The sequence below is a fragment of the Yersinia enterocolitica genome, from assembly GCA_002082245.2.
GTDB lineage: Bacteria > Pseudomonadota > Gammaproteobacteria > Enterobacterales > Enterobacteriaceae > Yersinia > Yersinia enterocolitica_E.
This window is the reverse complement of sequence record NBTC02000002.1, coordinates 692,058-807,400: the sequence shown is the minus strand read 5'-3', so window position 1 is coordinate 807,400 and position 115,343 is coordinate 692,058. Positions and strand designations below refer to the sequence as shown.

The window sequence follows — 115,343 nt, the reverse complement described above, 5'->3', positions numbered from 1 at the left end:
ACGAGATGACCCTCGCCTGCGTCTGACACTGCGCCCAGGGATGAATGTAGCTTATTTGGCATTCAACACCCGTAAGCCACCACTCAACGATCAGCGGGTGCGGCAGGCGATCGCATTATCGATTAACAACCAGCGATTAATGCAGTCAATCTATTACGGTACCGCTGAGACCGCAGCGTCTATTTTACCTCGTGCATCATGGGCATATGACAATCAGGCCCAGGTAACCGAATATAATCCAGAAAAAGCTAAAGAGATTCTAAAACAGCTTGGATTGACTAATTTACAATTCAATCTATGGGTGCCGACCGCCTCGCAATCTTATAATCCCAGCCCATTAAAAACGGCGGAACTGATTCAGGCTGATTTGGCTCAGGTGGGGATTACAGTCAATATAGTGCCGGTCGAAGGCCGATTCCAAGAGGCGCGGCTGATGGAGATGAATCACGACCTGACGCTGACAGGGTGGTCGACAGACAGTAATGACCCAGACAGTTTCTTCCGCCCGCTATTAAGCTGTGCGGCAATTCGTTCGCAAACAAACTATGCTCATTGGTGTGATCCGGCGTTTGATGAATTGCTACAAAAAGCATTACGTTCCCAGCAATTATCCGCGCGTATTGAATATTATCAGCAAGCTCAGCGTATTTTGGAGCAACAATTGCCACTGTTGCCATTAGCATCTTCATTACGGTTACAGGCATACCGTTATGATATTAAAGGTTTGGTATTAAGCCCGTTTGGCAATTCTTCTTTTGCTGGCGTGTTCCGTGAGAGCAATGAGGGCAAAAAACCATGATTATCTTCACCTTACGCCGCTTATTACTATTAGTGATAACGTTGTTTATGTTGTCACTGGTCAGTTTTAGCCTGAGCTACTTTACCCCTCATGCGCCGTTAAATGGCGCATCCTTAATGGATGCTTACCGCTTCTATTTCAATAGCCTGTTTCAGTGGGACTTCGGGGTTTCTAGCATCAATGGTCAACCTATTAGCGAGCAATTGCGTGAAGCCTTCCCCGCCACCATGGAATTATGTGTACTGGCCTTTACACTGGCCCTATTTGTTGGTATTCCGCTGGGGATTATTGCCGGTGTGATGCGCGGGAAATGGGCTGATATCGCCATCAGTTCTGTCGCATTACTTGGTTTCTCAATTCCTGTATTCTGGTTGGCGCTGCTGTTGATGTTGTTCTTTTCACTGCATTTAGGTTGGCTGCCGGTTTCTGGCCGGTTTGACCTGTTATATCAAGTGAAACCGGTCACTGGTTTGGCTCTGGTCGATGCATGGCTATCACCTTCGCCGTATCGCAAAGAGATGATGCTCAGCGCTGTGCAGCATATGATCCTGCCAATCACCGCACTGGCGGTGGCCCCAACGACCGAAGTCATTCGCCTTATGCGCACCAGTACCGATGATGTTATTGGGCAAAACTACATTAAAGCCGCCGCCACTCGCGGCCTATCACGCTTTACCATTATTCGCCGCCATGTGCTGCATAATGCATTGCCGCCCATCATTCCAAAACTGGGGTTACAGTTTTCCACCATGCTGACGTTAGCGATGATAACCGAAGTGGTGTTTAACTGGCCGGGATTGGGCCGTTGGTTGATAAACGCCATTCGCCAGCAGGATTACGCCGCCATTTCTGCAGGGGTAATGGTGGTCGGGTCGTTGGTTATCGTCATTAACGTCCTGTCAGATATTCTGGGTGCAATGATGACACCGCTAAAGCATAAGGAATGGTATGCCCTTCGATAATGTCTACCGTGAGAAGAAAATGCCCAGCCCGTTGCTGTATACCTGGCGGCTTTTTTATGGCGATGCCTTGGCAATGGTGGGCTTCTACGGCGTACTCGCCCTCTTGGTGCTTTGTGTGTTGGGCAATACACTGGCACCCTATGCCCTTGACCAACAGTTTTTGGGCTACCAACTGCTCCCGCCCTCTTGGTCACGCTATGGCAACGTTTCGTTCTTCCTTGGCACTGATGATCTCGGCCGCGATATTTTAAGCCGATTATTGGCAGGAACCGCATCGACTTATGGCTCGGCACTGTTAGTCACACTGGCTGCGGCGCTGTGTGGCGTGATCCTTGGTGTATTTGCCGGTATCACTCACGGCTTTCGCTCCGCTATTCTTAATCATGTACTGGATACCCTGCTCTCTATTCCGTCGCTGCTGCTGGCCATCATTGTGGTCGCCTTTGTCGGGCCGAGTTTAGAACATGCCATGTTCGCGGTTTGGCTGGCACTGCTACCCCGAATGGTACGAACCATTTATAGCGCCGTACATGATGAGTTGGATAAAGAATATGTTATTGCCGCCCGTTTAGATGGCGCGTCTACCCCTCATATTCTGGCTTATGCTATTTTCCCCAATATTGCCGCTATTTTGGTCACTGAATTTACCCGGGCACTATCAATGGCAATTTTGGATATTGCTGCGTTGGGTTTTTTGGATTTAGGCGCACAATTGCCCTCACCGGAATGGGGAGCGATGCTGGGGGACTCACTTGATTTAGTCTATGTCGCCCCGTGGACCGTGATGTTGCCGGGTGGCGCGATTTTAGTCAGCGTACTGCTAGTTAACCTGTTGGGTGACGGCATGCGCCGGGCAATTAATGCGGGGGTGGAATAATGCCGTTACTTGATATTCGTAACCTCACCATTGAATTTATGACCTCTGAAGGGATGGTCAAAGCGGTTGATCGCATCAGTATTACCCTGACTGAGGGTGAAGTTCGTGGTCTGGTGGGTGAATCCGGTTCAGGTAAAAGTTTAATCGCCAAAGCTATCTGTGGGGTCAGTAAAGATAACTGGCGCATTACCGCTGACCGTTTTCGCTTTGACGACATCGATCTGTTGCAATTGACCCCACGCGAACGACGCAAGGTGATCGGCCATAATATCTCGATGATTTTTCAGGAACCGCAATCCTGTCTGGATCCCTCAGAAAATATTGGTCAGCAATTGATACAAGCGATACCGGGCTGGACCTATAAAGGTCGCTGGTGGCAACGTTTTCATTGGCGCAAACGGCGGGCAATTGAGTTGCTGCACCGTGTAGGGATTAAAGACCACACAGATATTATGCGCAGTTATCCCTATGAGCTGACTGAAGGTGAATGCCAAAAGGTGATGATTGCCATTGCACTGGCTAATCAACCTCGGCTGCTTATCGCCGATGAACCTACCAATGCCATGGAACCCACCACTCAGGCACAAATTTTCCGTCTGCTGGCGCGACTTAATCAGAATAACAACACCACTATTTTGCTGATAAGCCATGACTTGCAGATGATGAGTAAATGGGCGAATCGGGTTAACGTGCTGTATTGCGGCCAAACTGTGGAAAGTGCCGTTTGCGAAGACCTGCTGGCCGCCCCCCACCACCCTTATACTCAGGCGCTGATCCGTGCCATGCCCGATTTTGGCCGCTCCCTGCCACATAAAAGTCGCTTAAATACCTTGCCTGGGGCTATTCCATCACTGGAGCATTTGCCCGTTGGCTGTCGTCTTGGGCCTCGCTGCCCTTATGCGCAAAAAACCTGTATTGAAACACCGCGCTTGCGGCTGGTAAAAAACCACGCCTTTGCCTGCCACTTCCCCTTAAATCTGGAGGAGCAATAATGGCAGAGACTCTGCTCGAAGTCCGTAATCTGAGCAAAACCTTCCGCTACCGCACCGGGTTATTTCGTCGTCAGCATGTGGAAGCAGTCAAATCGGTCAGTTTTACTTTACGCGAAGGCCAGACCCTGGCGGTGATTGGTGAGAACGGTTCCGGTAAATCCACCTTGGCAAAAATGCTGTCGGGCATGATTGAACCAACGGATGGTGAATTGCTGATTGACGATCATCGCCTGTCCTACGGTGATTATGCTTACCGCAGCCAACGTATCCGTATGATTTTTCAGGATCCGAGCACCTCACTTAACCCGCGTCAGCGCATCGGCCAGTTGTTGGATGCGCCACTGAAATTGAACACTGATTTAGACGCGGTGGCTCGTGAGCAACGAATCTATCAGACCTTGCGGCAAGTGGGATTACTGCCCGATCACGCTAACTATTATCCGCATATGTTGGCGTCCGGCCAGAAGCAGCGTATCGCACTGGCACGGGCACTTATCCTGCAACCTAAAGTGATTGTTGCCGATGAAGCACTGGCGTCTTTGGATATGTCCATGCGCTCACAGATTATTAATCTGATGCTGGAATTACAGGAAAAACATGGCATATCTTATATTTATGTCACCCAGCACTTAGGCATGATGAAACATATCAGCGATCAGGTGATTGTGATGCATGAAGGAGAAGTGGTGGAGCGTGGTAGCACGGCCGAGGTGCTGGCATCCCCGCTGCACGATCTGACTAAGCGGCTGATTTCCAGCCACTTTGGTGAAGCTTTAACCGCCGATGCCTGGCGGCGGGACTCAGGCCATTTTTAGGCGGGTTTTCTGCCCTGCCATTTACCTCCACGATCACCCATTCCGCGCTCACCTCAGCGCGGATTTTTTCCTGCTTCTTTAGTCATTTATTCGCTAACGTAACAACATTTTTGTTATATATAATAATATGTTATTACTTTTAGTTATGGATTATGGTTTAACATTATTTTATCTCGCAAACTCAATCAGTAATGATATCCACTGTGTTCATTCCATAAAACAACAGGATATCTTGCCGATGTTGATACCGACTACTTTGCTATGCTCCCGGTCCGATACCGCACTACCTACCCTTGTCACTGATTCGCTCTCGGTTTATAGCCAAACGGTGCTTACAACCTCTTTATCGTTAACCTGGGCGCGTTGCTGTCCCTAACGGAGGTCATCATGGTGCAATTTCGACAACAGGATAATGCCCATTGGTATCATGAAACTCAACGCAGCGGTAACCCGGAGATCTACGCCGCCCCCGTCACCGAGGAGAGTTACAGTGCTAATAGTTGTAATGGCGATAATCTGCTGACAAATGAGAACAGCATTGAACAGGGTATCTTTTTGCTTGGCTTAGCCGATACTATTCCCGCCCGATTAGATGACCCGTTACGCCAGCATGCGGCGATTTTGTCTGCCTCAGATGCAATGTATCAGGCACTTTTCCCGCTCACTGTCGAGCTGAACCGAGACCACACCTTTTCACTGTATGACCGCTTAAGTACCGCACTGACGGTGGCACAAGTTACCGGGGTTCAACGGTTGTGCAGCCATTATGCCGCCCGCCTGACGCCACTTTCCAGCCCGGACGCATCGCGGGAAAGTAATATGCGATTGACACAGATAACACAATATGCCCGTCAACTGGCCAGTCAGCCGACATTAATTGATAAGCATGCTTTGCAACAACTCGCTGATGTAGGTTTAACCGCTACAGATATTATTGTTTTATCGCAGATTATTGGTTTTGTTAGTTATCAAGCCAGAGTAGTGGCAGCCCTTTGTGCACTCGCTGGATATCCTACGGTAATATTGCCCGGTTTTCCGCGCATGGAAGATGCTCCCGCAGGCTTGATAGCGTCATCTGTAGCGCAATGGCAAGGTTGGTTACCCTCAAAGACAATCAATGAGGTCATTTCATCTGAGCCATCGTCAGATGACGCAGAGATAACCCTCAGTGAGTTGCTACAACACCATCAGCAAAGTCTGCTCGCGTACCGCACCATTATCACCCGCCAACATTATCCTCCGTTGCTGCCACCTGATTGGCTGGCATTGGTGGCGTTGGTGACTGCGCGCATCAATGGCAGTCGCTACTGTCTGGCTATCCATAAACACCAATTGCACCAATTAACCCCTAACACCACATTGATAACGTCACTTGACGCGGGGATTGATAACGCTTTGGCGACTCAATCTGATGAGCAGATTATCCACTGGCTTATCTATGCCGCAGCCGAGTTGACTCGCGCACCAGAACGCTTTAGCCATCAACATATCAGTCCATTGTTAGCTCTGGGTGTCAGTAATCAGCAACTGGTGAGTATCATCTTCGACACCGCCGCAGCCGGATGGACCAACCGGTTAAGACAAACGCTGGGGCAAGCTGTTTGATACTCGCCCGCAATTGCGGATTGCAGTGTTTTAGTCGGTAGCCAACCACGTTTTAGCGACATCAAAAAAGTGCTGGGCCAGCGGTGTAACTCGCCCTGGTTCAGCCACCACGACAGCAGCATGCCGACTCATCTTCAAAATATCCACCGGCCGCCGTTGCAGGTCGGGTGACATATCCTCAAGTAGACTACCCTGCGGGAACAAGCCACAGCCTAAACCGACAAAGATTCCTTGTAACAACTGAAAGATAGAAGTACTTTCCAGCCGCACATGCAGCGGCAGACCGGCATCACGAAAACTGTTATCCAGATAGCGGCGGAAGTAACGGCTGGGTTCAGCCAGGCAGAGCGGCAGTTGTGCTACCTGGGCCAGTGCCAGCGGCTCAGTCCCCATCAAATCAGGGAAATGTCCGGGGTGAAACACCAGGTCAATGCCCCCGTCAACTAGCGGTTGTACCTGAAAATGCAGCTCATTCAAGGTGGTCAATTCAAAAAAACCAATGCCCACATCGACCGAGTGACCGGTTAAAGCTTCCAGTAATTGGTCAGCACTTAACACTGAAACACGGTAATCCAGATGGGGATAGCGTTCACTGGCACTTTTAAGTAATAGTGCCAACGAGATACTGCATTGTGGTACTACACCAATACGCAGCGTGCCGTTTAAACCATGTTTAAGGGACTCCACCTCTAACTTTAGCCCTTGATAGACAGAGACAATCTCTCTGGCCCAGGCTAATACGCGCTCACCTTCGGCGGTAAATCCTTCGAAATTATTACCCCGGTTTATCAGTGCCACCCCCAGTTCCCGCTCCAGGTTTTTCAGACGCATCGACAATGTTGGCTGGCTGACAAAGCTGGCCTCAGCCGCACGACCAAAATGGCGCTCGCGCTCCAGATTACAGAGATAGACCAGTTGCTTGATATCCATACAGATACTCAGATTTTCATGATTCTATCCAGTATACCATCGTCCCTTGGTGGCATGTTTTGCCGTGCTGGCCTTTTTCGCGCGAAAAATTTACACAGCTATCTGATCCAGATCCCATTTCATCTTTCAACTCAGGCATTTTACTGATTAACATTTGAACGAAATTTGGATAATTTCAGATTATTCACAATAACCACAATATTGAATTGTTTATTCACTCACATCTGACCATATAAACCACTAACCAATCAAATAGCAGAATATACCACCAAATAAAATCAGTTCAGCTTTTAATCAAAACAAAAAATCGTCAAACAGCTAAAACATAAACGTTAATACTGCATAACATTTGTAACATGGTCGCATAGCCCTGCCTGAGATATATGTAACAGAATATTGCAAAAGCCTTGTCTCGTTGACAAAGATAGTGAACATTAACCGCCGCTAAACATCTTATAACAATGCAAAAGGATGCCGGTTCGCGCATTCACTTTTGTCTCTCCCACCATTTGTGGTCGGTAGTGAAAAACAGAGGTCCCCGTGTCAACAGCAAACAACAGTCAACAGCCACCCAACAGTGAGCAATCCGAAAGCATCAGTATGAATGCTTTCAAACAACCAAAAGCATTTTACCTGATCTTCTCTATCGAGCTTTGGGAGCGCTTTGGTTATTACGGCCTGCAAGGGATCATGGCCGTCTATCTGGTAAAAATGCTCGGGATGAGCGAAGCCGACTCCATCACCTTGTTCTCATCCTTCAGTGCACTGGTCTATGGCTTTGTGGCCATCGGTGGCTGGTTAGGCGATAAGGTGCTCGGTGCCAAACGTGTCATCGTACTTGGTGCATTAACGCTGGCAGTTGGTTATGCCATGATTGCCTACTCCGGCCATGACATTTTCTGGGTTTATCTGGGTATGGCGACCATTGCGGTTGGTAATGGTTTGTTCAAAGCCAACCCATCCTCTCTGCTGTCAACATGCTATAACAAAGATGATCCGCGTTTAGACGGCGCATTCACCATGTACTACATGTCCGTCAATATCGGTTCATTCTTCTCTATGCTGGCCACCCCATGGTTAGCCGCGAAGTATGGCTGGAGCGTCGCATTCTCACTGAGCGTAGTGGGTATGTTGATCACCTTGGTAAACTTCTGGTTCTGTCGTAAATGGGTAAAAAATCAAGGTTCAAAACCTGACTTTGCACCACTACAGATTAAAAAGTTACTGATGGTATTGGTGGGTGTGGTTGCACTGGTCACGCTGTCAAGCTGGTTGCTGCATAACCAAATAGTGGCACGTTGGGCGTTGGCATTAGTATCTCTGGGCATCATCTGTATCTTTGCCAAAGAGACCTTCTCTCTGCATGGCACTGCCCGCCGCCGAATGATTGTGGCATTCTTACTGATGCTGGAAGCGGTGGTGTTCTTTGTGCTGTATAGCCAAATGCCAACGTCGCTGAACTTCTTTGCTATTCATAACGTTGAGCATTCAATCTTTGGTATTACCTTCGAACCAGAACAGTATCAGGCGCTGAACCCGTTCTGGATCATGGTAGCCAGCCCAATACTGGCGGCTATCTATAATAAGATGGGTGACCGACTGCCAATGCCACACAAGTTTGCTTTCGGTATGGTGCTCTGCTCTGCGGCCTTCCTGGTTCTACCATGGGGTGCCAGCTTCGCCAACGAACATGGCATTGTGTCCGTTAACTGGTTGATCCTGAGCTACGCATTGCAAAGTATCGGGGAACTGATGATTTCGGGCCTCGGCCTGGCGATGGTTGCGCAGTTGGTACCTCAGCGCTTGATGGGCTTCATCATGGGTTCATGGTTCCTGACGACAGCAGCAGCAGCCCTGATCGCCGGTAAAGTTGCAGCATTAACTGCGGTGCCAAGTGATATTACTGATGCCCATGCATCACTGGCAATCTATAGCCATGTATTTATGCAGATTGGTATTGTCACTGCCATTATCGCAGTATTGATGATGCTCACTGCACCAAAACTGTATCGCATGACTCTCGCACCAACAGAGAGTAATAAAGCGACCCCAGTAACCGCCGCATAATTGCCCGGCAGGATAAAGCACGCGTGCTAAGCACTTTATCCTGCCAACTCCCACGTAAAACTCAGACAGCCTGTCGTTTGGCGAGAATAAGTCCTAAATTCAATACTTATTTATCAGACCATACCGCCAACTGATAGCCATCCGGGTCGGTAAAGTGGAAACGACGCCCGCCGGGGAAAGTAAATATCGCCAGCACAATAGAGGCTCCCGCTTCTTCCAACCGTTTTTGCGTCTGTTCAAGATCATCAGCATACAAAATGATTAACGGCCCACCGTTGGGCTGAACGTCACTCAGGGTGGTGAAGCCACCGGTCAGTCGGCCATCGGTAAACTCACAATATCCTGGGCCATAGTCAGTAAAGCGCCAATTGAATACCTTGCCATAGAAATCCTTCGAGCGAGCAATATCACCGACGGCAAACTCTATGTTGTCAATTCGACTATCATTTCCCTGAATACCCATAAACGGCTCCTGATTAAAATACCTGATTAATTCACTGATTCATCTTAAACATTTACTGAGATGATGAATATCACTCGCCTTATCAATGATAACTTCATCACATTATTTGTGCGCAAAAAATAAACTATACTGATAACAGACCGCACAGCGTTAACCCCATTTTGAGCGATATCAGAATGAAACCCGTCTGTTATTTGCGGTCAATAACCGGCAAGGAGGTGATTTATGATAAACCATGTATGGGGGCTTCTGACCCGTCCTAGTCAGGAATTGCAGCAAATTAAACGCGAGGGGGAAAGTGTCCGCCACCTGTATGCCCATCACGTCCTTTTAATGGCTGCCATTCCCGTGATTTGCGCGTTTATCGGCACCACACAAGTGGGCTGGAACTTTGGTGATGGTCAGATAATAAAACTGGCTCCCCTTACCGCACTCTATTTTGCCATTATTTTCTATGTTTTGATTTTGGCGGCGGTAGCTCTCATGGGACGAGTGATTTATTGGATGGCCCGCCGCTATGAGAGCCGGCCTAGTTGGCAAAGCTGTACCTTATTCGCCGGTTATGCTGCAACGCCCATGTTTTTAGGTGGCGTGGTTGCCCTCTACCCGATTATCTGGTTGTGCTTATTGGTTGGCATCATTGCACTCTGCTATGCAGGCTACCTGATGTATTTGGGCATCCCCACCTTCCTGAATATAGACCGACAAGAAGGTTTTATCTTCTCCGGTTCCACATTTGCTATCGGCGTGCTGGTATTAGAGTTACTCCTTGGTCTGACTGTATTGCTGTGGGGTTACGGTTCACGGCTATTATGACCTCCAAACCTTCCCTTCGTTAACACCGCTCCTGATAACATTTACAGAGAGCGGTGGCTGTTACTCCGTTGGTTCTCGCTTTATTAGCTTTGACTGGGGCTAATATCAGGCTTTTATGGTGATTAATGTCGCCCAGATCGCAATCTCTTACATCCACACGCAGGATAAGGTTGTACACTGAGTAAGACTGATGCAAACAAGGCGAAAAAAATGAAAAGGCTAACATTAAAAGAAATGACCGAAAGTGAGCAACGTGACGTCAAAACGCAACTCGATAGAGCCAGAATAAATTTAGGAAGGGCTTTAACCAATTCAGAACAGAATAAAGTAAGAGAAGAAGCAATAGATAAAATCATGAACGCTCGGGAACAAGTCGCCAAGTTAACCCGCGTAGAAAGAAAAACCAAAAAAACCGCACCAAGTACCACCACTTTTAGCTGGTCCGCATCGATCAGCACTCGCCCACCACGGTAACTGATTTCCACTGCCTGATAATAACAGACAGGGATTACCTACAGCGGTGGATACTCACTGCTGTAGGACAACACTTTATTTCTGCGACTAATTTTATTTCCCGCACAATTATATTACACCGCTAGCAGCATTTTTCCCTCGCCTGCCTTAGGATTAAGGAAGCTTTTTTCTTTCAGTGATCGATTAAGGAGTTTGTGATGAAATTGTTCTATAAACCCGGTGCCTGCTCTCTGTCTCCACATATTGTATTACGTGAAGCAGGGTTAGATTTTAGTATTGAGAGTGTCGATCTGGTGGCCAAAATAACTGAAACGGGTGAAGACTATTTAAGCATCAGTCCAAAAGGACAGGTACCCGCCTTGGTACTGGATGATGGCAGCCTGCTCACTGAGGGTGTTGCTATCGTGCAATATCTGGCAGATATGGTGCCAGACCGCCACCTGATTGCCCCATCAGGGACCCTTTCCCGCTATCATGCCATTGAGTGGCTAAACTTCATTGCGACTGAATTACATAAAGGTTTCAGCCCACTGTTTAACCCGAAAACACCAGATGACTATAAAACGATCGCACGTGAGCGGCTGAATAAACAATTCAGTTATGTAGACAGCGTATTAGCACAACACGATTATCTGTTAGGCAAAAAATTCAGCGTGGCTGACGCCTATTTATTTACTGTCACTCGTTGGGCGAGTGCGCTGAAACTTGATATTACCCAGCGCAGTAATTTGGATAAATATATGGGCCGTGTAGCAGAACGCCCAGCCGTTAAAGCCGCATTAGCCGCAGAAGACGTTAAGAAATAAGTCCTTTGATTAATTAGAGTGCCCCTCCATTAAGGGGCACTGTATAGCTGGGATTATAACTTGATGGCAGAGAATTTACTGACGGGATTAACAATTCCATCCTGAGCGGCGACAACCTGAAGTTCATACTCACCCATCTCCTGAGTTTTCAGCATCACTTCATATACAGCGGCAGTAACATGCTCCAGTGCCTTATCCAGTGCTTCACCTTTCAGCAAGTTCACCAGCAATAAACCACTGGTCAAATCACCCACACCGACCGGTTGGCGGGCACCAAAGTCCACCAGCGGACGGCTGATATGCCATGCCTCATCGGCCGTGACTAATAACATTTCAAAGCAGTCAGCATGATAACCGGCGCGGCTTAGGTGCTTAACTAACACAACTTTTGGCCCTTGGGCGCAGAGATCACGAGCAACCTTAACGGCCTGTTCGACACTTTCAACCCGCACACCACTAAGTTGCTCCAGTTCAAGCAGGTTCGGTGCAATGATATCGCTGGCAGGCAAGGCCTCTTTACAGAAGAACTCTGCCACCCCTGGCGCGACGATACAGCCCTTCTCTGGATGCCCCATGACCGGATCACAAAAATACCAGGCATTCGGATTGGCTTGTTTTACGCGTGCAACCGCAGCCAGAATATGATCGCCCTGCTCGGGTGAACCGATATAACCACTTAATACCGCATCACAATCTTTCAGCCGATCAATATCGGCAATGCCTTGTACTATCTCAGTCAAATGGCTGGCGGGCATCACACAACCAGTCCAGTGACCATATTGCGTATGGTTGGAAAACTGGACGGTATTCAGCGGCCAAACATTGACCCCCATTCGGCGCATAGGAAATTCAGCAGCACTATTACCCGCATGGCCAAAAACAACGTGAGACTGAATCGAAAGTATATTTTTCATTGGAACGGCCTAAAGTTAAGGGCACCCATGCCCACTTTGTAATACAGCGCTGACTGGAATAAAACATCAGCTAACAAAACATTAGCCAAAAAATAAGGGGCATTTCAGCCCCTTATCTTATTTCATTCTTATAGCCAGCTAATCAGGCAATAATGTTTTTTGCCACGACGCAATAAGGTATAGCGCCCAAACAGACGATCAGCATCGGTAAAGATGTATTCTGGGTCTGCCTGCTTTTCACCATTAATGGCGACAGCATTAGAACCAATCATAGTACGCGCCTGCCCACGAGAAGGGACCAACTCAGCATTAACCAATGCCTGTTGTAAATCAGCATCGCGGCTCAGTTCAATTGTCGGCATGCCATCTTGTGCTAACTGAGCGAAGTCGGCTTCGGTCAGCTCATTTAAATCACCGGAGAATAAGCTCGCGGTAATACGTTTGGCGGCAGCAAGGCCTTCTGCACCATGGACCATACCGGTGATATTTTCGGCCAGAACATACTGCGCACGTGGCGCTTTGCCGCTGTTTTTATCTTCTTCTTCCAGCGCGTTAATTTCTTCCATACTCATGAAAGTAAAGAACTTCAGGAAACGATAAACATCGGCATCTGCGGTGTTAATCCAGAACTGGTAGAATTTGTAAGGACTGGTCTTCTTCGGATCAAGCCATACCGCACCACCTTCGGTTTTACCAAATTTAGTGCCGTCAGCTTTAGTAATTAATGGCACGGTCAGGCCATAAACTTGCTGCTGATGGAGGCGACGCGTCAAATCAATACCAGAGGTAATATTACCCCACTGATCAGAGCCGCCGATTTGCAGCGCCACACCGTGAGCTTTATTCAGGCAAGCGAAATCATAAGCTTGTAACAGGTTATAGGAAAACTCAGTAAACGAAATCCCACTGTCATCGCGATTCAGGCGTTGCTTAACCGCTTCCTTATTGATCATCTGATTAACAGAGAAGTGCTTGCCAATATCACGCAGGAAGGTCAGCACATTCATGCCACCAAACCAATCGTAGTTATTGGCCGCAATAGCACTGTTTTCACCGCAATCAAAATCCAGGAATGGCGAAACCTGACGGCGGATTTTCTCCACCCATTCGTTAACCGTATCTTCCGTATTCAGTTTGCGTTCGCTAGCCTTGAAACTTGGATCACCAATCATACCGGTAGCGCCACCGACCAGCGCCACGGGACGATGCCCAGCCAGTTGGAAACGCTTTAGGCACAACAACGGAACCAGATGACCCAAATGCAAGCTGTCTGCGGTAGGATCGAAACCGCAATACAGTGAAATTGGCCCTTGCGCCAGTCTCTCTGCTAACGCGTCTTCATCCGTAACCTGGGCAACGAGGCCCCGCTCTTGCAATTGTTTAATCAGGTTGCTGCTGGTCATCAACGACTCCATTGTTTTTCACAAAAAATTGTCTTTTACAAAAATTATCTTTTACCAGGAAAAGAGGATTTATACCCAAAAAACTTGGCGTTGCAGCCAGGCAGCAAGCAAATAAATCCCACTGGGCTTACTCAAATAAGAAATAAGCGATTAGAGTGACAAATTTGCTTGCCGTGGCCTCGCAGAGGCGAGACTCAGGGGTGGGCCGAGTAACGAACGTAAAAACCCCCTGCGGCTTCAAGTACGAAGGGTATAGAATAAAGCGCCCGTCACACGAGCGCTAGGCTTAACCACAATTATTTCATCGTTCTCAAGGGGCTAAACGGTCAATTTTCCATGCATCTGCTTGCCGTTGATAAATAAAACGGTCATGCAAGCGATGCTCACCGCCCTGCCAAAACTCCACAGAGTCAAACTTAACGCGGAACCCGCCCCAAAAACTGGGCAATGGCACGTCACCATGCTGGAATTTTTGCTTTAACTCGAGGAACTTACTTTCCAATACACCACGAGCAGAAATACGTGATGATTGTTGGGAAACCCAGGCACCAATCTGGCTATCTTTCGGGCGGGAACTGAAGTACTTCAGCACTTCAAGGGTTGAAAGCCGTTCTGCGGTACCGAGGAAGATGGCTTGCCGGTCTAACATATGCCAAGGGAACAACAGACTAATATGTGGATTTTCAGCCAGTTGCTGCGCTTTGCGGCTGCCCAAATTGGTATAGAACACCATACCCTGATCATCATAATGCTTCAGCAGCACGATGCGCTGATAAGGTTGACCATCGGCAGCTACCGTAGCCACACACATAGCTGTTGGATCAGGCAAACGCGCTTCACAGGCCTGTTTTAACCAACGTTCAAATAAGTCCAGTGGGTTTTCGGTTAAATCACTGCGACGCAAACCGCCGCGAATATATTCACGACGTAAATCTGCAACATCAAATTCATTCTTGTCAGTCATATAAGCTCTGTAACGCGCAGGAAAGCAGTGACTATTATTCTGCCCTTGCAGAGCAAGAATCACAATCACTCAGAGCAGACAACGGCCTGATTACTTGATCAAAACACAGTCATTGATAATGACTTTTCCATCACGCTCAACAAAAGCACTATTTCCTTTCGACCAGAAGCTATAGTGGCCGTTGCTATATTTAGTGCCGGAAGCTGCACGCACCTGAGGTAAGGTCAACTGTTCACCATCTAACACCAAATTGACTTTATCTTGGCGGTTGTCCTGAGCAACGGTCAGCCGGGTTGTGCCACACTGATAATGCAACGTTTCACTTTTAGGTTGAACCAGACTGCATCCTGCCAACATCAATACTGCTGTTACGCCAAATACTGAAGTTGCAACAAATAAGTGTTTCATTATGTCGTCCTCGTTGATGGAATAAGGCACCGTACCCTATGGCAGCTTAACACCCTCAGCGTGACGATACAGGATAGACTGCTCCTAAAATGGTTTCGCAACTGGCTCCGGTCACCGAGGGCAAATTACCCGATTTACCGGACAAGGTCCGAAATGCCAGCCAGGCGAACGCCAGAGCCTCCATATCGTCGCCACTCACACCAAAATTGTCAGTTACGCACACCTCCGTCCCCGGTAACAAGGTTGACATCCGTGACATCAGCAACGGGTTACGCGCCCCGCCGCCACACACCAACAGCCGCTCACAGCCTCCCGCCAACTGCACCTGTTCGGCGATTGATAGCGCGGTTAACTCTGCCAACGTTGCTTGAATATCTTCCGGTTTCAGCCCCGGCACCTTCGCCAATTGCTTATCCAACCACCCGGCATTGAAATATTCACGCCCGGTACTTTTTGGAGCAGGCTTGGCAAAATAGGGATCACTGAACATAAGCTCAAGCAGCGGTTGATTAACTTGCCCCGACAGTGCCCAGCACGCATCTTTATCATAGGGTAAGGCACGATTACGCCAGATCCAGGCATCCATCAACATATTGCCAGGCCCGGTATCAAACCCCCGCACCGGCAAATCGGGTAATAGCATAGATAAATTAGCAATACCGCCAATGTTCAGTATCATGCGCCGCTCGGTGGCATGGGCTAGTAACGCATGGTGGAAAGCGGGTACCAAAGGTGCACCTTGCCCGCCATAAGCCATATCACGGCGGCGGAAATCCCCAACAGTAGCAATGTTTGTCAACGCAGCAATACGATTATTATCACCTAATTGTATTGTAAACGCCGGTTCACCAAGCGGTTCATGCCACACCGTTTGCCCATGACAGCCAATGGCGGTAATGTCCTGTGCGCTAAGGCCTTCTTTTGCCAGTAAGCCCTGCACCGCTTGCGCAAACAAGATACCCAGTTGGGCATCAAGCTTACCCACTGCGGACAAGGTCGTAGACTGGCCCTGACACATGCCGAGGATATCTTTTTTCAGCTGTAGCGGCATTGGATGACTATAGCTGGCCTGCTGGGCCACCATACGCTCATCAATGGCAGCTAACACCACATCAATCCCATCCAGACTGGTTCCTGACATCACTCCAATAAAACGGCCTGATTTCATAGCAATGACCTTATTCCCTCATTCAGGGACAAAATAGCAATAAGACTTTCCACAAGCCAAGTCAGAATAATAAAATTAACACCCTGAAAAGATATACTTTTTAAAGTGTATACCGCTATAGGAGCCTGTCCTAAACGCTACTTTTTATTTGTAGGAAAGGTCACATAAAAGTCACTCTTACTGACATTTTCATTTATCGCAGTGATATTTCTTACTTTAAGAAAGTTAAACTGCCGTTTAATATTCGTTGAAGTATAAACCGCTAAGCTGCGTACCCATCGATGGTGGTCGAAAAATTAAGCAGAAAGTTAAAATAAGTAAGTAGTGAAATAAACATTTGGGTAAGCCATACTTTGTGCAAATATCGGCCCTGCGCAAATACTGGGCCATCAATGGACTGGATTTGGATATCCCTGGCATACTGAACCGTAATACGGTTGTGCATTTTTAATAGGAGTTTTTATGATCAAGCCACTAATCGCCGTTGCTATCGCTGCGGTTACTCTGACCGGTTGTGCCAATAATAGCACCCTGTCCGGTGATGTCTTCAGCGCATCCGAAGCCCGACAAGTACAAACTGTGACTTACGGTACCCTACTATCCGTACGCCCAGTCACTATTCAGGGTGGCGATGAAAACAATGTTATGGGTGCCATTGGCGGTGCAGTCTTGGGTGGTTTCCTTGGCAATACTGTTGGTGGTGGTACTGGTCGTAGCCTGGCAACTGCAGCAGGTGCTGTTGCGGGTGGTATGGCAGGGCAAGGTGTTCAGGGCGCAATGAACCGCACCGACGGCGTGCAACTTGAAGTCCGTAAAGATGACGGCACAACCATTCTGGTGGTGCAAAAACAAGGCCCAACTCGCTTTAGCGTCGGTCAGCGCGTGATGCTAGCGAGCAGTGGTAGCACCGTTACCGTTAGCCCACGCTAATAACTCTGCTATTACTGTCTTCAGGTAAAAGCCAGAGTTCGTAATGAACTCTGGCTTGTTTTACTAAAATATTTCTTTCTGCTGTGAATAGAGTCGTAAATCTTTATTATTACTTGCTTTGTAATTGGTTAATATTGCTCTCAAGCTTATTAATCAGACCAGATAGCAATTCAATCTCATCTGTTGAAATCCCCCCAAGAATTTCTTTACGGGTGGAACATATGACTCCATCAACCGTATCGATTATCGGTGAAGACTGCTCCGTCAGTTTTATCCTCTTCGCACGGCGATCATTTGCGCAGGTATGCCGTGTGATTAAACCTTTCTCCTCCAGTTGATCTAAGGTTCTAACCAATGATGGTTGTTCGATACCAATCGCTTTTGCCAGTTGAATTTGTGACTGTTCAGGCGGTAAACGATTAATGTTATGCAAGGTAACCCAATGCGTTTGAGTTAACTCCAGCGGCTTCAACCGATGGTCGATAAGCGCGCGCCAAGCGCGAACTAATCGTGCTAAATCAGATCCTAATGTCGATTCCAATTGCCCCTCCTTTTAATTAGCGTGCTAGCATAACTCCCAGAGTCCCGTCTATTTTGGGTAATTAACATTAAAAACACAAATGTATATATACCGTCGATGCTAGGGTAATAGCAATAAATACGGCGAATCCTTTAGAAAAAATGATGTTTTAGCTAAAAATACCTATTAAGGATTAACCTTATGTATGTATCAGTGTTACCCATAAACGCACCTCTTACAGACTTGGTTATAGGTGCCTCAATCTATTTCCCGCCGATGTTTAAGGCGGTTATGCTAGGTTTGGTGTTTTGGCTATTGATCCATCATGTCCTACGGAATTGGATCTACTCTGGTGACATCTGGCATCCAATATTAATGGATCTGTCAATTTTTGTCATTGCGGTCAGCGTTTCTTTATGGATATTAGCCAGTTGGTAAATTGATATGAATCATCAGTCTCTTAAATATTTCTCCTCTGTCATTGTCTTCGCTCTCGCACTTTGTGCGGGTTGGTGGATGTGGAACTACTACATGCAATCACCCTGGACTCGCGATGGTAAAGTCCGGGCTGAATTGGTCAGCATCACCCCGGAAGTGTCGGGCCGGCTGGTTAAAATAGTAGCTCATGATAACCAGTTGGTAAGCTCGGGTAGCTTATTATTTGTGATTGACCCACAACCCTACCAACTGGCACTGGATAACGCACAAGCCGCTTTAGTGAAGGCGCAAGCTGACCTGGCTAAAGCGAATCATGAAGCAGAACGTCGGCGAAATTTACCGAAAAATATCATTTCTGGTGAAGATCTCGACATTGCCAACTTAACCGCCGATAGCATGAAAGCGGCCTATCAGGGCGCAGTGGCGAATGTCGAACAAGCGAAATGGAATCTCAGCAAAACCCGTATTTATGCGCCGACCGATGGTTATATAACCAACTTGCAAACACGGGTGGGTAACTATGCTACCGCCGGCATACCATTAGTCGCGCTAATCGATACCAATTCATTCTATGTGATGGGCTATTTCGAAGAAACCAAGTTGAAACATATTAGAGAAGGTAATAAAGCCAAGATTGTTTTGTATAATGGCAACATTCCTTTACGCGGCGTAGTCGAAAGTATTGGTCGTGCTATTTATGACCAAAGTGTTGATAGCAGCGGTGACTTATTGGTAGATGTAAAACCTAATGTTCCTTGGGTACGGCTGGCCCAACGGGTTCCGGTAAGAATCAAACTGCTGGATGTCCCAGCCGATGTCACCCTTATTGCCGGCACCACCTGCACTATTTCACTGGTTGACTAAACGATGCGTATCTCCTTCCCCCTGTGGCACCAGACCCCATGGGGTAAAGCCAATACCGGTCAGTGGCGTTATGCATTGCGTAATTCATTGGCAATGTGCTTATCACTGTGGATTGCCTTTGCGCTGAATTTAGATGAGCCTTACTGGGCAATGACCTCCGCTGCGGTGGTGAGTTTCCCCACCGTCGGCGGGGTCATCAGCAAGAGTATTGGTCGCATCATCGGCAGCTTACTGGGGGCGGCCGCATCCGTGGTAATTGCCGGCCATTGCCTAAATGACCCCTGGCTGTTTACCTTTACCATTGCAGCCTGGATTGCCCTTTGTACTTTTGTCTCCAATCACTATCAAAATAATGTTTCTTATGCGTTTGCGTTAGCCGGTTATACCACCGCGATTATTGCCTTTTCTACGGTCAACACCGCTGGCACCCAGCAAATTTTTGATATCGCGCAAGCCCGAGTGTGTGAAGTAATTACCGGTATTCTTTGTGGTGGCCTGATGATGATGCTGATGCCGAGCACCTCCGACGGCGAAGCATTACTGACCTCACTGCGCCGCATGCAATCTCGCTTACTGGAACATGCCGAGTTATTGTGGCAAACCGATCATAACCCCCAGCTACGTGCCTCACATGAAGGGGTAATTGGCCAGATCCTGACCATGAATGTACTGCGGATCCAGGCCTTTTGGAGCCATTACCGCTTGCGGCGGCAAAATAACGTCTTGAATTTTATTTTGCATCGTCAATTACGTATAACCAGTGTAATTACCAGTTTACGACGCATGTTGCTTAACTGGCCAACGCCACCGGAGAACCTGACACCAGTTCTGTCACAGTTGCTACAAACACTACAGCGACCCGATTGCGATAAATATCAATTGGCCAAAATACTGCAACAAATCGCCCCGCATGATGAGTTCGACTATCGACACCGCGCCTTCTGGTTACGATTACAGCATTTTTGTTGGTTATATTTGCAAGTGAATCGTTGGCTGACACAGTTGGATAAAGAATCTGCCAGCGACCTGCCACAACCGCCACCAGTAACCGCGCTGGCTCGCCATACCGATACCTATGAGGCCGCCTATAATGGGCTGCGAACCTTCGTGTGTATTGTTATTGGTTGTGCATTTTGGATAAATACGCAGTGGAGTTCGGGCAGTGCTGCACTGGCATTGGCCGCGGTAAGTTGCGTGCTCTACTCCGCAACCCCGTCGCCAACCGACAGTATTGCTACACTATTGAAAGCCATTGTTCTGCTTTCTATCGGCTGTTTTATTCTTAAGTTTGGTGTGATGGTACAGATTGATGATTTCTGGCAATTTGCTGCCGTACTGTTCCCCATTTTAATCACCATGCAGATGATGAAACTACAGCATCCGGCCTATGCTTCATTGTGGGGACAATTGATTGTCTTTATGGGTTCTTTCCTAAGTGTAACCAACCCGCCGAGCTATGATTATCAAGAGTTCCTTAATGATAATATTGGTAAATTAGTCGGCGTAATGTTAGCTGGTGTTGCTTTTCAGCTATTGCGCCCCAGTTCTGATAAACGCAAAAGTCGACGTATCATTCGGATGCTCCGCCGCGATTTCATTGATCAAATCAGTAGCCATCCACAACAGAGCCAGAATCAATTCGAATCACTGATTTACCATCGAATTAACCAACTCAATCTCAGTAAAGATCAGTCAGCTCGCCTGTGGCTGCTGCGTTGGGGGATGGTATTGCTCAATTGTAGCCATGTGGTCTGGCAATTACGTGATTGGCAAACCACCTCTGCACCCTTGTCAGCAGTACGGGACGTTTGTATTCACTGCCTGAAGGGGTGTATGACCGAAAAAGGTGTGCAACCCAGTTCGTTACTCGCAACATTGCAGGAGTTACAACGAATGAGTGCTATTTTGGCTCAATACCCCGATGCCTCTGGGCGGGAACTGGCGGGGCTGATTTGGCGATTATATTGCTCACTGACACAACTGCAACTGGCCCCTCCTGCTGAGGAAAGCAAAACTGCGCCAGCCTGAGGCTTACTGGCGCAGAAAAGAAGCTTAAGGCACGTCATAACCCAGTGCAGCACGACGAATGCGGAACCACTGCTGGCGAGTCATCGTCAAGGAGAGTGATGCCCATGCGGCTTTAACCCGCTCTATCTTGCCAGAACCAATAATCGGCAGCGGCGCTGACGGCAAACGTAGCACCCAGGCATAAACCACTTGCTCAATGCTTGCTGCACCGATTTCGTCAGCTACCGCCTGTAACTCATCACGTAATGCCTGGTACTCCGGGTCGCTGAACAACCTACCACCACCAAGACAAGACCATGCCATGGGTTTGATACGCAGTTGCTGGCAAGCATCGAGCGTACCATCCACAATAGCAGGCTGATGTAGCGGGGAAATCTCTACCTGATTCGTTACCAGCGAGAATGGCAGGCGTGATTGCAGTAAATTGAATTGCGCAGGGGTAAAGTTTGACACACCGAAATGTTTTACTTTGCCGCTTTTGTGCAGTTGGGTGAAGGCTTCTGCCACCTCATCGGCATCCATCAACGGGTCCGGGCGGTGAATCAGCAGTAAATCAAGATAATCAGTGTGCAAATGGGCCAATGATTGCTCAGCACTTGCAATGATATGTGAACTATCCGTAATGTAGTGCCCCAACGCATGTTCCGGTTTAGCCGTGGTGGCAATGCCACATTTACTCACCAGCTCCAGTTGGTCACGCAAGGACGGTTTAAGCCGTAAGGCTTGGCCAAATGCTTGTTCACACTGATAACCGCCGTAAATATCAGCATGATCCGCCGTAGTAATACCCAACTCAATGTGTTGCTCGATAAAAACCAACAACTGCTCAGGCGTCATGCCCCATTCCATCAGCCGCCAATAACCGCAAATCATACGTGAAAATTCAGGTCCAAGCGGAGCCAGTTGGCTACGTGTATCCATTATTAGCTACCTCATCTGTTTATCTACCTATAAGCATACACAACCGGCGGTAAGGTTAAATCCTCCCTGAACCATCAATTAAAGGTCAAACGGGGGCTTAGCGGTAAAATAGCCAGAAATGGTAAAGTTTAAGACCGATTAAGCGCGAATTAGAATAAGGAAGGTTGTTCTGGTAACGGCTCATCGACTTGTTTGTTACCACGCTGCAAGCGCATTAGGCGTTGGCGGCATAAACGCAATACATCCCGTTTCTGCGGGTCACTCATTTTCATCCAATTAAAGCGCTCATCCCTGCTACGCAGACAGCCACGACAAAAGCCACGGTCATCTGATTGGCAGATGCCACGGCACGGACTGGGAATGTCGAAAAACTCAAGTTGCTGAGACACGCTGCCTCCTGCGGCTGATACCTTAATTGAAGACTGCTTCACCGCGGCTGGCAAGTCCAATTTGTTTACGGTTGTAAAAATCCGCTATCAGCGCCGAGGCGCGGCCCTTAACCGCTAAGGTTATCTTAAGTTTCATTCGATACCATTCAGGTAATTAGTGAACTGTAGGATTCCATTTTCACAATGAATGTTCGATATAAGTTACGGTGTAACAGCCTGAGTTTTATCCTGGCCAGTGCACTCTTTTTCACTCTGGGTCATAACGCACTGTTTATTGCGAAAGCCTGGTCGCTGATCCATTTTGACAGCAGTGACAGTTACTTCTTCGCCGCGACAATTCCGGTGGTGATATTTTGTGCACTGAACATCATATTTAGCCTGTTAGCTGTGCCCTTTCTGCATAAGCCAATCATTATTCTATTGCTGTTGGGCAGCGCGGCGGCAAACTATTTTATGTTTAGTTATGGTGCCGTCATTGACGCCAATATGATGCAAAATGCCTTTGAAACCAACTCACAAGAGGCGGCCGCTCTTTTCACTCCCCGTATGACCCTATGGCTACTGGTGGCAGGTATTATTCCTGCGACCCTGGTCTGCTTTGCCCGTATTCGGGTCAGCCGCCCATGGTGGTATATGTTGGGGCTGCGCGCAGCAAATATTTTGATATCAGCAGTGATTATTCTGTTGGTTGCTGCCCTGTTTTATAAAGATTATGCATCGTTGATTCGTAATAATAAAAACATCGTTAAAATGTTAACTCCATCCAACTTTGTCAGTGGCAGTTTTCAATTCACTAAACACAAATATTTCACCCGTAATCTGCCACTGGTAACACTCGGTGAAGATGCCCATAAAGGCCCATTGATTAGTGGGCAACAAAAGAAAACGCTGGTCATTCTCGTGGTCGGTGAAACTGCCCGTGCAGAGAATTTCTCCTTGGGCGGTTATGAGCGAGAAACCAACCCGAACCTGAAAAAACAAGATGTTACCTATTTCAGCAAAGCATCATCCTGCGGGACTGAAACTGCGGTGTCGGTACCTTGTATGTTCTCGAATATGGCGCGCAAAAATTATGATGCCACCCTCGCCAGTCATCAGGAGGGCTTAATGGATATTCTTGCCCACGCTGGCTTGAATGTCTTATGGCGCGAAAATGACGGGGGTTGTAAAGGTGCCTGCGATCGCATCCCACATCAGGATGTTACCCAATTGCAGCTCACCACCGATTGCGAGAACGGGGTCTGTTTAGATAACGCATTACTTTATAAATTAGATAATTATATTAATGGGCTACAAGGTGACGGTGTCATTGTCTTACACCAAATGGGCAGCCACGGGCCGGCTTATTATCGCCGTTCAACCCCAGAAATTCGCCAGTTTTCCCCTACCTGTGATAGCAACCAAATTCAGGATTGCACCCCACAGGAATTGGTAAACACCTACGATAACTCTATTCTTTATACCGATGCGATGTTGGGTAACACCATTAAGTTATTGCAACAACACAATAATAACTTTAACACTGCGCTGGTCTATCTCTCTGATCACGGTGAATCATTAGGCGAAAATGGCATGTATTTGCACGGTACCCCTTATATGTTCGCCCCAAGTCAGCAGACACATATACCATTTCTAATGTGGCTATCACCTGAATATACAAAAAACTATGGCATTGACCGTCAGTGCTTATCCTCCAGTGCACAACATGATGAAATATCACAAGATAATCTGTTTCATACCTTATTGGGCATGATGAATATTCAAACCACTGAATACCAATCAGAACTAGATTTACTACAGAAATGCCGAACTCAGGGCGAAAGAATTAGTCAAAAAAGTCCGTAAAGAGTTAATACCTGATAGTGAGCTTGATGCCAGTGTTTCCCTCCGCTGGCATTTTTTTCTTGACCTAGACCGATTGGTCTATTACGCTCTGCGACATGAACAAAATACAGCACACACACATAGACACCCGTGAACATCTGTTAGCAACCGGTGAGAGCCTTAGCCTGCGTCTTGGCTTTAATGGTATGGGTCTCAGCCTGTTACTGACCACGGCAGGCATACCGAAAGGCTCGTTTTATCACTATTTCCGTTCTAAGGAAGTTTTTGGTGAAGCGATGCTACAGCGTTATTTTGATCGTTACGACGCTGAAATGGAAAGCCTGCTCACCCATTCACAAGGTGATATGCGCCACCATTTGTTGCACTATTTTGCTCAAGCTATTGCTAACTATTGTGGCAGTGAATGCCACAATGCTTGTCTGGCAGTTAAACTATCAGCAGAGGTAAGTGACTTATCCGAACCTATGCGTCATGCATTGGATATCGGCACTGCCCGTGTGATTGGTCGGTTGCAAGATGCCATTGAAGCCGGTATTGCTGAGGGCTCGCTGCGCATTACGCTCTCACCGGCGGCAACCGCTGAAACACTGTATGCCTTGTGGCTCGGTGCTTCACTGCGGGCTAAAGTGAAACGATCGGTTGCTCCGCTGACCTGTGCGCTAGAAAGTATCGAACTGATTCTACAACCAACCCCATAATCCAATGATTCTGAAGCTAACACTTTTGTTTTTCAGAATTTACCCAGTTACTAGTTGACTGGTCTATTAATATAGGACGCACCATGAAGACTGCTAAACTGTTCTCCCCTTTGAAAGTTGGCGCGCTCACATTGCCAAACCGCGTATTTATGGCTCCGCTAACGCGCTTGCGCAGCATTGAGCCAGGTGATATTCCAACTCCTCTGATGGCTGAATATTACCGTCAACGGGCCAGCGCCGGTTTGATTATTACCGAAGCCACCCAGATTTCTTTCCAGGCGAAAGGCTATGCGGGTGCTCCAGGGTTACACACTCAGGAACAGTTAAACGCCTGGAAAAAAATCACGCAGGCGGTGCATGAAGACGGTGGACATATTGCTGTACAGTTATGGCATGTCGGCCGTATCTCGCACAACAGTTTGCAGCCAGGTCAGCAAGCGCCGGTAGCACCTTCAGCCATTGCCGCGGATACCCGCACCACCGTGCGCGATGAAACGGGAGCCTGGGTACGCGTTCCCTGCTCCACCCCACGCGCCCTGGAAACAGAAGAGATCCCTGGCATCATTAATGATTTCCGTCAGGCAACAGCGAATGCCCGTGAAGCTGGCTTTGACTATATTGAATTGCATGCAGCCCACGGCTACCTGCTGCATCAATTTATGTCTCCGGCATCCAATCAACGTACCGACCAATACGGCGGTAGTATTGAAAACCGTACCCGTCTGACATTGGAAGTGGTTGATGCGACAGTAGCCGAATGGGGCGCTGAACATATTGGTATTCGTATTTCACCATTGGGGCCATTCAACGGCTTGGATAATGGCGAGGATCAGGAAGAGGCTGCGTTGTACCTCATTGACGAGTTGAACAAACGTCATATTGCTTATCTGCACATGTCGGAACCCGACTGGGCGGGTGGTAAGCCTTACTCCGACGCATTCCGTGATGCCGTTCGCGCCAAATTCAAAGGTGTGATTGTGGGTGCCGGTGCATACACGGCTGAAAAAGCTGAAGAGCTCATTGATAAAGGGTTTATTGATGCCGTCGCCTTTGGCCGTAGCTATATTTCTAACCCGGATCTGGTAACCCGCCTGCAACAACAGGCTCCGTTGAATGAACCAGATGGTGATACCTTCTATGGCGGTGGCGCAAAAGGTTATACCGACTACCCAACTCTGTGATTAGTCCGTAAATTAAATCATTAAATAACAGCCAGTTAGATTAACCCTCTGACTGGCTGTTTTGTTTATGGCTACAGGTGAGATAACACAAAAAATGGCGCAATTGCCCCCACTACGGATGATGTAATACAACCCCCGCTATCGACTTAGGTATTTAGTGATTCATTTCGAATTCTTTGGAAACAAGATAAAGCCATTGATTTTGTAAAAAATGACGAGTAGAAACAGAGGAATACTTACAGGGAGGATAAAATGGACAGCACTATTATTTCTGTTTTAACCATCAGTGGAGTGATAGCTTTAGGGGCTATGTCTCCAGGGCCGAGTTTCATCCTTGTTGCGCGAACGGCAATGTCATCCTCACTTAAAAATGGTTTAGCCGTTGCTTTAGGCATGGGCACCGGGTGTGCATTCTTTGCCTTGGTCGCTCTGCTTGGTTTGCAATCTTTGCTACTCACCGTACCTTGGCTATATATGTCACTTAAAATCGGCGGCGGTTTTTATCTCATTTATTTAGCCTTTAAAATGTTTTTCGCGCCTAAAAAAGCAATAAAATTTGAACCCGAGGTTGGCGGACAAACAAGTCTGTCTCGTTCGTTTTATATCGGGCTTATTACACAAATTAGTAATCCCAATACAGCATTGGTTTTTGGCGGCATATTTGCCGCAATCCTTACTCAGAATATCGTGGGCTGGATGTATATTGTGTTACCTGTTCTGGCATTCTTGATTGACCTCATTTGGTACGCAATCGTCGCTTGTGTCCTGTCAGCCCCGGTACCAAGAAACTATTATATGCGTTTCAAAATATATTTTGACCGTATTGGTGGTTTGGTCATGGCGCTGCTAGGCATCAAACTGATATTTCAGAAGTGACGGTACTCAACTATAAATTAACAGATTGTTTTTTAATGATATTACTTAACATGCAGATGATTAACCATAAGAACGCATAGCGGGAGAGTCGATTAAATTGATCTTCACATGATGGCAAAAAACACGATAATACCCGCAATAGCCCTCAATACGCCTACTGTGATTAATCTACGTATCCATTTAGCACCCTAGGTTAAAGAATAAATTGCTTCAACCACGAAGAGTATTATCGAAAATAAAAAAGAAAATAGGCTTACCAATAAATTAAATAAAGCTTCTGCTATCGCTACAACTAAAGAGTCCATTTTCATAAGAATAGTATCCATAAAATTCCTACGACTAACCACGGGATAATACAGATATTTTACTGAATCAGAATAGTGTACTGACATAATGTCACAAAAAAAGTCAATTTACTCCCCCCTTTCCAGGGACAATCCCGCCATAATGATAACCAAATATCAGAAGAGTCATGGTAGAGAGCGGGATGATATTACTATATGATTATGAATCAGTTTTGATTTATAATGATTTTAAGACTTTAAACTGTTGATTATAAAGAGGTATTATGAAGCGCTTACTCCATACCATGATCCGCGTTGGTGACCTGCAACGCTCTATCGATTTTTACACCAAGGTATTAGGGATGCGTTTACTGCGTACCAGCGAAAACACGGAGTATAAATACTCGCTGGCTTTCGTCGGTTATAGCGATGAAAGTGAAGGTTCAGTGATTGAGCTGACCTATAACTGGGACGTGAACAGTTACGACATGGGGACTGCATTTGGTCACCTGGCGCTGGGCGTGGATGATGTTGCCGCTACCTGCGATCAAATTCGTCAGGCGGGTGGGAATGTGACCCGTGAAGCCGGCCCGGTAAAAGGCGGTAATACTATTATTGCTTTTGTCGAAGATCCCGACGGTTACAAAATCGAGTTAATCGAGAATAAGAGCGCCGGACACGGCCTTGGCAACTGATTAGCGCAAAGGCACCTAAGGTGCCTTTTTTCTCATCGCGATATCCCCCTGCATCCCGCGCTAAAATTTGACATAATGCGCGCTGAATTCGATGAAGATAAGAAACTGATGGCAGATAAAAGTGATCTTAACGCCCTAAGTGGCCGTTTTCGTGGGTATTACCCCGTTGTAATTGATGTGGAAACCGCCGGTTTTAATGCGCAAACCGATGCATTATTAGAAATTGCTGCCGTAACCTTGCAGATGAACAAGGATGGTTGGTTATTACCCGATGAAACGCTGCATTTCCATGTAGAACCATTTGAGGGTGCCAATCTGCAACCAGAAGCACTGGCATTTAATGGCATTGACCCAACCAACCCTTTGCGTGGTGCTGTGAGTGAATACGATGCTTTGCACGCCATCTTTAAAGCCGTGCGTAAAGGGCTGAAAGATCAAGGTTGTAACCGAGCTATTATCGTGGCACACAACGCCAATTTTGATCACAGCTTCGTGATGGCTGCTGCTGAACGCGCCAGTTTGAAACGTAACCCGTTCCACCCATTTGCAACCTTTGATACTGCGGCGCTCAGTGGGCTGGTGCTGGGGCAAACTGTGCTGGCGAAAGCCTGCCTGACGGCAGGTATTCCGTTTGATAGTAGTCAGGCGCACTCCGCATTGTATGACACCATGCAAACGGCAAAATTATTCTGTGAACTGGTCAACCGCTGGAAAAAACTGGGTGGCTGGCCTATACCGGCGGGGGAATCCGAATAGCGCAGTGTTCACGAAATAAGATTGTTCATGAGAGAAGACGCAACAATTTTACGTTCAAAAAAGGTGGCCCAAAGGCCACCTTTTTATTTTTGTCACAGAAAACACACATGCCCTATTCTGCGGCAGGCTTTTCTTCTTGTGCACGGTATTTGTCAGCGGTTTCTTTCAACAACTGTTGTAGTTCGCCACGCTGATACATTTCCATCAAAATGTCGCAACCGCCGACCAATTCACCATCAACCCACAATTGTGGGAAGGTTGGCCAGTTAGCATATTTTGGCAGTTCCGCACGAATATCCGGGTTTTGCAGGATATCAACATAAGCAAAGCGTTCGCCACAGGCAGACAGCGCCTGCACAGCCTGAGCCGAGAAACCGCAGTTAGGTAACTTTGGTGAACCCTTCATATAAAGCAGGATTGGGTTTTCTGCTATCTGGCGCTGGATTTTATCAATCGTCGTCATTTCTTGCTTCCTCAAGCCATATAGTGGCTACAATACTTAGAACCTATCCATTAGGGCTGTTTTATTATTGCGTCCGGCCTATTGTAGCGACTGTTACCACTGGAATAAAACGCCATCTTTTGCAGGGGCTTTACTCCGTGGACGAATGGTTATATTGTCAGCTACAAATATGTGCATTTAGAATAACATTTTTGATCCCATCACTTCACTATTATCTTCTTTATGGGATTCCCCCTGCGGCTTCAAGTAGGAAAGAGATAACTCGTTGACGTATGGTTGATTTAAGTCCATTAGACGTGTGAAAAAGCGACAATATCTAAGCCATTAATGTTTTCTCACAATATCGATTAAGATCCTGTCGCTCTCTGCTTTTTTATATCGTGAGTTTCGGCAATACTGTGACTCTTCATATTCATCTCAGGGCAAGGTTGGTAGCGTTATTATGCGTTTAATATTTACGCTGTTTGTGCTGCTGTTTACCCAGCTATTTTTAAATCTGGCGCATGCGTCGCCGCAGGCTCATGTGTCTGCTGAGCAGAAGAAAGGACAGGTCAGCCAGGCCAGCCCTGATGATCGTAAAAAACGTAAAGCAGATAAAAGTACCAAAAAAGTAAAAGTAGCCAGCAATAAAACCCCTACCAGCAAAGTGACTACCAATAAAACAGCAACCAGCAGCGATAAAAAGAAAATTGCCGCCGGCACGACTAAAACCATTAAAAAGAAAACGCAGGAAGTCAGTAAAATCGCTACAAAAAAAACCAGCAATACGAAAAAAACCAATATTAAAACTGCAGCCAATAAAAAAGTGACTGCAGGTAAAAAAACAGAAAGAGTCGCTTATGGCCGACACAGAAATAAAACCCAAGGCAAAGCGGCTACCGAATTAGTCGCCAATAGTAAAATCAAGCTCAGTCCAGCGCATAAAAAACGCTATCAACACGCCAAACAGACCGCGATGAGCAAACTGATGAAGCAAGTCGGTAAACCTTATCGTTGGGGTGGCACCTCTCCTAATACCGGATTTGATTGCAGCGGGCTTATCTATTACGCCTATAAAGACGTGATCAGAATAAAAATGCCGCGTACCGCGAACGAGATGTATCACTTGCGTGACGCCGCCCCCGTCAAACGTGCTGAGCTGGAGAGCGGGGATTTAGTGTTCTTCAATATTGCCAACCGTGGCGTCGCCGACCATGTAGGCGTCTATCTGGGTAACGGTAAGTTCATTCAGTCCCCACGCACTGGTGAAGAAATTCGTATCAGTATGCTGGACAATGACTACTGGCAGGATCATTACGTTGGCGCACGCCGTGTGGTCACACCGAAAACCATCCGCTAAGACTTCAGTTTGCGCCCGGTTGTCCTACCGGGTGCTGATGGCACAATAACGCCCCTGCACTTGTTATCCCCATGGCATAACGGTGATACAATCACCCATCAAACAGTATGGTTATATCTGTCATTCCTGTTGAAAGTTGTTAAGATTAATACCCACAACAAAAATACAACAATTAAGCTTTAACCGCTCTTCGCCACCTCACTGCCCGTGGCAATTGATGTGATTTGAGGAGCAAACACCCTGAGCAACCCCGAAAGGAGAGAGCGATGTCTTTTGAATTACCGGCATTACCCTATGCGCAAAATGCGCTAGAGCCCCACATCTCAGCTGAAACGCTGGAATACCACTACGGCAAGCATCACAACACCTATGTGGTTAATCTCAATAACTTGATTAAAGACACTGAGTTTGCGGGTAAGACGCTGGAAGAGATTGTAAAAACCGCTAATGGCGGGATCTTTAATAATGCGGCCCAAGTCTGGAACCACACCTTCTACTGGCACTGCCTGTCACCTAACGGCGGCGGCGAACCTACGGGCAAAGTTGCCGATGCCATTAATCAATCATTTGGTTCTTTTGCTGAATTTAAAGCACAATTTACTGATGCAGCAGTAAAAAACTTTGGTGCGGGCTGGACCTGGCTGGTTAAAAAAGCAGATGGCACACTGGCGATTGTCAGTACGTCTAATGCAGCAACTCCACTGACCACCAACGATAAACCAGTGTTAACCGTAGATGTGTGGGAACATGCTTACTATATTGATTACCGCAATGCGCGGCCAAAATACCTGGAAAACTTCTGGGCACTGGTTAACTGGTCTTTCGTTGAGAAAAATTTAGCCTGATACGGCAAGAAGAGTGACAACCCATCGTCGCATTACGCGTAAAAATAATTAAGGGCGGGATTAACCCGCCCTACTTATCACTTCACACCGGCAAGCGGTTTAATTAATTCATTACCGCCACGAAGCTAAAGACAATAATCATCGCCAGCGCACCAACAGTCGTAATCAGCGACATTTTCAGATTGGTATCCATAAAAACTCCTTAGCCGGTTAGTTTGTAGTAGGGAAAAGGCACATAGTTAGTGTGTTAAATTATTTTCCCACAGTTCAGAAAAAAAATCTTGTGCTCATTACGCACTTTATAACTTTGATTACCCCTTTCACTTTTCCTCCAGATCAGCCAAAATTCGCAGTTCATAACTGCATACCGACTAATAACGTCCAATAAATACTCTCAGACAATCAGCTGATTTAACTTCCCAGCCTAATATCGTGTTTTTGTCTGAGCGGTTTTCGGGTTATGCAGGCAAACGATTAACATAATACTTACCCTACTGTAACCGGTAAGCTTAGGAGTCATTCTTTTTATGGCAACGATTAAAGATGTGGCCAAACACGCGGGTGTGTCCACCACCACCGTTTCGCACGTTATCAACAAAACTCGTTTTGTCGCCGAGAATACCAAGGCTGCGGTGTGGGCTGCCATTAAAGAACTGCATTATTCACCCAGCGCTGTAGCCCGCAGTTTGAAAGTTAATCACACTAAATCAATTGGTTTACTGGCAACATCCAGCGAAGCGCCCTATTTTGCCGAAGTGATCGAAGCGGTCGAAAATAGTTGTTATAGCAAAGGTTATACCCTGATTTTATGTAATTCTCATAATAATCTGGACAAGCAAAAAGCTTATCTGGCGATGTTGGCACAAAAACGTGTCGATGGGTTGCTGGTGATGTGTTCAGAATATCCTGAGCAGCTACTCGGGATGTTGGAAGAATATCGCAATATCCCAATGGTCGTCATGGATTGGGGAACCGCACGGGGTGATTTTACTGACTCGATTATTGATAACGCTTTTGAAGGCGGCTATTTGGCGGGCCGTTACCTGATTGAGCGCGGTCATCGTGACATTGGGGCTATCCCCGGCCAGTTAGCCCGTAATACCGGTGGTGGCCGCCACCAGGGCTTCCTGAAAGCACTGGAAGAAGCAAATATTACCCTGCGTGATGAGTGGGTGGTCCAAGGGGATTTTGAACCGGAATCCGGTTATAAAGCGATGCATCAAATCCTGACACAAAAACATCGCCCAACGGCGGTGTTCTGTGGCGGCGATATTATGGCCATGGGCGCGATATGTGCTGCTGATGAGTTGGGCCTACGGGTACCACAAGATATTTCGGTGATCGGGTATGATAATGTGCGTAATGCGCGCTATTTCTCGCCGGCGCTAACCACTATTCACCAGCCCAAAGAGCGCTTGGGCGAAACGGCCTTTGCCATGTTACTTGACCGTATTGTCAGCAAACGTGAAGATTCGCAGACCATTGAGGTACACCCTAAACTGATTGAGCGCCGTTCTGTCGCTGATGGCCCGTTCCTCGATTATCGCCGTTAATCCTCTCCTGCCGGTAGTGTTTAGCTCTACCGGCGGCTAATCTTGCCTCATTAATCCTCAGTCATTGATTGATAACTCACTGTCATCTTTCAACCATTCGGTATTAAGTGTGACACTGTCACCTAGATATTCCAGCAGCCAGGCCAATGCTGGTGAATGGTTGTTCTGCTCCCAGGTCAAGCAACATGGACTATCGGGCAACGGTTCAGCCAGCGTCAGTGCCGCTAGCTTCCCTTGCTCAATCAACGGCGATACCATATGTGCCGGCACCATCCCGATGCACAATCCTGCACACAGGCAATCGATTCCCGTTGCCCAGTCCGGGGCGACCAATCGCTGCTGGTTTGCTAAAGTCCAGGTGTCACGTTTAGGTAAATTACGGGCGGTATCTTCCAGGCAAAGTGAGGGATAAGGCCGTAACTGATTATCGCTAAGTGGCTCGGTTAATTGGGCTAAAGGATGATCGACACTCACCACACAATGCCAGCTTAAAAAGCCCATATCGCGAAAGATGAACCGCCCACCGACCGGGATCGCGCGGGTCGCACCAATGGCCATTTCCGCCTGCCCATCCACCAGCGCATCCCACACACCGTTGAATACTTCATAGCGTACCCGCAGTTCAATATCAGGAAAATGTCGGTAAAAATCCAACACTAAACGGCGACTACGCTGTGGTTTAACAATTTTATCTATTACTATATTTAACTGCCCACGCCAACCATTCGCCACCTGTTGACACTGACGGCGTGTGTCATTCATTTTTTTGATAACATCTCGCGCATCTTTAATAAAAACCACGCCAGCTTCGGTTAATTCCACATCGCGATGACGTCGTTCAAACAACGGAACGGCCAACCACTCTTCCAACTGGCGCACCGTATAACTAATCGCAGACGGTACGCGGTGCAATTCTTGAGCAGCAGCACTGAAACTCCCAGTACGGGCTACTGCGTCCACCACATCCAGTGAATATTCAGACCACATAGTTTTTCACCTTTTTACATCACCAATTTGCTATCAAATTTTTTAATAGCATGGTGCAAATATTACCGTTTCACAACAGAATATCGCAGCGGATAGAATGCCCTCCGCAATTAATTTTCTATAACAGAAGTTTTGCCTGCAAAAATTATAATTTAGCCAACGTCATTGGAGCCGCTGCTAACACCTCTGCGGTTTCAAAGACCAAGGATATAAAGAGAAATAAAGAATGAAAACGTCGTCTGGTTTTATGTTCTATCTGGCCGGTCTGAGTATGTTGGGCTATTTGGCCACTGACATGTATCTACCCGCTTTTGGCGCAATGCAACAAGAGCTTCAAACGTCTGCCGGCGCCATCAGTGCCAGCTTAAGTATCTTCCTCGCCGGTTTTGCTATCGCTCAGCTTATCTGGGGACCCGTATCGGATAAGTTAGGCCGTAAACCGGTACTGTTAGCCGGTTTGGCGTTATTTGCCATCGGTTGTCTGGGGATTTTATGGGTTGAAAATGCGACACAATTATTGGTACTCCGCTTTATTCAGGCGGTAGGGGTGTGTTCTGCTGCTGTAAGTTGGCAGGCGTTAGTGGTAGACCGTTATCGCGATGGCAAGGCCAATCGCGTGTTTGCCACCATTATGCCGCTCGTAGCACTCTCTCCCGCGTTAGCTCCGCTACTGGGTGCCTGGTTATTAAACCACTTCAGTTGGCGTTCAATTTTTGTAGTGCTACTGGCCGTTACGTTGCTGCTATTGATCCCAACGGCGCGGTTGAACGAACGCAAAAAAACCGCACAAGATAATGCTGCACGCATTAGCACCAACATCAGTTTCTGGCAGTTGCTTAAGTCGGCAACATTTAGTGGCAACGTGATGATGTTTGCTGCCTGTAGTGCCGGTTTCTTTGCCTGGTTAACCGGTTCACCTTTTATTCTGGGTGATATGGGTTATAGCCCGAATGTCATCGGATTAAGTTATGTCCCCCAGACCCTGGCCTTCCTGTTAGGTGGATTTGGTTGTCGCAGTGCTCTTTCCCGAATCAAGGGTAATACCTTGCTGCCGTGGCTGTTGGCGGGATATGCAATCAGCATGATTGCACTTTATCTGATAGCAACGTTAACCACGCCGACGCTGCTGACCTTACTTATTCCATTCTGCATAATGGCGCTGGTGAATGGTGCCTGCTACCCTATTATCGTAGCGAATGCATTAATGCCTTTTCCAGCTAACACCGGTAAAGCAGCCGCGCTGCAAAATACGCTTCAGCTCGGGTTATGTTTTGTTGCCAGTATGTTGGTATCGGCCTATATCAGCCAGCCATTGCTGGCAACAGTGACCGTGATGCTGTCGACCGTGGTGCTGGCGTTTTTAGGATATGGCATTCATTGCTACGCATTGCGAAAAGAAAAAAATGATACTAATCCGATGCCCAACGTCATCGGTGTTACAGCAAAGCAACAAACGAATGAACCACGGTGAGCCTGGATAAGGAATGATTCGGGTCGGAAATCGATTTGAACGCTGCAAGCGGCAGCCTGATAGAGGCGAGACCCAAGGATGGGCTAAGTAACGAGAGCCGCTAACACAGCGGTAGCATCAAGGACGAAGTGAATTAATTTCCAATAGAAATAGTCACTAAGGAACACGTGAGCCGGGTGTGATTTATTATTGAGAAAGCCTCCCGGCAAGCCTATACTCGATTTAACCAATTACGATATCATTAAAAAAAAGCATTATCTTAAGTACTTTCTGTGCGCGTGGATTGCGTCACATTTACGCTTATGGATGAGTTACCCTAAATCAATCTTTATTAGGGTTTCTTCTTAATCTTCCTCTGTCCGTTATGGATATTAGACACCAAGGTCACAACAACCTTATTGGTATGAATCTGCATATATCGCGGGTCATAAGTCAGAAGAAAGTGATGGAGAAGCTATGAGTTCATCCTGTATAGAAGACCAGAGTATTCAAGAAACCCCTTGGTTTCGCATTGTACAAGAAATGCTGAATCGGGCTGATATTGAAATCAATGGCTCACGCCCTTTCGACATTCGAATCAATAACCCAGACTTTTTCAAACGAATACTTCAAGAAGGATCTTTGGCATTAGGTGAGAGTTATATGGACGGCTGGTGGGAATGTGACCGCTTGGATATCTTTTTCCAACGGGTTCTCAGGGCTGGCCTGGAAAATCAACTTCCACACCATCTCAAAGATACTTTACGCATTGCTGCTGCGCGTATTATTAATTTGCAATCAAAGAAAAGAGCCTGGATTGTTGGCAAAGAACATTACGATCTGGGTAATGATCTGTTTAGCCTAATGCTCGATTCGAATATGCAATACTCATGCGCTTACTGGAAAGATGCCACGACCCTTGAGCAAGCGCAGGAAAATAAACTGCGGATGATCTGCGAAAAACTTCAATTGGCTCCGGGCATGACATTGCTCGATATCGGTTGTGGCTGGGGAGGCCTCGCAGCCTATGCTGCCCGGCATTACGGCGTCGCCGTTTCCGGTGTGACCATTTCGGCTGAACAACAAAAACTGGCACAAAAACGCTGTGAAGGTTTAGACGTCACTATTTTATTGCAAGACTATCGTGATCTGAACGAACAGTTCGATCGTATCGTTTCTGTCGGTATGTTCGAGCATGTCGGGCCAAAGAACTATCACACCTATTTTGATGTGGTAAACCGCAATTTGAAGCCAGATGGCTTGTTCTTACTGCACACTATCGGTGCTAATCGTACCGATCTGAGTATCGATCCGTGGATTAATAAATATATCTTCCCTAATGGCTGCCTGCCGTCAGTAAAACATATTGCTAACGCCAGTGAGCCTTATTTTATTATGGAAGATTGGCACAATTTTGGCGCTGATTATGATCGCACCCTGATGGCGTGGTATGAACGTTTTCAAGCCGCGTGGCCGAGCCTGGCTGCGAATTACTCGTCGCGATTTGAGCGGATGTTTAGCTATTATCTCAATGCCTGTGCGGGTGCTTTCCGCGCCAGAGACATCCAACTGTGGCAAGTATTATTCAGCCCTAACGGGGTCGAGGGTGGGATTCGCGTGCCGCGTTAGTACTTAAAAGAGGACAGGTGGACTGCCTGTCCTATCCTATTTACGTTAAGCCCACATTTATCCGCGAGTGGCCTTATCAACTACCGGCGTAGCGAGTACAGTTTCCCGCTGAGCCAATACCCGCTCAACCGTGTCCACCACCGCCTGGGTTTGTGGATCGATCTCGATATTTACCCGATGTCCCAAACGCTTTTTACCTAATGTGGTCCGCGACAGTGTTTCTGGTATCAGATGTACACAGAAGCGGTTCCCCACAACCTCACCAATAGTTAGGCTGATACCATCAATACCGATAAAACCTTTGTGTAACACATACTTCATTAAATCAAAGCTGGGCATACGAAACCAGATCTGACGATTATTTTCTGATGTGTATATCTTGGCAATCTCAGCAGTACAAATAATATGGCCGGACATGAGATGCCCCCCGATTTCATCGCTGAATTTAGCCGCACGTTCCAAATTAACGGTATCACCAACCTTAATATCGCCCAAATTGGTAATACGCAGTGTCTCCTTCATTAAATCAAAGCTAACCCGATTACCCTCAACGGCGGTGACTGTCAGGCAGCAACCATTGTGGGCAACAGAAGCGCCTAACGCTAATTCAGGCAACATCTCCGCTGGCATGTCTACTACATGGGTGCGGAAATTTGATTTTTCTTCGATGGCAACCACCGGCGCGGTGCCTTGAACAATACCGGTAAACATACGCCATGCCTCTTATCTATAGAAAGAAAGTTTCTTTGCCTTGATTTTGCCTCAGAAGATAAGGAAAACCAAACCACTTACACTAAAAAAACAGATAAGAGGTATTTAGCTGATAATTAGCAACAAAGATTGCTTAAGCGCGATGAGCAGGTACAATCCTTCATTGTTTTTCCGCTATTTTATTTATCGCCCATGGCGCGATAAATAGTCGTTATTGAAATCATAACTAGGTTATACCCAAGTTACTTCGAGATACAGGTAGGCGGCAACCGCGTGAACCTCCAGGAGCTTAGATAACTAAGTGTCTGGAGTGAGCAAGGGCAGCCAACACCCCTGTATATTGAAGGGCGACGGGTAGAGAAAGGTGCATACGTGCAGAAGTATATCGTCGAAGCGCGTAGCTTATTGGCTCTCGCTATTCCCGTTGTCATCGCGCAATTATCTCAAACCGCCATGGGCGTGGTTGACACCATTATGGCCGGTTCTGTCAGTGCTACTGATATGGCTGCCGTGGCGGTAGGTACTTCTATCTGGTTACCGGCTATTTTATTTGGCCATGGTTTGTTGTTGGCACTAACCCCGACAGTTGCACAGCTCAACGGTTCCGGGCGTCGCAATCAAATTGCCCATCAAGTCAGGCAAGGGTTTTGGCTGGCGTTTTGCGTTTCACTGCTAATTATGTTTGTTCTATATAATAGCGACCACGTTATTATGCAAATGCATAATATTGACCCCGTGCTAGCAGATAAAGCCGTGGGCTTCCTGCATGCCATTATGTGGGGTGCGCCGGGCTATCTCTTCTTCCAGGTGCTACGTAATCAATGTGAAGGATTATCCAAAACCAAGCCGGGGATGGTTATCGGCTTTATTGGTTTGCTCGTGAATATTCCGGTTAACTATATTTTCATCTACGGGAAATTCGGTGCTCCGGCATTGGGTGGCGTCGGGTGCGGGGTGGCAACAGGCACAGTCTACTGGGTGATGTTCCTGATGATGCGCTGGTATGTCACCCGCGCTCGTTCACAGCAAGATATCAAACTGGAGAAAGGGTTCGCCGCACCGGACTGGCAAGTAATGAAACGCTTGGGTGGCCTAGGCCTGCCGGTTGCTCTGGCACTCTTCTTTGAAGTGACGCTGTTCGCGGTTGTCGCCTTACTGGTTTCACCTCTGGGCATTGTCGCTGTTGCCGGGCACCAAATTGCGCTCAACTTTAGTTCATTAATGTTTATGTTACCGATGTCGCTGAGCGTAGCAGCCACCATTCGTGTTGGTTTCCGCCTCGGTCAAGGCTCGGTAGAACAAGCGAGAGTGGCCGCTTATACCAGTATTGCCGTGGGTTTAATGCTGGCCTGTGTCACTGCGGTATTTACCGTTATTTTCCGCGAGCACATTGCCTTGCTGTACAACAAAACACCGGCAGTGGTAATGATGGCCTCGCACTTGATGTTGCTGGCCGCTATTTACCAGCTATCGGATGCGATTCAAGTAATCGGTAGCGGTGTGCTACGTGGTTATAAGGATACACGTTCGATCTTCTTTATTACCTTTACTGCCTATTGGTTACTGGGGTTACCGAGTGGTTACGTGCTGGGGCTGACCGATTATATCGTGCCCGCCATGGGGCCAAGTGGTTTCTGGATTGGGTTCGTTATTGGCTTAACTTCTGCGGCGATTTTAATGGCACTGCGCATCCGCTGGTTACAAAAACAGCCAGCAGCATTTATCCTGCAAAAGGCGGCGCATTAGTACCGATAGTCTCTGGCGTGACAGCCAGAATTCATATTGGCAAGTCGCGACTGCGTAAAACACCGAGGTGGAGAAAAAAACAGCGCAATGGGCAAAAGCGCAGCAATTACGTGAGTTTGCGGTGAATATTGTGTTTTTCCCCTTGCCAGCAGACGGGCAGCTCGTTAATATTCGTCCCCGCTGTCAGCATTGATGGTGAGTAATAAAAGAGGATGCGTCCGTAGCTCAGTTGGTTAGAGCACCACCTTGACATGGTGGGGGTCGATGGTTCGAGTCCATTCGGACGCACCAAATTTATTGCAGGTAGATAGCGTTAAATATTTTGTTAGTTCAGTCGCTAAGGTAGTAGTCGTTGCAGTTGGTAACACTGTAGCGTCAAGTCAGTAGGGTAATGTGCGTCCGTAGCTCAGTTGGTTAGAGCACCACCTTGACATGGTGGGGGTCGATGGTTCGAGTCCATTCGGACGCACCACTCTGGCAACAGGTTTATCATCTTTAGATGCGTTCTTAGCTCAGTTGGTTAGAGCACCACCTTGACATGGTGGGGGTCGATGGTTCGAGTCCATTAGAACGCACCACTCTGCATTTGCGGTTTACTCTCTGTTTTCTTAATCTTCCCAATACTCTTTTACCCCCTATTCCCTGCAATATATAACCGAGATAAAGCAATAAATATCAACCAATCGCCCTGCCACCTCCTGCTTGTTTTTCAACCCTGGATTGGCTAAAAATGTTAAACATCACACCAGTTGCGCAACAAAATAAGAAATATTCGCAATACTTGCGCGACTAATTCCCCCTTTTTATAAAAAACGGCAATGAGTTTCTGTTTTCTATTTCATTTCCCGTTAGTTACCGCTTATAATACGAACCGTCGTTTCAGTTGAATGGTTTCAGCATCTTGATCTGCCGATACGCTAAAAAAATACAACTCACATTTACGCCATCGTATACCGATCATGCGGTTAGCCTCGTGCTAAAGTTTTCCGCTCAACTTCCGCAACTGTCATCTATCCTTAGTAATGTTTTGCTTCTTTGTAACGTTTCGCTACACCAGACACTAATCAGATCCCACTCCGTTGATCTCATTAACGGAACTTTCGTTTTTAATCCATCACAACTTGTAGAAAAATCCTCATGAACATGAACGACAAAAAGACTAAAATTGTTTGTACTATCGGTCCCAAAACCGAATCTGAAGAAATGCTGACAAAACTGCTTGATGCCGGCATGAACGTTATGCGTTTGAACTTTTCTCATGGTGACTATGAAGAACATGGTCAACGTATCAAGAATATTCGTACTGTCATGGCAAAAACCGGCCACAAAGCTGGCATCCTGCTGGACACCAAAGGCCCTGAAATCCGCACCATGAAACTGGAAGGCGGCAAAGATGCAGCCCTGGTTGCCGGTCAAACTTTCACCTTTACCACGGATCAAAGTGTTATCGGTAACGACAACATCGTTGCTGTGACTTATCCCGGTTTTGCTGCTGACCTGAAAATTGGTAATACCGTGCTGGTTGACGATGGTCTGATCGGCATGGAAGTGACTGAAGTCACTGAAAGTACCGTGGTATGTAAAGTACTGAACAACGGTGACCTGGGTGAAAACAAAGGCGTTAACCTGCCAGGAGTTTCTATCCAGCTACCTGCATTGGCTGAAAAAGATAAAGCTGACCTGATCTTTGGTTGTGAGCAAGGTGTGGACTTCGTTGCAGCCTCGTTTATCCGTAAACGTTCAGACGTGCTGGAAATTCGCGAACACCTGAAAGCGCACGGTGGCGAGCATATCCAAATCATCTCTAAAATCGAAAACCAGGAAGGTCTGAATAACTTCGACGAAATCCTGGAAGCATCTGACGGTATCATGGTTGCCCGTGGTGACCTGGGTGTTGAGATCCCGGTTGAAGAAGTTATCTTCGCGCAGAAGATGATGATTGAGAAATGTAACCGCGCTCGCAAAGTTGTTATCACTGCAACGCAAATGCTCGATTCAATGATCAAAAACCCACGCCCTACCCGTGCAGAAGCTGGCGACGTTGCTAACGCCATTCTGGATGGTACAGACGCCGTGATGCTGTCGGGTGAAAGCGCCAAGGGTAAGTACCCATTAGAGTCTGTCACCATCATGGCGACCATCTGTGAGCGTACAGACCGAATTATGCCTAGCCGCATTGATACGCTGAATGATAATCGTAAAATGCGTATCACCGAAGCCGTTTGCCGTGGCGCGGTAGAAACAGCAGAAAAGCTGGAAGCAAAACTGATTATCGTTGCCACTGGTGGCGGTAAATCAGCAAAATCAGTGCGTAAATACTTCCCTACCGCCACCATTCTGGCATTGACCACCAATGAAACCACCGCACGTCAGCTTATTCTGACTAAAGGCGTGGTGACTCAACTGGTCGATAAGATTGCTTCGACTGATGATTTCTACCGCATCGGTAAAGAAGCTGCTTTGGCCAGCGGTCTGGCACAGAAAGGCGAAGTTGTGGTTATGGTTTCTGGTGCTCTGGTAGCAAGTGGCACCACCAATACTGCTTCGGTGCACGTGTTATAATCCCAACACGTCCTCTCGGATGATAATTAAAAACGCCGCTTTCAATAGCGGCGTTTCCTTTTTTAAACCGTCCAAATAAACTTTCTGAAAAATCTGCTTTATCCCAACTGCGTTAAAGTCATTTTTTCAAATAAGACTTATCCCATAGAATCCGGCTGTTTTGCCTCGTTTTTTTAACTTTTTTTTAAAACAAGGTGCTTCTTTGAGCGAACGATCAAAATAAACCCCTCTAACACTAAAAATTTATTCTCTTTCGAAAAAACTTTGTGTAATACTTGTAACGCTACATGGAGATTAACTTAATCTAGAGGGTGTTAATAATGAATCGTACTAAACTTGTACTGGGCGCGGTAATCCTGGCTTCAACTATGCTGGCTGGTTGTTCAAGCAATGCTAAAATCGACCAACTGTCTTCTGACGTTCAAACTCTGAACGCTAAAGTTGACCAACTGAGCAACGACGTGAACGCAATCCGTTCTGACGTTCAAGCAGCTAAAGACGATGCAGCACGTGCTAACCAACGTCTGGACAACCAAGCTCACGCTTACAAGAAGTAATATTACTTCCTGAAAATGAAAAATGGCGCACATTGTGCGCCATTTTTTTACCCCGCTAAAATGAATCCCTGACGTTACCTTCCTTGATATCGACCTTCCTTTGCTACTGACTCACCATGTCATCCTGCGGTTACTGCTACACGCTTTGCCACGACGGATAAGTTGCCATGGCAAAGGTGCATCTAAAACTTAATTAGCGGCGGAGTAGACCGGACCTGGCTGAACCAGCTTAGGTGCGGCTTCATCAGCCGGTTGCTGCTCTTCTGTCTGCGGTTGTGCCTGTTGCTCGCCCTGAGGCGCTACAGCGGCCGGAGCCTCTACAGGGGCAGTCTCACCTACCGTTACGATGACGGGCATGCCAGCGCGGCGTACAATCGCATCCTGGACCACTTGAGCATCAGTCTGGCTGTCACTCATAAACTTCAGTAGGCTGCTGCTAATCGCAATTGGCATCGTTTGTGGGTCATCACTGTCTACACGGGACAACGGCTGATGAACTTCCACATAACGTTTACCATCAGGTTCTACGGAATATTTAACCGGTTCGTTGACTATCTGTACGCGAGTACCTTTAGGTACTGAGCTGAACAGTGCCTTGATATCATCAGGACGTAAACGGATACACCCGGAGCTGACACGCATACCGATACCAAAGTTGGCATTAGTACCGTGGATCAAGTACTCACCGCCGCCGGCTGACAGACGCATAGCAAACAGGCCCATTGGGTTTTCCGGCCCTGCTGGAACAACTGATGGCAAGGTAACGCCTTGTGCCAGGTAGTGCTTACGGATGTTCGCAGTCGGTGTCCAAGTCGGATTCGGGATCTTCTGGCTAACAGACGTCGTCATCGTCGGAGTATTACGCCCTAACTGGCCGATACCGATAGGATATACGATGACCTTGTTCTGGCCTTTAGGGTAGTAATAAAGACGCAGCTCAGCCAGGTTGATGACGATACCTTCACGTGGGGTATCAGGCAGCAACATCTGGGTCGGGATAGTTAATACTGAACCCGGTAACGGCAAATACGGGTCAGCACCTGGGTTGGCTTCGAGCATCCCCAGCAAACCGATTTTATAATCGGCAGCAATAGCCTCAAGCGGACGGCCATCGTTTGGAACGGTATAGGTAGTATTTTCACCAATCAGACGGCTATTGGCTGGCGGCAGAGGATACTCGGTCGCATTGGCAGCGGTGATACTTCCCGCCATACAAGTTGCGAATAACATACCAATCAAAGTTAATGCACGTTTCATGCTTAGTTCCTACATCACTTCTTCAAATTCGGTTTACACGGCTATACCCGATAGATTTCAAGTTGCAGGAAGGCGGCAAACAAATGAATCCCGCTGAGCTTACGCAAGTAAGTGATTCGGGGGGATGAGAGCAGCCAACACACCAGCAGTTTGAAAGATGACGGGTATATCTACGTTAATTCTAGCAGCCAATTATAAGGCCAACATATAGTAACAGCCATTATTATAAAGGCAATTTATATCTCTAGAAATCAAGGTGTTACAAAGTAATTTATTATGCTTTATCCAGCAAGAAAGCCGATTTAACCTGCTGAAATTCCACCATTTTAAGACTGTGACCCATGACGCAAAAATGGTCAACCGCCGAGGAATAAAGCACAAAATGTTGGCATGAATTAGTGAGTTTTTAAACTTGCCGCTTTAATACGAATAGCACGGATCATCGCTTCCAGACCTTGCGAACGCGATGGTGTCAGGTGCTGACTCAGGGCTAAGTCGGCAAAAAATGGCCGAACATCCAATTCGATTATCTGTTGTGGCGTTAAACCTTGATAAAGGATAAACACCACCGCGACCAACCCTTTAACGATAGCCGCATCACTGTCACCGGCAAAAACCACCTGGCCCTCATCAGAGGTTGTCATGGCAATCCACACTTGGCTTTGGCAACCGGAAATAAGATTCTCCGGCTGGCGCTGCTGTTCCGTTAACGCTGCCAACTGCCCACCCAACTCGATCACATACAGATACTTTTCTTCCCAATTCAAACAACGGGAAAAGTTACGAATCAATTTATCTTTATCTGGCAAAACAGCCATAGCGTGCTTCCTGATACCCTTTGTACTTGATGCCGCAGGAGATTAAGGCCCCACTGCCCCGCCAAATTACACGAACGCGTAAGCTCATTGGCATTAATGAGCTTCATCCTGCGGCATCAATAATGTGGTAGTAGTTGATTTTAGGTACGGCGCTTATTAATAGCACTCAACCTAGCAATTTTTCAATGCGCTGTAGCCCTGCCACCAAGCGATCTACTTCCTCACGGGTATTATAAAGTGCTAATGAGGCACGACACATACTCGGAACCTGGTAGAACGCCATCAGAGGCATGGCACAATGATGACCAGTACGAATCGCGATACCGTATTGGTCAAGGAAACTGCCAACATCATACGCGTGGTGCACCCCTAAATTAAACGCGATAACCCCGGCACGGGCTTGCGGGCCATAAAGTGTCAGGCTGTTTACCTGACCCAGTTGCTCCAAGGCATACTGCATCAGCGACTGCTCATAGTGCTGGATCTGCGCAAGTCCAACATCAGTAACATAACTGATTGCCGCACCCAGCCCCATAATGCCTGCGGTATTGGGTGAACCGGCCTCGAAACGCCATGGCGCATCAGCAAAAGTGGTACCTTGCGTCAGGCTAACGGTTTTGATCATCGAACCGCCCCCTTCCCATGGCGGCATGTGTTGTAGCAGTTCACTCTTGCCGTATAAAATACCAATGCCTGACGGCCCATAAAGTTTATGGCCGGAGAAGACATAAAAATCACAATCCAATGCCTGCACATCTATCGATTGATGCATGATAGCCTGCGCACCATCCACCAGCACCACCAGACCAGCAGCTTTAGCCTGAGCAACAATCTGCTGTATGGGATTCACGGTCCCCAATACATTGGAAACCTGAGTAATCGCCAACAACCGGGTGGTATCATCAATCAAGCCCACCAATGCCGCCAACTCAAGTTCCCCGGTCGCCGTCAGCGGCCAGATACGAATTTCAACACCCAAGTCAGTTGCTAACATCTGCCACGGCACAATATTGGCGTGATGCTCCATCTCAGTGATGATGATGCTGTCACCGGCGCTCAGGAAATGACGGCCATAACTGTTAGCCACCAGGTTGATGGCCTCGGTAGTCCCTTTAACGAAAACAATCTCTTCAGCCGAGGCGGCATTAATAAAACCCGCAACCTGGCTGCGCACCGCTTCCATCTGTTGGGTCGCTTCGCTACTTAGGGTATGGATACCACGATGGACTGCGGCATAACCCTCACGATAAAAGTTAAGCTCCCTGTCGATGACCACTTGTGGCTTCTGTGCGCTGGCGGCGCTGTCCAGATAGGCCAGCGGCTGGCCGTTAACCTGACGGCTCAGCAGTGGAAAGTCAGCTCTGACCTGTTCGATAGGGAAACTCATAGCGATTCTCCGGCTAAGCGCTCAGCAATCCGCGCCAGCACCACTTTGCGAATGGCATCGCTGTGAATGGCTTCCGTCAATTCGGCTGCAAAGGCAAAAATAATCATCTGTTGCGCATCAGCCTGATTAATCCCGCGCGATTGCAGATAAAAAAGCTGTTCCGCATCAATGCGCCCAACCGTCGCACCATGACTGCATTTCACATCATCAGCATAAATCTCTAACTGTGGCTTGGTATCAACTTCAGCCAATTTACTCAACAGTAAATTATTGTTGGTCATCTGGCCGTCAGTTTTTAATGCATGTTGAGCCACTTTAATCATGCCGTTAAAGATAGCTTTACCCCGTTCACGCACAATGGTTTTGTGTAACTGGCGGCTTTCACAATAACCTTTGTTGTGCTCCAGATAGCTGCGGGTATCGCAGATTTCGCGCCCTATCGGGAGCAGCAAGCTATTAATGGATAACGTAGCACCTTCGCCGTTCAGCTGGGCGCTGGTATTATGACGGGTCAACCCGGCACCCAGCAGGAAACTATAACTACGCGCCCGCGCATCACGACTTAATACCAGATCATTATGGGCAAAGTGATAGCTGTGAGGGGTTTCAAATGCCAACTTACAATGGCGTAGTTCAGCATTATCACCTACCTCAATGGTAAGCCGTGCGCCGGTAAAGTGAGGCTGCTCACTCAGACTGACGAAATGTTCAATCACTTCAGCCTGTGCATTAGCTTCAATCACCAGATGGTGTCGGTAGTGACTGGTATTCACAACGTCAGAATCATTGCCTGAGCTGATATGCAGCAGATAGAGCGGCTTCTCACTGTGTTTCCCCACCGGCAATCGGATATGCAGACTTTCCTGCGCCAGACTTTCCGTCAGATGCAAAAACACCTCAGACTGGATCGCCGGAGGAAACTGCGTATTTCCACTCAGGTTGGTCAGTTGATAAGGGCCACACTCAATATCACTGAGTTCAGGTGCATATCGGCCATCAATAAAGACTAAACGATGAGCATCTTGCACCAACGACAGTTCATCGCGTTGGCTAGCCGTCACCTGCGCAGGGCTGGCGAAACTGAAATTATTGACCAGCAAACGTTCCAGTGGCGTGTATTTCCAGTCTTCATGTTTAAAGCTCGGGAAACCCAACTGTAACACCTGTTGCCAGTGCGCACTGGCCTGTGTTGAATGGCCATGCTGGCGCAGATTAAACAGTTGACCGAATTGTTTCAGTGCATCACTGCGCTGTTTTTGTTGCAGATGCTGCTGTTCCAGCATTTTACTGTTGGTCGGTAAGCCAGCCATAGCCTTGCTCCTCCAACTGTTTTACCAATGTGAAATCACCTGACTTAATGATCCGCCCCTGATACAGCACATGCACAAAGTCGGGTTTTACATAATCAAGGATACGCTGATAGTGAGTCACAATAATAAATGCACGGTTTTCGTTACGTAGCGAGTTAACCCCGTTAGCGACAATTTTCAGCGCATCAATATCCAGCCCAGAGTCGGTTTCATCCAGAATACATAACGAGGGTTCCAGTGCCGCCATTTGCAGAATATCGTTACGTTTCTTTTCGCCGCCGGAGAAGCCCACATTAACCGAACGGGTCAGCAAGTCAGCCGGCATTTTCAGTAACTCAATTTTTTCTTCAATAAAATCAGCGAAATCAAAACGGTCCAATGGCTCTTGCTGGCGATATTTACGCACCGCATTGACGGCAGTTTGCAAGAAGAAATGGTTACTGACACCCGGAATTTCCACTGGGTACTGAAAAGCCAAAAATACGCCTTCACCCGCGCGATCCTCTGGGTCCAACTCCAGCAGGTCTTTCCCTTTAAAGGTTATATGCCCCTCGGTCACCTCATACTCTTCACGCCCCGCCAACGCGGCAGATAATGTACTTTTCCCTGAGCCGTTTGGCCCCATGATGGCGTGCACTTCACCGGGTTTGATCTCCAGATCCAAACCTTTGAGGATTTCATTACCTTCAACACTGACTTTTAAATTCTTAATGCTTAACATAGGGTTCCTTGGTGCGCCAGAGCGCAAAACTCTGCGAATGCGTGTTTCAACTCACACTTAACCGACACTGTGTTCCAGACTGATGGCTAACAGTTTCTGTGCTTCGACGGCAAACTCCAGCGGCAGTTCGGAGAACACATCTTTACAGAATCCGTTAACAATCATTGAGATGGCATCATCTTCACTGATACCACGCTGCAAGCAATAAAACAGTTGGTCATCGCCAATTTTTGATGTTGTCGCTTCGTGTTCCAATTGGGCTGAGTTATTGCGCACTTCCACATACGGGAAGGTATGCGCACCGGAGTCCGGCCCAATCAACATCGAATCACATTGCGTAAAGTTACGTGCGTTATCCGCACCGGGCAGGATTTTCACCAAACCACGGTAGGTGTTCTGGCTATGCCCAGCAGAGATCCCTTTGGCAATAATTGTTGATTTGGTGTTTTTGCCAATATGAATCATCTTGGTACCGGTATCGGCTTGCTGGTGGCCATTCGTTAGTGCCACCGAGAAGAACTCACCGATTGAGTTATCACCCTGTAAAATAACGCTTGGATATTTCCAAGTAATAGCGGAGCCAGTCTCAGATTGAGTCCATGACATTTTTGAACCCGCACCTTCACACAACGCACGTTTGGTCACAAAGTTAAGGATCCCGCCGGTGCTATCGGCACCTGCAAACCAGTTCTGCACCGTTGAATATTTCACTTCCGCATTTTTGTGCAAAATGACTTCAACGACCGCAGCGTGTAACTGGTAGCTGTCTCGCACTGGCGCTGAGCACCCTTCGATATAGCTGACATAACTGTCTTCGTCAGCAATCAGAATGGTGCGTTCAAACTGCCCTGTTTTAGCCGCATTAATACGGAAATAGGTGGATAACTCCATCGGACAGCGCACACCTTTTGGCACATAAACAAAAGTGCCATCAGAAGCCACCGCCGCATTTAGCGCGGCAAAAAAGTTATCTTTAGCCGGTACTACCGACCCCAGATATTTACGTACCAAATCCGGGTATTCCTGAATAGCTTCGCTAAATGAGCAGAAAATAATCCCTTGTTCGGCTAATTTCCCACGGTAGGTGGTCGCAACCGAAACTGAGTCAAAAATAGCGTCTACTGCTACTTCGGCCCCTTCGCGCACCGGAACCCCTAGCTGAGCAAAGGCAGATTCAACCTCTGCGGTGAGGTACTCATTCATCGCCTGTTCAGACAGATCACGTGGTGACGCACTGTCCGCAGACGATTGCTGCACTGCACCGGGTTGCGAATCACAACTGTCATCACAACTGCCACAGGATGGCGCGGAGTAATAACTGTAGTCCTGATAATCCAGACTTTTATAATTGGCTTTCAGCCAGTGAGGCTCTTCCATTTCGAGCCAACTGCGATAAGCACCAAGACGAAACTCCAGCATCCATTCAGGCTCATTACGTTTCGCTGAAATGGCGCGAATGACATCTTCACTAAGGCCTTTCGCTAACTGATCAGTCGCAAGCTGGGTAAAAAAGCCTTCTTTGTAACGACCATCGCTGACCCAAGCCTGCACATCATCTGGAACCTCTACATTGCTTCGTGTCATTTCGTTTACATCGCTCAAACGCCAAAACTCTCGCCACACCCGCAGGAATGCTGAGCTTTAGGATTATTAAATTTAAAAATCTGGTTTAGCCCTTCGCGGACATAATCCACCTCGGTGCCATCGATAAACGGCATCGCTTTTAACGGTACGTAGAGTTTGGCACTGCCCTGTTCGAAAACCAGAGCGTCGCTGGCGGGCTCTTTAGCCATATCCATTACATAAGCAAACCCCGCACAACCGGATTGTTTCACGCCAAGCTGCAATCCTTTAATTTGCGGATCTTGCTGCATGAGTCGTGTAATTTGTGCGGCAGCGCTCTCTGTTATCGTCACGCCCTGCCAGACATTCTCGTCGAGTGAAAATGTCCCGACTGATTCCTGTTGCATATGCCCTACCTTATATTTCGCAATCACCCATTAGGTTGATCTTTTCAGGTTAACAATTTGCTGGCTGATTATTGGAGAATCAACACAGATTATTTACAATGGTAGTGATAATAATTATCACTTCAACCGTTTGTTTTGCAGGGATATTAAGAAAAGTGCCGTTTGAACCTCGAATGAGGCGGCAACGAGTAAGCATGCTGCGATGGCCGAAGAGGTCTGGAGGAAAAAGTGCACTTTTATCACCCTGAAATAAATGAATAAATTCCTCTGTGACGCTCGAATCCCTTACTATATCAATGGCTAATCGCAGTCAGCCGCTGAGTATTTAAAACATTCATAAAAAATACCTATTTCTATTTTAACTTTAGCTGAAAACCCTCACAGGGGAAACCTATCATAGAGATTCGCCGCATTTATCGGCTAAATGAAACTGTCTGAAGGGAGCCGCAGCAAGTGCCATGAGCTGCTGACGTCACTCAGGGCCATTGGTGGCCCTGAGTCAGGTAATCACGTGTAATTTGGTGGGGGAATGACCTTATCGGGACAACACGGCGACGGTTAAACGCGAGGTACAACACAGATGGTCTTCTTCATCAAACACCTCAATCTGCCACACCTGATGGCTGCGGCCGATATGAATGGCCCGACAGCAACCCCGAACTTTCCCGGAACGTACTGCTTTCAGGTGGTTAGCATTAATCTCCAACCCCACGACTTGCTGGCCTTCGGTGGTACACAGATATCCGGCCATCGAACCGAGCGACTCCGCCAGCACCACCGACGCACCACCATGAAGTAAACCGAAAGGTTGAGTCGTCCGCTGGTCTACTGGCATCGTGGCTTCTATTTCGTTATCAGAGAGGCGGGTAAACTCAATGCCCAAATGCCCAACCATACAGCCCTGGCATTGCTGGTTTAACTGTTCCAGCGTTGCGGTGCGTTTCCACAGCATCTTTTCCCCTTGGTTGTTGAAATTACAGCAGCAATAGCTGTTCTGATTACTCAGCCCATCCTTGGGCTTTGCCTCTGCGAGGCGGCGGCAAGTAGCACGAAGTAAATAGCATAGTCAGCTCGTAGGTTAAACCAGCTCAAGCAAAGCTTGTAACGGATGTCTCAGTCCATTGCCTTCAATACGTTTAACCTGACTCCGGCAAGAGTAACCTGTGGCTAAACAGCGTTTACCCGGTAACTTTTGTAACGCCTGTTGCCAGGATAACGCGTAAATACCCAACGAGTTATCGATGTTCCTCGCTTCATGACCATAAGTTCCGGCCATGCCACAACACCCGACACTGACGTTTTCCAGTTTGGCACCATAACGGGAGAATATTGCTGCCCAGTGCTGGCTGCTGGCAGGTAGTGCCGTGGTTTCGGTGCAATGCCCAAACAGGTACCAGGATTCGCCACTCATCTGCTGCTCTGGCAGGTCAGCCAGGGCCATCTGTAGCCACTCGTGCACCAATTGCACCGTAAAGTCACCGCGCGCATCACCAAGAATCTCTTTATATTCATCGCGATAACAAAGAACCAGCGCCGGATCAACCCCAACCATTGGTATCCCCAGTAACGAAATGCGATTAAGAAAATCTGCCGTCTTACGGGCCGTTTTAGCAAAACGTTGCAGGAAACCTTTAATGTGCTGCGCTTTACCGTTGGGTGAGAATGGCAACAGCACGGGATTGAAGCCCAGTTTTTCTACCAAGTGAACAAAATCCGCCACCACCTGAGCGTCGTAGTAACTGGTGAAGGGATCCTGCACGATCAGCACATGCTGGTGGCGTTCTGACTCAGACAGTTTCTCCAACTGCTCAAGGGTCATAGTACTGGCATAATGGCCGGATAATGATTGCTTCAACGTTGGGCTAGAAAGCATCGGTAAGTCCACCATACCAATACTTTTCCGGCTTAGCTCCCTGACCCACGGCTGTTTGAGGAAAAAGTTAAACACTTTTGGGGTTTTGGCCATTAACGGCGCATAACTCTCTACTCCAGCCACCACATAGTCACGCAGTGGGCGATGATAACGGGTGTGATACAACTGTAGGAAGCGGGAACGGAAGCCCGGTACATCAATTTTTATCGGGCACTGCGTCGAGCAAGCTTTGCATGCCAGACAACCTGACATCGCCTCTTTGACTTCATGAGAGAAATCATAATCCCCCTGACTGGCAGCCCAGGTATTACGGGTTTTCTCAATCAAACCACGCAGGCTGGGGCGTTTGGTCGCCAGCCCTTTCTCTAGTGCAATGGGGTCAACCCCTTGCTCAGATAGCAGCCGTAACCATTCTCGCACCAGCGTTGCCCGGCCTTTTGGTGAATGAATACGGTCACCGGTAATCTTCATCGACGGGCACATCGGGCTACGTGTATCAAAGTTAAAGCACAGACCGTTACCATTACATTCCATCGCACCACGGAATGAGGTTCTTACTGCTAACGGAATACGCCGGTCCAAGGTACCGCGTTTAGCTGAGGTATCCACTTTCATCATTGGCGCATCACTGCCCAACGGTGAGCATATTTTCCCCGGATTTAAGCGATTATCCGGGTCGAAAACGGATTTAATGCGCCGCAACTCGTGGTAAAGCACTTCACCAAAGAAGTCAGGGCTGTATTCTGCACGGAAACCCTTACCGTGCTCGCCCCATAGCAAGCCGCCATAGCGCGCCGTCAGTTGCACCACTTGGTCAGATATCTGTTTCATCAGCATTTCTTGCTGTGGATCGCACATATCCAGCGCTGGGCGTACATGTAATACCCCCGCATCCACGTGACCAAACATGCCGTAGCTCAAATTGTGGCTATCAAGCAGTTGGCGGAACTCGACAATATAATCGGCCAAATGTTGTGGTGGCACACAGGTATCTTCCGCAAACGGAATGGGCTTAGCCTGGCCTTTACTGTTGCCTAACAAACCAACCGCTTTTTTGCGCATACCATAGATGCGCTCAATACCCGCTAACTCACTGCAAATCTGGTAACCAATAACGCCGCCTTGCTGAGCAGACATCAGGTCATCCAAGCGCTGACAAAGTGCCTCCATTTGACTATCGATCAGTGCCTTATCATCACCGGCAAACTCAACGATATTCAACCCCAGCATCTCTTTATCAGGGATATCGGTAATCAGCTCTTTTACTGAGTGCCAGACAATATCTTCTTTGGCCAGATTAAGAACTTTAGAGTCCACAGTTTCCACTGACAGTGCTTTGGCTTCCACCATAAACGGGGCATTACGCAGAGCGGAATCGAAGGAGTCATACTTTACATTCACCAGACGGCGAACTTTAGGCAGCGGTGTTATATCCAGTGTCGCTTCAGTAATGAAGGCCAGCGTGCCCTCTGCACCGGTTAAAATTCGGGTCAGGTCAAAGGTTTGCAGGTCATCACTAAACACGTGGCGTAAATCATATCCGGTCAGGAAACGGTTTAATTGGGGGAATTTCTCCAGAATCAGCGCGCGCTGCTCACGGCAGTGATGCAGCACCGTATGATAAATACGGCCGGTTACAGAGTCCTCCTGCGCAATCGTTTGTGCCAATGCCGTCGGCATGGCGCGGGTATCGAGCAGGGTTCCACCCAGCAATATGGCACGTAGCCCCAACACATGGTCGGACGTTTTGCCATACACTAGCGACCCCTGCCCAGAGGCATCGGTATTGATCATTCCACCCAATGTGGCGCGGTTACTGGTCGATAACTCGGGCGAAAAGAAGTAGCCGAATGGCCGCAGATATTGATTGAGCTGATCTTTAATCACCCCCGCTTCAACCCGCACCCAACCCTGTTCGGGATTAATCTCCAGAATACGGTTCATATGGCGCGACATATCCACCACAATGCCACTGTTCAGTGCCTGGCCATTGGTGCCGGTCCCGCCGCCGCGAGGCGTAAATACCAGGGATTTAAAACTCTCCAGGCCAGCCAGACGGCCAATCAAGGCAACATCTGCAGTCGAACGAGGAAAAACCACGGCGTCGGGTAGCAGTTGGTAAATACTGTTGTCCGTCGCCATAGTCAGGCGATCGGCATAATTAGTGGCGGTATCGCCGGTGAATCCGTTTTGCTTCAAAGCATCCAAAAAATCTAGCACCAACTGGATGACACCCGGTGCCTGAGAAATCTGTGGGATCATTAGTGTGACCCTATCTAATAGGTATGTTTGTGGTTCCGCCAAGAGATTATCTGCTAGCAATCCTCTTTGTCGAATAATTTATGTCAATTCAGAATGATGAGAAAGTGATGCGTATCTGCCGAGGATAAATGCGGCAATAAATCATTAAGTATCAAAATTATATATTGTATAAATAATAGTCGCACCACGCCGAAAGAACATTGTTTCAGCACCTTGGTTGCGGTCGGTGTTTTTGTTATGTCCAAGCTAATGCTATTTTTTAACAAATCACAGCAGTAAAATCCGGCGTTGTCTGTTAAAACATTAAAAAATACACCATGATTAGTACAGATGCTTAATTAGTTCAAAATCTAATGAGTGCCTAAAAAACAGTGCGATGGCCACCTTGCCATGACTTTCGATGTGAGAACCCATTGATGAATTACCCGCAGCAGCGCCGTTTCGATTTACCTAAACTGATGTTTGGGGTGATATTCATTATGATAATGATTATCGCCAGTTTCTGGGTGGTACAGCCTTTTATTATGGGTTTTGCCTGGGCGGGCATGGTAGTCATTGCGACCTGGCCACTGTTGATTAGGCTGCAAAGGCTACTTTGGGGTAAGCGCTGGCTGGCTGCTATTGTCATGACTCTGCTGCTGGTGTTGTTGTTTGTCATCCCGATAGCCCTACTGGTCAGCAGCCTGGTGGAAAACAGCGGCCCGCTTATCCAGTGGGCATCCAGCCCGTCTAATGTGCGCATGCCGGATATGACCTGGTTGCAATCGATCCCAATGGTGGGGAACAAACTCTATAGTAGTTGGCATACATTGGTTGCCGGTGGTGGCAATGCGATGATCGCCAAAGTTCAACCCTATATTGGTGCGGCCGCGACCTGGCTGGTAGCTCAAGCCGCCCATGTCGGTTATTTTTTGATTCATCTGGCGCTGATGGTGCTGTTCAGTGTTTTACTCTATTTCCATGGTGAGCAAGTCGGGCTGGGTATCCGCCATTTTGCGGTGCGCGCTGCCGATAAACGTGGTGATGCCGTCGTGGTGCTGGCCGCTAAAGCTATCCGGGCCGTCGCATTGGGGGTCGTGGTCACCGCACTGGTACAAGCAGTGCTGGGCGGGATTGGGCTGGCGATTGCGGGCATTCAATACGCCACACTGTTTACCGTATTAATGTTTATCTGCTGCGTAGCTCAGCTTGGGCCACTGTTGATACTGGTCCCGGCAATTATCTGGTTGTATTGGACCGGTGATACCACCTGGGGCACGGCACTGCTGGTTTGGAGCTGTATCGTTGGTACCATGGATAACGTTTTACGCCCCTACCTTATCCGTATGGAAGCTGATATGCCGATGATTCTCATCCTGTCCGGGGTGATTGGTGGCTTGTTGTCATTCGGCATGATTGGCTTGTTTATTGGGCCGGTGGTGTTAGCCATCTCCTACCGCCTGACTTCTGCCTGGGTCAATGAAGCGCCGGAACCTGAAGAGAGTATGAAGGAAGTTGCCAAGCATTTAGAAGAGCTTTAGCTCTTACCGGGGGTTTGGTAGTTATGCTGCCGAACCCCTATTATCCAGCGACATTCGCTATTAACAATTAAGAACAACCGTTTTAATTCCTCTATTTCTATTCTCAACCTGTATTTCATTAGTTATTAAATAGAATGATTATTAATAACCATATGAAATTAATCCTATAAAAACATTTATTTAACCTATTATATTCAGAAGATTCTTAATGACTAAGCCACGGAATTTACTTAATATTATTATTAGAAAGTGCTTTCCCCAAGGCATTTAAATAATTCATCTTCAAATGACTTATTTAAATATCTGTAATCGAATACACGTATTGCTGTGTGTAGTCTTTGCCTGTCATCTTAGACGGGCTTTTTTTTTACTTATTATTGCAAAAAATCCGCAACCTAAGCTGCGGATAATTAAATGTCTCTCTATCGGTATAACCCGAGTCCAATCAATGCTTAGTATGTTGCGCCAAACTGACCCACGTTTGTACTACGGTGTCTGGGTTAAGGGACAAACTGTCAATCCCCTGATCCATCAGCCATAAAGCAAAATCCTCATGGTCTGACGGACCCTGACCACAAATCCCCACATACTTGCCTTGACGTTTCGCCGCCTGAATGGCCATCGACAGCAACGCCTTAACGGCTTCATTGCGCTCATCAAACAGTTCAGAAACCACACCGGAGTCGCGATCCAGCCCCAATGTTAACTGAGTCATATCATTGGAGCCGATAGAGAAGCCATCAAAATGCTCAAGGAATTGATCCGCCAGCAATGCATTGGACGGGATTTCGCACATCATAATAAGCTTCAGGCCATTCTCACCACGTTTCAGTCCTTGTCTTGCCAGTTCTGCCACCACCGCCTCTGCCTGAGCCACTGTACGTACGAAAGGCACCATGACTTCGACGTTAGTCAACCCCATCACATTCCGCACCCGCTTAACCGCCTCACACTCCAGTGCGAAACAATCACGGAAGCTGTCTGCGACATAACGCCCCGCCCCACGGAAACCTAACATCGGATTCTCTTCATGTGGCTCATAAGCTTCTCCGCCAACCAGATTGGCGTATTCGTTAGATTTAAAATCCGACAAGCGCACAATCACACGTTTCGGCCAGAAAGCGGCACCCAAGGTAGAGATCCCTTCGGTCAAGCGACCAACGTAAAACTCGACCGGATCGTCATAACCCTTCATCAAGGCTTTGATTTCTGCCTGAATTGCAGGCTCCTGGCTATCGAATTCCAGCAATGCTTTAGGATGCACACCAATCATGCGGTTGATGATAAATTCCAGACGCGCCAAGCCAACGCCGTCATTTGGGAGACGGGCAAAGTCGAAGGCTCGGTCTGGATTGCCAACATTCATCATTATTTTCAACGGCAAATCAGGCAGTTCAGTAACTTGTGAGCTCTGAATCGAGAAATCGAGCAACTCTTGATAAACATAGCCCGTATCCCCTTCGGCGCAAGAAACCGTAACCTTCTGCCCTTCTCTCAGAATATCAGTGGCATTACCACAACCCACAACGGCTGGGATCCCCAGCTCACGAGCGATGATTGCCGCATGGCAGGTACGCCCGCCACGGTTGGTCACAATCGCTGATGCTTTTTTCATGATCGGTTCCCAGTCAGGGTCCGTCATGTCTGTTACCAGTACATCACCCGCCTGAATACGGTCCATCTCGCTGATATCATTAATCACCTTAACCGGCCCCGCACCAATACGATGACCAATGGCGCGCCCCTCCACCAGCACCTCACTTTGGGCATTCAGCAGATAACGCTCCATAACTTGCTCGTTGGAACGTACTGTTTCTGGGCGAGCTTGCACGATAAACAGCTTACCGGTATGGCCATCTTTGGCCCACTCAATGTCCATCGGGCGGCCATAATGCTTTTCGATTGATAGTGCCTGATGCGCCAGCACTTGTACCTCTTCATCACTGAGAGCGAAACGATTGCGTTGTACTTCTGGCACATCTTCAATCTGTACCTGTTTGCCATGTTCCTGGCTTTCGGCATAGATCATGCGAATTTTTTTCGAACCCATAGTGCGGCGTACTATCGCGGGTTTGCCATTACGCAATGTTGGCTTATGGACATAAAACTCATCCGGGTTCACCGCCCCTTGCACCACCATTTCGCCTAAACCATAAGCTGCGGTGATAAAAACCACCTGATCGAAGCCTGATTCAGTATCAATAGTAAACATCACGCCCGCCGAGGCGAGATCAGAGCGCACCATCCGTTGTACACCAGCAGATAGCGCCACCCCACGGTGGTCGTAGCCTTGATGCACACGATAGGAAATAGCGCGATCATTGAACAGTGAGGCAAATACGTGCTTGATAGCAACCATCACCGCATCAATCCCCTGCACATTCAAGAAGGTTTCCTGCTGGCCGGCAAAGGAGGCATCTGGCATATCTTCGGCAGTAGCCGATGAGCGCACAGCAAAAGAAGCCTCAGGCTCACCGTCAGCTAATTGTTGGTAGGCTTCATGAATAGCCTGTTCAAACTCGGGATGGAACGGCGTCTCAACCACCCATTGACGAATCTGCGCGCCCGCTTTGGCTAATGCCGCAATATCATCAACATTGGTCTGATCCAACAATTGATAAATGCGTTGGTTAACACCGCTTTGCTCCAGAAATTCGTTAAATGCTTGAGCTGTGGTAGCAAAACCATTAGGTACCGAAACACCCAGGTCTGAAAGATTGGTTATCATTTCACCCAGGGAGGCATTCTTGCCGCCTACCCGCTCAACATCGTTCATGCCAAGCTGATTGTACCAAAGCACATTGCACAGATTTAGGCCATTGTTGGACATCGAAACAATCCTTTTTACATTGTCTATTAATTATGGACGGTCAGTAGGGTACAGACGGAGGTATCACGGCTGACGAATCAGCTATTTCAGACTAGCACAATGATCCATAGTCCATGGACAGGTGAATCGATCAACCCAACAAGAAAAGTTATTTTCAGGCGATTCTGACAGCAAACGCTTTACCGATAGGCCGAATCAGGCACACTGATTAGGCTAAACTTGTCACCAGATGCTTATTTATCAGTGTGGTCAATCCGACCAGAAAAATACTCAGGAGTCAGCGTGGAGAGAAGTGTGTTTTATATTTCGGATGGTACCGCCATCACTGCAGAAGTACTCGGTCATGCTGTTTTGTCGCAGTTCCCTGTTAAAGCCACTACCTTTACGCTGCCGTTTGTCGAAAGTGCTGCGCGTGCGCAAGAGGTTTGCCAGAAGATTAATCAGATATATCAAGACACTGGCGTTAGACCGCTGGTTTTCTATTCGATAATCAGTGCGGAAGTGCGTGAACTCATTCAGCACAGTGAGGGATTTTGTCAGGATATTGTGCAAGCACTGGTTGCCCCACTACAGGGCGAACTGGGGGTTGCCCCACAACCGGTGCTCAACCGAACCCACGGTCTTACTGAAAGCAATTTGGGCAAATACGATGCGCGGATTGCGGCTATCGACTACGCCCTGGCCCATGATGACGGTATTTCTCTGCGTAATCTGGATCAAGCACAGGTGATTCTATTGGGGGTTTCCCGTTGCGGTAAAACCCCAACCAGCCTCTATTTAGCCATGCAATTTGGGATTCGTGCTGCAAACTACCCATTTATCGCCGATGATATGGACAATTTGCAACTTCCCGCCGCGCTGAAACCTTTTCAGCAAAAACTGTTTGGTTTGACAATTAACCCTGAACGGCTGGCGGCAATCCGTGAAGAACGACGTGAAAATAGCCGTTATGCCTCGCTGCACCAATGCCGAATAGAGGTGGGTGAAGTAGAAGCGCTATTTCGCAAGAATCAGATTCGCTATCTGAACTCCACTAACTACTCCGTTGAGGAAATCTCCACCAAAATCCTGGATATTTTAGGCATGAGTCGCCGCATGTTCTAATGGAATATTTGCCTGAGATATTATTTACAGTTTATTTCATCACAAATTGTATGAATCAAGGCCGTGGCGGTTGAATTCATTTAGTTTTGGTTTATTGTGATCGCCATCACTTCCCGGTATTCCTGCCGCAGAGAAGAACAGATTTAGAGAATTTCCATGCACAAAACAGATGAACTGCGGACTGCGCGCATCGATAGCTTAATCACGCCACAACAACTGGCGGAAAAATTACCGATTTCTGCCAGCATTGCCGATAACGTGACAGCGTCACGTAAACGAATTGAAAAGATCCTCACCGGCGAAGACTCCCGCTTGCTAGTGGTTGTCGGTCCCTGCTCGATTCACGACCTTGATGCCGCCATTGATTACGCCACCCGACTGAATGTATTACGCGAGCGCTATCAGGATCGCCTGGAAGTCGTCATGCGCACCTATTTCGAGAAACCGCGCACCGTCGTGGGTTGGAAGGGGTTAATTTCTGACCCGGCGTTGGATGGCTCATGTCAGGTCAATCGAGGGATTGAGATGGCGCGCAAACTGCTATTGGCAGTTAATGAGTTAGGTCTACCTACTGCCACCGAATTCCTTGATATGGTGACAGGTCAGTACATTGCCGACCTGATCAGTTGGGGGGCCATTGGCGCACGTACCACGGAAAGCCAGATTCATCGAGAAATGGCATCGGCCCTCTCCTGCCCGGTGGGTTTCAAAAATGGCACTGACGGCAATACCCGCATTGCAATTGATGCTATCCGTGCCGCGCAAGCCAGCCATATGTTTTTATCCCCGGATAAAAACGGCCAGATGACGATTTACCAAACCAGCGGCAACCCGCATGGGCACATTATTATGCGTGGCGGTCGGCAGCCTAATTATGGTGCATCTGATATTGCCACAGCCTGTGACAGCCTGCGTGAATTCGATTTACCGGAACATCTGGTGGTCGATTTTAGCCATGGTAATTGTCAGAAAATGCACCGCCGCCAGTTGGAAGTTGCCGCTGATATCGGGCAGCAAATCCGTAACGGTTCTAGCGCTATTGTCGGTGTGATGGCTGAAAGCTTCCTGATTGAGGGCTCGCAGAAAATTGTTGCGGGTCAGCCCTTGATCTATGGACAATCCATTACCGACCCTTGCCTGAATTGGGCCGATACTGAACAGTTATTGAACTTATTGGCCATTGCTGTCAGCAGCCGGTTTTAATTAACACACAGTGATAGAATGGGTTAACACGCCACATTGACTCTGTTCTATCACTGGATTAAATGGTCCACGCCCCCTCATTCCGCTCAAGCTCCCTTTTTACAAATCAATTCTAAACTATCTATCCAAAATATTAATTACTAAGAAAAATAAAGGAATTAACATAAAAAGTAATAGAGATTGTTATTGAAACCATCCACAGATGAAGATGATAATGATTATCACTTAACTGGATACTCTAAAGAATACTTCTTATGCGCAAGGGCACCTATCCTAATCAAGCCGTAAATTGCACACCAACCCCATCTCCTGCGGTGTTGCAATTATCCTGTATTAATAGCGGACAACTGCTTGGTCAACATGATGTCGTGGTGATCAATCACCAAGGGCAGTTCTATTATTTGCGCCAAACCAAAGCAGGAAAACTAATACTGACTAAATAATTTTTAGTCACTCGATCCTATTTGCAAAAAATATCCACTACGCCAGCCACCTTATATTGAATACTCAGGCAGCCAGCAACTTATTGATTATGTTTAATAACATAGGGAGAGTTGCTTATGCTTCGTTTTTTTCGTTTGTCTTTATGCAGTCTGGCAATAACCGTGGCGTTATCCCCGCTGGCAACAGCTCATTCGGCACCTGCCAGTAAGAATCACACCCTTATTGTTACCGGAACTCAACCGGCGACTGACAGTTTCAACACCCCCGGCACAGTCACCGTCATTGATGCTGCATTACCAGACAAACAAACTGCTACCACCGCCGCAGAAATGCTGCAAAACGTACCCGGTGTGAGTGTTAGCGGTGTTGGGCGCACCAATGGACAGAACGTTAATATCAGAGGCTATGATCAGTATGGTGTGCTGGTGCTCATTGATGGTATTCGTCAGGGCATCACGGGGGCCAATATCAGTGGTACTTTCCTTGATCCGGCCCTGATAAAGCAGGTCAGCATCATTCGTAGCCCATCAACATCAAGGTTTGGCAGTGGTGCCATGGGCGGGGTGATTGCTTACCAGACCGTTGATGCGGCCGACTTGCTGGCTGAGGGCCAAAATCTTGGTTTCCGAGTCAGTGGCTTTGGCGCCACGGGTTATCACAGTATCGGCTCTGGGGTGTCCATGTTTGGCCGTACAGAGAGTCTTGATGGCATTATCGCGCTAAGTAAACGTAAGGTCGGCAATATTTACCACGGCAACGGTAATGAAGCGCCGAATGATGAAACGATTAACAGCTTGATGTTTAAGGGCACCGCCTATCTTTCTGACAGCCAATCGTTAACCACCGCCCTGCGTTATTACAATAACCAAGCACTAGAACCGCGCATGGCTAATCTTAGTACGCCTGACTTAAAATTTAATAAAAATCCAATGATGAATCGTTCCACCCTTCAACGTGATGCCGAGTTAACCTACCGCCTGCAACCACAACACCTTGATTGGTTGGATGCCACCAGCCAACTCTACTATTCCGAGATCAATATTAGCGATGACGTCAATCGCGAAGGCTCAGGCCGCCGAAAACAGATCACCCGTGGTTTAAAGCTGGAAAATAGCAGCCTGCTATTTACTCACAGCCCGGCTGCAAATTTATTCACTTATGGCATTGAAACCTACCATCAAGAGCAAGTTCCAGTCGGTGTTATTCGTAGTTTCCCCCCGTCTGAAATCAAATTTTCCTCCGGTTGGTTGCAAGATGAAGTTACGCTGCGTGATTTACCCGTTACCTTGCTGCTAGGCAGCCGTTTTGATCGTTATCACAACAGCCGCGCCGGTTTTGCTGATAGAGAAGCTAAAAACGGGTCAACTCGAGGTGCCGTTACCCTCAAGCCCACCGATTGGCTGATGTTGTTTAGTGCCTACAGCCAAGCGTTCCGTACCCCAACGCTGACTGAGCTTTATAATGATTCGATTCATTTCTCTATGGGGCCTTTTACCAATCGCTGGCGACCCAATCCAAACCTAAAACCCGAAAGCAACGTCACTCGTGAGGCTGGTTTTGGTTTGAACTTTGAACAATTATTGTCCAATGATGATTTGATTGAATTCAAAGCCAGCTACTTTAATATTGATGCCAAAAACCGCATCACCAGTGAAGTCCACACCGAATTTTTTGGTAAAAATTACTCCGGCTACATCAATATCCCGCGCAGTAAAAGCTGGGGTTGGGATGTGTCATTGGATTACCAGAATCAATGGATTGACTGGGCGCTGGCCTATAACCGCACTCGTGCTATTAATCTCGACACCCGCCAATTTATTAACAGTATCAATCCAGATACCGTCACCAGCAGGCTTAATATCCCTATTGCCAACAGTGGTTTTAGCACTGGCTGGATCCTGACAATGGCAGAAAACACCAAGTTTATGAAAAATAACGATGCCAAAACGTCGTCACGCCGTTCCTATGCGCCGCAAGCTGGTTATGCGGTCCATGACTTTGACCTAAGCTACCGTGGGGCTGGCAGCTTGAATGGCCTCACCACCACCGCAGTATTGGGTAATGCGTTTAATAAGGAGTACTACTCACCGCAAGCAATCCCGCGGGATGGGCGTAATGCCAAACTGTTAATCAGCTATCAGTGGTAATCACAAGGAAGCGACTCATGGAAATGTCACATTACCAACACTATCTCAACATTCGGCAGCAACACCCCAGCAAGCCTCTATACGATATTGCCCTCATGATGAATATCAGTGAAGCCGAGCTATTTTATGCGCGGGTAGGACAGGATGCAGAACGCCTGGATATCAGTGCCGATAGACTGCTGACTGAGTTAGCCAGTGTCGGTGTCACTAAATCGATCACCCGTAACGATTATGCAATACATGAGCATTGGGGTGAGTACCAGAATTTACGCTTGCACGGTCACCTGGGCTTGGTTCTTAATCCACGCGCGCTGGATTTAAGGCTGTTTTTCCGCCAATGGGACAGCATTTTTAGCCTGAGTGAGGAGACACCACAGGGTAAGCAACTGAGCATTCACTGCTGTAATCTGCAAGGCAAGGCAATCCATCAAATCTACTGTACCGAAGAAACAGACCTTAACGCATGGCAGCAGTTGGTAGAAAAGTATCGCTGTGAAACCAATGCGCGATTGGTGTTCTCCCCCGCAGAAAAGGCGTTAACTCAAGAGACAGCCATTGATAACGCTGCGATAGATAATGAATGGCGCAAGATGAACGATATCCATCAGTTCTTTATGCTACTCAAACGCAATAAAATCACCCGCCGGCAAGCCTTCCGGTCTGTCGGTGATGATCTGGCTTATCCGGTTGATAATAAAGCATTAAGGCAAATTTTATATGCGGCACAGGCTTGCCAGAATGAAGTGATGATCTTTGTCGGTAACACCGGGTGTATGCAGATCTTCACTGGCGTGATAGAACAATTTATTGCCTGTCAGGGGAAGCAAACACCGCCGCCTCATTGGATCAGTGTGCTTAACCGCCGTTTTGCTTTGCACCTGCATGAGAATGCCATTGCAGAAAGTTGGGTAACACGCAAACCGACCAAAGAGGGTTACATCTCAAGTCTGGAGCTGCTGGATACTCAAGGTAATCATATTCTGCAATTATTTGGGCAACGTAGCGAAGGCCAACCAGAGCAGCACCACTGGCATCAGCAACTGGCCGAATTGACTGCCATAGGCTCCGCTGATGAATAAATGGCTAATATTTATTGCCCTTATAATTCCAATCAGTGGCATTGCCAGCCAACGCATTATCACACTCGGTAGTGATATCTCTGAAATCACCTACGCATTAGGCGTAGGTGCCAACATGGTGGCCAGGGATAGTGCCAGCCAGCACCCCAGTGAATTGAAAACCTTACCCGACGTGGGTTACTTGCGACAACTCAATGCCGAAGGCATTCTCGCGTTACAACCTACGTTGGTGTTATGTCGTAAGCAGGCTTCAGCGTCACGAGCGCTGAAGCAAATCACTGACTATGGGGTAAAGGTCATACTTATTCCCGCGGACAGCTCGCCACAAACAGTGGTAACTAAAATTCAGTTGATTGCCACCGCAGTTAATCAGCAACAGAAAGGCCGACAACTGATCAATCACTACCAGCAACAGCTAGCAATGATAGATTCCACACCATTGTCGGTAAAGGTTCTATTTATCCTAAGCCACGCGGGGTTACCGCCGCTGGCTGCGGGTAAAAATACTGCTGCGGATAGCTTATTTCGCCTTTCAGGCCTGAACAACACCATGCAAAAATTCAGCGGCTATCGCCCTTTATCACAAGAAGGGATTATCGCCAGTGCTCCTGACCTGCTGATTGTTACGTCATATAGCGTTAAATCACTGGGTGGCATTGATAATATATGGCGCTTACCGGGAGTAGCTCTGACTCCTGCGGGTAAAAAACAACGATTACTGGTCATTGATGATAGAGCATTACTGAGTTTTGGCCTGCAAACACCCCAAGTTCTACAACAGTTGCGGAGTGCCGGGGAGTCCAGCCGGTAAAACGTCTTCTGTTAGCGACGAGTAGGAGTGATTGAAATACCTTTCATCCTTGAAGCCACCGCTAAGTTAGCGGTTGTTACTCACCCGAGTCACTGAATACGTTGGATATGCAACCAACTAACTGGAACAGGAGATTTCCAGATGTTTCCCCCAGTCAGGAGGTAATGCCGCCAAGTCATCAAATTCAGGTTGCTCTGCGAAAGGATGTTGTAATGCCTGATGCAACCGCTGTAGAGGTTGAATATCATCCTTTTCAGCGTGATCAATCACTTGCTGTGCCAGGTAGTTACGCAATATATATTTCGGGTTAACCGCTTTCATCAATTGCTGACGCTGAACATCGTCAATCAGCTCTTGTTGCAAACGTGTACGATAACGGTGGTACCAACTGTCAAAACCGGCTCTATCGATAAAATCATCACGTAGTGGCGATTGCGCCGAATGCATTTCAACCTGGCTCAACAAGCGGAATGTACGGGTATAATCTCGCCCCTCTTGAATCATCAAACTCAATAATCCTGTCAGTAACTCGTTATCCTGGCTGCTGTTTTCGACAAAACCTAGTTTAGCGCGCATCTGTTGGCCATAAGCTGCCATTAACTCTGGCTCATAAGCCTCTAGTGCCAACTGTAGCTGCTCCACCGACATTAAGCCGGACAACGCCTGCCCCAACCGATGCAGATTCCATAGTGCGACCGCTGGCTGATTATCGAAAGCATAACGCCCCTGATGATCAGAGTGATTGCAAATATATCCCGGTACATAGTCATCAAGAAAACCAAATGGACCATAGTCCATGGTAATACCAAGAATCGACATATTATCGGTATTCATCACACCATGAGCAAAACCGACCGTTTGCCAATGAGCGATTAAACGTGCCGTGCGTTTTACCACATCAGTAAACCACAACAGGTAACTTTCCGGTTGACCGGCCCATTGCGGCCAGTGACGAGCAATAACATAATCAGCCAACTGTCTGACCTGTGCAGGCTGCTGTCGATAATAGAAGTGTTCGAAATGGCCAAAACGAACATGACTTTCAGCCACGCGTAATAACATCGCCCCACGCTCTGGTTGCTCACGATAAACAGGATGTTCGCTGGTAACAATGGTCAGTGCACGGCTGGTAGGTATTCCTAGATGGTGCAATGCTTCGGAGGCTAAAAACTCCCGGACGACTGAGCGCAAAACGGCCCGCCCATCTCCCATGCGGGAATAAGGGGTTAACCCTGCGCCTTTCAAATGCCAATCCATACTGCGGCCGTCACTGAGTTGTTGTTCCCCGAGCAAAATCCCACGGCCATCCCCGAGTTGCCCTGCCCATACGCCGAACTGGTGGCCACTATATACTTGTGCCAGCGGCTCCATACCTGGTAGCAAAGCCTCTCCTGCCCATACGCTGGCTTTCGGCAAACTAAACCAACTCTCATCCAGCCCAAGCTCCAGCGCTAACGGGGAACTGTGGTACAGCAAGCGTGCCCCCTTTAACGGCGTTGGTTGCAAGTGAGTATAAAAACCGCTCAATTGCTGCCCGTAGCTATTATTAAATTGAGGCGTATTCTCAGATTTTGAAGCGCTATCTGATTGAATGAAGTTAAAAGGGGTCATCAGCGTAATACCTCAGCCAGCCAGTGACTAACTTGCAACAGCTCAGCATGTGACTCAGGAAAATCATCGCTTAATTGCTGACAAACAACGTTAATAGCCTCGGGACGATACACCGTCCCTTGTAGCCGCTCAGCCAAAGCTTCCAGCGGAGCAGGATTCAAACTATCCGTAAAGATTTGGCAGCGAGCGATGGCACCCTGTAATACATCAAAATGCAGTTCAATTCCGCCCCAAATAAAACGGGTATCGACTAAGTGGCTAAAGGCGGGGGCCTGACCGAAATTCCATTCCCAGCTACTCTGTTCCGCAAATTGTTCGGTAAAACCAGGTAGGTCGGGCAATGCTTGTGGGGAGATTCTTTCCGCCAGCACCTTTTCATTATAATAATCGAAAAAAGCCTGCTCAATGGCGACACAAATCTGTTGATGCTCAATTCCCGGTAATAGCTCCACCAGATTGGTGACTCGGGAGCGCACTGATGTAATCCCTTTGGCCTGCAATTTTTTCGGATCAGGATTAAGGTAATCGGCCAAACGACTCAGATCCGCACTCAATAACAATGTGCCATGATGAAAACCACGATCTTTGGTCTCTTTATACGCCGAGCCCGAAACTTTGCGCTCATCATCACCGTTCTTAACCACCAAATCATTACGACCTGAAGCGGTGGCCTGAATTCCGAGCGAGGCTAACGCAGTAAGAATAATTTGAGTGGAGACCGTTTTATCATATTCAGGTTTACCCGCCATAAAGGTGAAACAGGTATTGCCCAAATCATGAAATACCGCCCCGCCGCCGCTGCTGCGCCGAGCCAGCTTCACGCCATCTTGCTCCATTTGGCGCGTATTACACTCTTTCCATGGATTCTGAGCACGGCCTATCACCACGGTGTCAGCATTACGCCACAAAAATAACACTCGCTGATCCGGGGACATCTGACGGAAAATGCACTCTTCTACCGCCAGATTAAACCAGGGGTCATAAGAATCAGAAATGAGTAAGCGAAGGGATGACATAAACGCGGCTCCGAACCAAAATAAGCAGCTATTAAGATAACATAACCAACGCCGATATCTTTAGGTTCGAGGATTCATTCTGTATTGATTAAGAACTATATCGAAAATGCATCAAATGCGACGCGCTTGCCAGTACACACGTTTCCAGTAAACATTTTCCAACGATGAACGGATCACACCTTTACTCGTTGAGGCATGAATAAATTCATCATTAGTATCGTAAATACCGACATGCAGCCCATTTTGTCCACTGCCAGTTTTGAAAAACACCAAATCGCCAGGCATGAGTTCATCACGAGAGACTTTAGTGCCTAAGGTGGTCTGCGCTGCTGTTGTTCGGGGTAATTGCATATCAAAACGATCACGGAATGTGCGGTAAACAAACCCTGAACAATCAACACCACTTTGATCCAGCCCACCATTACGGTATGGCGTTCCTTCCCATTGACGCAGTTGTTCATTCAGTTTAGCGACTACCACAATAGAATCTGATAAGTGACCACTCGGTGTTGGAGCATGGCTGCTACAACCAGCAAGAATCATACTGACCAAAAAGATCCAGAAACGCATCCGCATCGAGATATCACCAGAGTAAGGCTTAGCCAATCCACCGCACAGCAAGCTATTCGGCGCTATATCTGGCCAGCGAGAGGTACCAGTAGAGCTAATTTAGCTATCGAGTCTGGAAAAAACAAGTTATATGAATGAGATAATAGATTTAATCACTTTTTATGGGTTTGGTGTGAATCAGCCATATCCCCAGTAGGATAAACCCCGCCCCTAACGTTTTTAGTAACGTCGCCGACTCATTGAACCAGGGTAGCAATACAGCGGCTAAATAGACCAGCGCATAACTAAGACTCAGTAATGGATAGGCTCGATTGAGTGGCAAATACCTTAAGGCAAAAAACCAGCACAACATGGATACTGCATAGCCGACTAGCCCGAAAGTTACCGCCATTAATTGTGTCAGATGATGTGCTAAAAACTGACCATTAATATCTGCCAACGATATTAATGGAGTATGCATCATCCCCCACTTCAACATGAGTTGGGCCATGGTCACCAACACCACACTGCCTATTCCCCACAGGTAACCTTTCATAAATGCCAACTAATCAAAAGGATGCCAAACATAATGGCAGCAACACCCAACCAATGGCGAGAAGTTGTCTTTTCTCCATAAAACAACTGCGCGGCCAAGGTCACCAGCACAAAGTTAAAGCTTAATAGCGGATAAGCCACACTCAAAGGCAGATGTTGCAATAAACGCAACCACAGCACCATTCCTAAGCCCAGCAATATCACTGCGATAGCAAGCCAACGCAGTGTGGGCGCAAGCCGTTTTTCACCAGATTGCCCCCAACATTGTGCAGCTTGCTTCTGACACAGTTGCCCCGCACAGGTCAATAAACTGACAACTATCAATAGCAAATAATTTGTCATGGTGTCTTTTGGTACCACAAAAGTGCCAAACGATTCATTAAATTAACCTTGTCGGCTACCGGATAATGGGTAGAGATGTCCTCACCGCGAGATAATTGCACAACTAACGACACGTCACCTTGCTGCCTTGCATGAGCCAACCATTCACTAAAATCTTTATTGCTAATGTATTTATCTTTGCTGTCAGCATAGTTCAGCCCATAAGACAGCTCGCCCTTTTCGCTGAACATCAGTATATCGCTACGTTTCAGTTGCCAGGCTAACCCTGCCGCTACACCCACACTGTCGGTAAGCACATAGCGGCTGCTGCTCAACGCATCAAAATTATTCTGAATAAAATTTTGCGGCTGTTTGGAATCAATAACCTGTTGAGGAATCAGGTAACCCACCAGCAAAACCAACAATAATGGACAGGCGGCAGCCCAACGCCAATAACGGGCGTTATTATACAATGTAATCAGCCCCACCAACCCCCATCCAGTAAAGGCGACTATCCCCAACACTACTTTCTGCTGCTCTTGTGGCCCATAGGCGACCAAGTGCCCTACCAAATTCAAACCAATAACTAACACCGCCAGCGCGCAAACTAATCCAAAAATAAGATTTATTGCACCATTTATTTTCAGCGCGCGCATACGCATGTTACTGGCGCAATCTGTTGCATATGCCGCCATCAGTAAAGATAGTGGAGCCATACATGGCAAGATATACGTTGGGAGTTTTCCTTTAGCCACACTGAAGAATAACAACGGCATGACGACCCAACTGAGCAAAAAGAACAGCTCTGGTTTTGCCACCCGTTCACGCCACCCTTTAAGTAACGCTCCCGGTAATAACCCCAACCACGGCAATACACCGATGCAAAGAATAGGCAGGTAATACCAAATGGGGGCTTTATGTTGAGCATCTTTTTCAGCGAATCTCTGAATATGTTCAACCCAAAAGAAGTAATGCCAGAAATCGGGTTCACGTTGCGCGATGGCCAATGCCCACGGCAAGCTCAAGATTACCGCACCCAATATCGCTATCGGGCCAAAAATGATGAGTTCTTTTATTCGCTTTTGCTGTATGACAATAGGCAATACCGAAATAACCGGCACGGCCAACGCCAGAAAACCTTTAGTCATAAAGCCCATGCCACAGGCAAGGCCGAGCAAAAGGTAAGCCCCAACCTTCTGCGCCAAAGTTTCGGCCCGCAATGTGAGATAAAAACAGACCATTGAAGCGGTTAGCCATAATGAAATCATCGGGTCCAATACCGCATAGGAGCCGATACTAAATACCAACAACATGGAGAGATAAATTAATGTCGCCAGTACCGATGTAGAGCGGTTACGCCACAATAAAGTCGCTAACCAATAGACTAAGATTGCACTCAGCGCGGTACTAAAAATGGAACCAAATCGGACGGCAAAATTAGTGTCACCAAATATCCACTGGCTAATATTATTAAACCAATATCCAGCGATAGGCTTTTCGAAATAGCGGATCCCCAGAAAATGCGGCACAACCCAATCACCACGTTGCAACATTTCCCGACTAATCTCAGCGTAGCGAGTTTCGTCAGGTTGCCACAGTAAACGACTATTGATTGGCAATAGGTATAGCAAAGCAAAAAACAACGCCAACAGTGCTGCCCCGCCTCCTTTTAACAGTTTCATCCGACATCCTTAATTTTTGTCTGACACCCTAACCAACCCTCTCGGCCAGGAAAGGTGGTACGCTCGACTGTCCCTATCGGCAATAAATCTAAATCATCGGGTAATAACTCTCGAAGCGGGCAAAACTGGATACCTTGTTTTTTGGCCTGGACTAATAATTGCTCAAACATTACTGCCTGAGACATCCCTTCAACTTCAGCATGAATGGTATAAACCGAGACACCTCTATCACGCAAAATAGCTTCAATGATGAAATTATTAAAATCCTCAGCCCGCACTTCACTCCCTACGACTTCATCGTACGTTGGCAACGTAACAGGAATTTGTACACTGCCAAGACTGCCATCAGGTAATAGGGGGCGGAAAGGGTGAGTACCACGACAATCACTGTTATAACGAAAAGCGAACGGTTGCTTGATGGCTAACACCCGCGAGTCTGCACGCCAGCCAGCAGCGGCGGAACAAGTTACTGGCTGCCCAATGCTGTTCTGTAATTCATCCACACCCCATTGAACCTGCTCAGTTAGCTGTTGTGTTGACCACGATGCAACCTTAGCTTGCCAGCCTTGATGATCCCATGCATGCAAACCAACCTCATGCCCTGCTTGTAGCGTGGCTTTCATTAATGAGCCAAGGTCTTTACCGATTTTTTTACCCGGCCAGGCGGTTCCGGCCAGTAAGATATCCCAGCCATAAAGCGAAGCGGCATTAGAACGCAACATCTTCCACAAGAAACGAGGTCGGAAAAGGCGCCACAAGTGACGCCCCATATTATCTGGACCAACACTGAAGAAAAAGCTGGCGCTGATATCATACTGTTCCAATACAGCAAGTAATGATGGCACACCTTCTTTTGTTCCACGGTAGGTATCCACATCAATTCTTAGTCCAACTTGCTTCATAGATAATGCTCATCCTTTTGGGTTTCACCCAGTTCGAGTACAGCACCACGAAGGAAGAAATCCAAGGTTTCGCTGACAGTTTGCTGCAAAGCGATTTCTGGCTGCCAATGTAAAATACGTCGCGCATTCGTGATGCTGGGGGTGCGATATTCGACATCTTGGTAGCCTTTACCATAATAGGCACTGCTTTCGATATCTTTAAAGCCAGCAAATGGTGGGAAGTGACCACGTAATTGATGTTTTTCAAAACTACTCAGCAGCATTTGCGCTAATTCGCGAATACTAGCCTCATTCGTCGGGTTACCAATATTGATTATCTGACCATCACAGCAGCCATCATTGTTCTCAATAATGCGAAATAGCGCTTCAATGCCATCATGAATATCAGTAAAACAGCGTTTTTGCGCGCCGCCATCAACCAGTTGAATAGGAGAGCCTTCAACCAGATTTAATATCAATTGTGTAATGGCGCGGGAACTGCCAATACGAGCAGCGTCAAGGTTATCCAGACGTGGCCCCATCCAGTTAAATGGGCGGAACAATGTGAATCTGAGATTTTCTTTCGCACCATAAGCCCAGATAACACGATCCAATAATTGTTTGGATACCGAATATATCCAGCGCTGTTTGTTAATTGGCCCAACAATCAGTCGCGAACTGTCCTCGTCAAACTCTTTGTCATCACACATACCATAAACTTCAGAAGTGGATGGGAAGACAATACGTTTATTGTATTTAACGCAATCGCGAACAATCTTTAAATTTTCTTCAAAATCTAATTCGAAAACACGCAGTGGATTGCGGGTATATTCAATTGGCGTCGCAATAGCCACCAGCGGCAAAATGACATCACATTTTTTAATATGATATTCGATCCATTCGGAATGAATACTGATGTCGCCTTCCACGAAATGGAAGAAAGGGTTATCCAAGAAACGACTAATAGCATCAGAACCAATATCCAGACCATAGACTTCGTAACGGTCATCACGCAACAAGCGTTCGGTTAAGTGATTACCAATGAAGCCGTTCACACCAAGGATCAGTACACGGGTACGTCTTTTCAAAGCATTGCTTGGTCTATTAGCTAAACGCACATCCGTGACAATGCCCATTTCTTGGGCTAATCGACTGCCCTGAACATACAAACCAGCGTCTCCCTGACCAGTAACAATCTCCAGCGCACCTTCACCGCAGGCGACAACTAAAGGTGAAATTGAGAGTATGGTGCCGGGTAACTTTCCGTGTGCCATCTTCAGTGGTCGCGCACGCCAGATGATGAGTTTACGCTGTCCAAGATAGCTGAATGCACCGGGATAAGGCTCCGTCACGGCACGAACTAAATTATTGATATCTGATGCTGACTTTTGCCAATTGACCTCTCCATCAGCAGCAGTTCGACGGCCAAAATAGCTGGCATCAGCTTCTTTTTGTGGTGTCAGATGCAGTGAAGAACGCTTCATTTTTGGCAATAAATCACGTAACAACTCTTGCGACGCTTCACGCATTTTTGCATGTAATGTCAATGCAGTATCTGTATCGCTGATGGTAACTTTGTGCTGACCCACAATTGGGCCTGCATCAGCTTTTTTTACCATTTGGTGCAAGGTTACACCTGTTTCGGTCTCCCCATTAACCAGCGCCCAGTTAATCGGAGCACGCCCTCGGTATTTCGGCAACAAGGAGCCGTGTAAATTGAATCCTCCTTGCGGTGCTAACGACAAAATTTCATCACACAGCATATTGCGATAATAGAAAGAGAAAATAATATCCGGCTGTAATTGCTTAATGCGCTCAACCCATAACGGATGATTGGCATCATCCGGTGCAAATACAGGAAGTTCTAAATCAGCAGCAACCCGGGCCACTGAAGAGAAAAAACGATTCTCATTAGGATCGTCAGTATGGGTAAATACTGCCTGAATATCGTAACCAGCTTCTACTAGTGCTTTTAGACCTACACAGCCAATATCATGATAGGCAAATACAATCGCTTTCATTTTTCTACTTCCTGATTATTGTCGGTATGCTCTGCCCCGACCACTTTCTGTATGAAATAACGTGGGCGCGCGCGCACATCGTTATAAATTCGACCGATGTATTCACCGAGTAGCCCCATACCAACGAATTGGGCACCGATGAACATGAACAACACGGCAAAGAGCGTAAAGACACCGCCGCCCGCCCATTCCGGGCCAAATACCAAACGCAAAACCACTAACAGCACAGCAAGAGTAAAACCAGAAAGTGCAATGACACTGCCCACCAGGCTTAACAGACGTAATGGGGTCGTTGTCAGGCAAGTTATCAAGTCATACATAAGATTAATGAGCTTCATCAGGCTGTATTTTGAGTCACCGAATTCGCGCTCAGCATGATGAACTGTAATTTCAGTGGTACGGCGGGCAAAGCTGTTTGCCAGAATGGGAATAAAGGTACTGCGTTCGTGACAGTGTAACATTGCTTCTACGATATGACGGCGGTAGGCTCGTAACATGCAGCCATAGTCACCCATAGATTTACCTGTAGCACGTTGAATCATCAGATTAATCAAACGGGAGGCTGTTTTACGAAACAGCGAATCTTGCCGATTAGCGCGCACAGTCCCGACGACGTCGTAGCCCTCTTCTGCCACACCGACCAGCCGTGGGATTTCCTCCGGCGGGTTTTGCAGATCAGCATCAAGTGTAATGATCAAATCACCACTAACCTGATTGAATCCAGCCATAATGGCTGAATGTTGGCCATAATTACGATTTAGCAAAACTGCGATTATGTGGTTTTCAGGTAGGTTCGCCGCTGTTGTCAAAATTTCAGCAGAACTATCACTACTCCCGTCATCAACCAGAATAATTTCATAAGGTTGGGTGAGTAACTTACAGGCAGCCGACGTCCTCTCTATTAATGCCGGCAAGCTCTCTTGCTCGTTATAAACAGGGATAACTATTGATACTTTTTTGATTTGCTCATTTTGTAACACGGTGCGGCCCTATAATAGTTGCCAATGCATCAACTACCCGGTCAACATCACTGTCTAGCATGTCGGGGAAAAGGGGCAATGTGCATAATCTGGCGGAATTCCATTCGGTATTGGGTAAGTGCAACTGTGGATAGCGTTCGCGATAATACTTTTGAGTATGGGCGGCACGAAAATGCAGACCAGTACCAATTCCTGACTCTTTCAACCGCTCCATCAGTGAGTCGCGACTAATTCCGCAGCGACCTTCATCAACACGCACCATAAACAGATGCCATGCATGGAGATGGGCATAGTCGGGAACCGCCAGGGGTTGCAAGGGGGAATCGTTCAATGCCTTATAGTAGCGGGCAACTAATTCTTGGCGACGAGCATTGATTTCAGGTAAACGCCTGAGTTGCACTACCGCAATCGCTGCGTGAATATCAGATAAGTTATATTTATAACCAGGCACTATGACTTCGGCCTGTGGGCTACGCCCTTGTAGCTGTCGATCAAAGGCATCCACACCCAAGCCATGAAACTTAAGTTGCCGTACTTTGTCGGCTAGCTCATCATCATCAGTGGCAATTAAGCCGCCTTCAGCACAAGTCATGTTTTTAATGGCATGGAAAGAGAAAATAGCGGTGCCCTTCTCGCCAATCCATTGATTACCATAGCGGGTGCCAGCAGCATGGGCCGCATCTTCAATCAATGGGATACCTTGATGCTGAGCAATTAAACGCAAAGCATCAAGATCACAGGGAGCGCCGGCATAATGCACCGGGATAATGGCTTTGGTTTTTGCGGTGATAGCTGCTGCAACATCCGCAGCATTTACCATTAAAGTGTCGCGATCAACATCAATCATTACCGGCTCAGCGCCCAGCAACACAATCATATTAAGAGTAGAAACCCACGTTTGAGACGGGGTAATAACTTCATCCCCTGGGCCAATACCCAAGGCCATCAAGGTGATATGCATTCCCGCAGTGGCCGAACTGACAGCAATAGCATGCTTGCAACCCAATGCCTTACAAAAATCAGTTTCTAACTGTTGATTCTGTGGGCCAGTAGTTATCCAACCTGAGCCTAATACATTTATGACCGCATTAATTTCGTCCGTACCGATTGACGGACGTGAAAATGGCAAAAAATTCTGCATTGAATAATCCCTTAGGACACCAGAGCTGTCGGCAACTATATGCTCACTTAAGTTAACGAAAACTAAACGCCCATCAGATAAACCTGTGGTCTGCTAGGGTCAACTCTAGTCCATTAACCTTAAATAAACCTTAAGATAGCGTTTTTTTGCTGATATATTCAGAAAGGGTATTTCACGAAGAAAGGAATTGTTTTTCATAGTAAAATCAATAAATTAATATAAAACACTGTGGGATATTTCATCGCAATGATTTAATTGATTTCTTCTGTGGAGAAAAAGAAAAATAAGCACCATAATAAATATTAATGCAAATTATAGATGCAGGTTATTAATTTTATACTCCCAATAAAACTTAGTAGCTAAATGTAAGTATCATATGCTTTTTGTAATAATCCAATTCTGGCCATCAAAACTATGTATTTGAAATTCCACTTCGAACACATCAGATAAAATATCTGCCTCCATTACCTGTTTAGCCCCACCCTGTGCAAGCACGTCCCCTTTAGACATTAACCAAACCTGATCAGCCTGTTGCAAGGTGTGGTTAAGGTCATGAGCACTAATGATAGCACTGCGCCCAGCCGCACAAAACTCAGCAAGCAGACTATCAAGTGCCACTTTTTGCGCCACATCAAGCCCGGTATAGGGTTCATCAAGCAATAACAGCTTGCTGTCAGCGTTGATATCCGGCCAAACTTGCAAGAATACTGCCGCGAGCCGAACACGCTGCCACTCGCCGCCTGAAAGTTGCGATAACATTCTTGGCAATTTATCGGTTAATCGTAATTTTTTACAGAGATAACCAATCGTTGCCGCTACAGCATCCAAAGCGGCACCGGCTGGCTGATAGAGAGCCAGATATTGGAAAACCGGCATTAGAGTCAGAGCCGATTGCTGTTGACTTAGATAGGCTCGTGAACGGGCCAAGTCGTGCCCTGCATAGATGGGCAGTGGTTGCCCGGCCAGTAAAATATCACCACGAGCAGGCAACAAGCCTGCCAGAGCGGCCAACAGGGTACTTTTCCCTGCACCATTGGGACCTATCAAATGAATTTGCAACCCAGCAGCTACCTGGGCAGAAAAAGGCGCAAGGCGGGTTTCGACATGGACATTGCTGAGTTGCAAAAGCATCAAAATAAACCTGTTGTCGGTAAATTATTTGGTGGCTAACGCTTGAGTAATTGCACTGATTAGAATCGAATCTTCTGGTGCCATATCGGGAGCAAAACGCTCAAGAACTTCGCCATCACGACTAACCAGGAATTTCTCAAAATTCCACAGAATATCACCCGGTTGCTTTGGCTCACGCCCCTTACTGGCTAACCGTTGATAAAATTCGCTCCCTTCCGGTTTTATTGCAACAGACTTAGCCGCAATCAATTGCTGGTACAAAGGGTGCCGTTGCGGGCCATTGACCTCAATTTTACTAAACATCGGAAATTCAACCCCAAATGTGCCACGGCAGAAAGCTTGGATCTCTTCATCACTGCCAGGCTCCTGCCCCGCAAACTCATTACTCGGAAAACCTAAGACTTCAAAACCTTGCTGATGATATGTTTTATAGAGGTTTTCAAGCCCTTCATACTGCTTAGTCAGACCACACTGAGAAGCCACATTAACCACCAACAGCACTGAGCCTTTATACTTTTCCAGCAGAATAGATTCACTTTCAATGGTTTTAACAGGAATGGAATAAATTGGATTACTCATCAGGAAGGATCCTTATTCAGCGATGATATACAGATGAACTTACAAGAGTATCAATAGGTGTAAGGCAGATCACTTTACACTTTTCACTCGTGTCAGCAACCAGATAAATAATGGCGAACCCAACGTTGCTGTCACCACACCAATGGGCAGCTCAGCCGAAAATAGAGCGATACGTGCGATAACATCCGCAAACAACAGTATTCCAGCGCCAGCTAGTGCACATCCGCTTAGCAGATGGCGTTGGTCAGTTAAACCGGTCAATCGTAAGATATGGGGAATAACCAGGCCAATAAAGCTGATAACACCAGCCAGAGCAACACTAATACCTACCAGCAATCCTATAGCGAGTACTAATAAATTCCGCCATAAATGGAGTGGGATCCCCAACTGCCTGGCTTGCTGCTCACCCAATGACATAAAATTGAGCACTCGCCCCTGGCAACAAAGCCATACCACGATCGGCACCAATGCTACGACCAATCCCTGCTGTCGCCAATCTATACCGCTGAATCCCCCCATCATCCAATACATCAACTGGCGTAAATCCAAGCTGGTACTGAAATAAACAGCCCATGTCATCACCGCGCTGCAAACGATCCCCAATGCAACACCAACCAGTAACAGACGAGCGTTAGTCAACAAACGCCGGCGAGCGAAACCTAACAGCAGAACTGTCATAAGTAAGGCTCCAGCAATAGCACAGCCACTTAAAAACCAGATCGGTAATAACCCGTGCCCTAGCAAGACCGCCATAACTAATGCAACACCTGCACCATTCGCCACCCCCAGCAGACCGGGTTCGGCTAATGGATTTTCAAACAATGCCTGCATTACAGCACCCGCAACCGCAAGACTTGCACCAACCATCATTACGGCTAAGGCTCGGGGCAAACGCAACTGCCAGACGAATAATTGCCCGCTTTCACCAAACCACTGAGTGGGCCAAATCCACGCATCTCCAGCACACAAGCTGACTACCAGCGCAAAAAAAAGTATCACCACCAATCCCTTGAGGTAACGGTGATCACGTTGTTGTTGCCGCTGTTGAAGCGCAGTAAATAACTGACTGGTCTGCATTACATCCTCGGTCGCTGCCTCAGGATTAACCTGAAGATGTCTCATAAATATTAGGGGCTGATACCCATAGCTAGGCTACAGATAGTAGGGGGTTAACGCGATAAGGGGAAGTTTTGCATGAAGAATAAGACTTTTTTATGGTAAGAGAACGCAAACTCTGTCGATGATTTTAGCGACAAAGCCTGCATTCATCGGTTACTTACTGTCAACGATGGCCCTTATTTTGCGATGGATAGAGTGGCTGACCATTATGATTATCGTTATTATTTGGCCCGCCTTGCTTAGCACCACTACCCTGTCGGCTATTATTCACTGGCTGGCCGCGTCCATTATTGTGCTGTGGCGAATTACCGTAATCGCTGCGTTCATTATGGCGTTGACTACCTTGCTGCCCACGGAACGGGTTATGGCCATCCTGCGGTTGTGGATGTTGCCAACGCCCCCCGTCCCAATAATAGCCACGGTCATTGCGGTCACCAATATGGCCACCACGATGTTCATGCCACCACTGTGGCGGACGCCAATCATAACCATCCCAGTAATAGCCACGGTTGTCCTGATCACCTAGATGTAAGCTGACTCCGGGTATATTGATGTCAAGTGATACGTCTGCCTGTGCAAACGATGGCATTAATGCCAACACCCCAAGTAATAGCAGATATTTTTTCATATACATCCGAATGTATTATTTAACAGTTATTAAATTTATATCAGCGAAAATAAAAACCATCTATCAGACAATCCGCTCTTTTCATTTTCATTTCATCTTGCTTACGCAATACATACAGTTCTTACAAGTCGGACATTTTCATTTACTACCACTCCTAACATATCTTAACGTTTATCTGACAGTGACATTTATTGTATTGAATTATAATCCAAGCATTGCCGGATAATAAAAGATGAGACAAATAAAATGCAACGTATAACGTTAATGACAATAGTACTCTTATTAAGCACTACATTATCAGCTTGCTGTATATTCCCACCGCATGGCGGTGGCGGTGGCGGTGGCGGCCCAAGGATGCATTATGATAACCATCAGTTGCGTTAGATTACATCCTAAAAAATAAGTATAAAACTGGCATTCAATAAGAATAGTCTAATTTATTTAGAATAAAATATTGAGTGCTAACTTAAGTACTTCATGAAAATATAATCTCAGCCAATCTAATTTGGATGCAAAAATTAATTATCACGTAATGATTAATATAGTCTTTACAATTTAATTAAAAAAAATGTTATAGAATGAATGGTGCCACTCCACCGAACATTAGCAGAAACATGACAAATCCTACTCTAGATTAATGCTTTTGCAACGGTTGTAGACTAGACAAACTAAATGCTGAAAATTCCATTTCCAATCAACCCCCACTGGTTTCTGTGACCCCACCTTAAGGCTAAGCTAGAAATACAAATAAAGGGAAATGGCCCCAACCTGCGGTCATGATGTGGGCACTTATAAAATAAAATCGATGTTTCTCAATGAGGTGCAGGCAAGAAAAAGGCCGCTTGCGCGGCCTTTTGTTTGGGGAAATACTTACTCTTTTGGAGTAGCACTCTCTACCCGGCTTTTTAGCTTTTGCCCTGGACGGAAAGTCACCACACGGCGCGCCGTAATAGGAATGTCCTCACCCGTCTTCGGATTACGGCCCGGACGTTGGTTCTTGTCTCGCAGATCAAAATTGCCAAAGCCAGACAGTTTGACCTGTTCGCCATTCTCGAGAGCACGACGTACTTCCTCAAAGAATAACTCAACCAGATCTTTGGCATCACGTTTGCTAAGCCCTAGCTTTTCAAACAGATGTTCTGACATTTCAGCTTTAGTAAGCGCCATAGGTTCAATCCCTCAAGGATGCTTGGAATCGCTGTTTTAACGCCTCTACACATCTTGCAACGGTAGCGGCGATCTCCTCTTCTTCCAGTGTACGTGCGGTATCCTGCAACACCAGACTAATAGCCAGACTCTTATAGCCCTCTGCTACGCCCTTGCCACGGTACACATCAAACAAGTTTACGCCAACTACCTGATTTGCGCCAACTTTCTTACACTCCGCCAAAATATCTTCTGCGGGGACGTTTTCGGCCACCACAACGGCGATGTCACGACGGTTTGCTGGGAAGCGTGAAATCTCGCTGGCCTGAGGCACAGCGCGGTCTGCGAGCTTGTTCCACTGCACTTCGAACACCACAGTCCGACCATTTAGACTCAGCTTACGCTCCAACTCAGGGTGAACTACACCAATGAAACCAATGTGTTCCCCTGCTAAATAAATTGCAGCACTCTGCCCTGGATGCAGTGCAGGATGTGCTTGTGCACGGAACTGAACATCAGATAATTTGCCGGTAAGTTCCAGAATTGCTTCCAGATCACCTTTCAAATCATAGAAGTCGATTGGCTGACGCGCCAGATCCCAATGCTCTTCAAAACGGTGGCCAGCAATGACACCGGCTAGCATTACATCCTGTCTAACCCCGAGATCTGCTGTATTATCAGGTACAAAGCGTAACCCACTTTCAAATAAACGCAAGCGAGATTGCTGGCGATTCTGGTTATAAACCACTGCTGACAGTAAACCTGTCAACAATGATAAGCGCATCGCAGACATCTCAATCGAGATAGGGCTTGGCAAAATTAATGCGTCTTGCTGTGGGTGCAGAAGTGCTTGTACTTTCGGGTCAACAAAACTGTAAGTAATTGCTTCCTGATAGCCGCGATCGACTAAAGCGGTTTTTACACGCTTCAATGATAAATCAGCTTCGCGGTGTTTGGTCATCACCAAATCAGCTTTGATAGGCACATCCGGGATATTGTTATAACCGTAGATGCGGGCAACTTCCTCCACCAGATCTTCTTCGATTTCCATATCGAAACGCCAGCTTGGCGCCACTGCCCGCCAATCAGAACCGAGTTCAGTCACCTGACAACCGAGCCGGCGCAGAATGTCACTCACCTGCTGTGAAGGGACATGATGACCAATCAACCGATCCAATTTCTCACGGTGTAGCGTGATGGTGGCGCATTTTGGTAATTCTGCGGTCGCGGTCACGTCTATTACCGGCCCCGCTTCACCACCACAGATATCAATGAGCAGACGTGTCGCACGCTCAATCGCTTTATGCTGTAACGCAGGGTCGACACCACGCTCATAGCGATGAGATGCATCGGTATGCAAACCGTGGCGACGCGCACGACCAGTAATTGATAATGGATTGAAGAAAGCGGATTCCAGCAAGACATTGCGGGTTTCTTCGTTAACACCTGAATGTTCACCACCAAAGATACCGGCCATCGCCAACGGCTTATGCTGATCAGCAATGACCAGCGTATCTGCATTCAATTTGGCTTTTGTGCCATCCAGCAGTGTTAATTCTTCACCTTCAGCCGCCAGGCGAACAATAATCCCGCCTTCAATACGGTCCAGGTCAAACGCATGCATTGGCTGGCCTAACTCCAGCAACACAAAGTTAGTAACGTCTACCACCGGATCAATCGAACGAATACCACAGCGGCGCAGTTTCTCTCGCATCCACAATGGTGTCGCAGCCTTAACGTTAATCCCTTTAACTACTCGGCCCAGATAGCGCGGACAAGCCTGCGGAGCTTCTACATGGATTGGGAATGTATCCGTAATGGAAGCCGCAACAGGACTCATATCCGGTTCGATTAATGGCAATTGATTCACAACCGCCACATCGCGCGCGACACCAATAATGCCCAAGCAATCGGCACGGTTTGGTGTCACACTGATTTCAATGGTTTTATCGTCCAGATACAGATATTCACGCAGATCGACACCAATAGGCGCATCAGCAGGCAGTTCAATAATACCGTCACTATCTTCTGAAATAGCCAGCTCAGAGAAAGAACACAGCATGCCTTCTGATGGTTCACCACGCAGTTTGGCCGCTTTGATTTTGAAATCGCCCGGCAGCACAGCACCAACAGTCGCAACAGCGACTTTCAAGCCCTGACGACAGTTCGGTGCACCACACACGATATCCAATAAGCGGTCACCGCCTACATCAATTTTGGTCACCCGCAGTTTATCGGCGTTGGGATGTTGGCCACATTCGACAACATGACCGACAACGACACCATTGAATTCGCCCGCAACCGCATCTACACCATCAACTTCTAAACCGGCCATAGTGATTTGATGGGCCAGGTCATCACTACTAATGGCTGGGTTTACCCATTCGCGTAACCAAAGTTCACTGAATTTCATGAGATATTCCCGCCTTACTTAAACTGTTTGAGGAAACGCAGATCATTTTCGAAGAATGCCCGCAAATCGGTGACGCCGTAACGCAACATAGTTAAGCGTTCCATCCCCATACCGAATGCAAAACCTGAATAAATATCAGGATCAATACCGACGTTTCGCAATACATTTGGATGCACCATGCCGCAACCAAGCACTTCAAGCCATTTACCATTTTTACCCATCACATCCACTTCAGCGGACGGTTCGGTAAACGGAAAATAGGAAGGGCGGAAACGAATTTGCAAATCTTCTTCGAAGAAATTACGCAAGAAGTCATGCAAGGTGCCTTTCAAATTGGTGAAACTGATATCACGGTCAACAATCAGCCCTTCCATTTGATGGAACATTGGAGTGTGCGTTTGGTCGTAATCATTACGATACACACGGCCCGGCACAATAATTCGAATAGGTGGCTGCTGGGTTTTCATGGTGCGAATTTGCACGCCCGAGGTTTGGGTGCGCAGCAATCGGGTAGCATCAAACCAGAAGGTGTCGTGGTCAGCACGCGCTGGGTGATGAGCCGGAATATTCAATGCATCAAAGTTATGATAGTCATCTTCAATTTCCGGGCCAGACTCAACGGAAAAGCCCAACTCACCAAAGAACGTTTCGATACGATCGATAGTGCGGGTAACCGGATGCAACCCACCATTTTCCATACGACGCCCCGGTAGAGAGACATCAATGGTTTCGGCTGCCAATCGGGCATTCATGACCGCTGATTCCAGCTTGTCCTTACGTGCATTAAGCGCTTCTTGTACTTCCTGCTTGGCCTGATTAATAACGGCCCCCGCTGCCGGGCGCTCTTCAGCTGGCAGCTCGCGCAGTGATGTCATTTGAAGGGTCAAATGGCCTTTTTTACCTAGATATTCGACGCGTACCAAATCCAACGCGGCAACATCTTGGGCATCTTCTACGGCTGCTTTAGCTTTGGCAACCAGCTCTGCGAGATGTGGCATTGTTCTCTCTTCCTCTGGCCAGTATGGCCCGCTTGTAGTTATATCCTTTGTTCTTGAAGCTGCTGGGTTGTTAGCTACGCTCACTCACCCGAATCACTTACCTATGTAAGCTCATCGGGATTTACTCGCTTGCTCCCTACCAGCAACTCCAATAACGTTGGATATAGATAATGAGTTAAAATCCGATAAGTAAACTAAACTTTTCATACAAAATCAATAAGGTACCACATCCGCGATACCCTTACTCCAGTCGCCATAAATGCTATAGAGCAAAAACAAAAAAGCCTCCACGATGGGAGGCTTAGGCGTTATTTTTCGTTTCTATTCTTACGCGCAAGCCTCCTGAAATCAGGCGCTAAAGTAAAAAAAGAAGCGAAAAGTAACTGCATGCATCATAAAAGTGACCTTCTTACCAAGAAGATAAAGATTAAAAGAGGGAGACAAGCTCCCTCTTCAATTCTGACTTACGCCAGAGCTACTTTCGCTTTTTCGACCAGTGCAGAGAATGCCACTTTATCGAATACTGCGATGTCAGCCAGGATCTTACGGTCAATCTCAACAGAAGCCTTTTTCAGACCATTGATGAAACGGCTGTAAGACAGACCATTCTGACGAGCAGCTGCGTTGATACGTGCAATCCACAGTTGGCGGAATTGACGCTTCCGTTGACGGCGGTCACGGTAGGCGTATTGGCCTGCCTTGATTACTGCCTGGAAAGCAACACGATAAACGCGCGAACGGGCACCGTAGTAACCTTTCGCCTGCTTTAATATTTTTTTGTGACGTGCACGAGCTACCACACCACGTTTTACGCGAGCCATTTACTTCTCCTATCGTCTTAATTCAAACCAAAATTACTTATGCGTATGGCAGACATGCTACGACCAAACCTAGATCGTTCTTAGATACCATGCCTTTTGGACGTAAATGACGTTTACGCTTAGTAGCTTTTTTGGTCAAAATATGACGCAGGTTGGCATGCTTACGCTTAAAACCACCGGCACCGGTTTTTTTAAAGCGCTTAGCGGCGCCGCGTACTGTCTTAATTTTTGGCATTGAATATATCCACTTCGCATTGTTAATTACAACGAGCTAGCTAGGCGAACAGACCCCTACTCTGCAATCAGAAAGAGGCCTATTACTTGAGTGCCTTACTGTCTCTTCTTAGGTGCGAGCACCATGATCATCTGACGGCCTTCGATACGAGTCGGGAAAGACTCCACGACAGCCAAATCAGAATCTTCAGTCAGATCTTTTTTGACACGGTTAAGGACTTCCATGCCGATCTGCTGGTGCGCCATTTCACGCCCACGGAATCGCAGGGTGATTTTGGCTTTATCGCCATCTTCCAGAAAGCGAATCAGGTTGCGTAGTTTGACCTGATAGTCGCCATCATCGGTACCAGGACGGAATTTGATTTCCTTGACCTGTATGACTTTTTGCTTCTTCTTCTGTTCTTTTGTCGACTTGCTCTTCTCATAGAGGAATTTGCCGTAATCCATGATTCGGCAAACCGGCGGCTCGGCATTCGGACTGATTTCTACTAAATCAACACCAGCTTCCTCAGCTTTTTCAAGAGCTTCATTCAGACTGACAATGCCAATCTGCTCACCATCGACGCCTGTTAAGCGAACTTCTGTGGCGCGAATCTCTTTGTTGATGCGATTAGGACGCGCCGGTTGAACTCGTTTTCCGCCTTTAATACTTTATTCCTCCAGTTGATGAAGACTACGGCTGCGAATTTCTGCTAGCAGCTGGTCTACGACCACGTTGACGTCCAAGCTTCCTAAGTCTTTACCACGGCGGGTACGAACGGCAATTTTGCCTGATTCGACCTCTTTATCGCCACAGACCAACATATATGGAACCCGACGCAACGTATGTTCACGAATTTTAAAGCCAATCTTCTCATTTCTCAAGTCCGCTTTTGCCCTAATCCCTGCATCTTGCAGTTTTTTGGTCACTTGTTGGACATAATCAGACTGACTATCGGTGATATTCATCACCACGACTTGTACCGGAGCTAACCACGTTGGGAAGAAGCCTGCATACTCTTCGGTTAAAATACCGATAAAGCGCTCCATTGACCCCAAAATAGCCCGGTGAATCATTACTGGCACCTGACGATCGTTATTTTCGCCGATGTAAGACGCACTTAAGCGGCCCGGTAATGAGAAATCGAGCTGTACGGTACCACACTGCCACGCGCGATCCAAACAATCATGCAAGGTAAACTCAATTTTCGGACCGTAAAACGCTCCCTCACCCGGCTGATAATCAAATGGAATACCATTTTCAGTCAGCGCAGCGGCCAAATCATCTTCGGCACGTGTCCACAGATCATCACTCCCAATCCGTTTTTCAGGGCGGGTAGACAGCTTAACCACAATTTTCTCGAAGCCAAAAGTGCTGTACATGTCGTACACCATCTTGATACAGCTATTCACTTCATCGCGAACCTGCTCTTCGGTACAGAAAATGTGTGCATCATCCTGAGTGAAACCACGGACGCGCATTAAACCATGCAGTGCGCCTGAAGGCTCATTACGGTGGCAGCTACCGAACTCAGCCATACGCAATGGCAAGTCACGGTATGATTTCAACCCTTGGTTGAAAATCTGCACGTGCCCTGGGCAGTTCATTGGCTTGATGCAATACTCGCGGTTTTCAGACGATGTGGTGAACATATGCTCAGCATAGTTTTCCCAATGTCCGGTTTTTTCCCACAGTACGCGGTCCATCATAAACGGCCCTTTCACTTCCTGATACTGGTACTCTTTGAGCTTGGTCCGCACAAAAGTTTCCAGTTCACGGAAGATAGTCCAACCGTCGTTATGCCAGAACACCATACCTGGTGCTTCTTCCTGCATGTGGTAAAGGTCCAATTGCTTACCAATCTTACGATGGTCGCGTTTGCCCGCTTCTTCCAGACGTTGCAGATAAGCATTTAGTTGCTTCTTATCACCCCAAGCCGTGCCATAAATACGTTGCAGCATTTTATTTTTGCTATCGCCACGCCAATAAGCACCGGATGTTTTCTGCAATTTAAAGTGATGGCAGAAACGCATATTCGGTACGTGCGGGCCACGGCACATATCAACGTATTCTTCATGGTGATACAAACCAGGATGATCATCGCGGCTAATATTCTCATCGAGAATCGCCACTTTATAATCTTCACCACGAGCAGCAAAAGTGTCGCGGGCTTCTTGCCAACTGACTTTCTTCTTAATTACATCGTAATCTTTATCGGCAAGTTCATGCATCCGCTTCTCCAGCAGATCCAGATCTTCCTGCGTCAAGGTGCGGTCGATATCTACATCGTAATAGAAACCGTTGTCGATAACCGGGCCGATGGCCATTTTGGTATCAGGCCAAAGTTGCTTGATTGCGTGCCCCAATAAGTGTGCACAAGAGTGGCGGAGAATCTCCAGACCTTCAGCATCTTTGGTGGTGATAATAGCCAGTTGGGCATCAGATTCGATCAAGTCTCTGGCATCGACCAGTTCGCCATTAACTCGACCAGCAATACAGGCTTTTGCCAAACCAGGGCCGATATCCAAGGCAACATCGAGAGCAGAAACGGCGTGATCGAAATGACGCTGACTGCCGTCAGGAAGGGTAATAACGGGCATTCTAATTCCTTATCTACAGTGGTGACCCACACGACAGATCACATGCAAAATTCTAATACTATTTAAAATCAATATGTTATAAACGCTATCCGACTTTACTTTGCCTGATATATACACTCATATGTACACAACTTGTTTGCACATAGGGTGTGACGCTATAACGGACGAACCATACTAACATCCTCATTATTGGTTTATCCACTCAGAATGATTTCTTTATCAGGCATCCCTGCCCCGTTAAAGAGTGATAATTATCTGATAATTGGTCACTTCACTCAGCGATGTTACTGTCGACGTTACCCTCGGCGAATTTGCCATATTGCGACTAATGAACTGATTAGAGCATGACAAAAACGCGTAGACTACATCGAATCGGGGAACGACCAGCCACACTAGCAACGGCTATCACAGTTAAGGGCAACATCATGCTACGTATCGAAGTGACAATAGATAAGCTAAATATCAATAAATTCCCGGCAGGATACACCGACGCACTCACTGAGGAGTTGGATAAGCGGCTTGGGAGGAAATTTGACCATATTGATGTGAAAGTAAGGTTTGCGGGCGCTGATGGTCTATCAGTTCTAGGTGGTGCGCCAGATGATAAGAAAGCGGTAGAAGAAATTTTACAAGAAACATGGGAAAGTGCTGATGATTGGTTTCAGCCTTAGAATAGACTGGGCAATTACGCCCGGTTTTTGTATTTAGAATGGCAGTACAATCCGCTCCTGGCATGATCGACCCAATGCCAATAAAGAGGATGTATCTCCGCAATCGGCCGTCACGGATAGAATAATACCTAGCGAATAATCTATTAATACTACAGCCAAACGGTGATAATGATCACCGACAAAGTTATCAAGCTCAAACTGCTCTACGATCACTATAATATCAATACCGTACAACTGAGGGTCAACTAGTGCAGCGACAACCTGTTACATCTTCCAGAATTCTGTCGATTGGTTATGATCCTGAAAATCGCATGCTGGAGATACAATTTCGCGAACAAGGGATTTATCAATATCTTGGCGTCCCGGAGCGCGTTCATCAGAATTTTATGTCCGTGGTTTCGAAAGGTCGTTTTTTTGATGGCGTGATTAAGGGTAAGTTTTTGTGCCGGAAAATTGGCTAATTAGAAAAATAACCAATTAAAACAGTCAACTAAATAAATCTGAAACGGTCGCTTCAATGATAAATCTGTGCAGAGAAGCCTACCGTTTTAGAAATCATCTTTCCGCTCCACAGATTATCCCATCAAGTAGCGCCATAAATAGGATATGGGTACCACAAACAATAGCGCGGGCAGGAAATTCACCACCGCGAATATTTTAATTTGTGCAATACGTAACCCCACTGCAATCATAATAATCCCACCGCAGGCGGAAAAATCAGCAAAGGCAATATCATCCATATACGGCATGATCAGTTTAGCCAACAAAACCAATGCAATTTGGATCAACAATTGCGGCACAGCAATAGCCACCAGCGCAATACCGAGCGAGATGGAGAATATCAGCGCGGTGAAGAAGTCCATTAACGCTTTGACAAATAGCAGTTGAAAATCACCAGTAATGCCTTCAGTCAACGAACCAACAACTCCCAGTCCACTAGCACAAAACAGCACAATCATCGCGGTGAAACTCTGCGCAAACTCCTGCGGCGGCAATGTACTGCGTGATGGAATAACTCGTTCCAACATTATACGGGTTTTATTTGCCCCCCATTTTACCCCCTGCTCAAGGGATAATAACTCCCCCACGGCTGTCCCGATAATCAACGCCAAAATAACCGCTGGCATAAAATGTACTTTTACCACCATCACAATACCGATGGAGATAGAAGCTAGCGCAAACGTAGCCGGTAACCCTTCCTGTAAACGCTTAGGGACATGACGCGCTAGTAATACGCCAACTATCCCCCCCAGGATAATGCCTGCACTGTTAATAAATGGGCCAACCATACCGTGCTCCCAATGGCTAAAACGCGTTCTGCTGATAAAAAATGTGTCTGTTTTAGAATTAGGAATTTCGATAATAGCTAAAGACAAACAACTGATATGAGGTATCCCGACCACTGGAATCCCCCATACAGACAAATTATATGTTACGGTGTCACAAACCCCAATTCCTGCGAAATACGCTGGGCCGTAGCCAGAATAGGTTTAATTAGGGTTTTTACCCCCACCTGTTGCAGTTTGGCTGTGGGCAGGGAAACTGAAACGGAGTACGGTACCCGTTGCTGAATATCAAAAACAGGAGCCGCCACACAAGATACACCTAGTTCATTCTCTTCACGATCCATCGCCAGCCCTGCTTGACGAATATCTGCCAGCTCCTGGTACATTTTGGGTAATTCGGTGATGGTATTGTGCGTCAGCGGCTGAATCTCATGCTGATGGCTCTGCCAATAATCATCTGGATAGTCACTTTTACCGTACGCCATAAATATCTTACCCATCGCCGAGCAGTACAGTGGCATATGCTGCCCGATATAAGCGCGGGTGCGCATCATGCCAGTGGTAGGTTCTAACTTATAAATCAGGATAACGTGGTCATCTTCGCGGGTTGAAAAATTGACTGTCTCACCAAGCTCAAGATTGAGTTGTTCTAAATGTGGGGCCGCGACATGGATAATATTCAGTGATGACAGTGCTTTTTGGCCAATTGAGATGAACTTGGTTGTCAGCCGATAACTGCCTGGAGAAGGCGCCTGAGTGACATAGCCACAGGTATGTAGCCCTTGCAATAACCGATGAACGGTACTTTTGTTCATCCCGGCCAATTCAGATAGATGCGCCAATGGGCAGCCATTAGGGTAATTACTTAATATCTCAATCAGTTGCAGCCCGCGGAACAGACTTTGGCTGCCTAACGGCTTATCTTTCTTGTCATCTGTGAGTATAAGGGCCATAGACGATATCCTTGTTGTTTAGCATGAAATGGTACTCCAAAGCCGCAGTCTGTGTGAAGCACGAAACAGTGTTTCGTTATCATCCCTGGCGCTGTATCTCGCAACATTTATCCAACATAAGAAGTGCGTAGTTCGTCACATTTCCACAAACAAATAAATAAGTACTTGTTTTTTATAGCAACTTAATTCATCACTTCTTTTGCTTTAGCGAAGATATCAGCATATTATTTTTGAAATCAGATTTCGTATGTTGAAATATAAAGTCTAGTTTATGCTCGATAACCACTAAATCGCGAATGCTTTCACTCAAGACATTCACCGGATAAGGGGCGTCACACTGATGAATACCACTGAATTGGGCCAACCCATTCTCTCGATGCGCCATATCATCAAAGGATTTGGCGGCAATATTGCGGTCAACGATGTCAGTCTTGATGTTATGCCAGGCGAAGTACTGGCATTGCTCGGCGAAAACGGCGCAGGAAAATCCACTCTAATCAAAGTATTGGCGGGCGTCTACCCACGGGACAGTGGCGATATTCTGTTCCAGGGAAATAACATACGTTCTGCCGCAGAAATTAAAAGTGATACTCGTCAGCCTATTGCTTTTATCCATCAGGATTTAGGGCTAATTGACTGGATGACCGTTGCCGAAAATATGGCGTTGGTGATGGGGTTTCCGCGTCGATTCGGTCTGATTAATTGGTCAGCTATTCGCCTGCAAGCCAGTCGGGCTTTACAGGATATCGGCATTGACCTCTCACCTGATGCGCGCGTGTTTGAACTGTCGCGCACTGAAAAGTCATTATTGGCCATTGCCCGCGCCGTTGCGGTTAATGCCGAACTATTGGTGTTGGATGAGCCGACCGCCTCTCTACCCGCCAACGATGTCCGCCATTTATTTGAAGTGATTAACCGCCTGAGGGATAAACATGTTGGCATGATTTATGTCACTCATCGTTTGGATGAAGTGATTGAAATTGCCGACCGGGTGTGTGTGATGCGGGATGGACGCTATGTTGCGGGTGGGAATACCGCCGATTACTCATTGCGTGATCTGGTGCAAATGATTGTTGGTGAAGCCATGGGCGACTCCCAGCGTGAACCGTTACCTGAAGCCAGTAAACCTGTATTACAGCTTAACGCGGTGGTGGTAGGTGAGATTGGCCCGGTTACTTTCAGCCTACAACCAGGCGAAATGCTGGCACTAGCGGGGCTAAGAGGAGCGGGCCAAGAAGAGTTAGGCCGCCTGCTATTTGGTTTACGCCATTGTGATCAGGGTGAAATTATTTTCCGCGACCGCCCCTATACCGCCGCCTCACCGCAGCAAGCTATGGCAGCAGGTGTTTCCCTGGTGGCCGGTGACCGCACCGGTGAAAGTCTGGTGATGTCGATGTCGGTGCGCGAAAACCTATTCATTAACCCAATTGCCAGCGGTCACAAATTACTTTCCCGTTATAGCACCCGCAGCGAAATGGGGGAAAGTTGGTGGAAAGTGCAGTTATTCGATGTCCGACCTAAAGACGTCAATATTGATATCAGTGCCCTTTCCGGCGGTAACCAACAAAAAGTGGTCATGGCACGCTGGATGCACCTGGGCGCGCCATTACTGATCCTTGAAGATCCAACTGCTGGCGTGGATGTTGGCGCGCGTGCTGAAATTTATCACTTATTAAACAAATCATTAGCAGAAGGTGTGGCGGTTTTGGTGATTTCCAATGATTTAGAGGAGATCGCACATATCTGTAATCGGGCATTGGTGTTTAACCGTGGCGAAGTGGTTGGTGAACTGCGTAACCAGCAGGTCTCGTTCGCTAATTTATTGGAGTTGGCGTCTGCCAGCACCGGGGAAGTTACATCCGTTTAAAACAGCGACCTGTGCTAATGGTTACATCGCCCCTCGCGGTGTCATTGTGGTGCTCAGGTTTCGGAGAGTGTTATGTCTAAAACATCCATAAAATCGACAGCGCTTGAACAACGAGTCAGCCTGAGTGAACACGGTTTCGGTGCCTGGTCCATGCAGGCCATGACGCGCTACGGCTTACTATTATTGTGTATTTTATTGGTGCTGGTGTTCTCACTGACCACCCCGTCGTTTGCTTCCATGCTCACTTTGCAGGCCATTTTGTCCAGTAAATCAAAAATTGCTTTGCTGGCACTGGCCGCCACTATTCCGATGATTGTCGGCAAGATCGATTTAAACGTCGGTTTCGGTATTGTGCTCTGGCACATTCTGGCGATAACCCTGCAAGTGCAATACGGTTTTTCTTGGCAGGCTGCCGTCATAACCGTATTGATAATTTCGGCACTTTACGGGCTATTAAACGGCATATTGGTAGCATTAGCCGACATTGATAGCTTTGTGGCGACCTTAGGCTCCGGCACCGTGCTTTACGCCATCGCGTTATGGCACTCAGGTGGCCGTCAGATAGTCGGTGATCTTCCTGATGCTTTTATTGCACTGCACCATACCGAGATATTCGGCATTCCTATTGTTGCATTCTATGTATTGATTATCGCCGTGGTGCTGTGGCTCATTACCGAACATACCCCGCTTGGCCGCTGTATGTATGCCGTGGGTGGGAATCCCGCGGCCGCCCGGCTTAACGGGATTTCGGTCAACCGTTTTACTGTCGGTGCATTTATCACCTCCAGCGTGTTGACCGGATTCAGTGGTGTGCTCATCGCCTCGGAGCAAGGGGTTGGCCAGGCCAGTGTCGGTATGGACTATCTGTTACCAGCACTGGTCGGTGCCTTCCTCGGCAGTACCACCATCCGCCCAGGCCGGGTCAATGTATGGGGAACGGTAGTAGGGATTGCGATTCTGGCAATTGGTATTGCAGGTATTCAGCAATTCGGTGGCGAGTTCTGGGTTGAACCCTTGTTTAACGGTGCCACATTGCTGCTTTCCATCACCTTAGCCGGTTATGCCCAACGGCGCAGATTATTGAATCAAAAAGCCGTCAAGCCCAACCAAACGCCGGGCAACACTAAAAAAGCTACAAATTCTTAACCTCACCAAGGAACAGAATATGAAACGCAATTTGATACTACAGGGCTTAGTTTTTACCACGCTATTTACCACAGCATTACCCGGCTGGGCTGACAGCTATCTTGATGAAGCCAAGGCCGCAGTCAGTAAGGCCACATCAACGGTGACTGAATGGGATGGCCCCACCAGTGGCCCAGCACTGCAACCCAATAAACATATTATTTTTATTGCTTCTGATATGAAAAACGGCGGCGTGCAAGGAGTACAAGAAGGCTTATCACAAGCGGCCAAAGCCGCTGGCTGGAAGCTGGAAACACTTGATGGCGGAGGCTCGGTTAAAGATCAGTTATCATCATTAAATCAGGCGATTGCACAAAAACCTGACGGTATTGTTATCGGTGGTTGGAATCCCAATGTCGCGAAAATACCACTCAAAAAAGCCATTGCACAAGGTATTGTGCTGACCGCCTGGCATGCCGTCCCAGAGCCGGGTCCGGTGAAGAATTACAATATTTTTTATAATGTTACCTCCGACTCCAATGATGTAGCCCGTATTGCTGCACTGTATGCCGTAGCAAAATCAGAAGGTCAGGCCAAGGTACTGATTTTCACTGATTCGCTGTATCAAATCGCGTTGGACAAAGCCAATGTGATGAAACAAACCATTGAGAAATGCACCGGATGCCAGGTGATTGAATTTATTGATACCCCGTTGGCAGATACCGCCAACCGTATGCCAGCAATGACTTTCAGCCTGTTACAAAAATACGGTGATAACTTCCAATACGCTTTAGCAATTAACGACCTCTACTTTGATTTTATGGCCCCTGCCCTGAAAACGGCTGGTAAAGGTGGCAAGAACGCGCCTTACAATATTTCGGCGGGGGATGGCTCTATTTCTGCCTATCAACGCATCCGCTCTGGCGACAGCCAGTCAGCTACGGTGCCGGAGCCGTTGAAGCTGCATGGCTGGCAACTACTGGATGAATTTAACCGTGCATTCGCCAAACAGCCTCCCTCTGGCTACGTGACTCCTGCTCATTTGGTTACCCGCGACAACATAAGCAGCGACGGGGGTGATAAACAGATGTTTGACCCACAGAACGATTATCAGGGTCACTATAAAGCTATTTGGGGCGTGAAATAAGTCAGGCGTAAATACGCCGTCGGAGGCAGCAACCATGACCACGTTAACGCTGGCTGAGACAGGTATTGGTGAATTATCGGCGGTGTTGGCCGCCGATAGCCCACTGGAATGTTTATGCTCCCCAGCTATCTGGGCGGAAGGGCCGGTCTGGTTACCACAAGAAAATGCGGTGGTATTCAGTGATGTAAAAGGGAACCGGATGTTTCGCTGGTGTCGCGACGGCGAACTCAGCCTCTACCGGTCACCGTCCAACTTTGCTAATGGTAATGCCCGTATGGCTAATGGCTCGATTGTCAGTTGTGAGCATGGCCGACGCGGTATCAGCCAGACTGATATACAAGGCAATATCACGCTATTAGTTGATCGTATCGACGGCAAGCGTTTTAACTCGCCCAACGACATTGTAGTGAAATCAGACGGTACCTTATGGTTTACCGATCCGCCTTATGGCATTACCGGCGACGACGAGGGCTATAAATCAGAAAGTCAGGTTATTGGCTGCTACTTGTACTGTTTCGATCCTAAAGATAGCTCACTACGTATCGCCGCTTGTGACTTACAGCGACCAAACGGGCTGGCTTTTTCGCCAGATGAACAACTGCTGTATGTGGCGGATATGTCAATTGTCGATTTCCCCACCCTCGGCCGGCGGCAGTTGCGGGTTTACCCCGTAATTGGGTTACAACTGGGTGATGGCCGTGTTTTTGCAGAAATATCACCGGGCTTCCCTGATGGATTCTGTGTCGATCATGCGGGCAATCTATTTTGCAGTTGTGCGGATGGTGTGCTGGTTTTTACCCCACAAGCAACATTACTGGGTAAGATTTCAGTTCCTGAGCGGGTATCAAATTGCACTTTTGGCGGACCGAACGGTGATGAACTGTATATCACTGCCGGTACTTCACTGTATCGCATCAGAGTGAATACTTATGGCTGAGAAAAACCCATAACCCAGCCCCCTATCCATGCCGGATTCATCCGGCATTAACCCTCGTAACCCCATAATAAAACAGGATTATCCTGCGTACGACCACGTCGTGTCTGTGCGCCACACTGCCTAAATAATCAACAAAACGAGGTGGTGATCACATTTTGACTAAAAACAATATAACTGATTGTTTTTAAAAAACATTTAACTACGGCGCTGCTTTGACTTCACTTCTGTGGAGGTATAGCATTAATTTGAAATGTGATTTCGTATATTGAAATTTAGCGCATCAAAAAAATACACTTCAATTTTTAAATTATTCAGGGGAGCGCGCAATGAGAGTCAGTTACCAGCAGTTAAAGGCAGAGTTTAAACGGGTACTATTGGCGCGAAAAGTGAGTGAAGTTACCGCTGATGCTTGTGCCGAGATGTTTGCGCAATCCACTGAATACGGTGTTTATTCCCACGGCGTAAATCGATTCCCACGTTTTATTCAACAATTGGAAGCCGGTGATATCGTGCCTGATGCTATTCCAACGAAGGCATTAGCACTCGGGGCTATCGAGCAATGGGATGCTCATCAGGCTATTGGCAATTTAACCGCCAAACAAATGATGGATCGTGCCATGGTATTAGCGGATCAGCATGGTATTGGGGTGGTTGCCTTGCGCAATGCTAACCATTGGATGCGCGGTGGTGCCTACGGCTGGCAAGCGGCAGAACAAGGTTATATTGGCATCTGCTGGACAAACTCAATTGCTGTAATGCCGCCGTGGGGAGCCAAAGAGTGCCGTATCGGCACCAATCCTCTGATCATTGCCGTTCCCGGTGAAACCATCACTATGGTCGATATGTCTATGTCGATGTTCTCTTATGGCATGCTGGAAGTTAACCGATTGGCGGGCAATACATTGCCCGTGGATGGTGGTTTCGATAATGACGGCAATCTCACGCGGGATCCGGCCATTGTTGAGAAAAACCGGCGCATCCTGCCAATGGGTTATTGGAAAGGTTCTGGTTTATCCATTGTGCTGGATATGATTGCCACCCTGCTCTCTGGCGGTTTATCCGTTGCCGAAGTCACGCAAGACAAATCAGATGAATTCTGTATCTCACAAGTGTTTATTGCCATTGAAATCGACCGTCTGATTGATGGCAAAACTCGCGATGAAAAATTAAAACGCATTTGTGATTATGTCACTCAAGCTGAGCGCGATAACCCTGATGTCGCTATTCGTCTACCAGGGCATAAATTCCCACGCGTTAAAGCGGAAAATCAGCGCGATGGTATTCCCATTAATGACCAGGTTTGGAAAAAAATCTTAGAAATGTAATTAAAATCAATAAAATTCAGCAGGATACTTATTTTTATCTTGAAGGAGAATTAAGAGCAGTGAGTCCTTAAAATATTTAGCCAATGGATTAACCTCGAGAGTTTAAATAAATATCCAGCGGAATAATCTCGGATGAAAAATTAATCATCTTTAAATTTAAACATTAATAATAAATAGGAAAGGCGTCTTTTTATATAAATATACTTGATATTTATATTACTAGCTGTCGCCTCCTTATTGGCACTGTTGCTGCCCAAAATAGACAAAAAAGCTGACCGGAGGCTGAAATGGAATATTGGTTGGGTATCGATTGTGGCGGCACCTTTATTAAAGCGGGTCTGTATGACCGAGACGGTAACGAATGCGGGATCGCGCGGCAAAATTTAGCCATTATCAGCCCCCAGCCGGGATGGGCTGAGCGCGATATGACTGTGCTATGGCAGGCAATGAGTGCGGTGATTCGCCAACTGTTAGCCCGCCACACGATTCCCCCCAGCAGTATTCAGGGCGTGGGCATTTCTGCTCAAGGTAAGGGACTGTTTTTACTTGATAAAAAAGGTGAGCCATTAGGCAATGCCATATTATCCTCTGACCAACGGGCGCTGTCATTGGTTAAACAGTGGCAACGAGATGGCATCCCACAAATGCTCTATCCAATCACCCGCCAAACATTGTGGACCGGGCACCCGGTATCCTTGCTGCGCTGGTTGAAAGAACATCAACCCAGCCGTTATGAGCAGATTGGCAGCATTCTGATGGCCCACGACTATTTGCGTTACTGCCTGACCGACCAATTAGGTTGCGAAGAGACCAATATCTCAGAATCTAATCTCTATCCGATGGCCGAAGGTGGCTATCAACCCGCACTGGCACAACTGTTAGGTATCCCTGAAGTTATGGCAGCCCTGCCACCGATTGTGGGTTCGGCACAAATTGTCGGCACCATCACTCAGGCTGCCGCCAATGCCACCGGTCTGCCGGTTGGCCTCCCCGTTGTCGGCGGTTTGTTTGATGTGGTCTCTACCGCCCTCTGTGCTGGCCTGAAGGATGAAAGCCGATTAAATGCAGTGATGGGGACCTGGTCGGTGACCTCGGGAATCACCGACCAGCTTAAAGCTGATGTTGAATATCCCTTTGTTTATGGCCGTTATGCCGAAGCAGGTAAATACATCGTGCATGAAGCCAGCCCGACCTCTGCGGCCAATCTGGAATGGTTTACCCACCAATGGTTTGGTGCTGAGGGCGGGAAAACAGACTACCAACAGCTTAATCAATGGGTAGCACAGTTACCCAAAGCAGGTAGCCAGCTACTGTTTGTGCCGTTTTTATATGGCTCCAACGCTGGATTAGGAATGTGTGCCGGATTTTATGGCATGCAATCTTTCCACCAGCGCCAACATCTGGTGCAAGCCATCTACGAAGGGGTGGTATTCAGCCATATGACCCACCTCAACCGAATGCTGAAACGCTTTTCGGCCGTCAGCGCACTACGGATTACCGGCGGACCGGCTCAATCACTGCAATGGATGCAGATGTTTGCCGACATCAGCGGGTTACCGGTAGAGCTGCCGCAAGTTGAGGAGACGGGTTGCCTGGGCGCATCACTGGCGGCAATGGTTGGCACGGGGCGCTTTGTCGATTTCAGTGATGCTCAGCAGGCCTTAACCCCGCTACTGCACACTCTGCAACCCGATCAGCACGCCCGACAAGCATATCAGGAGAAATATCTCCGCTATCAGGCACTGGTTGCTGCTCTTGGCACTTTGCAATGAGCTTCTATTGCTCAGGCAAGGTTGCGGCACCGACTCTATTTAGGACATTGATACTATGACAACTCAGCACCTCAGGCCGCAATTACAACTCGCACTGGACAATACCCGGCTTGATGCCGCACTGGCGACCACCGCGTTGCTGCACCGCCATGTCGATATCATCGAGGCCGGTACCATCCTGTGTATCAGTGAAGGTATTCAGGCGGTCAAAACTCTACGTCAACGGTATCCACAACATACGCTGGTCGCTGATCTTAAAGTGGCTGACGCGGGCGCCACACTGGCGCAGCAAGCATTTTCTGCCGGCGCAAACTGGATGACGGTGATTTGCGCAGCCCCTCTCGCCACCATGGCAGCCGCATTGGAGGTGGCAAAGCAACATGATGGCGATATCCAGATAGAACTGTTTGGCCACTGGACGCTAAATGACGCTAAAAACTGGCGTGACTTAGGGTTAACTCAAGCCATTTATCATCGTGGCCGCGATGCTCAAGCCAGCGGACAAAGCTGGAGTCAGGCTGATCTAGAGAGGATGCAGACACTGTCCGACTTAGGAATCGAACTGTCGGTTACCGGCGGTATCACTCCTGCTGATTTACCCCTCTTCCACACCATTGCGGTACGTGCCTTTATTGTCGGCCGTGCACTGTCTGAAGCCGAACATCCCGTAGCCACCGCCACCGCGTTCCACCATGCCATTGACGCTATTTGGGGGAAATAATATGCGCCAACATCCATTAGGTATTTATGAAAAAGCATTGCCTAAACACTTGAGCTGGCCTGAGCGTTTAGCCTTAGCCAAAGCATGTGGTTTTGATTTTGTTGAAATGTCTATCGATGAAACAGATGAAAGGTTAGCGCGGCTCAGTTGGAGCAAAGCACAGCGTTTATCTCTGGTTGATGCCATGTTAGAAACCGGGATTGCAATCCCTTCCATGTGCTTGTCGGCTCATCGCCGCTTCCCTTTTGGCAGCCATGATGACGAGTTGAGAAAGCAGGCCTACCTTTTGATGCAACAAGCGATTCAATTGGCGAAAGACGTGGGTATCCGCACCATTCAGTTGGCGGGCTATGATGTCTATTACGAAGAGCAGGATGCTGGCACTCTAAAGCGCTTTACCGAAGGGCTGCAATGGGCAGTACAACAGGCAGCCGCCGCGCAGGTTATGTTGGCGGTCGAAATAATGGACACGCCGTTTATCAATTCGATCAGTAAATGGAAGGTCTGGGATAACTGCCTCGCTTCACCGTGGTTCACGGTTTATCCTGATGTCGGCAACCTGAGTGCCTGGGGTAATGATGTCAGTAATGAGTTATCGATAGGAATTGACCGTATTGCAGCCATTCATCTGAAAGATACTTATCCAGTCACTGACCAGTCACCAGGGCAATTTCGTGATGTGCCTTTTGGTGAAGGATGCGTGGATTTCGTCAATGTTTTTAAGACACTTAATCAACTCAATTATCGCGGCGCATTCCTGATTGAAATGTGGACGGAGAAAGCAGAGGAACCGGTGGCGGAAATTGTTCAGGCTCGCCGCTGGATTGAACAACGAATGCAACAAGGGGGACTCACCCCCTAATTTAACGTTGGCTGCATTACGGTATTGGCAAAGAAACGAATTGGGAACAAAAAACCTACAGAGACGGCTGACATTGGTTGTGTAAAGGTGTTTATCACCACCAACAATGATTTACATTATGATCTATTGCTTTTGAGTAGCGCTGGGTGTATTGCTATTTCTACAGGATGTGCTCATAATAAATTTCCGTTTCCGTGTAGCAATGGTTACTGGAACGCCGCCCCGATTGTTCATGCAATCGGGGCGTTTTATTTGGTCGCTATCCACCATTTCTCGCGCCAAAAACGCGCAACCGCCCCCCTACCGTGCATCTCTCACTATTTAGCTTTTGCCCTGACAATGATAAATACGGAACAAAATAATACTTTCCATCCGTTTTTCTTCCGTATTTTGTTGCCTATGATTTGTTCACCGGTCAACGAGGGGAGAAATATAATGCAAAAGATTACAGACGATCTGTCGGATCTCGAACGCTACTTCCAACAAACACACCAGCAATGCACCGCCAAAACACCTTGGTTTACGCGTTGGTTATATCTTCCGGTAGCAGAAAGAATGCAAATACTGGATGACTTACTGCTGCCATATTCAGAGAAGCCCCAGCAGAAGCAATAAGCGCTGTGAGTGAATGCAGATAGTTGACCTCATGAAGAGAGGCCCAGACGGGAGGTGGCTGCAACGGGCTCACTCAGATGTGTGCGTTTTAGCCAACTCTATGGCAGCTTGAATCGCTGAGCGCGCTTGCGGGCTATTCTTCCAACAAGTAGAACCCACCATGGCCGCCGCACTGGTGACAATTTCACCCATATCCGCCTGACTGAGTTGCGCAAGGGAGGTAAAACCGAGTTGTTCCAGGCGGGTGACTACCGTTGGCCCGACCCCTTTGACGGCTAACAGCGCATTGCGTTCATCGGCGTTAAAGGCCATATCAGCTTACTCCACATTTAACTATTAGAGCCGTTTTCTGGCCGCATTCTCCGCACTGAAGAACCAGAGTTCTGGCATACGGTTAGGATAAAAACGAATTTCGTAAGTATCTTTCAGGGGGGCTAAACGCCAACGCGGCCGGGCTTCACGCTTAGGTTTTAAAAAACGTAACCGACCACGCGCACGCGCGGCCTGCGTATCTAACACCCATGCAGCAGAAGCCGATAGTGGCTGACGAGTATATTCGTCTTCAACGCTGATATCACAAATGCACAAAACCGTATTCCTTGCAGAAATTAATGCTGACATGATTATTCTGGATCTACCCTATTGAACCAACTGTTGCTCGCCAGAGATTTGATCTATATCACATATAAGTTACCGTAGCGTTGGCAGCATTTATTCACTCAACCCGCTCACTTACCAGTGATTCATCAGCCACAAGTTAATCCCCGATAGCCTTTTGCCTGACGTATCGCGTAGAGTGGCAAAGTAGGGAATAATGCACTGTTGCAATATATTTACCCAATGTACGACTAATTGCCTGATATGCTTTACTTTCATCGGGGCGTTTGATGTTATTTTCGGAGTAAGACTGATGCAAGATATTTTCGAATTATGTAAAGCCATTGGTTTAGGCTTGGTATTACTGCTGCCACTGGCAAACCCGTTGACAACGGTAGCCCTATTACTTGGGTTATCTGGCAACATGACCAGCGAGGAGCGCAATCAGCAATCGAAGATGGCATCAATCTATGTCTTCTTTATTATGACCATCGCTTATTATGCCGGCCAGGTTGTGATGAATACCTTCGGTATTTCTATTCCCGGTTTGCGTATTGCCGGTGGGCTAATTGTGGCGTTTATTGGTTTTCGTATGCTTTTTCCGCAGCAATCAGCTGAAGATACGCAATTAGAAGCAAAATCGCAGGATTTAAAGAAGCGAAAATCTATTAATATCGCCTTTGTGCCACTGGCGATGCCAAGTACCGCTGGGCCAGGTACTATTGCCATGATAATCAGTTCTGCCGCATCAATGAAAGGCCATGCTGTATTCAGCCCATGGGTCGTTACCGTTGCCCCAGTGCTGATTTTTCTTTGTGTTTCATTGATTTTATGGGGTTCACTGCTCAGTTCCGGGGCCATTATGCGCTGGGTGGGCAAAAGCGGCATTGAAGCCATTTCACGCTTGATGGGGTTCTTGCTGGTGTGTATGGGCGTACAATTTATTATAAACGGCATCCTGGACATTATTGCCAACTACCATCCAGCACTTGCATAACCAAGAGTGAGATTGAAGAGGGAAACGCTAGCCGATGTTTATACTGATAACAGTTACGGCGCCTATAAGACTACATCGGTTAGCGTTTTAATATTACTCTGACATTGCCCGGTACGCGGTATCTACTTTCCACAAATAGCGTGGTGCTTGTGCGGCCGGATGTTTCTTTTGTATATGCTGATAAAACTCGTTCGGGCTAAGACTATTTATTTTATTTACTGCCAGACGTTTATCTGATGAAAAAGTCCGTAGCATCGCCCCCGCACCATTGGCATAAGAAACGATGGTGGCATAACGCAATGTTTGCGGATCACTTATCCCCGCTAACTGCTGGTTTTGCAAAATATTGATATACGCCGCGCCAATATCAATATTCTTCACCGGATCTTTTAATTCACCTGAACTCGGTTGACCATCGCGCCCTTTCATCCGGTAGGCATCTCGACCAGCGGTAGAGGCTTTAATCTGCATCAAACCCACAGCATTCGAGGTGCTCACCACATCAGGATTGTAACCAGACTCCACCTGAATAATGGCTTTAATCAACGTTTCATCAACGCCGTAATGGCTAGCTGCTTGTTTAATTACATCGCTATAGGCAACTGTACTTGAACCGCCGCTGCTTTTCGGTGCGTTAAGGAAACCACCCTGTGGCGCTTTCTTCAGCCACCCGTTATTTGCTTGTGGTGACGGAGTTTGTTTAGCACACCCCGCCAGCAATAAAATTGCCATTAGGCAACCGACTTTTGGATTCACAGTATTCCCCGTGCTGATAAGCCGTTTTGTAGCATATACAAGTTGTCACCTCGTCCAAATAGATTTTTTGGCCTAGCTTGACCATTATCAACATAATGATCAGGCTATATTCAGTAACTATCGGTAAGTTTTAGTTTATTGTATGGCAAGGCTTGACTTCATCGCTAATGATATTGATAATCATTTTCATTTAAAGAAAGGGAACATCGCCATGTTTATTAAGCAAAAAATACCCTACCTGCACTCAATTAGCCGTATTACACCTCGTTTTTTACCTGCCATTACCCTATTGGCTCTTGTTGCATTCTCCTCGATGATCAGCAACTCAGCCTTGGCAGAAAATAAACCCAGCGACTCTGATAAAAAATTCAAAATTGTGACTACATTCACAATTATTCAAGATATTGCGCAGAATGTCGCCGGTGATGCTGCCATTGTTGAGTCAATCACCAAACCCGGCGCAGAAATTCACGACTATCAGCCCACGCCACGAGATATCGTGAAGGCACAATCAGCAGACTTGATTCTCTGGAATGGGATGAACCTGGAGCGCTGGTTTGAGCGTTTCTTTGAAAATATTAAAGATGTCCCTTCGGCTGTGGTTACAGATGGCATCACCCCCCTGCCTATCCGTGAAGGGCCATATAAAGGTATTCCGAATCCACATGCCTGGATGTCACCATCAAACGCTTTAATCTATATTGAGAATATTCGTAAAGCACTGGTGGAGCACGATCCCACCCATGCTGAAACCTATAATCGTAATGCCAAAGCTTATGCTGAAAAAATTGCCGCCTTGGATGCCCCGTTGCGTGAGCGTTTATCTCGCATCCCCGCACAGCAACGGTGGCTGGTGACCAGTGAAGGTGCCTTCAGTTATCTGGCAAAAGATTATGGTTTTAAAGAAGTTTACTTGTGGCCAATTAATGCGGAAGAGCAAGGTTCCCCGCAACAAGTGCGCCACGTGATTGATACCATGCGCGCAAATAAAATCCCGGTGATATTCAGTGAAAGTACTATTTCCGATAAACCGGCGAAACAAGTTAGCAAAGAAACCGGTGCACAATATGGTGGTGTGTTATATGTAGATTCTCTGTCGAATGAAAAGGGGCCGGTCCCCACTTATATCGATCTGATTAACGCCACTGTACAAACTATCGCGAAAGGATTTGGTCAATGAGCCATGCTGTTTTTGTCCGCCCGGAGCTGGTAGTGGATAATGTCACTGTCACTTATAACAACGGGCATACTGCTATCTATGACGCCAGTTTCTCACTGACCGGTGGCACAATTTGCGCCTTGGTCGGTGTGAATGGTAGCGGTAAGTCGACACTGTTTAAAAGTATTATGGGGTTAGTTAAACCCAGTGTCGGGAAAGTAGAGCTGAGTCATAAACCCATCAGCCATGCCTTAAAACAAAATACCATCGCTTACGTGCCGCAGACCGAAGATGTCGACTGGAATTTCCCAGTGTTGGTGGAAGATGTGGTCATGATGGGCCGTTATGGCAAAATGAATTTTCTGCGCATCCCGAGCCGGGAAGATAAAACCATTGTCGATAAAGCCATTGAGAGAGTCGGCTTGACGGCATTACGGTCACGTCAGATCGGTGAGCTATCGGGGGGGCAAAAGAAACGGGTGTTTCTGGCACGCGCGTTGGCACAGCAAGGCTCAGTCTTGTTATTGGACGAGCCGTTCACCGGCGTTGACGTCAAAACAGAAAATGCCATTATTGATTTATTGCGGGCACTGCGCGATGAAGGCCATCTGATTCTGGTTTCCACGCATAACCTCGGTAGCGTGCCAGAATTTTGTGACCACGTGATTCTGATTAACCAAACCGTGCTAGCCGCCGGGCCGACCGAAACCACCTTTACCCAAAAGAATCTCGAAATGACTTTTGGTGGTGTTCTGCGCCATATCAATCTCTCCGGTACGGCACTGCACGATGATAATGACCCACGCACCGTCACGGTCATTACCGATGATGAACGTCCTGCGGTATTTTATGGTCACACCAAGAATGACCCGCCGGCACAGAGTCAGTCAAAGGAGAATAACCCCTGATGCTGGAACTGTTACTGCAACCGTTTAACTACAATTACATGGTCAAGGCTATCTGGGTCAGTGCGATTGTTGGTGCCGTCTGCGCATTCTTATCGGCATATCTGATGCTGAAAGGTTGGTCGCTGATGGGGGATGCGCTATCGCACTCCGTCGTTCCGGGAGTTGCTGGCGCTTATGCTCTTGGGCTGCCTTATGCCGCTGGTGCATTCTTTACCGGCATGCTCGCCGCATTGGCGATGACATTAGTGCGCCATATCACTCGTCTGCGTGAAGATGCCATCATTGGTTTCATCTTCTCGACCTTTTTTGCTGTTGGTTTATTAATTGTTTCGCTCAACCCTACCTCGGTCAATGTCCAGTCGATCATTTTCGGTAATATTCTGGGGATAGCAGACGAAGATGTATTGCAGGTAGAGATCATAATTTTGGTTTCGTTTGTGATTCTATGTCTGATCTGGAAAGACTTGCTGGCGGTGTTTTTCGATGAAAGCCACGCTATGTCGATAGGACTATCACCCCTGCGCCTGAAAATTTTGTTCTTCACCCTGTTAAGTGCCTGTACTGTCGCGGCTTTACAGACTGTTGGCGCGATCTTAGTCATTGCCATGGTGGTGACCCCCGGGGCGACGGCTTACCTACTCACGGACCGTTTCAGCCGCTTACTGATGATAGCGATTGCCATTGGTGCCTTTACCAGTGCCTTTGGTGCATATCTCAGCTTCTATCTGGACGGCGCAACAGGCGGGGTCATTGTGACCTTACAAACACTGGTCTTCCTCTTAGCCTTTTTCTTCGCGCCGAAACACGGATTACTGGCGACCCGTTTTCGTTCGCGGCAAAAACGCCGTCACCCACTACCCCACCTGCCAGAGGATAATGTATGAATACATTGTTTAGTCTGGTCAGCGAACCCTTCGCCTACCCCTTTATGCAACGGGCGATAGTGGCCGCGATTATTACCGGTGTGGTGTGTGCAGTCTTGTCTTGTTATCTGGTGTTAAAAGGCTGGTCATTAATGGGGGATGCTATCTCTCATGCCGTGCTACCAGGCATTGTGCTGGCCTTTTGGCTCGGTATTCCGCTGGTTATCGGTGCCTTTGTCTCAGGTATATTCTGCGCGATTGCCACCGGTTATTTAAAAGATAATAGCCGGGTCAAAGAAGATACCGTTATGGGGATTGTGTTCTCCGGTATGTTCGCATTTGGCCTGGTGCTATTTTCCCGCATGGATACAGACCAGCACCTCAGCCATATTTTATTCGGCAATATGCTGGGTATTTCATTAGCGGAACTGAAACAGACATTGTGGATTGCCGGCTTCACTCTGTTGGTGGTGCTATTAAAGCGTAAAGATTTCATGCTCTACTGCTTTGATCCAAACCATGCCAGGGTGATTGGGCTGCCGGTCAAATTGCTGCACTATGGCTTACTTTGCCTGCTGGCATTGACCATCGTGGCATCATTGCAGGCGGTTGGGGTTATTCTGGTTATCGCCATGTTAATCGCCCCCGGTATTATCGCCTTTATGGTTTGCCGTAGTTTTGATCAAATGCTGATTGTTGCCACACTGGTGTCAGTGGTGGCCTGTGTGCTGGGCACCTTAATCAGTTTCCATATTGATGGTGCCACGGGTCCCTGTATTGTCATTATTCAGGCACTGTTCTTTGTGGTCGCCCTGATTTATAGCCATATAAAACCCGTAAAGGGCCGAAAAATATCCCCTCAGGCCAAAGCTGCTAGCGCTAAAAACCTGCCGAAAGGTAACCTGCTATAATCAATTAAGTCCCAATAAATATGCCGGATGGCCATTACGCTGTACGGCATATTTATTATTCAGATTCAGCCAGCAGCAAGTTTTTTACCATGCCATTTTTGTCGTAATATGAGCAAAACAGCGAAACGACTAACACTTTACCAGTAGAATCAGTCTTTTGTTTGATCCGGCACGGGTATCCCTGTGCGCCAGCTCTTGTTCTTCGCAGCATAAAGACGCTAACCTAATGATCTGTAGCCAGAGTCATTGGACTTGCAGGTAGCAGCGAATGTCAAATCGGCCGGGAGTCGATTTAAATAGCATTAATGCTAGCCCGCAGGATGAGCCTTATGGATTAGGCTCATTAATCCTGATGCGCTAATGTAGTCGAGTGATTAGGATAAGTTAACGTCGCTAACTACCCTGTAATTTCAAGTTCACAGGGTTTAACTGGCAGCTAATAGGGGGTGAATCATGTGGCAAGCAGTGAATCGTCTGTTAGGTGAATATCTCGGTCCCGCCGAAATTCGGGAAAGGACTGAATTACCGGGCGGAGATATTCATGAAGCCTGGCGTCTCAGTTATGGTGAGACTGAGGTTTTCGTAAAATGCGATACCCGTGAGATGTTACCCATATTTACCGCCGAAGCTGATCAACTCGCTTTATTATCCCGCAGCAAAACAGTCCAAGTCCCTGAAGTCTACGGCGTGGGCAGCGATCGCGATTACAGTTTTCTGTTACTAGAGTATCTCCCCCTAAAGCCACTCGATGCGCATAACGCCTATTGTCTGGGCCAGCAATTAGCCCATCTGCATCAATGGAGCGAACAACTGCAATTCGGGCTGGATTTTGATAATGATCTGGCCACCACACCGCAGCCTAATAGCTGGCAGCGCCGCTGGGGGCAATTCTTTGCTGAGCAGCGTATCGGTTGGCAATTGCAATTAGCGGCGGAAAAAGGCATGTCTTTTGGTGATATCGACCAGATAACTGACTTAGTTCACGCACGTTTACAAGGCCACCAGCCACAGCCCTCACTCCTACACGGTGATTTATGGCCAGCTAACTGTGCTGCCAGTGCCCAAGGGCCAGTAATTTTTGATCCCGCCTGTTATTGGGGAGATCGCGAGTGCGACCTTGCGATGTTACCGCTCTACCCTGCCTTACCCGCCCAAATTTATGATGGTTACCAGCGTGTTTGGCCGCTGCCTGCCGATTTTATTGAGCGCCAACCTATTTATCAGCTTTATTATTTATTGAACCGCAGTAATTTATTTGGTGGACAACACTGGATTAACGCGCAGAAAGCCGTTGAGCATTTGCTGCACCCCGAACGTTTTTAGTGAGATACCCGCTCGCTGGTTAGCACGAATAACCCGCCTATTATAAATAGCACCCCCAATTATTGGCTAGCCAACCAATAAGGGTGCTTTTTTTATGACCAACATCTCATAACGAAAGACGCCTTTCCTAAAAAAACATGAACAAAACCACAGATTAGATGCATTTCCACTGACTAATAATGACGTGACACCCTGTTCTTTTTTGCCAGCGACAACCCACGGCAAAAAGCGCTTACTTAAATAAAATCAAAAGCCTTCGTCGAGGAATATCTCATAACCTTCGATAGGCATTCTATTGCCAGTAATTGGGAGCAAGACAAATGGTGGATATGCGTGAGTGGGAAAACCTCGCTAATAAAGAATTAAGCAAACGAGGAAAAAAAATAGAAGATTTGATCAGCAAGACGCCCGAAGGTATTGCGGTAAAAGCACTTTATACCGCCAGTGACCTTGATGGATTAGAGGTTACTGGCTCATTCCCCGGTCTTGCACCCTACGTCAGGGGGCCAAGAGCCACAATGTATGCCGCTCAGCCCTGGACAATTCGCCAATATGCTGGTTTTTCAACCGCTAAAGAATCAAATGCCTTTTATCGCAAAAACCTGGCTGCGGGGCAAAAAGGTCTTTCTGTAGCATTTGATCTTGCCACTCATCGTGGTTATGACTCAGATAACCCACGCGTTTCTGGTGATGTGGGTAAAGCAGGTGTGGCAATTGATAGCGTTGAGGATATGAAGGTTCTGTTCGACCAAATACCACTCGATAAAATGTCTGTTTCGATGACGATGAATGGTGCGGTGCTGCCCATTCTGGCGTTTTATATCGTCGCGGCCGAAGAGCAAGGGGTAGAGCCTGCGCTACTGACCGGCACTATTCAGAACGATATTCTGAAAGAATATCTGTGCCGCAACACCTATATTTACCCACCCAAACCCTCCATGCGCATTATTTCCGACATCATCGCCTGGAGTTCGCAAAATATGCCGCGCTTCAACACTATCAGCATCAGTGGCTACCATATGGGAGAAGCTGGCGCTAACTGCGTGCAGCAAGTGGCTTTTACTATTGCTGATGGTATTGAATATATCAAAGCGGCCTTAAATGCCGGTTTAAATATTGATGACTTCGCCCCACGCCTCTCATTCTTCTTCGGCATTGGCATGGATCTGTTTATGAACATCGCCATGTTACGCGCCGCACGCTACCTCTGGAGTGAGGCGGTCAGTGGATTTGGCGCAACCGACCCTAAATCATTAGCGCTACGAACCCACTGCCAAACTTCAGGGTGGAGCCTGACCGAGCAAGACCCCTACAACAATATTATTCGTACTACCATCGAAGCTCTGGGCGCAACACTCGGCGGCACACAGTCTTTGCATACCAATGCTTTTGATGAGGCTCTCGGCCTACCGACTGATTTCTCAGCACGCATTGCGCGTAATACACAAATAATCATTCAGGAAGAATCGGCGATTTGCCGCACCATTGACCCGCTGGCAGGCTCTTATTTTGTCGAGTCATTAACCGATCAAATGGTGAAACAAGCCAGAACCATTATCAAACAGATCGATGATGTGGGCGGCATGGCCAAAGCCATTGAGGTTGGGCTACCCAAACGGATGATTGAAGAGGCGTCCGCCAGTCAGCAATCACTTATCGATCAGGGAAAACGCGTTATTGTCGGGGTGAATAAATATAAGTTAGAGACAGAAGCTGAAACTCAGGTGTTGGATATTGACAACGTTAAAGTGCGCAATGAACAAATTGCACAACTTAAACGTATTCGCGCCGAGCGAGATAACAGCGCAGTTCAACAAGCATTGCTAAACCTGCGTCATGCGGCGGAAAACCATGAAAATCTACTGGAAGCCGCAGTTCAAGCTGCACGACTGCGGGCAACACTGGGTGAAATCTCAGATGCAATGGAGAGGGTGTTTGACCGCTACCTGGTACCAAGCGAATGCGTTACCGGTGTCATTGCGCGCAGCTATCACCAGAGCGAGAAAGACGCTCAGGAATTTGATCAAATAGTGGCGCAGACCCAAACGTTCTTCAGTGAGAATGGGCGCAGACCCAGAATTCTGATTGCCAAAATGGGCCAGGATGGCCACGACCGGGGGGCTAAGGTTATTGCCAGCGCTTACTCTGACCTCGGTTTTGATGTCGATCTTAGCCCGATGTTCTCAACACCGGATGAAATCGCCCGTCTGGCGGTGGAGAATGACGTTCACGTCATCGGTGCTTCTTCCCTTGCCGCCGGCCACAAAACATTGATCCCCGAGTTGATTGAAGCGCTGCGTCAATATGCACGGCCAGATATTCTGGTGGTGGCTGGGGGGGTTATTCCGCCACAGGACTACGCCTTCTTGCGTGAACAGGGTGTGGCAGCAATTTATGGGCCGGGTACACCAATGCTCGTTAGCGTGCGTGACGTTCTACAACTCATCAGCCGCCGCCATGATTGATATCGACAATATGGCGGACTACGTTCACCGTTTACGCCAGGGAGACCGAGCCGCATTAGCGCAAGCCATGACCCTGGCAGAAAGCCGCCTCCCCCGACATCAGGCATTAAGCGCTCGGCTGTTAGACCGCATTATGCCTTATACCGGTCAGGCTAAACGGCTAGGCGTTACTGGCACACCCGGTGCGGGGAAAAGCACCTTTCTTGAGGCGCTAGGCGAAGAGTTATTGGCACAAGGGCATAAGGTCGCGGTGATTGCCGTTGACCCCAGCAGCCCGATCAGTGGCGGCAGCATTTTGGGCGACAAAACCCGCATGCTGAATCTCTCACGCGCTGAGCATGCGTTTGTGCGCCCGGTGCCGTCAGGGGGCCACCTCGGTGGGATAAGCCAGAGTACCCGCGAGTTGATCTTGCTCTGTGAGGCCGCAGGCTACGACGTCATCATCGTTGAAACCGTCGGCGTTGGGCAGTCTGAAACCGAAGTGGCTGAAATGGTGGACTGCTTTATCTCTTTGCAAATCGCCGGTGCGGGCGATGACCTACAAGGCATTAAGAAAGGCATTATGGAAATGGCCGATTTTATTGTGATTAACAAAGATGACGGCGACAACCATAGCAATGTTGAAATCGCCCGCCATATGTATCACAGCGCACTGCATATCATTCGCCGTAAATATCCCGCATGGCAGCCACGGGTTCTCACCTGTAGCGCGTTGGAAAAACGCGGTATCCGCGAAGTGTGGCAAGCAGTACAAAGTTTTTGGCCGGTCATGACGCAAAGTGGGCAGCTCACCACCTTGCGCCAACAACAAAATCTTGGTTGGGTGCGTCATCAGGTAGAGGCAAATGCACTTGCAATGCTGTTTTCTCACCCCGAGGTCCGCCAGCACTATCAGCAAATTGAAGATCTGTTACGTCAAAATCAAATCTCGCCGCGAGCCGGTATTAATGACGTAACCCATTTTATTACACAAAAAATTATCAATTAAAGGGAACAACCATGTCTTATCAGTATGTCAAAGTGTTGATTGCCAATCGGGTGGGTATTATTGAGTTCAACCACACACGCAAACTCAATGCCTTAAGTAAGGTGTTTATTGATGATTTGATGCAAGCGCTGCATGACCTCAATCATACCGATATCCGCTGCATTATTCTCCGCGCGCCCGAAGGTTCAAAAGTGTTCTCCGCCGGCCATGATATTCACGAATTACCCACTGGCCGACGGGACCCACTGTCATATGATGACCCACTGCGCCAAATCACCCGAACTATCCAAAAATATCCTAAACCGATCATTTCGATGGTCGAAGGTAGCGTTTGGGGTGGTGCATTCGAGATGATCATGAGCTCAGATATTATTGTGGCTTGTAACACCTCAACCTTTTCGATGACACCGGTGAATCTGGGCGTTCCCTACAATTTGGTGGGTATCCACAACCTTATTCGCGATGCTGGCTTCCATATCGTGAAAGAGTTGATTTTCACTGCCGCGCCAATAACCGCGCAGCGTGCACTTTCGGTTGGTATTCTCAATCATGTGGTTGACCCCGCTGAACTGGAGGATTTCACACTGAAATTAGCCCACGTCATTTCTGAAAAAGCACCACTGGCGATAGCCGTTATTAAAGAAGAACTACGGGTTTTAGGCGAAGCCCACACCATGAATTCAGATGAGTTTGAGCGCATTCAAGGTTTGCGGCGTGCCGTCTACGATAGTGAGGATTATCTCGAGGGTATGAGTGCATTTATGGAGAAGCGTAAGCCTACCTTTTTGGGGCATTAAACCTTCTCAACCAGAGGATTTCTTTATGAAACGGTCATATTGCATAATGAGCGCGGATGAAGCCGCTGAATGTATTGAACATGGTCATATGGTGGTGTTCAGTGGTTTTACCCCAGCCGGAGCGCCTAAGGCGCTTCCTGCCGCTATAGCCCGGCGCGCTATAGCGCATCATCAGCAGCAAAAAGATTTTCAGATTCGTTTACTGACCGGCGCGTCCATTAGTGCTAAAGCTGATGATGAAATGGCTGAGGCTGACGCTATCGCCTGGCGCGCGCCCTATCAGACCGCATCATTATTGCGGGAAAAAATCAACTTGGGTGCGGTCAGTTTTGTCGACCTGCATCTGAGTGAAGTGGCGCAAATGGTTAACTATGGCTTCTTTGGCGACATTGATGTCGCGGTTATTGAAGCCTCGGCGATCACCGCTGATGGCAAGGTGTATCTTAGCAGCGGCATTGGTAATGCCCCGGTTTTTTTACATAAAGCCAAGAAAATCATCATAGAACTCAATCATTATCACAGCCCACGGGTCGCTGAACTGGCTGATATCATCATGCTCGGTGCCCCACCACGGCGTAATACCCTGCCTATCTACCATACATTGGATAAAGTCGGCCAACCCTATGTACAGGTGGATCCGAGTAAAATTTTTGCCATCGTTGAAACCGAACTGCCGGATGCCGGTAATAGTCTGGATCGCGAAAACCCACTATGTGAAAAAATAGCCGACAATGTGGTGAGTTTCCTGCTTAATGAACTCAAATTGGGCCGTATTCCACCAGAGTTTCTCCCGCTGCAAAGCGGCGTCGGTAATATCAATAATGCCGTGATGAAACGTCTGGGAGAAAACCCAGATATTCCGCCGTTTATGATGTATTCAGAGGTGCTGCAAGAGTCGGTGGTTCAATTATTAGAAACCGAAAAAGTGATGGGGGTAAGTGCCTCCAGCTTGACCGTTTCCCCCGCCTCATTGAAGAAAATCTATGACAATATGGATTTCTTCTCTACCCGCATTGTATTGCGGCCACAGGAGATTTCTAACAACCCAGAGATCATTCGTCGGTTAGGGGTTATTGCCCTTAACGTCGGGCTTGAATTTGATATCTACGGCCATGCCAACTCGACCCACGTTGCCGGTACGGAATTGGTCAACGGTATTGGCGGCAGTGCAGATTTTGAGCGCAACGCCTATTTGTCGATCTTTATGGCCCCCTCCATCGTCAAAGGTGGAAAGGTCTCCACCATTGTGCCGATGTGTACCCATGTTGATCATAGTGAGCACAGCGTAAAAGTTATCGTTACAGAACAAGGCGTGGCTGACTTACGCGGGCTATCACCCATGCAGCGTGCCACCACGATTATCAATAACTGTGCACATCCGATGTATCGTGACTACCTGCATCGCTATCTGGCACAGGCCAAAGGCGGACATTTGCATCACAATCTGGCGCAAGCATTCCAGTTGCACCAAAATCTGTTCGAATTTGGCTCAATGTTGGCACCTTAATCACCCTCTCGGTCTGAATGTATATAGCCCATGACTTTTTCGATGTGATGATTATTCTTGAGCGAATATAGGTACTCTCGCATATACATGGGCTGATTCGGTGCATCAAAATATTTCAGCTTGGCGGGGTTAACTAACCGATAAGCAAACTGAGGCACTACCGTCAGAAACTGCCCTTGCTCAACAGCACTGATTTTTGCCATAAAGCTGTAGGGGCGATAGATAATAGTGGGGTTAATGCCAATCGCACGGAAATGCGCATCCAGTAGAGCCTCAAAATTTGCCCTATTTTGGAAGCGCATTTGCAACCAAGGCAATGTATTCAACAACTCTAGCGCCTGGATATTCTCAAAGCGACGTGACACTAAAAAACCGAGCCGTAAAGAGGGAAGCTCCGTGGCTTGCAGGGTATCAATATGGGTGACACGTTGTGACGCTTGCTGCGGGGAGATAATAAAATCTACACGGCGATCGAGTAAGTCATCAATCACACTGTTTTCGTTAAACTCAAAAGGCTGAGCGGTAATCCCGTCGTATTTATCGCTGAGACTGAACAATTGATCAAAAATGATGGTTGGGTAAGTGTTATCAATTCCTATCACAATATTCTTCTGACGCTGTGATATAGCCACAATGCTGTTATCTATAGCTGAAAGTCGTTGATAAATAGGAAATAGCTCCTGATAAAGCTCTTGTCCTGCTTTATTGAGGCTGATACTTTTCTCATTACGAGTAAATAAGGAATAACCGACCAATTCTTCCAGCGCCATAATACTTTTGCCGAAAGGAGATGCCGTCATGTGTAATTTTTCAGCCGCCTTCGCCATGCTATTTGTTTGGGCTAACACAATAAAATTACGCATTTTCTTGGAAATGAAAACGTTCATTACTTTACTGATATGACAGAGGAGAGAGTGCT

The 115,343-nt window shown here is 47.4% G+C and carries 111 protein-coding genes, 3 tRNA genes, 1 other RNA gene and 1 pseudogene (1 of these 116 only partly in view); 62 read left to right on the top strand and 54 right to left on the bottom strand.

Annotated elements, in window-relative coordinates; translation table 11 throughout:
* From A6J66_005055 to A6J66_005025, 7 genes are all read left to right on the top strand, one after another.
* Positions 1-799, top strand: the final stretch of a protein-coding gene (locus A6J66_005055; GenBank protein ID PNM23620.1) for a peptide ABC transporter substrate-binding protein SapA. It extends 854 nt beyond the left edge of the window; the window shows 799 of its 1,653 coding nt (coding positions 855-1,653); its start codon lies off the left edge, out of view; it ends in the stop codon at positions 797-799.
* Entirely contained in the window at positions 796-1,761 is a 966-nt protein-coding gene (locus tag A6J66_005050) for a peptide ABC transporter permease SapB (GenBank protein PNM23619.1), read from the top strand. The genes A6J66_005055 and A6J66_005050 overlap by 4 nt, the downstream gene beginning before the upstream one ends.
* Positions 1,748-2,638: a peptide ABC transporter permease SapC gene (locus tag A6J66_005045; GenBank protein ID PNM23618.1), complete on the top strand. Its 891-nt coding sequence runs from the start codon at positions 1,748-1,750 to the stop codon at positions 2,636-2,638. The genes A6J66_005050 and A6J66_005045 overlap by 14 nt, the downstream gene beginning before the upstream one ends.
* Complete coding sequence (locus tag A6J66_005040; GenBank protein PNM23617.1) at positions 2,638-3,630, top strand: peptide ABC transporter ATP-binding protein SapD; 993 nt, start codon at positions 2,638-2,640, stop codon at positions 3,628-3,630. Before A6J66_005045 ends, A6J66_005040 begins: the two co-directional genes overlap by 1 nt.
* Positions 3,630-4,445: a peptide ABC transporter ATP-binding protein SapF gene (locus A6J66_005035; protein PNM23616.1), complete on the top strand. Its 816-nt coding sequence runs from the start codon at positions 3,630-3,632 to the stop codon at positions 4,443-4,445. Before A6J66_005040 ends, A6J66_005035 begins: the two co-directional genes overlap by 1 nt.
* 127 nt (positions 4,446-4,572) lie before the next feature.
* On the top strand, positions 4,573-4,821 hold the full coding sequence (locus A6J66_005030; protein ID PNM23615.1) for a hypothetical protein: 249 nt from the start codon (positions 4,573-4,575) through the stop codon (positions 4,819-4,821).
* Between the two features lie 11 nt (positions 4,822-4,832).
* Positions 4,833-6,050, top strand: coding sequence for a hypothetical protein (locus A6J66_005025; GenBank protein ID PNM23614.1), 1,218 nt, complete (start codon positions 4,833-4,835; stop codon positions 6,048-6,050).
* Positions 6,051-6,080: 30 nt separating this feature from the next.
* Here A6J66_005025 and A6J66_005020 read toward each other — a convergent pair whose 3' ends face one another.
* Positions 6,081-6,980, bottom strand: a complete 900-nt coding sequence (locus tag A6J66_005020; GenBank protein ID PNM23613.1) for a LysR family transcriptional regulator — start codon at positions 6,978-6,980, stop codon at positions 6,081-6,083.
* 540 nt (positions 6,981-7,520) lie between these two features.
* Here A6J66_005020 and A6J66_005015 point away from each other — a divergent pair.
* Positions 7,521-9,047 (top strand): dipeptide/tripeptide permease DtpA, encoded by a 1,527-nt coding sequence (locus A6J66_005015; GenBank protein PNM23612.1) that lies wholly within the window; start codon positions 7,521-7,523, stop codon positions 9,045-9,047.
* A gap of 106 nt (positions 9,048-9,153) precedes the next feature.
* On the opposite strand, the gene A6J66_005010 is transcribed toward A6J66_005015, so the two are convergent.
* Positions 9,154-9,510: a VOC family protein gene (locus tag A6J66_005010; protein ID PNM23611.1), complete on the bottom strand. Its 357-nt coding sequence runs from the start codon at positions 9,508-9,510 to the stop codon at positions 9,154-9,156.
* A gap of 225 nt (positions 9,511-9,735) precedes the next feature.
* Here A6J66_005010 and A6J66_005005 point away from each other — a divergent pair, with 225 nt between their 5' ends.
* The 3 genes from A6J66_005005 (at position 9,736) to A6J66_004995 (ending at position 11,606) form a co-directional block, all read left to right on the top strand.
* A complete protein-coding gene (locus A6J66_005005) occupies positions 9,736-10,326 on the top strand; it encodes a YIP1 family protein (GenBank protein PNM23610.1) in 591 nt (196 codons plus the stop codon).
* A 210-nt stretch (positions 10,327-10,536) separates the two neighbouring features.
* Entirely contained in the window at positions 10,537-10,800 is a 264-nt protein-coding gene (locus A6J66_005000) for a hypothetical protein (protein PNM23609.1), read from the top strand.
* 197 nt (positions 10,801-10,997) lie between these two features.
* A complete protein-coding gene (locus A6J66_004995; protein ID PNM23608.1) occupies positions 10,998-11,606 on the top strand; it encodes a glutathione transferase GstA in 609 nt (202 codons plus the stop codon).
* Between the two features lie 53 nt (positions 11,607-11,659).
* On the opposite strand, the gene A6J66_004990 is transcribed toward A6J66_004995, so the two are convergent.
* The 5 genes from A6J66_004990 to A6J66_004970 form a co-directional block, all read right to left on the bottom strand.
* Positions 11,660-12,520 (bottom strand): pyridoxal kinase PdxY, encoded by an 861-nt coding sequence (locus A6J66_004990; GenBank protein PNM23607.1) that lies wholly within the window; start codon positions 12,518-12,520, stop codon positions 11,660-11,662.
* Between the two features lie 128 nt (positions 12,521-12,648).
* Positions 12,649-13,923 (bottom strand): tyrosine--tRNA ligase, encoded by a 1,275-nt coding sequence (locus tag A6J66_004985; GenBank protein ID PNM23606.1) that lies wholly within the window; start codon positions 13,921-13,923, stop codon positions 12,649-12,651.
* A 310-nt stretch (positions 13,924-14,233) separates the two neighbouring features.
* Entirely contained in the window at positions 14,234-14,887 is a 654-nt protein-coding gene (gene pdxH / locus A6J66_004980; GenBank protein ID PNM23605.1) for a pyridoxamine 5'-phosphate oxidase, read from the bottom strand.
* Positions 14,888-14,977: 90 nt separating this feature from the next.
* Entirely contained in the window at positions 14,978-15,295 is a 318-nt protein-coding gene (locus tag A6J66_004975) for a lysozyme inhibitor (protein ID PNM23604.1), read from the bottom strand.
* Between the two features lie 55 nt (positions 15,296-15,350).
* Entirely contained in the window at positions 15,351-16,463 is a 1,113-nt protein-coding gene (locus A6J66_004970) for an anhydro-N-acetylmuramic acid kinase (GenBank protein ID PNM23603.1), read from the bottom strand.
* 462 nt (positions 16,464-16,925) lie between these two features.
* Here A6J66_004970 and A6J66_004965 point away from each other — a divergent pair, with 462 nt between their 5' ends.
* Positions 16,926-17,393: a glycine zipper 2TM domain-containing protein gene (locus A6J66_004965; GenBank protein ID PNM23602.1), complete on the top strand. Its 468-nt coding sequence runs from the start codon at positions 16,926-16,928 to the stop codon at positions 17,391-17,393.
* A gap of 109 nt (positions 17,394-17,502) precedes the next feature.
* On the opposite strand, the gene A6J66_004960 is transcribed toward A6J66_004965, so the two are convergent.
* Complete coding sequence (locus A6J66_004960) at positions 17,503-17,934, bottom strand: transcriptional regulator SlyA (GenBank protein PNM23601.1); 432 nt, start codon at positions 17,932-17,934, stop codon at positions 17,503-17,505.
* A 180-nt stretch (positions 17,935-18,114) separates the two neighbouring features.
* Here A6J66_004960 and A6J66_004955 point away from each other — a divergent pair, with 180 nt between their 5' ends.
* The 3 genes from A6J66_004955 to A6J66_004945 are packed head-to-tail and all read left to right on the top strand — an operon-like array spanning position 18,115 to position 21,243.
* Positions 18,115-18,351: a DUF1656 domain-containing protein gene (locus tag A6J66_004955; GenBank protein ID PNM23600.1), complete on the top strand. Its 237-nt coding sequence runs from the start codon at positions 18,115-18,117 to the stop codon at positions 18,349-18,351.
* Between the two features lie 6 nt (positions 18,352-18,357).
* Entirely contained in the window at positions 18,358-19,215 is an 858-nt protein-coding gene (locus A6J66_004950) for an HlyD family secretion protein (GenBank protein ID PNM23599.1), read from the top strand.
* Between the two features lie 3 nt (positions 19,216-19,218).
* Positions 19,219-21,243 (top strand): FUSC family protein, encoded by a 2,025-nt coding sequence (locus A6J66_004945; protein PNM23598.1) that lies wholly within the window; start codon positions 19,219-19,221, stop codon positions 21,241-21,243.
* A 24-nt stretch (positions 21,244-21,267) separates the two neighbouring features.
* Here A6J66_004945 and A6J66_004940 read toward each other — a convergent pair whose 3' ends face one another.
* Together A6J66_004940 and A6J66_004935 are read right to left on the bottom strand one after the other, a co-directional pair.
* Positions 21,268-22,164, bottom strand: coding sequence for an oxidoreductase (locus A6J66_004940; protein PNM23597.1), 897 nt, complete (start codon positions 22,162-22,164; stop codon positions 21,268-21,270).
* Between the two features lie 149 nt (positions 22,165-22,313).
* On the bottom strand, positions 22,314-22,553 hold the full coding sequence (locus A6J66_004935; GenBank protein ID PNM23596.1) for a DUF1289 domain-containing protein: 240 nt from the start codon (positions 22,551-22,553) through the stop codon (positions 22,314-22,316).
* 183 nt (positions 22,554-22,736) lie between these two features.
* Here A6J66_004935 and A6J66_004930 point away from each other — a divergent pair, with 183 nt between their 5' ends.
* The 6 genes from A6J66_004930 (at position 22,737) to A6J66_004905 (ending at position 28,888) form a co-directional block, all read left to right on the top strand.
* Positions 22,737-24,398 (top strand): phosphoethanolamine transferase EptA, encoded by a 1,662-nt coding sequence (locus A6J66_004930; GenBank protein ID PNM23595.1) that lies wholly within the window; start codon positions 22,737-22,739, stop codon positions 24,396-24,398.
* Between the two features lie 95 nt (positions 24,399-24,493).
* A complete protein-coding gene (locus A6J66_004925; protein PNM23594.1) occupies positions 24,494-25,096 on the top strand; it encodes a TetR/AcrR family transcriptional regulator in 603 nt (200 codons plus the stop codon).
* An 83-nt stretch (positions 25,097-25,179) separates the two neighbouring features.
* Complete coding sequence (locus A6J66_004920; protein ID PNM23593.1) at positions 25,180-26,277, top strand: alkene reductase; 1,098 nt, start codon at positions 25,180-25,182, stop codon at positions 26,275-26,277.
* Between the two features lie 252 nt (positions 26,278-26,529).
* Positions 26,530-27,153, top strand: coding sequence for a LysE family translocator (locus A6J66_004915; protein ID PNM23592.1), 624 nt, complete (start codon positions 26,530-26,532; stop codon positions 27,151-27,153).
* Positions 27,154-27,721: 568 nt separating this feature from the next.
* The gene (locus A6J66_004910) at positions 27,722-28,132 is read left to right on the top strand and encodes a lactoylglutathione lyase (GenBank protein PNM23591.1); all 411 of its coding nucleotides are present in this window, start codon (positions 27,722-27,724) and stop codon (positions 28,130-28,132) included.
* 108 nt (positions 28,133-28,240) lie between these two features.
* The gene (locus tag A6J66_004905; protein PNM26897.1) at positions 28,241-28,888 is read left to right on the top strand and encodes a ribonuclease T; all 648 of its coding nucleotides are present in this window, start codon (positions 28,241-28,243) and stop codon (positions 28,886-28,888) included.
* Positions 28,889-29,000: 112 nt separating this feature from the next.
* Here A6J66_004905 and grxD read toward each other — a convergent pair whose 3' ends face one another.
* Positions 29,001-29,351 (bottom strand): monothiol glutaredoxin, Grx4 family, encoded by a 351-nt coding sequence (gene grxD, locus A6J66_004900; GenBank protein PNM23590.1) that lies wholly within the window; start codon positions 29,349-29,351, stop codon positions 29,001-29,003.
* 442 nt (positions 29,352-29,793) lie between these two features.
* On the opposite strand from grxD, the gene A6J66_004895 reads away from it, so the two are divergent.
* Positions 29,794-30,690: a peptidoglycan endopeptidase gene (locus tag A6J66_004895; GenBank protein ID PNM23589.1), complete on the top strand. Its 897-nt coding sequence runs from the start codon at positions 29,794-29,796 to the stop codon at positions 30,688-30,690.
* A 266-nt stretch (positions 30,691-30,956) separates the two neighbouring features.
* The gene (locus A6J66_004890) at positions 30,957-31,535 is read left to right on the top strand and encodes a superoxide dismutase [Fe] (protein PNM23588.1); all 579 of its coding nucleotides are present in this window, start codon (positions 30,957-30,959) and stop codon (positions 31,533-31,535) included.
* A gap of 103 nt (positions 31,536-31,638) precedes the next feature.
* Here A6J66_004890 and ynhF read toward each other — a convergent pair whose 3' ends face one another.
* Positions 31,639-31,728 carry a YnhF family membrane protein gene (gene ynhF, locus A6J66_004885; protein ID PNM23587.1) on the bottom strand — a complete coding sequence of 30 codons (90 nt, stop codon included), beginning with the start codon at positions 31,726-31,728 and terminating at the stop codon, positions 31,639-31,641.
* A 334-nt stretch (positions 31,729-32,062) separates the two neighbouring features.
* Between ynhF and A6J66_004880 the strand changes: the two genes are divergently transcribed.
* Positions 32,063-33,088: an HTH-type transcriptional repressor PurR gene (locus tag A6J66_004880; protein ID PNM23586.1), complete on the top strand. Its 1,026-nt coding sequence runs from the start codon at positions 32,063-32,065 to the stop codon at positions 33,086-33,088.
* Between the two features lie 57 nt (positions 33,089-33,145).
* On the opposite strand, the gene A6J66_004875 is transcribed toward A6J66_004880, so the two are convergent.
* Positions 33,146-34,075, bottom strand: a complete 930-nt coding sequence (locus tag A6J66_004875) for a LysR family transcriptional regulator (GenBank protein PNM23585.1) — start codon at positions 34,073-34,075, stop codon at positions 33,146-33,148.
* 226 nt (positions 34,076-34,301) lie between these two features.
* On the opposite strand from A6J66_004875, the gene A6J66_004870 reads away from it, so the two are divergent.
* Together A6J66_004870 and A6J66_004865 are read left to right on the top strand one after the other, a co-directional pair.
* Positions 34,302-35,546 (top strand): Bcr/CflA family multidrug efflux MFS transporter, encoded by a 1,245-nt coding sequence (locus A6J66_004870; protein PNM23584.1) that lies wholly within the window; start codon positions 34,302-34,304, stop codon positions 35,544-35,546.
* A gap of 456 nt (positions 35,547-36,002) precedes the next feature.
* Entirely contained in the window at positions 36,003-37,154 is a 1,152-nt protein-coding gene (locus A6J66_004865; protein PNM23583.1) for a cyclopropane-fatty-acyl-phospholipid synthase, read from the top strand.
* Between the two features lie 57 nt (positions 37,155-37,211).
* Here the strand turns inward: A6J66_004865 and A6J66_004860 are convergent, their stop codons facing one another.
* Positions 37,212-37,865, bottom strand: coding sequence for a riboflavin synthase subunit alpha (locus tag A6J66_004860; protein PNM23582.1), 654 nt, complete (start codon positions 37,863-37,865; stop codon positions 37,212-37,214).
* Between the two features lie 372 nt (positions 37,866-38,237).
* On the opposite strand from A6J66_004860, the gene A6J66_004855 reads away from it, so the two are divergent.
* The 6 genes from A6J66_004855 (at position 38,238) to A6J66_004830 (ending at position 42,730) form a co-directional block, all read left to right on the top strand.
* Positions 38,238-39,611: an MATE family efflux transporter gene (locus tag A6J66_004855; protein PNM23581.1), complete on the top strand. Its 1,374-nt coding sequence runs from the start codon at positions 38,238-38,240 to the stop codon at positions 39,609-39,611.
* A 214-nt stretch (positions 39,612-39,825) separates the two neighbouring features.
* Positions 39,826-39,902, top strand: a tRNA-Val gene (locus tag A6J66_004850).
* A gap of 104 nt (positions 39,903-40,006) precedes the next feature.
* Positions 40,007-40,083 (top strand) — tRNA-Val (locus A6J66_004845).
* 29 nt (positions 40,084-40,112) lie between these two features.
* A tRNA-Val gene (locus A6J66_004840) sits at positions 40,113-40,189 on the top strand.
* 565 nt (positions 40,190-40,754) lie between these two features.
* Positions 40,755-42,173, top strand: a complete 1,419-nt coding sequence (locus A6J66_004835; protein ID PNM26896.1) for a pyruvate kinase PykF — start codon at positions 40,755-40,757, stop codon at positions 42,171-42,173.
* A 320-nt stretch (positions 42,174-42,493) separates the two neighbouring features.
* Positions 42,494-42,730, top strand: coding sequence for a murein lipoprotein (locus A6J66_004830; protein ID PNM23580.1), 237 nt, complete (start codon positions 42,494-42,496; stop codon positions 42,728-42,730).
* A gap of 189 nt (positions 42,731-42,919) precedes the next feature.
* On the opposite strand, the gene A6J66_004825 is transcribed toward A6J66_004830, so the two are convergent.
* From A6J66_004825 to A6J66_004775, 11 genes are all read right to left on the bottom strand, one after another.
* Positions 42,920-43,987 carry a L,D-transpeptidase gene (locus A6J66_004825; protein ID PNM23579.1) on the bottom strand — a complete coding sequence of 356 codons (1,068 nt, stop codon included), beginning with the start codon at positions 43,985-43,987 and terminating at the stop codon, positions 42,920-42,922.
* A 395-nt stretch (positions 43,988-44,382) separates the two neighbouring features.
* Positions 44,383-44,805, bottom strand: coding sequence for a cysteine desulfuration protein SufE (locus tag A6J66_004820; GenBank protein PNM23578.1), 423 nt, complete (start codon positions 44,803-44,805; stop codon positions 44,383-44,385).
* A gap of 166 nt (positions 44,806-44,971) precedes the next feature.
* Positions 44,972-46,192, bottom strand: a complete 1,221-nt coding sequence (locus A6J66_004815) for a cysteine desulfurase SufS (GenBank protein PNM23577.1) — start codon at positions 46,190-46,192, stop codon at positions 44,972-44,974.
* Positions 46,189-47,502: a signal peptide peptidase SppA gene (locus A6J66_004810; protein PNM23576.1), complete on the bottom strand. Its 1,314-nt coding sequence runs from the start codon at positions 47,500-47,502 to the stop codon at positions 46,189-46,191. The genes A6J66_004815 and A6J66_004810 overlap by 4 nt, the downstream gene beginning before the upstream one ends.
* Positions 47,477-48,223, bottom strand: coding sequence for a Fe-S cluster assembly ATPase SufC (locus A6J66_004805; protein ID PNM23575.1), 747 nt, complete (start codon positions 48,221-48,223; stop codon positions 47,477-47,479). The genes A6J66_004810 and A6J66_004805 overlap by 26 nt, the downstream gene beginning before the upstream one ends.
* Positions 48,224-48,280: 57 nt before the next feature.
* On the bottom strand, positions 48,281-49,807 hold the full coding sequence (locus A6J66_004800) for a Fe-S cluster assembly protein SufB (GenBank protein ID PNM23574.1): 1,527 nt from the start codon (positions 49,805-49,807) through the stop codon (positions 48,281-48,283).
* Positions 49,808-49,821: 14 nt separating this feature from the next.
* Positions 49,822-50,193, bottom strand: a complete 372-nt coding sequence (locus A6J66_004795; GenBank protein ID PNM23573.1) for a Fe-S cluster assembly scaffold SufA — start codon at positions 50,191-50,193, stop codon at positions 49,822-49,824.
* Between the two features lie 79 nt (positions 50,194-50,272).
* Complete coding sequence (locus tag A6J66_004790) at positions 50,273-50,389, bottom strand: Vago-PB, isoform B (protein ID PNM23572.1); 117 nt, start codon at positions 50,387-50,389, stop codon at positions 50,273-50,275.
* 339 nt (positions 50,390-50,728) lie between these two features.
* A complete protein-coding gene (locus A6J66_004785) occupies positions 50,729-51,145 on the bottom strand; it encodes a thioesterase (protein ID PNM23571.1) in 417 nt (138 codons plus the stop codon).
* Between the two features lie 126 nt (positions 51,146-51,271).
* Complete coding sequence (locus tag A6J66_004780; protein PNM23570.1) at positions 51,272-54,328, bottom strand: FAD-binding oxidoreductase; 3,057 nt, start codon at positions 54,326-54,328, stop codon at positions 51,272-51,274.
* A gap of 83 nt (positions 54,329-54,411) precedes the next feature.
* Complete coding sequence (locus A6J66_004775; GenBank protein PNM23569.1) at positions 54,412-54,594, bottom strand: hypothetical protein; 183 nt, start codon at positions 54,592-54,594, stop codon at positions 54,412-54,414.
* Between the two features lie 150 nt (positions 54,595-54,744).
* On the opposite strand from A6J66_004775, the gene A6J66_004770 reads away from it, so the two are divergent.
* Both A6J66_004770 and rprA read left to right on the top strand, forming a co-directional pair.
* The gene (locus tag A6J66_004770) at positions 54,745-55,848 is read left to right on the top strand and encodes an AI-2E family transporter (protein ID PNM23568.1); all 1,104 of its coding nucleotides are present in this window, start codon (positions 54,745-54,747) and stop codon (positions 55,846-55,848) included.
* A 265-nt stretch (positions 55,849-56,113) separates the two neighbouring features.
* Positions 56,114-56,218, top strand: an RNA gene (gene rprA / locus A6J66_004765) — antisense sRNA RprA.
* Positions 56,219-56,293: 75 nt separating this feature from the next.
* Here rprA and A6J66_004760 read toward each other — a convergent pair.
* Complete coding sequence (locus tag A6J66_004760; protein ID PNM23567.1) at positions 56,294-58,678, bottom strand: phosphoenolpyruvate synthase; 2,385 nt, start codon at positions 58,676-58,678, stop codon at positions 56,294-56,296.
* A gap of 282 nt (positions 58,679-58,960) precedes the next feature.
* Between A6J66_004760 and A6J66_004755 the strand changes: the two genes are divergently transcribed.
* From A6J66_004755 to A6J66_004730, 6 genes are all read left to right on the top strand, one after another.
* Positions 58,961-59,782, top strand: coding sequence for a kinase/pyrophosphorylase (locus A6J66_004755; GenBank protein PNM23566.1), 822 nt, complete (start codon positions 58,961-58,963; stop codon positions 59,780-59,782).
* 156 nt (positions 59,783-59,938) lie between these two features.
* Positions 59,939-60,985, top strand: a complete 1,047-nt coding sequence (locus tag A6J66_004750; protein ID PNM23565.1) for a 3-deoxy-7-phosphoheptulonate synthase — start codon at positions 59,939-59,941, stop codon at positions 60,983-60,985.
* 254 nt (positions 60,986-61,239) lie between these two features.
* Positions 61,240-61,428 (top strand): hemin uptake protein HemP, encoded by a 189-nt coding sequence (locus A6J66_004745; protein PNM23564.1) that lies wholly within the window; start codon positions 61,240-61,242, stop codon positions 61,426-61,428.
* A 117-nt stretch (positions 61,429-61,545) separates the two neighbouring features.
* Positions 61,546-63,576, top strand: a complete 2,031-nt coding sequence (locus A6J66_004740) for a TonB-dependent hemoglobin/transferrin/lactoferrin family receptor (protein PNM23563.1) — start codon at positions 61,546-61,548, stop codon at positions 63,574-63,576.
* A gap of 17 nt (positions 63,577-63,593) precedes the next feature.
* On the top strand, positions 63,594-64,655 hold the full coding sequence (locus A6J66_004735) for a hemin-degrading factor (GenBank protein PNM23562.1): 1,062 nt from the start codon (positions 63,594-63,596) through the stop codon (positions 64,653-64,655).
* Positions 64,648-65,466, top strand: a complete 819-nt coding sequence (locus tag A6J66_004730; protein ID PNM23561.1) for a hemin ABC transporter substrate-binding protein — start codon at positions 64,648-64,650, stop codon at positions 65,464-65,466. The genes A6J66_004735 and A6J66_004730 overlap by 8 nt, the downstream gene beginning before the upstream one ends.
* Before the next feature lie 117 nt (positions 65,467-65,583).
* Here A6J66_004730 and A6J66_004725 read toward each other — a convergent pair whose 3' ends face one another.
* The 21 genes from A6J66_004725 to A6J66_004625 all read right to left on the bottom strand — a co-directional run bounded on the left by A6J66_004725 (position 65,584) and on the right by A6J66_004625 (position 87,872).
* On the bottom strand, positions 65,584-67,077 hold the full coding sequence (locus A6J66_004725) for a YdiU family protein (GenBank protein PNM23560.1): 1,494 nt from the start codon (positions 67,075-67,077) through the stop codon (positions 65,584-65,586).
* A complete protein-coding gene (gene lplA, locus A6J66_004720; GenBank protein ID PNM23559.1) occupies positions 67,077-68,093 on the bottom strand; it encodes a lipoate--protein ligase in 1,017 nt (338 codons plus the stop codon). The genes A6J66_004725 and lplA overlap by 1 nt, the downstream gene beginning before the upstream one ends.
* A gap of 111 nt (positions 68,094-68,204) precedes the next feature.
* On the bottom strand, positions 68,205-68,669 hold the full coding sequence (locus tag A6J66_004715) for an endopeptidase (GenBank protein ID PNM23558.1): 465 nt from the start codon (positions 68,667-68,669) through the stop codon (positions 68,205-68,207).
* A gap of 142 nt (positions 68,670-68,811) precedes the next feature.
* Positions 68,812-69,198, bottom strand: a complete 387-nt coding sequence (locus A6J66_004710) for a 4-amino-4-deoxy-L-arabinose-phospho-UDP flippase (protein ID PNM23557.1) — start codon at positions 69,196-69,198, stop codon at positions 68,812-68,814.
* The gene (locus A6J66_004705) at positions 69,195-69,539 is read right to left on the bottom strand and encodes a 4-amino-4-deoxy-L-arabinose-phospho-UDP flippase (GenBank protein ID PNM23556.1); all 345 of its coding nucleotides are present in this window, start codon (positions 69,537-69,539) and stop codon (positions 69,195-69,197) included. The genes A6J66_004710 and A6J66_004705 overlap by 4 nt, the downstream gene beginning before the upstream one ends.
* On the bottom strand, positions 69,536-71,200 hold the full coding sequence (locus A6J66_004700) for a lipid IV(A) 4-amino-4-deoxy-L-arabinosyltransferase (protein ID PNM23555.1): 1,665 nt from the start codon (positions 71,198-71,200) through the stop codon (positions 69,536-69,538). The genes A6J66_004705 and A6J66_004700 overlap by 4 nt, the downstream gene beginning before the upstream one ends.
* Complete coding sequence (locus A6J66_004695; protein ID PNM23554.1) at positions 71,197-72,102, bottom strand: 4-deoxy-4-formamido-L-arabinose-phosphoundecaprenol deformylase; 906 nt, start codon at positions 72,100-72,102, stop codon at positions 71,197-71,199. Before A6J66_004695 ends, A6J66_004700 begins: the two co-directional genes overlap by 4 nt.
* Complete coding sequence (locus tag A6J66_004690) at positions 72,099-74,102, bottom strand: bifunctional UDP-4-amino-4-deoxy-L-arabinose formyltransferase/UDP-glucuronic acid oxidase ArnA (protein PNM23553.1); 2,004 nt, start codon at positions 74,100-74,102, stop codon at positions 72,099-72,101. Before A6J66_004690 ends, A6J66_004695 begins: the two co-directional genes overlap by 4 nt.
* On the bottom strand, positions 74,099-75,082 hold the full coding sequence (locus tag A6J66_004685; GenBank protein ID PNM23552.1) for an undecaprenyl-phosphate 4-deoxy-4-formamido-L-arabinose transferase: 984 nt from the start codon (positions 75,080-75,082) through the stop codon (positions 74,099-74,101). The genes A6J66_004690 and A6J66_004685 overlap by 4 nt, the downstream gene beginning before the upstream one ends.
* On the bottom strand, positions 75,069-76,223 hold the full coding sequence (locus A6J66_004680; GenBank protein PNM23551.1) for a UDP-4-amino-4-deoxy-L-arabinose aminotransferase: 1,155 nt from the start codon (positions 76,221-76,223) through the stop codon (positions 75,069-75,071). The genes A6J66_004685 and A6J66_004680 overlap by 14 nt, the downstream gene beginning before the upstream one ends.
* 372 nt (positions 76,224-76,595) lie before the next feature.
* Entirely contained in the window at positions 76,596-77,357 is a 762-nt protein-coding gene (locus tag A6J66_004675; protein ID PNM23550.1) for a vitamin B12 ABC transporter ATP-binding protein BtuD, read from the bottom strand.
* Positions 77,358-77,378: 21 nt separating this feature from the next.
* Positions 77,379-77,933 carry a glutathione peroxidase gene (locus A6J66_004670; GenBank protein PNM23549.1) on the bottom strand — a complete coding sequence of 185 codons (555 nt, stop codon included), beginning with the start codon at positions 77,931-77,933 and terminating at the stop codon, positions 77,379-77,381.
* A 69-nt stretch (positions 77,934-78,002) separates the two neighbouring features.
* Positions 78,003-79,010: a vitamin B12 ABC transporter permease BtuC gene (locus A6J66_004665; GenBank protein ID PNM23548.1), complete on the bottom strand. Its 1,008-nt coding sequence runs from the start codon at positions 79,008-79,010 to the stop codon at positions 78,003-78,005.
* Between the two features lie 205 nt (positions 79,011-79,215).
* Positions 79,216-79,680, bottom strand: coding sequence for a DUF2502 domain-containing protein (locus tag A6J66_004660; protein ID PNM23547.1), 465 nt, complete (start codon positions 79,678-79,680; stop codon positions 79,216-79,218).
* An 870-nt stretch (positions 79,681-80,550) separates the two neighbouring features.
* The gene (gene ihfA, locus A6J66_004655) at positions 80,551-80,847 is read right to left on the bottom strand and encodes an integration host factor subunit alpha (GenBank protein PNM23546.1); all 297 of its coding nucleotides are present in this window, start codon (positions 80,845-80,847) and stop codon (positions 80,551-80,553) included.
* Between the two features lie 4 nt (positions 80,848-80,851).
* A complete protein-coding gene (locus A6J66_004650) occupies positions 80,852-83,239 on the bottom strand; it encodes a phenylalanine--tRNA ligase subunit beta (GenBank protein ID PNM23545.1) in 2,388 nt (795 codons plus the stop codon).
* A 14-nt stretch (positions 83,240-83,253) separates the two neighbouring features.
* The gene (locus A6J66_004645) at positions 83,254-84,237 is read right to left on the bottom strand and encodes a phenylalanine--tRNA ligase subunit alpha (protein ID PNM23544.1); all 984 of its coding nucleotides are present in this window, start codon (positions 84,235-84,237) and stop codon (positions 83,254-83,256) included.
* 464 nt (positions 84,238-84,701) lie between these two features.
* Positions 84,702-85,058: a 50S ribosomal protein L20 gene (locus A6J66_004640; GenBank protein PNM23543.1), complete on the bottom strand. Its 357-nt coding sequence runs from the start codon at positions 85,056-85,058 to the stop codon at positions 84,702-84,704.
* Positions 85,059-85,095: 37 nt separating this feature from the next.
* Positions 85,096-85,293, bottom strand: a complete 198-nt coding sequence (locus A6J66_004635; protein PNM23542.1) for a 50S ribosomal protein L35 — start codon at positions 85,291-85,293, stop codon at positions 85,096-85,098.
* A 95-nt stretch (positions 85,294-85,388) separates the two neighbouring features.
* The gene (locus A6J66_004630) at positions 85,389-85,940 is read right to left on the bottom strand and encodes a translation initiation factor IF-3 (GenBank protein PNM23541.1); all 552 of its coding nucleotides are present in this window, start codon (positions 85,938-85,940) and stop codon (positions 85,389-85,391) included.
* 3 nt (positions 85,941-85,943) lie between these two features.
* The gene (locus tag A6J66_004625) at positions 85,944-87,872 is read right to left on the bottom strand and encodes a threonine--tRNA ligase (protein PNM23540.1); all 1,929 of its coding nucleotides are present in this window, start codon (positions 87,870-87,872) and stop codon (positions 85,944-85,946) included.
* Between the two features lie 425 nt (positions 87,873-88,297).
* On the opposite strand from A6J66_004625, the gene A6J66_004620 reads away from it, so the two are divergent.
* Positions 88,298-88,543 (top strand): damage-inducible protein, encoded by a 246-nt coding sequence (locus tag A6J66_004620; protein PNM26895.1) that lies wholly within the window; start codon positions 88,298-88,300, stop codon positions 88,541-88,543.
* A gap of 33 nt (positions 88,544-88,576) precedes the next feature.
* Here A6J66_004620 and A6J66_004615 read toward each other — a convergent pair whose 3' ends face one another.
* Entirely contained in the window at positions 88,577-88,777 is a 201-nt protein-coding gene (locus tag A6J66_004615) for a hypothetical protein (protein ID PNM23539.1), read from the bottom strand.
* Positions 88,778-88,791: 14 nt separating this feature from the next.
* Here A6J66_004615 and A6J66_004610 point away from each other — a divergent pair, with 14 nt between their 5' ends.
* Positions 88,792-89,004: a KTSC domain-containing protein gene (locus tag A6J66_004610; protein PNM23538.1), complete on the top strand. Its 213-nt coding sequence runs from the start codon at positions 88,792-88,794 to the stop codon at positions 89,002-89,004.
* 114 nt (positions 89,005-89,118) lie between these two features.
* On the opposite strand, the gene A6J66_004605 is transcribed toward A6J66_004610, so the two are convergent.
* The gene (locus tag A6J66_004605; protein ID PNM23537.1) at positions 89,119-89,832 is read right to left on the bottom strand and encodes a DUF554 domain-containing protein; all 714 of its coding nucleotides are present in this window, start codon (positions 89,830-89,832) and stop codon (positions 89,119-89,121) included.
* A 143-nt stretch (positions 89,833-89,975) separates the two neighbouring features.
* A complete protein-coding gene (locus A6J66_004600; GenBank protein ID PNM23536.1) occupies positions 89,976-90,782 on the bottom strand; it encodes a transcriptional regulator in 807 nt (268 codons plus the stop codon).
* Between the two features lie 340 nt (positions 90,783-91,122).
* Here A6J66_004600 and A6J66_004595 point away from each other — a divergent pair, with 340 nt between their 5' ends.
* The 10 genes and pseudogenes from A6J66_004595 to A6J66_004550 all read left to right on the top strand — a co-directional run bounded on the left by A6J66_004595 (position 91,123) and on the right by A6J66_004550 (position 101,153).
* Complete coding sequence (locus A6J66_004595; protein PNM23535.1) at positions 91,123-92,649, top strand: sugar ABC transporter ATP-binding protein; 1,527 nt, start codon at positions 91,123-91,125, stop codon at positions 92,647-92,649.
* A gap of 72 nt (positions 92,650-92,721) precedes the next feature.
* Entirely contained in the window at positions 92,722-93,795 is a 1,074-nt protein-coding gene (locus tag A6J66_004590; protein PNM23534.1) for an ABC transporter permease, read from the top strand.
* 19 nt (positions 93,796-93,814) lie between these two features.
* Positions 93,815-94,921: a sugar ABC transporter substrate-binding protein gene (locus A6J66_004585; GenBank protein ID PNM23533.1), complete on the top strand. Its 1,107-nt coding sequence runs from the start codon at positions 93,815-93,817 to the stop codon at positions 94,919-94,921.
* Between the two features lie 82 nt (positions 94,922-95,003).
* Positions 95,004-95,858 (top strand): SMP-30/gluconolactonase/LRE family protein, encoded by an 855-nt coding sequence (locus A6J66_004580; protein PNM26894.1) that lies wholly within the window; start codon positions 95,004-95,006, stop codon positions 95,856-95,858.
* Positions 95,859-96,184: 326 nt separating this feature from the next.
* Positions 96,185-97,183 (top strand): 3-dehydro-L-gulonate 2-dehydrogenase, encoded by a 999-nt coding sequence (locus A6J66_004575; protein PNM23532.1) that lies wholly within the window; start codon positions 96,185-96,187, stop codon positions 97,181-97,183.
* Between the two features lie 287 nt (positions 97,184-97,470).
* Entirely contained in the window at positions 97,471-98,955 is a 1,485-nt protein-coding gene (locus A6J66_004570; GenBank protein ID PNM23531.1) for a carbohydrate kinase, read from the top strand.
* 55 nt (positions 98,956-99,010) lie between these two features.
* Positions 99,011-99,676 (top strand): 3-dehydro-L-gulonate-6-phosphate decarboxylase UlaD, encoded by a 666-nt coding sequence (gene sgbH, locus A6J66_004565; protein PNM23530.1) that lies wholly within the window; start codon positions 99,011-99,013, stop codon positions 99,674-99,676.
* Position 99,677: 1 nt separating this feature from the next.
* A complete protein-coding gene (locus tag A6J66_004560) occupies positions 99,678-100,538 on the top strand; it encodes an L-ribulose-5-phosphate 3-epimerase (GenBank protein ID PNM23529.1) in 861 nt (286 codons plus the stop codon).
* Positions 100,539-100,610: 72 nt separating this feature from the next.
* Positions 100,611-100,796, top strand: a pseudogene (locus A6J66_004555) (hypothetical protein).
* 177 nt (positions 100,797-100,973) lie between these two features.
* The gene (locus A6J66_004550) at positions 100,974-101,153 is read left to right on the top strand and encodes a hypothetical protein (GenBank protein ID PNM26893.1); all 180 of its coding nucleotides are present in this window, start codon (positions 100,974-100,976) and stop codon (positions 101,151-101,153) included.
* A gap of 69 nt (positions 101,154-101,222) precedes the next feature.
* Here the strand turns inward: A6J66_004550 and A6J66_004545 are convergent, their stop codons facing one another.
* Positions 101,223-101,465 (bottom strand): Pathogenicity locus, encoded by a 243-nt coding sequence (locus A6J66_004545; protein ID PNM23528.1) that lies wholly within the window; start codon positions 101,463-101,465, stop codon positions 101,223-101,225.
* Between the two features lie 24 nt (positions 101,466-101,489).
* Positions 101,490-101,774 (bottom strand): hypothetical protein, encoded by a 285-nt coding sequence (locus tag A6J66_004540; protein PNM23527.1) that lies wholly within the window; start codon positions 101,772-101,774, stop codon positions 101,490-101,492.
* Positions 101,775-102,063: 289 nt separating this feature from the next.
* On the opposite strand from A6J66_004540, the gene A6J66_004535 reads away from it, so the two are divergent.
* Positions 102,064-102,747, top strand: coding sequence for a stress protection protein MarC (locus tag A6J66_004535; GenBank protein ID PNM23526.1), 684 nt, complete (start codon positions 102,064-102,066; stop codon positions 102,745-102,747).
* A 93-nt stretch (positions 102,748-102,840) separates the two neighbouring features.
* Here the strand turns inward: A6J66_004535 and A6J66_004530 are convergent, their stop codons facing one another.
* Positions 102,841-103,503, bottom strand: a complete 663-nt coding sequence (locus A6J66_004530; protein ID PNM23525.1) for a lytic transglycosylase — start codon at positions 103,501-103,503, stop codon at positions 102,841-102,843.
* 211 nt (positions 103,504-103,714) lie between these two features.
* Here A6J66_004530 and A6J66_004525 point away from each other — a divergent pair, with 211 nt between their 5' ends.
* The 9 genes from A6J66_004525 to A6J66_004485 all read left to right on the top strand — a co-directional run bounded on the left by A6J66_004525 (position 103,715) and on the right by A6J66_004485 (position 114,424).
* The gene (locus tag A6J66_004525) at positions 103,715-104,683 is read left to right on the top strand and encodes a metal ABC transporter substrate-binding protein (protein PNM23524.1); all 969 of its coding nucleotides are present in this window, start codon (positions 103,715-103,717) and stop codon (positions 104,681-104,683) included.
* Positions 104,680-105,570, top strand: coding sequence for an iron ABC transporter permease (locus tag A6J66_004520; protein ID PNM23523.1), 891 nt, complete (start codon positions 104,680-104,682; stop codon positions 105,568-105,570). Before A6J66_004525 ends, A6J66_004520 begins: the two co-directional genes overlap by 4 nt.
* Positions 105,570-106,454 carry a metal ABC transporter permease gene (locus A6J66_004515; protein ID PNM23522.1) on the top strand — a complete coding sequence of 295 codons (885 nt, stop codon included), beginning with the start codon at positions 105,570-105,572 and terminating at the stop codon, positions 106,452-106,454. The genes A6J66_004520 and A6J66_004515 overlap by 1 nt, the downstream gene beginning before the upstream one ends.
* The gene (locus A6J66_004510; GenBank protein PNM23521.1) at positions 106,451-107,344 is read left to right on the top strand and encodes a metal ABC transporter permease; all 894 of its coding nucleotides are present in this window, start codon (positions 106,451-106,453) and stop codon (positions 107,342-107,344) included. Before A6J66_004515 ends, A6J66_004510 begins: the two co-directional genes overlap by 4 nt.
* Before the next feature lie 453 nt (positions 107,345-107,797).
* The gene (locus A6J66_004505) at positions 107,798-108,667 is read left to right on the top strand and encodes a fructosamine kinase family protein (protein ID PNM23520.1); all 870 of its coding nucleotides are present in this window, start codon (positions 107,798-107,800) and stop codon (positions 108,665-108,667) included.
* 320 nt (positions 108,668-108,987) lie between these two features.
* Positions 108,988-111,132, top strand: coding sequence for a methylmalonyl-CoA mutase (locus tag A6J66_004500; protein ID PNM23519.1), 2,145 nt, complete (start codon positions 108,988-108,990; stop codon positions 111,130-111,132).
* On the top strand, positions 111,125-112,120 hold the full coding sequence (locus A6J66_004495; protein ID PNM23518.1) for a methylmalonyl Co-A mutase-associated GTPase MeaB: 996 nt from the start codon (positions 111,125-111,127) through the stop codon (positions 112,118-112,120). The genes A6J66_004500 and A6J66_004495 overlap by 8 nt, the downstream gene beginning before the upstream one ends.
* An 11-nt stretch (positions 112,121-112,131) precedes the next feature.
* Complete coding sequence (locus A6J66_004490) at positions 112,132-112,917, top strand: methylmalonyl-CoA decarboxylase (protein ID PNM23517.1); 786 nt, start codon at positions 112,132-112,134, stop codon at positions 112,915-112,917.
* 25 nt (positions 112,918-112,942) lie between these two features.
* Positions 112,943-114,424 carry an acetyl-CoA hydrolase gene (locus A6J66_004485; protein PNM23516.1) on the top strand — a complete coding sequence of 494 codons (1,482 nt, stop codon included), beginning with the start codon at positions 112,943-112,945 and terminating at the stop codon, positions 114,422-114,424.
* Here the strand turns inward: A6J66_004485 and A6J66_004480 are convergent.
* Positions 114,421-115,311 carry a LysR family transcriptional regulator gene (locus A6J66_004480; protein PNM23515.1) on the bottom strand — a complete coding sequence of 297 codons (891 nt, stop codon included), beginning with the start codon at positions 115,309-115,311 and terminating at the stop codon, positions 114,421-114,423. The two genes, A6J66_004485 and A6J66_004480, sit on opposite strands and share 4 nt — an antisense overlap.
* Between the last annotated feature and the right edge of the window lie 32 nt (positions 115,312-115,343).

What these genes read in the sequence shown, in the direction of transcription:
- A6J66_005050 (PNM23619.1), top strand. Translation starts at nt 796, where the DNA reads ATGATTATCTTCACCTTACGCCGCTTATTACTATTAGTGATAACGTTG.
- A6J66_005045 (PNM23618.1), top strand. Translation starts at nt 1,748, where the DNA reads ATGCCCTTCGATAATGTCTACCGTGAGAAGAAAATGCCCAGCCCGTTG.
- A6J66_005040 (PNM23617.1), top strand. Translation starts at nt 2,638, where the DNA reads ATGCCGTTACTTGATATTCGTAACCTCACCATTGAATTTATGACCTCT.
- A6J66_005035 (PNM23616.1), top strand. Translation starts at nt 3,630, where the DNA reads ATGGCAGAGACTCTGCTCGAAGTCCGTAATCTGAGCAAAACCTTCCGC.
- A6J66_005030 (PNM23615.1), top strand. Translation starts at nt 4,573, where the DNA reads ATGTTATTACTTTTAGTTATGGATTATGGTTTAACATTATTTTATCTC.
- A6J66_005025 (PNM23614.1), top strand. Translation starts at nt 4,833, where the DNA reads ATGGTGCAATTTCGACAACAGGATAATGCCCATTGGTATCATGAAACT.
- A6J66_005020 (PNM23613.1), bottom strand. Translation starts at nt 6,980, where the DNA reads ATGGATATCAAGCAACTGGTCTATCTCTGTAATCTGGAGCGCGAGCGC.
- A6J66_005010 (PNM23611.1), bottom strand. Translation starts at nt 9,510, where the DNA reads ATGGGTATTCAGGGAAATGATAGTCGAATTGACAACATAGAGTTTGCC.
- A6J66_005005 (PNM23610.1), top strand. Translation starts at nt 9,736, where the DNA reads ATGATAAACCATGTATGGGGGCTTCTGACCCGTCCTAGTCAGGAATTG.
- A6J66_005000 (PNM23609.1), top strand. Translation starts at nt 10,537, where the DNA reads ATGAAAAGGCTAACATTAAAAGAAATGACCGAAAGTGAGCAACGTGAC.
- A6J66_004995 (PNM23608.1), top strand. Translation starts at nt 10,998, where the DNA reads ATGAAATTGTTCTATAAACCCGGTGCCTGCTCTCTGTCTCCACATATT.
- A6J66_004990 (PNM23607.1), bottom strand. Translation starts at nt 12,520, where the DNA reads ATGAAAAATATACTTTCGATTCAGTCTCACGTTGTTTTTGGCCATGCG.
- A6J66_004985 (PNM23606.1), bottom strand. Translation starts at nt 13,923, where the DNA reads ATGACCAGCAGCAACCTGATTAAACAATTGCAAGAGCGGGGCCTCGTT.
- pdxH (PNM23605.1), bottom strand. Translation starts at nt 14,887, where the DNA reads ATGACTGACAAGAATGAATTTGATGTTGCAGATTTACGTCGTGAATAT.
- A6J66_004975 (PNM23604.1), bottom strand. Translation starts at nt 15,295, where the DNA reads ATGAAACACTTATTTGTTGCAACTTCAGTATTTGGCGTAACAGCAGTA.
- A6J66_004970 (PNM23603.1), bottom strand. Translation starts at nt 16,463, where the DNA reads ATGAAATCAGGCCGTTTTATTGGAGTGATGTCAGGAACCAGTCTGGAT.
- A6J66_004965 (PNM23602.1), top strand. Translation starts at nt 16,926, where the DNA reads ATGATCAAGCCACTAATCGCCGTTGCTATCGCTGCGGTTACTCTGACC.
- A6J66_004955 (PNM23600.1), top strand. Translation starts at nt 18,115, where the DNA reads ATGTATGTATCAGTGTTACCCATAAACGCACCTCTTACAGACTTGGTT.
- A6J66_004950 (PNM23599.1), top strand. Translation starts at nt 18,358, where the DNA reads ATGAATCATCAGTCTCTTAAATATTTCTCCTCTGTCATTGTCTTCGCT.
- A6J66_004945 (PNM23598.1), top strand. Translation starts at nt 19,219, where the DNA reads ATGCGTATCTCCTTCCCCCTGTGGCACCAGACCCCATGGGGTAAAGCC.
- A6J66_004940 (PNM23597.1), bottom strand. Translation starts at nt 22,164, where the DNA reads ATGGATACACGTAGCCAACTGGCTCCGCTTGGACCTGAATTTTCACGT.
- A6J66_004930 (PNM23595.1), top strand. Translation starts at nt 22,737, where the DNA reads ATGAATGTTCGATATAAGTTACGGTGTAACAGCCTGAGTTTTATCCTG.
- A6J66_004925 (PNM23594.1), top strand. Translation starts at nt 24,494, where the DNA reads ATGAACAAAATACAGCACACACACATAGACACCCGTGAACATCTGTTA.
- A6J66_004920 (PNM23593.1), top strand. Translation starts at nt 25,180, where the DNA reads ATGAAGACTGCTAAACTGTTCTCCCCTTTGAAAGTTGGCGCGCTCACA.
- A6J66_004915 (PNM23592.1), top strand. Translation starts at nt 26,530, where the DNA reads ATGGACAGCACTATTATTTCTGTTTTAACCATCAGTGGAGTGATAGCT.
- A6J66_004910 (PNM23591.1), top strand. Translation starts at nt 27,722, where the DNA reads ATGAAGCGCTTACTCCATACCATGATCCGCGTTGGTGACCTGCAACGC.
- A6J66_004905 (PNM26897.1), top strand. Translation starts at nt 28,241, where the DNA reads ATGGCAGATAAAAGTGATCTTAACGCCCTAAGTGGCCGTTTTCGTGGG.
- grxD (PNM23590.1), bottom strand. Translation starts at nt 29,351, where the DNA reads ATGACGACGATTGATAAAATCCAGCGCCAGATAGCAGAAAACCCAATC.
- A6J66_004895 (PNM23589.1), top strand. Translation starts at nt 29,794, where the DNA reads ATGCGTTTAATATTTACGCTGTTTGTGCTGCTGTTTACCCAGCTATTT.
- A6J66_004890 (PNM23588.1), top strand. Translation starts at nt 30,957, where the DNA reads ATGTCTTTTGAATTACCGGCATTACCCTATGCGCAAAATGCGCTAGAG.
- ynhF (PNM23587.1), bottom strand. Translation starts at nt 31,728, where the DNA reads ATGGATACCAATCTGAAAATGTCGCTGATTACGACTGTTGGTGCGCTG.
- A6J66_004880 (PNM23586.1), top strand. Translation starts at nt 32,063, where the DNA reads ATGGCAACGATTAAAGATGTGGCCAAACACGCGGGTGTGTCCACCACC.
- A6J66_004875 (PNM23585.1), bottom strand. Translation starts at nt 34,075, where the DNA reads ATGTGGTCTGAATATTCACTGGATGTGGTGGACGCAGTAGCCCGTACT.
- A6J66_004870 (PNM23584.1), top strand. Translation starts at nt 34,302, where the DNA reads ATGAAAACGTCGTCTGGTTTTATGTTCTATCTGGCCGGTCTGAGTATG.
- A6J66_004865 (PNM23583.1), top strand. Translation starts at nt 36,003, where the DNA reads ATGAGTTCATCCTGTATAGAAGACCAGAGTATTCAAGAAACCCCTTGG.
- A6J66_004860 (PNM23582.1), bottom strand. Translation starts at nt 37,865, where the DNA reads ATGTTTACCGGTATTGTTCAAGGCACCGCGCCGGTGGTTGCCATCGAA.
- A6J66_004835 (PNM26896.1), top strand. Translation starts at nt 40,755, where the DNA reads ATGAACGACAAAAAGACTAAAATTGTTTGTACTATCGGTCCCAAAACC.
- A6J66_004830 (PNM23580.1), top strand. Translation starts at nt 42,494, where the DNA reads ATGAATCGTACTAAACTTGTACTGGGCGCGGTAATCCTGGCTTCAACT.
- A6J66_004825 (PNM23579.1), bottom strand. Translation starts at nt 43,987, where the DNA reads ATGAAACGTGCATTAACTTTGATTGGTATGTTATTCGCAACTTGTATG.
- A6J66_004820 (PNM23578.1), bottom strand. Translation starts at nt 44,805, where the DNA reads ATGGCTGTTTTGCCAGATAAAGATAAATTGATTCGTAACTTTTCCCGT.
- A6J66_004815 (PNM23577.1), bottom strand. Translation starts at nt 46,192, where the DNA reads ATGAGTTTCCCTATCGAACAGGTCAGAGCTGACTTTCCACTGCTGAGC.
- A6J66_004810 (PNM23576.1), bottom strand. Translation starts at nt 47,502, where the DNA reads ATGGCTGGCTTACCGACCAACAGTAAAATGCTGGAACAGCAGCATCTG.
- A6J66_004805 (PNM23575.1), bottom strand. Translation starts at nt 48,223, where the DNA reads ATGTTAAGCATTAAGAATTTAAAAGTCAGTGTTGAAGGTAATGAAATC.
- A6J66_004800 (PNM23574.1), bottom strand. Translation starts at nt 49,807, where the DNA reads ATGACACGAAGCAATGTAGAGGTTCCAGATGATGTGCAGGCTTGGGTC.
- A6J66_004795 (PNM23573.1), bottom strand. Translation starts at nt 50,193, where the DNA reads ATGCAACAGGAATCAGTCGGGACATTTTCACTCGACGAGAATGTCTGG.
- A6J66_004790 (PNM23572.1), bottom strand. Translation starts at nt 50,389, where the DNA reads ATGCTTACTCGTTGCCGCCTCATTCGAGGTTCAAACGGCACTTTTCTT.
- A6J66_004785 (PNM23571.1), bottom strand. Translation starts at nt 51,145, where the DNA reads ATGCTGTGGAAACGCACCGCAACGCTGGAACAGTTAAACCAGCAATGC.
- A6J66_004780 (PNM23570.1), bottom strand. Translation starts at nt 54,328, where the DNA reads ATGATCCCACAGATTTCTCAGGCACCGGGTGTCATCCAGTTGGTGCTA.
- A6J66_004770 (PNM23568.1), top strand. Translation starts at nt 54,745, where the DNA reads ATGAATTACCCGCAGCAGCGCCGTTTCGATTTACCTAAACTGATGTTT.
- A6J66_004760 (PNM23567.1), bottom strand. Translation starts at nt 58,678, where the DNA reads ATGTCCAACAATGGCCTAAATCTGTGCAATGTGCTTTGGTACAATCAG.
- A6J66_004750 (PNM23565.1), top strand. Translation starts at nt 59,939, where the DNA reads ATGCACAAAACAGATGAACTGCGGACTGCGCGCATCGATAGCTTAATC.
- A6J66_004745 (PNM23564.1), top strand. Translation starts at nt 61,240, where the DNA reads ATGCGCAAGGGCACCTATCCTAATCAAGCCGTAAATTGCACACCAACC.
- A6J66_004740 (PNM23563.1), top strand. Translation starts at nt 61,546, where the DNA reads ATGCTTCGTTTTTTTCGTTTGTCTTTATGCAGTCTGGCAATAACCGTG.
- A6J66_004735 (PNM23562.1), top strand. Translation starts at nt 63,594, where the DNA reads ATGGAAATGTCACATTACCAACACTATCTCAACATTCGGCAGCAACAC.
- A6J66_004730 (PNM23561.1), top strand. Translation starts at nt 64,648, where the DNA reads ATGAATAAATGGCTAATATTTATTGCCCTTATAATTCCAATCAGTGGC.
- A6J66_004725 (PNM23560.1), bottom strand. Translation starts at nt 67,077, where the DNA reads ATGACCCCTTTTAACTTCATTCAATCAGATAGCGCTTCAAAATCTGAG.
- lplA (PNM23559.1), bottom strand. Translation starts at nt 68,093, where the DNA reads ATGTCATCCCTTCGCTTACTCATTTCTGATTCTTATGACCCCTGGTTT.
- A6J66_004715 (PNM23558.1), bottom strand. Translation starts at nt 68,669, where the DNA reads ATGCGGATGCGTTTCTGGATCTTTTTGGTCAGTATGATTCTTGCTGGT.
- A6J66_004710 (PNM23557.1), bottom strand. Translation starts at nt 69,198, where the DNA reads ATGAAAGGTTACCTGTGGGGAATAGGCAGTGTGGTGTTGGTGACCATG.
- A6J66_004705 (PNM23556.1), bottom strand. Translation starts at nt 69,539, where the DNA reads ATGACAAATTATTTGCTATTGATAGTTGTCAGTTTATTGACCTGTGCG.
- A6J66_004700 (PNM23555.1), bottom strand. Translation starts at nt 71,200, where the DNA reads ATGAAACTGTTAAAAGGAGGCGGGGCAGCACTGTTGGCGTTGTTTTTT.
- A6J66_004695 (PNM23554.1), bottom strand. Translation starts at nt 72,102, where the DNA reads ATGAAGCAAGTTGGACTAAGAATTGATGTGGATACCTACCGTGGAACA.
- A6J66_004690 (PNM23553.1), bottom strand. Translation starts at nt 74,102, where the DNA reads ATGAAAGCGATTGTATTTGCCTATCATGATATTGGCTGTGTAGGTCTA.
- A6J66_004680 (PNM23551.1), bottom strand. Translation starts at nt 76,223, where the DNA reads ATGCAGAATTTTTTGCCATTTTCACGTCCGTCAATCGGTACGGACGAA.
- A6J66_004670 (PNM23549.1), bottom strand. Translation starts at nt 77,933, where the DNA reads ATGAGTAATCCAATTTATTCCATTCCTGTTAAAACCATTGAAAGTGAA.
- A6J66_004665 (PNM23548.1), bottom strand. Translation starts at nt 79,010, where the DNA reads ATGCAGACCAGTCAGTTATTTACTGCGCTTCAACAGCGGCAACAACAA.
- A6J66_004660 (PNM23547.1), bottom strand. Translation starts at nt 79,680, where the DNA reads ATGAAAAAATATCTGCTATTACTTGGGGTGTTGGCATTAATGCCATCG.
- ihfA (PNM23546.1), bottom strand. Translation starts at nt 80,847, where the DNA reads ATGGCGCTTACTAAAGCTGAAATGTCAGAACATCTGTTTGAAAAGCTA.
- A6J66_004650 (PNM23545.1), bottom strand. Translation starts at nt 83,239, where the DNA reads ATGAAATTCAGTGAACTTTGGTTACGCGAATGGGTAAACCCAGCCATT.
- A6J66_004645 (PNM23544.1), bottom strand. Translation starts at nt 84,237, where the DNA reads ATGCCACATCTCGCAGAGCTGGTTGCCAAAGCTAAAGCAGCCGTAGAA.
- A6J66_004640 (PNM23543.1), bottom strand. Translation starts at nt 85,058, where the DNA reads ATGGCTCGCGTAAAACGTGGTGTGGTAGCTCGTGCACGTCACAAAAAA.
- A6J66_004635 (PNM23542.1), bottom strand. Translation starts at nt 85,293, where the DNA reads ATGCCAAAAATTAAGACAGTACGCGGCGCCGCTAAGCGCTTTAAAAAA.
- A6J66_004625 (PNM23540.1), bottom strand. Translation starts at nt 87,872, where the DNA reads ATGCCCGTTATTACCCTTCCTGACGGCAGTCAGCGTCATTTCGATCAC.
- A6J66_004620 (PNM26895.1), top strand. Translation starts at nt 88,298, where the DNA reads ATGCTACGTATCGAAGTGACAATAGATAAGCTAAATATCAATAAATTC.
- A6J66_004605 (PNM23537.1), bottom strand. Translation starts at nt 89,832, where the DNA reads ATGGTTGGCCCATTTATTAACAGTGCAGGCATTATCCTGGGGGGGATA.
- A6J66_004600 (PNM23536.1), bottom strand. Translation starts at nt 90,782, where the DNA reads ATGGCCCTTATACTCACAGATGACAAGAAAGATAAGCCGTTAGGCAGC.
- A6J66_004595 (PNM23535.1), top strand. Translation starts at nt 91,123, where the DNA reads ATGAATACCACTGAATTGGGCCAACCCATTCTCTCGATGCGCCATATC.
- A6J66_004590 (PNM23534.1), top strand. Translation starts at nt 92,722, where the DNA reads ATGTCTAAAACATCCATAAAATCGACAGCGCTTGAACAACGAGTCAGC.
- A6J66_004585 (PNM23533.1), top strand. Translation starts at nt 93,815, where the DNA reads ATGAAACGCAATTTGATACTACAGGGCTTAGTTTTTACCACGCTATTT.
- A6J66_004575 (PNM23532.1), top strand. Translation starts at nt 96,185, where the DNA reads ATGAGAGTCAGTTACCAGCAGTTAAAGGCAGAGTTTAAACGGGTACTA.
- A6J66_004570 (PNM23531.1), top strand. Translation starts at nt 97,471, where the DNA reads ATGGAATATTGGTTGGGTATCGATTGTGGCGGCACCTTTATTAAAGCG.
- sgbH (PNM23530.1), top strand. Translation starts at nt 99,011, where the DNA reads ATGACAACTCAGCACCTCAGGCCGCAATTACAACTCGCACTGGACAAT.
- A6J66_004560 (PNM23529.1), top strand. Translation starts at nt 99,678, where the DNA reads ATGCGCCAACATCCATTAGGTATTTATGAAAAAGCATTGCCTAAACAC.
- A6J66_004550 (PNM26893.1), top strand. Translation starts at nt 100,974, where the DNA reads ATGCAAAAGATTACAGACGATCTGTCGGATCTCGAACGCTACTTCCAA.
- A6J66_004545 (PNM23528.1), bottom strand. Translation starts at nt 101,465, where the DNA reads ATGGCCTTTAACGCCGATGAACGCAATGCGCTGTTAGCCGTCAAAGGG.
- A6J66_004540 (PNM23527.1), bottom strand. Translation starts at nt 101,774, where the DNA reads ATGTCAGCATTAATTTCTGCAAGGAATACGGTTTTGTGCATTTGTGAT.
- A6J66_004535 (PNM23526.1), top strand. Translation starts at nt 102,064, where the DNA reads ATGCAAGATATTTTCGAATTATGTAAAGCCATTGGTTTAGGCTTGGTA.
- A6J66_004525 (PNM23524.1), top strand. Translation starts at nt 103,715, where the DNA reads ATGTTTATTAAGCAAAAAATACCCTACCTGCACTCAATTAGCCGTATT.
- A6J66_004520 (PNM23523.1), top strand. Translation starts at nt 104,680, where the DNA reads ATGAGCCATGCTGTTTTTGTCCGCCCGGAGCTGGTAGTGGATAATGTC.
- A6J66_004515 (PNM23522.1), top strand. Translation starts at nt 105,570, where the DNA reads ATGCTGGAACTGTTACTGCAACCGTTTAACTACAATTACATGGTCAAG.
- A6J66_004510 (PNM23521.1), top strand. Translation starts at nt 106,451, where the DNA reads ATGAATACATTGTTTAGTCTGGTCAGCGAACCCTTCGCCTACCCCTTT.
- A6J66_004505 (PNM23520.1), top strand. Translation starts at nt 107,798, where the DNA reads ATGTGGCAAGCAGTGAATCGTCTGTTAGGTGAATATCTCGGTCCCGCC.
- A6J66_004500 (PNM23519.1), top strand. Translation starts at nt 108,988, where the DNA reads ATGGTGGATATGCGTGAGTGGGAAAACCTCGCTAATAAAGAATTAAGC.
- A6J66_004495 (PNM23518.1), top strand. Translation starts at nt 111,125, where the DNA reads ATGATTGATATCGACAATATGGCGGACTACGTTCACCGTTTACGCCAG.
- A6J66_004490 (PNM23517.1), top strand. Translation starts at nt 112,132, where the DNA reads ATGTCTTATCAGTATGTCAAAGTGTTGATTGCCAATCGGGTGGGTATT.
- A6J66_004485 (PNM23516.1), top strand. Translation starts at nt 112,943, where the DNA reads ATGAAACGGTCATATTGCATAATGAGCGCGGATGAAGCCGCTGAATGT.
- A6J66_004480 (PNM23515.1), bottom strand. Translation starts at nt 115,311, where the DNA reads ATGAACGTTTTCATTTCCAAGAAAATGCGTAATTTTATTGTGTTAGCC.